The organism is Amycolatopsis sp. lyj-109 (assembly GCF_046548995.1).
GTDB lineage: Bacteria > Actinomycetota > Actinomycetes > Mycobacteriales > Pseudonocardiaceae > Amycolatopsis.
Map to the genome: position 1 here is coordinate 53910 of NZ_JAJPWR010000015.1, position 112388 is coordinate 166297.

Here is a 112388-nt window from a genome sequence, read left to right on the forward strand (position 1 = left end):
CCGACGCTGGCCGCGGCCGCCGTGCCGAACGCGGCGGCGCCCCAGCCGTGGGTGAGGTCGGCGATCCGCGGCCCGCCGGCGACCACGACGGTGAAAACGCCCTGGAGCCGGCCGCGCATCTCGTCGGTGGTCGCGACCTGCAGGATCGCCATCCGGTAGACGGCGCTGACCATGTCGGCGGCGCCGGCCAGCGCCATGAAGACGACGGCGAGCCAGAGCGAGTGCGCGAGCCCGAACCCGGCCACCGCGGCACCCCACGCGCAGATCGACACGACCACCGCGACGCCTTGGCGGTGGATGCGCGTCAGCCAGCCGGAGAACAGCCCGATCAGCATCGCGCCCAACGGCAGGGCGGCGTAGAGCCAGCCGAGCGCGGGGCCGCCGCCGGGCGGGTCGCCGAAGGTGCGCTCGGCCATCTCCGGGATCAGTGCCCGCGGCATCCCGAAGACCATCGCGATGATGTCGGCGACGAAGGAGGCCAGCAGGATCTTCTGCCCGGCGAGGTACCGGAAGCCGTCGACGACGTCCTGGACCCCGGCGCGGCGCGAGGGGCCGTTGAGCGGCGGGATCGACGGCAGCCGCCAGACGGCGAAGAGCGTGATCGTCAGTGCGACGACATCGACCAGGTAGAGGGTGGAGAGTCCCAGGACGGGGATCAGCGCACCGGCGAGCAGCGGCCCGAAGACGGCGCCGAAGGTGGCCATGGTCGTGTTGAGGGCGTTGGCCGACGGCAGCAGTTCGCCGGGCACGAGCCGCGCGACGACGGCGCCGCGGGTGGGCATGTTGATCGCGAAGAAGGCCTGGTTGACGGCCAGCAGGCCGAGCACGAGCCACACGGAGCCGAAGTTCGCGAAGGCCTGCAGCCAGAGCAGTGCGGAGGTGATGGCGACGCCGACGTTGGTGACGAAGAGCAGCTTCCGCCGATCGACGGCATCGGCGACGGCGCCGCCCCAGAGCCCGAAGACCAGCAGGGGCACGAGGGCGACGAGCCCGGTGAGGCCGACGTAGGCGGAGGAGCCGGTGAGGTCGAAGACCTGCTTGGGCACGGCGACGGCGGTGAGCTGGGTCCCGACGGCGGTGACCACAGTGGACAGCCAGAGCCGCCGGAAGGCCGGGATCTTGAGCGGCCGCGTGTCGACGATGATGCGGCCGAGAGCCTTGCGGATGCCCGAGCGGGGCGGCAAGGTCCCCGGTTCACCAGTCACGACAGATCAGCTTAGCGGGGCTAAGTATCTCGCGCAGGTGATTTACCTCGCCCGCAAGCGCCCCAATGTGGCCTTGGTTGCGTCTGACGCACCCAAGGCGGCCTTCGGTGCGTCTGACGCACCGAAGGCCGCCTTGGGGCGCTTGGAACTCAGGGAGCGACGCGCTCGATGTTCCAGCCGTCGTCGTTGCGCGTGTACCGCAGCCGGTCGTGCATGCGGTCCTCCCGGCCCTGCCAGAACTCCACCAGGTCCGGGCGGATCCGCCAGCCGCCCCAGTGCGGCGGTGCCGGGATCTGCTCGACGTCCGCGAAGCGGCGCTCGATGCCGTGCAGCGCGTTCTCCAAAGCCCGCCGACCGTCCACCACGCGGGACTGCGGTGACGCCCACGCCCCGAGCTGGGAGCCGCGGGGCCGCTGGGCCCAGTACTCCGCCGTCTCCTTGACGCCGACCTTCTCGACCTCGCCGCGGACGTGGACCTGGCGGTGGAGCGCGTACCAGGGGAACGTCACCGACGCGTACCGCGTCGCCGTCAGGTCGTGGCTCTTCGACGACGTGTAGTTCGTGTAGAACACCACGCCCCGGTCGTCGAGGCCCTTGCACAGCACCGTCCGGGACGACGGGCGGCCTTCGGCGTCCGCCGTCGCCAGGACCATCGCGTTCGGTTCGGGTATGCCGGCGGACACCGCCTGGTTCAGCCAGCCTTGCAACTGGTCGGTCCAGGTGGCCGCCAGCGCGGATTCGTCGAACGCCGCGCCGTCGTAGGCGACGCGCATTCCGGGCAGGCGCACTACGGCGTCTTCCACCTGGTCCTCGATCTCCGGCATCATCGCCAAACCTCCGTACCCGGTCGGGGCAGCTGTCACTTCGGCTCCTGCGCACGTTAAGGCCTCACGAGCGACAGCGGAACCCACTGAACGGTGACACCCGCCACCCCGTCCACGCCACCTGCCCGTAACCGCAGGACAACAAGCTGTAACCCCCGCGTTACCCCCCGGACCAGGATCGATACAGGACGCACCTACCTTCGGCCCGTTCCCCACCACCCCCGGAGGCAGGCATGACCGAGACCCTGTCCAACGCCGAAGAAAGCGCCCCACCGAAACGCCGGTACGCACCACTCGCGGCGAACGAAAACCGCGAGGACTACTCACTGCGCTTCGCCGCTCATTCGTTCCGGAAATGGTCCCCCTTCGTGGTCGCGACGACGGCGCTGGGCGGCATCGCCTACCTCGCCGACTTCGCGATCGGTGCCAGCATCGTCCTCTCCTACGGCTTCACCTCCGGCGTCCTGGCGATCCTCGCCGCGGCCGTCGTCATCTTCGTGACCGGCGTGCCCATCGCGGCCGCCTGCGCGAAGTCCGGAGTGGACATGGACCTGCTGACCCGCGGAGCCGGCTTCGGCTACTTCGGGTCGACGCTGACGTCGCTCGTGTACGCGAGCTTCACCGTCATCTTCTTCTCGCTCGAAGGCTCGATCATGGGCCAGGCCTTCGAGCTCGCCCTCGGCATCCCGCTGCCCATCGGCTACCTCCTGGCCACGCTCATCGTGCTGCCCTTCGCGCTCTACGGCATGGGCGCGGTCGCGAAGATGCAGACCTGGACGCAGCCGCTGTGGATCGCCGGCCTGGTGCTGCCGTTCGTCGTCGTCCTGGTCCGCGAGCCCGGCAAGTTCGCCGAGTTCGCGCACTTCGGCGGCACCGAAGGCGCCGGCTCCGGGTTCTCCGCGATCGGGTTCGGCCTCGGCATGGGCGTCGCGCTGTCGCTGATCGGGCAGATCGGTGAGCAGGCCGACTACCTGCGGTTCATGCCGGAGAAGACGGCGGAAAACAAGCGGTCGTGGTGGGCCGCCGTGCTCGCCGCCGGGCCCGGCTGGGTGATCCTCGGCGCCGCGAAGCAGATCGGCGGCGCACTGCTGGCGTTCCTCGCGCTCGGCGTGGTCGGGAAGACGCACGCGCTCGAGCCGATCGCGCCGTACCTGGAAGCGGTGAAACCCGCACTCGGGCCGGTGGCGCTGACGTTCGCCGCGCTGTTCGTCGTCGTCTCGCAGATCAAGATCAACACCACCAACGCCTACTCCGGCTCGCTGTCGTTCGCGAACTTCTTCTCCCGCGTCCTGCACAAGCACCCCGGCCGGGTCTGGTACGTGCTGGTCAACTGCGGGATCGCGCTCGCGCTGATGGAGTTCGGCGCGTTCGGCTTCCTGAACAAGATCCTCGGCTTCTACTCGAACGTCGCCATCGCGTGGATCGGCGCCGTCTGCGCCGACCTGGTGATCGCCAAGCCGCTGGGCCTGTCACCGCGCTACATCGAGTTCAAGCGGGCCTACCTGCACAAGATCAACCCGGTCGGGTTCGGCTCGATGATGGTCGCGTCGGCGGTGTCGATCGCGGCGTACTTCGGCGCGTTCGGGCAGTTCCTGGCCGCGTTCAGCCCGCTGCTCGCGCTGGTCATCGCCGTAGTGCTGGTGCCGGTGCTGGCCGTCGCGACGAAGGGCAAGTACTACCTGGCGCGGGAGAACACCGTCGCCGGGCCGGACTCCGACGTCGACCTGCTGGCGACGTACACCTGCTCGGTCTGCGGCGACCCGTACGAACTGCCCGACGTCGCCGACTGCGCGAAGCAGGACGGCCCGATCTGCTCGCTGTGCTGCACGCTCGACAACACCTGTCACGACGTGTGCCAGACGACCGGCCCGGTCGCACTCGGCCTGCCGACCGTCCGCGCCACGTGATGTCCGTGAGGGCCCTTTCCCGGAATCCGCTGCCAGGAAAGGGCCCTCACGTGAGCCGGCTTCCCCCCTGCTCCCCCACCCGGCTCGACTGTTCCACGCCGGAGGGCGCGCCGGGGTTGCCCGGGATTTCCAAGATTTTTTCCGGCCGCATGATGGCCGCCAGCATCAGCGCGCGCAGCTCCGCGCCGACGTCTTCCACCGGCAGCGGCGGCTCGTGCGCCTGCCACTCGCGCAGCAGCCCGGTGGCCGCGCCGACCAGGGCGATCGCCGTCAGCCGGTAGTCGCGGTCGGGCGCCGCGCCGTGCTCGGCCGCGCGCCGCGCCTCCGTCTCGATGAAGGTCGCCCAGCGGTCGACCCACACCTGGTGCTGCTCTTCCAGCTCCGCACTGACGCCGACGGCTTCGACGTAGTTGAGCCGCGGGAGCCGGGGGTCCACGGTGACCGTGTCGATGAAGACGTCGAGCAGCGTGGCGATGCGGGTCATGGCATCGGCTTCGGCGACGTTGTCGAGCGCGGCGGTGACGTGCTCCAGCGCGAGGCTGTTGATCCGGTCGTGGAGGGTGCGCAGCACGTCCTCCTTGCCGGTGAACTCCTCGTAGAAGTTCCGCGTCGAGACGCCGGCGCGCGCACACATCTCGGTGATCTTCGTCTGCCGGAAGCCGGCGGTGGTGAACAGCTCGAGACCGGCCGCGAGCAGCCGCTCGCGGCGGTCGGCGCGACGTTGTTCGGGAGCGACGCCGCCGTACGTGCGAGCCAACGGTTGTCTCCTCCTTCTGAGGGATTGCCGGATCCTACCGGGCTGGCTAAATTGTGAAAACCTCGATTACCAACAACCGGAGGCAACGATGCTTCGTCGGTTACTGGTCGCCGTCGCGCTGCTTTTCGTGACAGCCGCCCCCACGGCAGACGCCGAACCGGGCGTCCTCCTGGAGCAGCGGCCGACGACGGTGTTCCTCGGCCCGTTCCCGGCGCCGGTCAAAGCCTGGCACCTGCGCTACCGCTCGACGTCGGCGACCGGCGAGCCGAACGCCGTCTCCGGCACGCTGCTGGTGCCGCCGGCACCGTGGCTGCGCGGCGGCCCGCGGCCACTGATCACCTACGCCGTCGGGACGCACGGCCTGGGCGACCAGTGCGCCCCCTCGAACCTCCTGGCCCACGGCATCGAGAACGAAAGCGCGTTGCTGGCGCAGGCGTTGACGCAGGGCTGGGCCGTCGTCGTCACCGACTACGAAGGGCTCGGCACCCCGGGCACGCACACGTATGCGGTCGGGCAGTCCGAAGGCCGGGCGGTGCTCGACGCGGCGCGGGCCGCGTCCCGGGTGACCGGCGCGGGGCTGTCCCCGTCCGGGCCGGTGGGCGTGTTCGGCTACTCGCAGGGCGGCCAGGCCGCGGCGTGGGCGGCCGAGCTGCAAGCGACGTACGCGCCTTCGCTGAACGTGGTCGGCGTGGCGGCCGGCGGGGTCCCGGCGGACCTGAACGCGGTCTTCGCCTCCAACGACGGCGGCGCGGCGTTCGGCCTGGTTCTCGGCGCGGCCACCGGCTTCGCGGCGGCCTACCCGGACGTGCCGTTCGCGTCGATCCTGAACGACCGCGGCCGCGAGGCGGTGGCCCGGGTGTCGAAGGCGTGCACGGTGGAACTGGGCGCGGCGGCGCCGTTCGCGCACCTGCAGGACTTCGTGACCGTGCCGGACCCGATCCACGAGCCGCACTGGCAGGCCCGGCTGGCGGAGAACTACCTGGGCACGACCGCACCGAAGCCGCCGGTGTACCTGTACCACGGCACGCTGGACGAGCTGATCCCGTTCAGCGTCGGAACGGCGTTGCGGGACAGGTGGAAGTCCCTCGGCGCGGCGGTCACCTGGCAGGAGTTCCCGCTGCTGGAACACATCGGCGGGGTGTCGATCGGCGGCCCGGTGGCGATGACCTGGCTGGGCACGAAGTTCTGACACCGGCGGGCGGCGCAGGGGGCCGCCCACGGTCGCGGAAGATTCGTGAAGGCCACCTTGAGGAACTTGTAGTTCCTCAAGGTGGCCTTCACGAACTTGGGTGAGCATGAAGCGGCGCGAGGGCGGTGACGGCGTCGGGCGCCAAGGAAGTCGTGAGGGTGCCGCCCGCGGCGAGGGGGCTGCGGGACCACCACTCACCCGAGGCCGCCGGGTGTTCCGGGCCGCCGACCTCCAGGTCCGTCGCCAGCACCCGGCGGCTCGCCAGCACCGCCAAGCTCCCGTCCAAAGTGGAGTCACCGATGGCGAGCGTCTGACGGAGAACAGGTATCGAGCCCCGCATGACCGACAACGAAGTCGTGAGCGACCCCGGACTCTCCCCGGCCCGCCCCAGCACCAGCACCTCCCGCGTGTGCAGGTACGCATCCGACGCGAGCGAAGCCCGGAAGACCGCGTTGTGCCGGGCCCGCGCGGTGATCACCATCGGCTCCGGCAAGTACTCCAGCGACCCGCCCGGCTCGACGACGACCTCCACAGTGGACAGAGAAGACTCGCCGTGCAGGCCGGGCAACGCCAGCGTCGCCGCGACGCCGGACACCCGGAGCGCCGCTCCCGGGCCGACGTGGATCGAGAGCGTCAGGTCGTCCCCACCCAACGGAGACGTCGCCGAATTGACCAGGTGCACCACCGCCGTCGAGCCGGATCGCCGGCGCGGGAACAGCGTCAACGGCGCCATCGAACGCAGCTCCCGCAACACCGTGCGCGAACCGTCGAAGCACGCCGTCAGCCGCGCGTGGGCCTTCATAGCAGTGAACGGACCCAGTCGGCGACCGCGGGTGCGTCCGGGGTGTCCACCAGGGACTGCGTGATCACCGGTAGCGACCCGCGCATCCGGTGCGCGTCCGAGGTCATCACGGCCATGTCCGCGTTGACCAGATGGGCGATGTCGATCTTGTTGATCACCAGCAGGTCCGCCGTCGTGACGCCGGGGCCGCCCTTGCGCGGCACCTTGTCGCCGCCCGCGACGTCGACCACGAAGATCTGGCTGTCCGCCAGGCCGCGACTGAACACCGCCGTCAGGTTGTCGCCGCCGCTCTCGATGATCACCAGGTCGAGGCCGGGGAACTTCTCCTCCAGCCGCTCGACCGCGTCGAGGTTCGCCGTGATGTCGTCGCGGATCGCCGTGTGCGGGCAGGCGCCGGTCTGCACCGCCTCGATCCGTTCCGGGTCCAGCACGCCCGCGCGGCGCAGGAAGTCCGCGTCTTCGGTCGTGTAGATGTCGTTCGTGACCACGGCGAGCCGGATCTCGTCGCCGAGTGCGCGGCACAGCGCCGCGGTCAGCGCCGTCTTGCCCGAGCCGACCGGGCCGCCGATGCCGATCCGGTACGCGCGGCCCGCGGTGGGCGCCGCGTCGTAGTGGTCGGGTTCCGCGGCCGTCGGGTCGAAATTGACCTCGTGGAAGTGTCCGTGACCGTGACCTTCAGCTGGCAAAGAGACGCACCTCTTCCTGGTGGTGCCGGGCATGGGCCTCGGCGAACAAATCCAACGCGGGCGAGTTCGGCGACGGCAGCGACGCCGGGTCGTTCCCGGCCACGGCCGCCGCTTCCGAACAGACCGCAGCGAGGTCCAGCCGCGCCACGACGGCGTTGACCGCGAACGGATCCAGACCCAGCAGCCGCACGACAGCGCTCGCCGGCCCGCTGATCGACAGGTACGCGGCCGCCATCGCGGCGTCGTACGGCGAGCCGCCCGCGACGCCGACCAGCGCGCCCAGCACGATCGGGTGGTGCGGCCGCGGGGTCTCGGCCAGCAACGCATCCAGGACGGGAGACGGCCAGGCGATCCGCCCGGCCCGCGCGGTCCCGCGGCCTTGCGCCCGGGACGCCTCGCGCTGCGCGAGTGACGGAGTGCGCGCATCCAGCTCGCTGTCCAGGAGTGACCAGTTTCCCCGGGTGACGGCCGCATGCGCCGAAGCAGCGGCAAAAACGGCCGCCAGGAATCCCGCCGTCCGCAACCGTCCGGAAAGGAATCCCGGCAGATCCCGCACGGACGTCACCAGTTTCCGCGCGACGACCTCTTCCAGCCCGCCACTGTGGACGTGCCCGCCGCCGGGAAAGCGGGAGTCCGCGAGAATCAGCGCCGAGAGGTCCATCAGAAGAGGAAGTACCTCTGCGTCATCGGCAGTTCCGTCACCGGCTGCGGTTCGATCAGCTCGCCGTCGACGTGCACCGCGAAGCTGTCCGGCTCGACGCGGACGTCCGGCGTGGCGTCGTTGAGCACCATGTCGGCCTTGGTCCGCGCGCGCATGTTCGACACCGCGACGAGTGGCCTCGTGATGCCGAACTTCTCGCGCAACCCGCTGTCCAAAGCTTCCGGGGCGACGAAGTGCAGGCTCAGCGCGGCACCGATGTTCGCGCCGAACATCGGCCGGGCCATGACCGGCTGCGGCGTCGGGATGGACGCGTTCGCGTCGCCCATCGCCGCCCAGACCGGCATGCCGGCCTTGAGAACGACGTGTGGGCGGACGCCGAAGAACTTCGGCTCCCACAGCACCAGGTCGGCGAGCTTGCCGACCTCGACCGACCCGATCTCGGACTCCATCCCGTGCGCGATGGCCGGGTTGATCGTGTATTTGGCGACATAGCGACGCGCGCGCAGGTTGTCGGCGTCGCCGTCGCCGGGCAGCGCGCCGCGACGGCGCTTCATCACGTGCGCCGTCTGCCACGTCCGGATGATCACCTCGCCGATCCGGCCCATCGCCTGCGAGTCCGAGCTCATCATCGAGATCGCGCCCAGGTCGTGCAGGACGTCTTCGGCAGCGATCGTGGTCGGCCGGATCCGGCTCTCGGCGAAGGCGAGGTCCTCGGGCACCGACGGGTTGAGGTGGTGGCAGACCATCAGCATGTCAAGGTGCTCGTCGAGCGTGTTCACGGTGTGCGGGCGGGTCGGGTTGGTCGACGACGGCAGCACGTTGGCCAGCGAGACGACCCGGATGATGTCCGGCGCGTGGCCGCCGCCGGCCCCTTCGGTGTGGTACGCGTTGATCGAGCGGCCGCCGATGGCATCCACAGTGGACTCCAGGAAGCCGGCCTCGTTGAGCGTGTCGGTGTGGATTCCCACCTGGACACCGGATTCGTCGGCCACCGTGAGGCAGGCATCGATCGCCGCCGGGGTGGTGCCCCAGTCCTCGTGCAGCTTGAAACCGCCGGCGCCCGCGGCGAGCTGCTCCCGCAACGCCTCGAGCCGGACGGTGTTGCCCTTGCCCAGCAACAGGATGTTCACCGGATAGCCGTCCATGGCGGCCAGCATCCGGCCCAGGTGCCACGCGCCGGGGGTGACCGTGGTGGCCTTGGTGCCGTCGTTCGGTCCGGTGCCGCCGCCGACCATCGTGGTCACGCCGGCGGCCAGCGCGGTGTCGACGAGCTGCGGGCAGATGAAGTGGACGTGGCAGTCGATGCCGCCGGCGGTGAGGATCTTGCCGTTGCCGGACAGCACCTCGGTGGACGGCCCGATGACCAGCGCGGGGTCGACGCCGTCCATCGTGTCCGGGTTGCCCGCCTTGCCGATCCCGACGATCCGGCCGTCGCGCACGCCGACGTCGGCCTTCACGATTCCCCAGTGGTCGAGGATCACCGCGCCGGTGATGATCAGGTCCGGCGTGCCCTCGGCCCGGGTCGCCGTGGCCTGGCCCATGGACTCGCGGATGACCTTGCCGCCGCCGAAGAGCACCTCGTCGCCGGAGCCGCCGGGGCCCATCGAGCGGTCCTCGGTGACCTCGATCAGCAGGTCGGTGTCGGCGAGCCGGATCCGGTCGCCGGTGGTCGGGCCGAACAGCTCGGCGTAGCGCTCGCGGTCGATCTGCGGCATTTCAGACAGCTCCTATGCCTTCTCGGCGGGAGGAAGTACCTCGAAGGACCCCGCGAACTCGGAACGCAGGCCCGGAACCCGGCGGGCTCCGGCGAGCGGCACCAGATCGACCTCGCGCTCGACGCCCGGCTCGAACCGCACGGACGTCCCGGCCGGGACGTCGAGCCGGTGGCCGCGAGCGGCGTCCCGGTCGAACTCGAGGCCCGGGTTCACGGCCGCGAAGTGGTAGTGCGAGCCGACCTGCACCGGCCGGTCGCCGAGGTTCCGCACGAGCAGCCGGACGCGCGCGCGGCCGGGGTTCAGCTCGACCGGCTCCTCGCCGGGAATGATCTCGCCAGGGTGCATGCGGCTCCCGTTCTCGAGTGGGCCTCGTGAGTGGTAATTAGGGTTCTAACCCTAATTACCACTCACGAGGGGTGTGGCTAGACGATCGGGTCGTGCACGGTGACGAGCTTCGTGCCGTCCGGGAAGGTGGCCTCGACCTGCACGGAGTCGACCATCTCGGGCACGCCGTCGAGCACCTGCGCCCGGGAGAGCACGGTCCGGCCGCTGGAGACGAGCTCGCTGACCGTGCGCCCGTCGCGAGCGCCCTCGAGGACGTGGTCGGTGATCAGGGCGACCGCCTCCGGGTAGTTGAGCCGGACGCCGCGGTCCAGCCGCTTCCGCGCGACGTCGGCCGCCACGTGGATGAGCAGCTTGTCGCGCTCCTGCGGGCTGAGGTGCATGCGCTAGGTCTATCACCCGAAACGCGAGCGCGCCGGGTTCGGAAACACAGGATTTACCTGGTCTTCGTCACACTGAGTGGCGAAAATTCTCCTGAACGGAGGCTTCGGTGACTGAATCGTTCTCGTAATCGTGACCGAAACCACCACATCTTTCGATTGCCAGTGGCCGGTCAAGAGAGCAAGGTCTATCCATCCGTGCGATGTGGCGCGCTTTCAGTGCGCTTCCTCCAACCGCGCGACCAGCAGCAACCAGCCGGGGAAAAGCGCACCGAAAGGTTCCGCGAAACAGTGACTACCTCCACGATCAGCAAGCCTCAGCCGTCCGGCCAACCCGACGACGGCTTCCGACCGGGCCTGGAGGGCGTAGTCGCCTTCCACACCGAAATCGCCGAACCCGACCGGGACGGCGGTGCCCTGCGCTACCGCGGCGTCGACATCGAGGACCTCGCCGGCAAGGTGACCTTCGGCGACGTGTGGGGCCTTCTGGTGGACGGCCGGTTCGGCCACGGCCTGCCGCCCGCCGAGCCGTTCCCGCTGCCGGTGCACACCGGTGACGTGCGGGTGGACGTCCAGGCCGCGCTGGCCATGCTCGCCCCGATCTGGGGCTACCGCCCACTGCTCGACATCACCGACGAAGAGGCCCGCGAGCAGCTGGCCCGCGCCTCGGTGATGGCCCTGTCCTACGTGGCGCAGTCGGCGCGCGGCATCGGCCAGCCCGCCGTGCCGCAGACCCGCGTCGACGAGGCCCACTCGATCACCGAGCGGTTCCTGATCCGCTGGCGCGGCGAGCCGGACCCGGCGCACGTCAAGGCGCTGGACGCCTACTGGGTGTCGGCCGCGGAACACGGTCTCAACGCCTCGACCTTCACCGCCCGCGTCATCGCCTCCACCGGGGCGGACGTGGCGGCGGCCATGTCCGGCGCCATCGGCGCGATGTCGGGCCCGCTGCACGGCGGCGCGCCGGCGCGGGTGCTGCCGATGATCGAAGAGGTCGAGCGCACCGGCGACCCGGCGGGCCTGGTCAAGGGCATCCTCGACCGCAAGGAACGCCTGATGGGCTTCGGCCACCGCGTCTACCGCGCCGAGGACCCGCGGGCCCGCGTGCTGCGCCGGACCTGCCAGGAGCTGGGCGCGACCCGCTTCGAGGCGGCCGCCGCGCTGGAGCAGGCGGCGCTGAAGGAGCTGCGCGAGCGGCGTCCGGATCACCCGATCGAGACCAACGTCGAGTTCTGGGCCGCGGTCATCCTGGACTTCGCCCAGGTCCCGCCGCACATGATGCCCGCGATGTTCAGCTCGGCGCGCACCGCCGGCTGGGCGGCGCACATCCTGGAGCAGAAGCGCACCGGACGCCTGGTGCGGCCGTCGGCCAAGTACATCGGCCCGGCGCCGCGCACCCCCGAGGACGTCGAGGGCTGGGAACTGGTCACCAAGCACTGACGCTCGTTGTTCGTGAAGGCCACCTTGAGGAAGTTTAAGTTCCTCAAGGTGGCCTTCACGAACTTGGGACGGTGTCGTGGGTGGCGGTGGTGGTGAGCATCGCCGTGAGCTGGTCGACGAGCCAGCTGTCGAGGGACTCGCGTGGGACCGTGCGCTCCTGGAGCCAGCTCAGCAGGGCGCCCTCGACGACGGCCGTCCAGCAGCGGAGGGTCAACGAGAGCAAGGGCGAGGGATCCGTGACGCCGAGAGCGTCCAGGATCAGGGCCACCGCGCGGTTGCGAACCTCGTCGATCGCCGCGTCCGTCTCGGACGTCGCGATCACCGAACCGCTGCGCAGCAACGCGATGTACCCCGCGCGGTAGTGGTCGGCGACGTCGATCAGGCCGCGCACGGCGGCGCGCAGCCGGGTTTCGGGCGGCCCCTCCTCGAGCCCGGCCAGGCCGTCGATCAGCCCGTCGGTGACCGTGCGCAGCGCCTCCACCTGCAGGTCTCGCAGGTTGGCGAAGTACCGGTAGAAGAGCGGCCGCGACACCTCGGCGCGCGCGACGATGTCGTCCACGGTGACCAGCTCCGGCGCACGCGAGCCGAACAGGTCGAGCGCGGCGCGGATCAGGTCGTCGCGGCGGGCCTGCGGCGACATCCGCCGCGGCCGGCTCACGGCGTCAGGTCCAGCTTCGCGGCCTTGCGCAGCAGGCCGGGTGTCAGTCGCGAAAGGACCAGCGCGACCTTCGCCTCCGGAGTGGACGGAGCGATCGCGATGTCCTTTTCCACCGCACGCAGGATGTCCCGCGCGACACCCTCGGGACCGAACCCGCGCCGCGCGTAGAGCTTCGAACTCGAGACCTGACGCCGGCGTTGTTCCTCTTCGGACACTCCGACGAACGTCGTCGTGCCGGTGATGTTGGTCTTGACGATGCCCGGACACACCGCGGTGACGCCGACGTGGTGCGCGGCCAGCTCGGCCCGCAGGCAGACGCTCAGCGTCAGCACGGCGGACTTCGTCGTCGCGTAGGCGGAGAGGATCTTCGACGGCAAGTACGCGGCCGCCGAGGCGAGGTTGACGATCTGGCCCCCTTCGGCGCGCTCGGCGAGCATCGGCGCGAACGCCCGGCAGCCGTGGATCACGCCCCAGAGGTTGACGTCGATGACGCGTTCCCAGTCCTGGACCGACGTGTCGAGGAACGGTCCCGACATCCCGATTCCGGCGTTGTTGACCACGATGTCCGGGACGCCGTGCTCGGCGCGCACCCGCTCGGCGAAGCGGTGCACGGCCTCGCCGTCCGAAGAGTCCACTGTGTACTCGGCCACGCCGTGGTCTGCCAGCAGCTTCAGCGTTTCCGCGGCACTGGACGCGTCGATGTCGGTGACGATGACGTCGGCGCCCCGCTCGGCGAAAGCGAGCGCGGTGGCCCGGCCGATGCCGCTGCCCGCCCCGGTGACCACGACGAGCTTGTGCGCGAACGGCCCGGCGTCGACGCGGGCCCGGCGCAGCGCGCGGCTCTCGGTGCCGGTTTCGGCGTAGTCGATCAGCTCGGCGGCCGCGGCGGCGACCACCTCCGGCCGCGCCCTGGTCACCCAGTGCGTCCCGACGATCCGGCGGATCCGCAGGTCGGCCACCCAGCGGGTGACCTCGGTCTGCAGCGGCGTCGTGACGTAGGCGTCGCCGGTCGGGGCCAGCACCTGCACCGGGACGTCGGCCGGGCGGGGCGCGGGCCGCGAGAGCCGGGTGAACATGTTCGCCCGGTAGAGCTGGAGACCGTGCAGGCCGTCGGACTTCTCCGGCGGCGCCGCGTCCGGTTCCATCCGCTGGATCTGCTTGCCCAGCAGGCCGGTGCGCCACAACAGGTCCGGGATGATCGGCACCTGGAACGCGAGGATGTACCACGAGTGCAGGAACTGGCTCAGCGCGTTCTTGAGCCGCTTCGGCGTCGGGCGGCGCAGCTGCGCGCGGAACCACGCGCCGGCGTGGTCGAGGCTCGGGCCGGAGAGGGACGTGTAGGAGGCGACCCGCCCGCGCAGGCCGTCCCCGGTGAGGGCGTGCCAGGTCTGGATCGAGCCCCAGTCGTGCGCGACCAGGTGCACCTTGCCGGTCGGCTGCACCTCGTCGACGACGGCGCGCAGGTCGTCGGCCAGCTGGTCCAGCCGGTAGGACGCGCGTCCCGACGGCTTGTCCGACCGTCCCGCCCCGCGGACGTCGTAGGTGACGACGCGGTGTTTCGCTGTCAGCCGGGCGGCTACCCCGCCCCACATCGAGCTGTTGTCCGGGTAGCCGTGCACGAGCACGACCGTGGGTCCGTCGCTCCGGCCGTCGATGGTCACGGAGAGGCGGACACCGTCGCTGGCGGTCACCCACTTGTGAGACATCCTGTCATGTTAGACAACTTGTCAACAGCGTGTTCACCCACGCGGCGGTTCCACAGGCTCGGATGTTCGGATTTTTGCTTGTATGACAGCGTTTTCGTGGTTCCACGGGAAACCAAGCACCCCGTGTCCACCGATCGGTGGACAGCCGGATTCCACTGGCCGTGGGTCGGATCCGGCGGCGCGAGCGGCCAGGCTCGAGCCATGACCACAGCAGTCAGCGTGCGCGGCCTGCGCAAGCAGTACCCGGGTCACCTCGCGGTGGCCGGACTCGACCTGGAGATCGCCCAAGGCGAGGTGTTCTCCCTGCTCGGCCCGAACGGCGCCGGGAAGACCACGACCGTCGAGATCCTCGAAGGGCACCGGCGGCGGACGGCCGGCGAGGTCACCGTGCTCGGCGAGGACCCCGGCAAGGCCGGCCGCGCCTGGCGGGCCCGGCTCGGCATCGTCCTGCAGACGGCGACCGACGCCGCCGAACTGAGTGTCGCCGAGACCGTGCGGCACTTCGCGAAGTACTACCCCGACCCGCGGGATCCCGACGAGGTGATCGAAAAGGTCGGGCTCACCGAGAAGGCCGGGACCCGGATCAAGGCGCTCTCCGGCGGGCAGCGCCGCCGCGTCGACGTCGCACTCGGCGTCATCGGCCGCCCCGAACTGCTCTTCCTCGACGAGCCGACCACCGGTTTCGACCCCGAGGCGCGGCGGCAGTTCTGGTCGCTGATCAGCGACCTCGCCGCCGAAGGCACCACCATCCTGCTGACCACCCACTACCTCGACGAGGCCGAAGCGCTCGCCGACCGGGTCGCGGTCATCGCGCGCGGCGAGATCGTCGCCCAGGACACCCCGCAGAACCTGGGCGGGCGGGCGGCGGCCGAGGCCACCGTGCGCTGGGTCGACGAACGCGGCGAGCACGTCGAGCGCACCGCGTACCCGACCAAGCTCGTCACCGAGCTCTCGGCTGGGGGTCGAGAGCTCGCCGGGCTGACGGTGACCCGGCCGAGCCTGGAGGACATCTACTTGGACCTGATCGGAGACAAGGCGTGACAACCCTGACCCTTCCCGGCCCCCTAACGCTCGGGCTGGCCCGCGGCGGCACCGAGTTGCGGCAGTTCTTCCGGCAGAGGGAACAGGTGGTCTTCACCTTCTCCCTGCCCGCGGTGCTGATGATCCTGCTCGGGTCCATCCTGGACGGCCCGACGGCGCTCGACGGCGTCACCTCCGGCCAGCTGCTGGCGGCCGGGATGATCGGCTCCGGCATCGTGTCGACGTCGTTCAACAGCATCGCGACCGGCGTCTCGGCCGACCGCGAAACCGGGGCCCTGAAACGCCTGCGCGGCACGCCGATGCCGCCGGCGTCGTACTTCATCGGCAAGATGGTGCTGGTCGCGGTGTCGAGCCTGGCCCAGACGGTGCTGATGGCCGGGGTCGCCATGCTGCTGTTCGGGCTGCAGCTGCCGTCCGACCCGGCGAAGTGGCTGACGCTGCTGTGGGTGTTCGCGCTCGGCATCGTCTCGTGCACCCTGCTCGGGATCGCGATCAGCTCGCTCGCGAAGTCCACCAGCGGCGCGGTCGCCATCGTGCAGGTGCTCTACCTGGTGCTGCAGTTCATCTCCGGCGTCTTCGTCTCGCCGATCACGAACCTGCCGAAAGTTATGGTGGACATCGCGTCGTTCTTCCCGCTGAAGTGGATCTGCCAGGGTTTCCGATCGGTCTTCCTGCCGGACGGCGCCGTGAGGATGGAGATGGCCGGGACATGGGAACTGCCGCGGGTGGCACTGGTGCTGGGGATCTGGTGCGTGGCGGGAGCGGTGCTGGCGCGGCTGACGTTCCGGTGGTCCGACGCGAAGTGAAGGACGCCTGGGACCGGTTCAACTGGCTCTGGGAGATCCTCTTCGCGGTGGCATACCTGGCCACGACGCTGCTGGTGATCCTCGACGACGCCGACCCGGTCCGCACGGCGGTCGCGGCGGGGGCGCTCACCGCGCTCGCGCTGGCCTACCTGCTGTGGGGCCGCCGGCTCGTCCGGGACGACGACTCGCCCGGCTTCCAGCGGTGGGTCTTCGCCTGCACGGTGCTGGCGCTGGCCGGAATCGCCATGCTCGCCGAGGGCACGTCCGGCTTCATCCTCTTCATGGCTTGCCCGCTGCTGTTCTCGACGCTCGAGTTCCGGCCGGCGGCGGTCTTCACCACCGTGGCGATCCTGCTCAACCCCGCGGCGGCCATCGTGAACGACGGGTTCCGGGGGCCGACGCTGCACATCATGCTGCCGATGACGGCGATCCTGGTCGTCTTCGGCGTGCTGTGCGGCAAGTTCATCGGGCACGTCATCGACGAGAGCAAGGGCCGGGCGGAGCTGATCGCGAAGCTCGAGGAGAGCCGGGCGGAAGTCGTCCGGCTCTCCCGAGAGGCAGGCACCGCGGCCGAGCGCGAACGGCTCGCGCGGGAAATCCACGACACCCTCGCGCAGGGCTTCACCAGCATCGTCACACTGGCCCAGGCCATCGAGTCCGAATTGGACACCGACCCGGCCGCGGCCCGGCGGCACGCGGAGCTGGCCACCCGCACCGCGCGTGACAACCTCACCGAGGCCCGCGCGATGGTCGCCGCGCTCGCCCCGGCGGACCTCGCGGCCGGCTCGCTCGTGGAGGCCGTCCGGCGGCAGGCCGACCGGCTGGCCGACGAGACGGGCGTGCCGGTCGAGTACGAAGTGGACGGTTCGCTGCCCTCGATCGGCATGGCGGGCGAAGTGGTCCTGCTGCGAGGTGCGCAGGAAGCACTGAACAACGTCCGGCGGCACGCGGGCGCGTCGGCGGTGGCGGTCCGGTTGTCCGCTGTGGACGGTTCGGTGCGGCTGTCGGTGCGCGACGACGGCGCCGGCTTCGACCCCGGCCACGTCACGGGTTTCGGGTTGCGCGGGATGCGGTCCCGGGCCGAGCAGGTCGGTGGCAGACTGAGTGTCCGGAGTGGCCCCAGCGGCACCGAACTCACCCTGGAGGTGCCGGCTTGATCCGCGTCATGCTCGTCGACGACCACCCCGTCGTCCGCGAAGGCCTCCGCGGCATGCTCGAAGCGGAACCGGACCTCACGGTCGTCGGCGAAGCGGGCTCAGGGGACGAAGCCGTCGCGCTCGACCGGGTCGCCGCGCCCGACGTCGTGCTGATGGACCTGCGGATGCCCGGCCTCGACGGTGTCGGCGCCACCCGGCGGATCCTGCGCGAGCAGCCCGGACGCCGGATCGTCGTGCTCACGACGTACGAGACGGACGCCGACATCCTGCGCGCGGTGGAGGCCGGCGCGTCGGGCTACCTGTTGAAGGACGCCTCCCGGGCGGAGCTGGCGAACGCGATCCGCGCGGCGGCCCGCGGGGACACGGTGCTGGCGCCGTCGGTGGCGGGCAAGCTGGTCAACCGCGTCCGCAACCCGGAGCCGCAGCCGCTGTCGGCCCGCGAGGTCGAGGTCCTCCGCTTGGTCGCGAAGGGCGGCACGAACGCCGACATCGGCCGCGCCCTGCACATCAGCGAGGCAACGGTGAAGACCCACCTGATCCGGGTGTTCGGCAAGCTCGGCGTCTCCGACCGCACGGCCGCGGTCACCACGGCAATGGCCCGCAACCTCCTCGGCTGACCCGGCCGTGCTGGAACGGTCGACACGCGTGATTGGAACGCCGACACGCGTGATTGGCCTGGGCACCCGCCGTGTCGACCCTCTGATCACGCGTGTCGTCCCTTCAATCACGCGTGTCGACCTCTCCTGCACGGGCCGGGACCTGCTTCGGGAGGCGGGGCGCGGCAGAATGCCTCCATGCTTGCCTCGACCGAACTCGCCCTGCTCCGCCGGATCGCCCACGAGCAGGCGGCCTGCCGGGCTCCGTCGCTGGTCGCCGCCGTGGTGCGGGACGGCGAGATCGTCTGGTCCGGTGGCCGGGGACGGGTCGGCGGGGAGACCCCGACCACCGACACCCAGTACCGGCTGGGCTCGATCACCAAGACCCTCGTCGCCACCGCCGTCATGCGGCTGCGCGACGAAGGCCTGCTCGACCTCAACGACCCGCTCGAGAAGCACGTCCCGGGCACGCCGTTCGGCGCCGCCACCGTCGCCCAGCTGCTGTCCCACACCTCCGGCCTGACCTCCGAATCACCCGGCCTGTGGTGGGAGCGGACCCCGGGCGCGGACTGGGACGCGCTGGTCGGCAGCCTCGCCGACGGCGCGACCAAGCACCGGCCGGGTGCCCGGTTCCACTACTCGAACGTCGGCTACGGCGTCCTCGGCGAGCTCCTCTCCCGCCACCGCGGCAAGGGCTGGCTCTCCGTGCTCGACGAGGAGGTCCTCGGCCCGCTCGGGATGACCCGCACGACCCCGCACCCGGTCGGCGCGCACGCCGACGGCTTCGCCGTGCACCCCTTCGCCGACGTCCTGCTGCCGGAGCCGAGCCCGGACGCCGGCGCGATGGCCCCCGCCGGGCAGCTGTGGTCGACCGCGCAGGACCTGGGCCGCTGGACGGCGTTCCTCGGCGGCGAGACCGGCGGTGTGCTGGCGCCGGAAACCGTCGCCGAGATGCGGACCATGATCACCGTCGACGACACCGACGTCTGGACGACCGGCTTCGGGCTCGGCCTGATGCTCGTGCGCCACCAGGGCCGCCGGTTCGCCGGCCACACCGGCTCGATGCCCGGTTTCCTCGCCGTGACGCTGATCGACCCGGCCGCGCAGACCGGCGCGCTGGTGCTCACCAACTCGACGTCCGGCGTCGGCATCACCCAGCTCTGCCTCGACCTGATCACCATGACCGACGAGCTGGAGCCGAGGCTGCCCGCCGAATGGCTGCCGTCGCCCGCCGACCCCGGACTGCTCGCGCTGACCGGGCTCTGGCACTGGGGCCCGACGCCGTACCACCTGCGCATCCAGGGCGACGGGCTGCTGCTGCTCGCGCCGGTGGAGGGCGCCGGCCGCGGCTCGCGCTTCCGCGCCACCGGCAAGGACACCTACGTCGGCCTCGACGCCTACTACGCCGGTGAGACGCTCGAAGTGGGCCGGAACGCCGACGGCGTCGCCACCCACCTAGACCTGGCGACGTTCGTCTTCACCCGCACGCCGTACGACCCGGCGGCGCCGGTGCCGGGCGGCGTCGAAGGCTGGCGCTGACGGAGAACGGGCCCCGCTCGCACCCCCAGGGCGGCGAGCGGGACCCTCGGTTCGGAGCCGCGGTGCGCGGCGGCGGCACCCGGGAACAGTCGGCGACGGACACTACCGGCGTCCCGACGAGCCGGTAACCGTGTTTTTACCCCCACCACGGTGGTGCCCGATGAGCCCGACGGCGTAGCTGTCGCCGTCCGGAAGGCCGGTGACCAGTTCCTCCAAGGGCAGGCCCGCCAGCCACAACCGCCGCCGGTCGCGCAGCTCGGCGGCGATGTCGGCGGGCACCGCGGGCAGGTGGAAGCGGATCCGCCAGCCCCCCGGCAGCACCGCCCAGCCGTCGACCGGCTCGCCCGCCCGCACGTCGAACGCCGCCGCCGCGACCGGGGTCCAGCTACCACTCGCGAGGTGCCCGGCCGCGAGGGCCAGATCCGCGCGCCACGCGGCCGTCGCCAGCACGGCGACCACGGCCGGCACCGGCAGGAACCACGGCAGCCAGCCACCGGTCACGACGATGACCGCGACCTCGCCCGCGAGCGCGAAGACGCCGAGTGCCCACACCGCCGCGGTGGCGAACGCCAGCTTTCGCCGCAGGGCCGCCCGCCGCATCGCCCGCCGCTTCGGCAGCAGCCTGGTCAGCCCGTACACCGAGGCGCCGGCGAAGATCGAGACGAACGCCCCGGCGTACCCGACGTCGGCGCCGTGCGGCGGGTGCGCCACGAGCGCGGCGGCGATCACCGCGGCCGTCAGGAACCACGCCACGACCAGCAGGGCCCGCAGCAGGCCGCGGCGGCCGCGACGGCCGTCCGGGCGGGCGTCGCCGGTGAGCCACCACGGCAGCCGCCGGACGAACACGAGCACCAGGGTGACCGCCAGCGCGATCGGCGCCATGACGGTCGTCGCCGTGGTCCAGCCGCCGCTCGCGACCAGGTGCACCGCGACGACGGCGCCCAGGCTCGCGAACAGCCACCAACGCGGCCGCCACGGTTCGTCGGTCATCTCCCTCTCCCCCCTGCTCCCGGGGGAAGCTACCGACCGGCCGCGCGCCCGGCCAGCGGGTTTCCGGCGGGCGTCCCACTGCCCGGAACGGCGAATCCCACCTTCACCAGCGCCATCCCGACCTGAGAGACTGGCCGCATGACCGACGCTGAGTTGACCATTCCCGCCGACCTCAAGCCGGCCGACGGCCGCTTCGGCTGCGGCCCGTCGAAGGTCCGCGCCGAGCAGCTGAGTGCGCTGGCGGAGTCCGGCTCCACCTACCTCGGCACGTCGCACCGGCAGAAGCCGGTCAAGTCCCTCGTCGGACGCGTGCGGGCGGGTCTGTCCGAGCTGTTCTCCCTGCCCGAGGGCTACGAGGTGATCCTCGGCAACGGCGGCACCACGGCGTTCTGGGACGCGGCCGCCTTCGGCCTGGTCCGCGAGCGTTCGCAGCACTTCACCTACGGCGAGTTCTCCTCGAAGTTCGCCAGTGTCACCAAGGGCGCGCCGTTCCTGGCCGACCCGATCGTCGTCAAGGCCGACGCGGGCAGCGCGCCCGAGATCGCCTACGAAGCCGGGGCGGACCTGGTCGGCTGGGCGCACAACGAGACGTCCACCGGTGTGGCCGTGCCGGTCCGCCGCCCCGAGGGCTCCGACGGCGCGCTGGTCGCGATCGACGCCACCTCCGGCGCCGGCGGCCTCCCGGTCAAGGCCGAGGACTTCGACGTCTACTACTTCGCGCCGCAGAAGTCGTTCGCCGCCGACGGCGGGCTCTGGATCGCGCTGGCCTCCCCGGCCGCGGTCGAACGGATCGGCGAGATCGGCGGCGGCGACCGCTGGATCCCCGAATTCCTGTCGCTGACCACCGCGCTGGACAACTCCCGCAAGGACCAGACGTACAACACCCCGGCCGTGGCCACGCTGTTCCTGCTCGCCGAGCAGATCGAGTGGATGAACGGCCAGGGCGGCCTCGCCTGGACGACCTCGCGCACGAAGGACTCGTCGTCGCGGCTGTACGAGTGGGCCGAGAAGACGAGCTACACGACGCCGTTCGTGAAGGACCCGGAGCTGCGCTCGCAGGTCGTCGGCACGGTGGACTTCAGCGACGACGTCGACGCCGCCGCGGTCGCGAAGGTGCTGCGCGCCAACGGGATCGTCGACACCGAGCCGTACCGCAAGCTGGGCCGCAACCAGCTGCGCGTCGGCCTGTTCCCGGCGATCGACCCGGACGACGTCACCAAGCTGACGCAGGCCATCGAGTACGTGGTCGAGCGGCTCAGCTGACCTGAGGCTCCTTGGCGGGGACCTCCGCCGCTTCCGCGGTGGGGGTCCCCTTCTTCGTGGTCAGCCGGCGGGCGCCGAACGCGGCGAGGGCCAGCAGCGCGAAGCCGTACAGCTCGTAGGACTCCGTCGCCAGCCACCAGCCGGCCGAGGGCGCCGGGCGCGGGGCGAACCACATCGGGCCGGCGATGAACAGCGCCAGGCCCACCACCACGACGGCACCGGACCACCAGGCCACGACCCGGTCGGTGCGCCAGGCCCGGACGCCGTGGTACCCGGCGAGCACGAGGATCGGCACGCACCACGTCCAGTGGTGGGTCCACGAAATCGGCGACACGAGCAGCCCGCCGAGCGCGCACGCGGTGAGCGCGAGCACCGGTTCGGCGGCGCGCACGATGATCACCGCGACCACGGCCATCACGGCGACGGCGGCCAGCAGCCAGACGACGTTGCCCGCGGTCTCCGAGAGCCCGGTCCGCGTCACCAGCCCCTTCAGCGACTGGTTGCCGACGTAGTCGACGCCGCCGATGCGGCCCGCGTCGAAGACGAGCTTCGTCCAATAGGTGAAGGACGCCGACGGCCGGATCAGCCACAGCAACGCGCCGGCCACCACGAACCCGCCGACCACCCGCGCGGCCGAACGGAAGTCGCGGCGGAACAGGAAGTAGACGACGAAGACGGCCGGCGTCAGCTTGATCGCCGCGGCCACGCCGATCAGCAGGCCCTTCGTCCGCTTCCGCTCACCGGGCAGCAGGACGTCGAGCACCACCAGCACCATCAGCAGGGCGTTGATCTGCCCGAAGCCCAGCGTCGAGCGCACCGGCTCGAGCAGGGCGCCCGCGAGCTGCGCGCCGATGGCCACCAGCGCGGCCACCGCCCGGCCGTTGACCTTCGTGGCGTCGGTCAGCGAGCCGTTGAGCGTCGCGACGTAGAGGTACGCGACCACGCCGGTCGCGAGGATCGACGCGATGCTGACCAGCTTCATCGTCACCGCGAACGGCAGCAGCGTGCCGGGCAGGAAGACGGCCGCGGCGAACGGCGTGTAGGTGAACGGCAGCAGGATCTGGTGACTGGTCGGCACCCAGGCGTCGTAGGGCGAGCCCGGCCCGGCCAGCGCCTTCGCGCCACCCAGGTAGACCTCGAGGTCGAGGCCGTCGAACCGCTTGAGCACGAGCACCAGGACGACGGCGGCGATCTCGAGCACCGCGAGCGCCCACACCAGTCTCCACCCAGTGAGCTGCACGCGTCCCCCTCGAACCAGGTCTTCGACCGGCCGAGATTACCGGGCGCTCAACAGCAGCCGTGCACCGGCAAGCGCACTGACCTGGCGTTCGCCCCCGCGGCCGGCCGGCTCGCGGCGGCTTCGGCGTCGGCCAGCATCTTGTCGAGCGTGGCCCGGTCGAGGACGCGGCCCGCCGTGACGACGGTGTCGATCCGCCGGACCGCACGGATGTCGGCGAGCGGGTCGGCGTCGAGCAGCACCAGGTCGGCGACCTTGCCGGGGGTGATCGTCCCGGACGAGTCCGCCCGCCCGAGGAACGCCGCCGCGTCGCGGGTCACCGCCTGCAGCGCCCGCCGCGGGCCGAACCCGGCCGCAACGAGGAAGTCGAGCTCGTCGTGCAGGCTGAACCCCGGGTAGACGTACGGGTTCAGGCAGTCGGTGCCGCCGAGGACCCCGACTCCGGCGCGGTGCGCCTCCCCGACGAGCCGCAGCTGCGCCTCGAAGTAGGCGTCCTGCTGGGCGATCTGCTCGGGCGTGACCGGCGTGAACAGCGGCAGCTGGGCGGCCCAGAGGTCGAGGACCTCCTGCCGGACGTACTTGTTCCGCGGATCGTGCGCGAACGTGCCGGCGGGCCGGGAGATGACGCGGTTGACCGTGAAGGTCGGGCTGAGCCAGCTGCCGAAGGCGTCGAGGCCGGCGAAGTGGCGGGCCGCCGTGGCCGGGTCGTAGGCCTGCGCGGCCTGCCGATCGAGTTCGCGGGCCAGGTTGAAGAAGTCGCGCGGGGCCTGCGGGTCGAACGGCGTCGCGTCGAGCCGGGCGAGGAACTCGTCCCGGCGGCTCGACGTGGCGATCGGCAGCCCGAAGTTGTGCTCGAAACTGCGCTGCCCCGCCCGGGCGGCGTCGAGCAGGCGGAGCCGGTAGGGCCAGTGCCCGGCGAACGGCAGGCCGTGGCGGTGGCACTCGTCGACGATCGCGCCGAACAGGTCCTTCGGCAGGTAGAAGTACACCTTGACGAAGTCCGACCGCTGGGCGACGGCGGCCCGGACCGCGGCCCGCGCCTCCTCGACGGTCCCGACCTTGGTGACCCCTCCCCTGAGCAGGGACACCGGGCCGTCGAGGATCGAGCTCCCCAGCACGACCCGCGGGCCGAGCAGCTCGCCGCGGACGATCTTGTCGCGGGTGACGCGGTTTTCGTCGTAACCCTGCATTTCGCGGATGCCGGTGACGCCGTTGGCCAGGAACAGCGGCGGCCAGAGGTCTTCGTAGTCGATGCCGTGGGCGTGCATGTCCCAGAGGCCGGGCACGAGGTAGCGGCCGCGGCCGTCGACGACCCGGGCACTCCGGCAGCGCGGCACCTCGGCGGCCGGCCCCACCCAGGCGATCCGGTCCCCGACGAGCACGACGGCGGAGTGCGGCCGGGCCGGGCCATCGGTGCCGTCGACCACGGTCACACCGCTGACGACGACGACATCGCTCCCGGCCGCGGCGGCCTCCTGCGCGAAGACGGCGGGAGCCACCCCGGCGGCGGCGAGCCCCGCGCCCGCTGTCGCCAGCCACCGCAGGAAATCACGCCGGTTCGCCTCGACTCGCAGCACAGCCGCCCCACCCTTCGATTGGCTCTCCCTTCCGGTCATCCAACACCCGGGCGGAGGCGGTGGGGAATCTTCCAACGTGCCGGAGGCCGGGTGAGGAGTAACTCGCCACCCGGCATCCGTGCATGCTCAGGCCCGCGCGCGCGTCACTTTCACGTGAAAGTGTTCCGGACTCTTCACTCCGGGTCGCTTTCACGTGAAAGCGACGCCCTCAGGCCAGTGCGCGCGTGGGCGCGAGGCGGGCCGCCCGCACCGCGGGATACGCCCCGGCCACGGCGCCCACCAGAGCCGCGACTCCCACGCCGCCGGCCAGCGCCCCGGCCGGCAGTACCGCGGGCCACCCCTGGCTCAGCGCGTACCCCGCCGTCACGAGCACCCCGGTCAGCACCCCCGCGAGCCCGCCCAGCCCGGACAACAGCACCGACTCCGCCAGGAACTGCCCGCGGATCTGCCGTTTGGTCGCCCCCAGTGCCCGCCGCAACCCGATCTCGCGCCGCCGCTCCAGCACCGAAATCACCATCGTGTTGGCCACCCCGACCCCGCCGACCAGCAGCGCCACCCCGCCGAGCCCGAGGAACAGCGCGTTGTACGTCGTGTCCGTCAGCTTCTGCGCCGCCAGCGCGTCCGACGGTCGCCGGACCTGGACCTCGTTCGGCGCCTGCGGGTTCAGCGTCGCCGCCAGCACCGATCGCACTCCGTCCACTTGGGACTCATCGGCGCGGACGTACACAGTGGACGGATGGCCGTCGAACCCGAGCAGCCGCTTGGCGACGTCCCAGCCGACCAGTGCCGACCGCTCGATCTCCGGTGCCAGCGGCATCGGCGACAGAATGCCCACCACGGTGAACCACTGCGTCCCGATCAGCACCTGCGGCGGCCGGGCCGGGTCGATGTGGTCGATGCCCAGCCGGGCCGCGGCCTGGGAGCCGAGCACCGTCACCGGGTAGTTCTGGTTCCCCGTCGCCAAGAACGCCCCGGTCCGGACCTTTCCGTTCAGCACGCCCAGCAGGTCCGGGCGCGCCGCGTACACCGCCAGCCCGGACGTGTCGTCCGGGGCGATCTTGTCGCTGCGGCGCACACTCGCCGACGTCGTTCCCGTGCCCGCGGCCGCCCGCACCGGCGCGATCCGCTTGGCCATCGCGACCGCGTCGTCCGGCAGGGTCGCGTTGTCGCCGAACAGGGTCTGGCCCGGCCCGGCGGTGAGGAGATTCGGCCCCAGCGCGGCCAGCCGGTCGTGCAGGGCCTGTGCACCGGACGCCGGGATCGCCAGCACCGCCACCATCGCGGCGACGCCGATCGCGATGCCCAACGCGGAAAGCACCGCCCGCACCGGCCGCGTGCGCATGCCGTGGGCGCCGAGCGCGACGACGTCCGGCGGCTTCAGCCGGGCCGGCTCCGGCAGCGTCACCAGGGTCATCGCGCACCCACCAGGCCGGTGTCCAGCCGCAGGCGGCCGTCGAGCAGCTCGATCCGGCGCGGCATGCCCGCGGCGATCTCGCGGTCGTGGGTGATCACGATGATCGTGGTGCCCTCCGCCGACAGCTCGCCGAGCAACGAGAGCACCGACGCGCCGGTGCCGGTGTCGAGGTTGCCGGTCGGCTCGTCGGCCAGCAGGATCGCCGGGTCGTTGACCACGGCCCTGGCGATCGCGACGCGCTGGCGTTCGCCACCGGAGAGCTCGCCGGGGCGGTGCCACGCCCGGTGCCCGAGCTTGACGCGGTCGAGCGCCGCCAGGGCCCGCGCCCGCCGCCGTCGTCGCGGCACCCCGGCGTAGAGCAGGCCGGTGCACACGTTGTCCACCGCACTCATCCCTTCGTCGAGGAAGAACTGCTGGAACACGAACCCGATCCAGCGCGACCGCAGTGCCGAGACCTTGCGGTCGGGCAGCGCGGCGACGTCGTGGCCGCGCAGCTCCACCCGCCCGGACGACGGCCGGTCGAGTGTGCCCATCAGGTGCAGCAGGGTGGACTTGCCGGACCCGGACGGCCCGACGATCGCCACCATCTCGCCGTCCGCCAGCGAGAGCGAGACGCCGTCGAGCGCGGCGACCCCGCCGGGGTAGGTGCGCGTGACCTCGTGCACGCGCAGCACGGGCGTCACGACGTCGTCACCACCCGCATGCCCGCGGTCAGGCCGGAGCCGGAGACCTCGACCTTCCCGCCGCTGAAGAGTCCGGTTTGGACGGCGATCAGCCGGCGTTGGCCGTTCTCGTCGACCTCCACCGCGTACCCGCCTTCGGCGAGCGCGAGCAGCGCGCCGACCGGGACCGCGAGCACGCCCTGGCGGACGTCCTTGGTGAACCGGACGGCGGCCGGCGCCGAGTCGAGGCTGCCGCCGGCGGCCGGGTCGTCGAGCCGGACGGTCACGGTGATCTTGGGCTTGCCGTCGTCCTGGCCCGCCGCGTCCTTGCCCTCGACCGCGGTCCGGCCGACGTCGGTGATCGTGCCCTGCGTCGTCTTCCCGTTGATCGTCACCGACGCCTTGGCACCTTGCTGGGCGAGGCCCTGCTTGGCCGCGTCGAGCTTCACCTGCACCGAACGGACGGTGCCGGTCGTCTTGAGGATCTCGCCCTGTGCGGGCGCGCCCGGCTTGGCCGCCAGCGCCGACACGCGCAGCTCGCCCGCCGCCAGCACGACGTCGCCCTGGCCGAACGCGCCGGTCTGCTCCAGGCCGAGGGACTTCTGCCACTTCTTCAGCGCGGCCGCCGTCGCCGCGGTGAACTTCTTGTCCGGCGTGCCGAACCCGCCGAAGCCGCACGCCTTGAGGTTCTCCTCCAGCTGCTTGACGTCGGCACCGTCGTCCGCCCCCGTGGCGAGGTCGCGGTAGAACGGCAACGTGCCGTAGAACAGCGGCACCGGTTTCGCGTCCACTCCGTACACCGGCTTGCAGCGGGTCAGGGTGGCGCCGGCGTCCGGCAGCGACGTGATGGTGCCCGGCTTGCGGCCCTGGACGACGGACTCGTCGCCGTACCCGAGGGTGCCGTCGGCTTCTTCTTCGTCGCTCAGGTCCGTCTTCACCACCTCCGCCGTCTCGACCGCGGGCGGCGCCGCCTCCTTGACGGGCGTCGCGCTCGACACCCGTGTCAGGAGCACGACGGAGCCGGTGCCCAGCACCACGACGAGGACCACGGCGGCGACGAGCCAGCGGGTGCGGCCGCGACGGCGGGGCCTGAGGTGGGTCACGTCGTTCACTTGGCTGCCTCGGTGCGGCCCGACATGCCCATGCCGCACGCCTTGGCGGCTTCTTCGAACTTCTTCGGGTCGTCGCCCGGCCCGCCGATCCGCATGGCGCCCTTGCCGCTGGGATCGGGGTCCGGCATGTCGATGCCGTGGTCGCGCATGCACTTGGCGTTCTTGCGCATCCTGTCGAGGTCCTCGGCGCTCGGCGGCTTCATCTCGCCGCCGTTGGGCATCAGGTGCTTGCACGCCTGCTGCGCGCCTTCGAGCTTCGAGGTGTCGCCGTCCTTGTCGCCCAGCGCGATCGCCATGCCCCCGCCGTCGCCGGCGGGCTTCGGGTCGGGCATGTCGACGCCGTGCTCGCGCATGCACTTGGCGAAGTCCCGCATCTTGTCCTCGTCGCTCTTGCCGCTGTTGTCGGCGGCGGTGGGGCCACCGCTCTTCGGCGGTGTCGAGATCGAGGCAACCTTCGACCCGTCGTCGGGCTTCGCTCCGCAGCCGCCGAGGAGCAGGGCCGTCCCGAGCGCCGCGACGGCTATCCGTGTCCGCATGGCTCGAATTCCTTTCGTCCGGATGGTGACCAGGTCTACGGATCGGGGGATTCGGGCGCGCTAAGCGACGCCGCTTATGCGGTCCTTATGGCCTGCCTGCGCAGACTGGTCGGGTGCGGGTGCTGGTGGTGGAGGACGAGCGGTTGCTGGCCGACTCGGTGGCGGAGGGGCTGCGGCGCTTCTCGATGGCCGTCGACGTCTGCTACGACGGCGAGCAGGCCATGGAACGCGTCGGCGTGCACGGCTACGACGTCGTGGTCCTCGACCGCGACCTGCCGAAGGTGCACGGCGACGACGTCTGCGCGGCCGTGGTGCGGGCCGGCGGCGAGGCACGGGTGCTGATGCTGACCGCGGCCGCCGACGTCACCGACCGGGTCACCGGCCTCGGCCTCGGCGCCGACGACTACCTGACGAAACCGTTCGCGTTCGCCGAGCTGGTCGCCCGGGTGCAGGCGCTGTCGCGGCGCGCGCGGCCCGCGTTGCCGCCGGTGCTGGAACGCGACGGCGTCGTCCTCGACCTGCCGCGCCACCAAGCCGCCCGCGACGGGCGGTTCCTGCTGCTCTCCCCGAAGGAGTTCGCCGTGCTGGAGGTGCTGATGCGGGCCGAGGGCACGGTGGTGAGCGCCGAGGACCTGCTGGAGAAGGCGTGGGACGAGCACGCGGACCCGTTCACCAACGCGGTGCGCGTCGCGGTGATGACGCTGCGGCGCAAGCTGGGCGATCCGCCGGTGATCGAGACCGTGCCGGGCGCCGGCTACCGGTTCGGCACACCGTGAACGGCCTGTCCGTCCGGACGAAGCTCACGGCCTGGTACGGCGGGCTGTTCCTGCTCGCCGGGCTGATCCTGGTCGTCATCAACTACCTGCTGGTGCAGAGCACCCTGCCGGACCCCACCCGGGCCGCCTTGACGACGATCGGCTCCGCCGACGCGATCTACGGCACCCAGGGCACCCAGGGCACCACGGGCATCGGGTCTCCGGGCGTCGCGGTGCGGCTGCTCAGCGGCACGCTCGACGAGTACCGCTCCTCGACCCTCTCGACGCTGGTGGTCGGCTCGGCGATCGCGCTGGTGTCCACCGCGGCACTGGCGGTGCTGTTCGGCTGGCTGATGGCGGGCCGCGCGCTGCGGCCGTTGCACGACATCACCTCGGCCGCGCGCCGGCTGGAGGCGGGCAAGCTCGACCGGCGGATCAACCTCGACGGGCCGCCGGACGAGCTGAAGGAGCTGGCGGACACCTTCGACGGCATGCTCGACCGGCTCGCGGAGTCGTTCGACAGCCAGAAGCGGTTCGTCGCGAACGCGTCCCACGAGCTCCGGACGCCGCTGGCGGTGCAGCGGACGCTGATCGAGGTGGCGATGGCCGACCCCGACGTCCCCGCGGAGCTCGAGAAGCTCGGCACGCACCTGCTCCACACCAACGAGCGCAGCGAGCGGATGATCGAGGGCCTGCTGGTGCTGGCCCGCAGCGACCGCGGGTTGCACGCGCGCACGCCGGTGCGTCTCGACGAGGTCGCCGCGTCGGTCGTCCGGGCCACCGCGGCCCAGGCCAAGGCGGCCGGCGTGACGGTCGAGACGCGGTTGCGGCCGCGGACGGTGGCGGGCGACCCGGTGCTGCTCGAGCGGCTGGCGACGAACCTGGTGGTCAACGCGATCACGTACAACGCCTCGGGCGGCTGGGTGTACGTCGAGGTCCACGGCGACCCCGCACTGGAGGTGCGGAACTCGGGGCCGGCGGTGCCGCCCGAGGCGGTGCCGACGCTGTTCGAGCCGTTCCGGCGGCTCGGTGGCGCGGAGCGGACCGGGGACAAGCGCAACGCGGGCCTCGGGCTGTCGATCGTCCGCTCGGTGGCCCAGGCCCACGGCGGCCGCGCCGAAGCCCAGCCCGGCCGGCGCGGCGGCCTCGCCGTGACCGTCCGGCTGCCGCCTTCTTGACCAGGGCCGCCGCGACCGAGCCCGCGCCCCACCGCCGTGAATGAGTCATTCCCGGCGTCGGAGGTCCTGAATGAGTCATTCAAGACGCCGCGGGGGCCGCCCGGCCGAAGCCGACCTTGATCCACTCGATCGTGACTTTGCGTGCCCGGCGTGTCACCCCTTTGCCGCTGACCTGGGTGCGGGAGGATGCAAAGGACGCAAAATGAACAGTGGGCAGTTCGGTGCGGACTCGGCGCGCCTCGCACGTCAAGCCGACGCGCCGTTCTAACGTGGGCACCCACAACGGTGAAGAAGATCGGGGAGGCGAGAACAATGCGGGCGCTGCGAGTGGTCGGACTGCACGAGGACGGGAAGTCCATCGTGCTCGAAGACCCGGCGAGCCGTACTCGTTTCCTGCTCCCGGCTGATGAGCGACTGCGCGCGGCGGCGCGGGGTGACATCACCCGCCTCGGCCAGATCGAAATCGAGTTGGAGAGCCAGATGCGGCCACGCGAGATCCAGCAGCGCATCCGGGCGGGCGAGTCCGTCGAGCAGGTCGCCGCGAGCGCCGGTGTCTCGACGCAGCGCGTCGAGCGCTACGCCTACCCCGTCCTGCTCGAGCGGTCCCGGACCGCCGAGCTGGCGCAGAGCGCCCACCCGGTCCGCGAGGACGGCCCCGACGTGCAGACGCTCGGCGAGGTCGTCGCGCACAGCTTCGGCGTCCGCGGCCACGACTACTCGCAGGCCACCTGGGACTCCTGGAAGGGCGACGACGGCCGCTGGGTCGTCGTGCTCCGCTGGAAGGCCGGGCGGTCGGACAACCGCGCGCACTGGGCGTTTTCGCCGGGTGCGCACGGCGGCACGGTGACGGCGCTGGACGAGAACGCCGAGGTCCTGCTGGACCCGAACGCCTACCGCGCACCCCGCACGGTCCGCGCTCTCGCCCCGGCCCGCGAAACGGAGTTCCAGCCGACGCTGGATTCGGTGGCACCTGAGCGCGCGGAACTGCCGTCGGCCGAGCCGGACCCGGACGACGACACCCGCGAGATCCCGCGCGTCCCCGCCGACCCGGACGAGGACACCGCGGTGCCGGAGCCCCGGCCCAAGACGAAGAAGAATCACCCGATCGTGCCGTCCTGGGAGGACGTGCTGCTCGGGGTCCGCTCGCAGCGCGGCTAATCCTCTAACGCCCTGCCGCGGCGGTCGTGAGTGAGAAACAGGGTTAGCACACTGTTTCTCACTCACGACCGCAGTCGACCCGCAAGCCGGGCCGCCGTCAACGAACCTCCGACGCGCGACACTGGTTCACACTCGCGGCGAGCGTCTTCGGCGCGACCAGCCGGTACGGCCTCGCCCGATCCGGTCCGCCTCCGCCCAGCCGCTCGGTCGTCTCCGGCAGGGCGAAGCACAACTTCCGCAAAGCGTCCAGCTGCTCCATCCCGCCAGGCTACGATGTCACGCTGTGGGAGGGAACGATCATGCAGAGTGACCAGCAGGCTTGGCTCGTCCGCTTCGGCGAACTGAGATACCGCGCGTTCGGCGGTGCCCCGGTGGTCGAGGTCGCACCCGCGCGGTGGGGCCTCGACCCGACGACCATCCGGCAGGCCGCGCACTCGCGCCGGTACCGCGAAACCACGCCGAGCCAAGCGGAATCCCTGCGGTTCGAGTTCGCTCCCCGGCTCTTCCCGTCGCCGTTCGACCGCGGGCCGGGCACGGACGCCGACCGACGACGGCTCGCGAAGCTGCTCGGCGAACAGGAGCAGTTCTGGGCCAGCTCGCGAAGGCTGCGGCTCAGCCGCGACGACATCGGCAAGGCCGCGGCGGCGGCCGGGATGACGGTGGTCGCCGAAGCCGCCGACGCGACCGACCGGCTCCTGCTGCTCCGACGCACCGGGCTCCCCGACGAGGAGCTGCGGCCCCGCACGGCCGGACGCCGGCTCGACCTGAGCGCGGTCCAAGGCCTGGCCGCGGTCCTCGGCATCGCCGTGGTGGTCGCGGGCACCTGGTTCGCCGCCACGGCCGAGCAGAAGTGGCCGATCCTGCTGATCCCGGTCTTCCTGATCGCCGCGGTGGCGGCGCCGTTCCTGGTCCGCGGGATCGCCGGCCGGTCACCGCGCATGCCGTGGCTGGACGAGCCGTTCGACGGCAGTCCCCAGGTGATCGTGCTGCCGCCGCCGTCGGTGTCCGCCGAACTGCTCGGCGAAGTCGCTTCGCTCTACGGCTACTTCTCCGCCGGTCCATGCGACTCGACTCCCAACCACCTCGACCTGCTGTTCCGGAAAACCCGCTCCGGCCTGGTTTTCGGCGCCCCGGCGCCCCGGATCCCGCCGTCCTTCGACATCCCGGCCGGGTCACCGGAGCGGGAGCAGTGGCTGCGCAACCACCTCGACGGCCGCGACGAGCTGTGGGTGAGCGTCCGGCACGCGAAGCTGCCGCCGGCCCGCATCGCCGAGATCGCGGGCAGCGAGGGGCTGCACCCCGCCGCGGAGTTCGCCGACAGCACCGACCGGATCCTGCTGCTGCGCCGCGGATCACCGGCCACTTCGCGGAAGTTCCGGATGTCGTTCGCCGGCTTCCTCGTCCCGGCGTTGTGGGCCGTGCTGTGCTTTGGCGGCAGCGCCGTCACGGCAGCGGTCACCGGCGAGGAGCGCATCTTCGCGATCGGTTTCAGCCTCACGTTGCTGGGTGTGCCGCCGCTGCTGTGGGTGCTCCGGATCTTCCCCCGCTCGGCGCGCGTCGGCTGGCTGGCGGGTGAGTTCGACGGCAGCGCCAGCGTGACGTTCTTCTCCGGCCAGTTCGGCGTCTCCCCCGAACTGATCCGCCAGATCGCCGCGTTCCACGGCTACTTCTTCCGCAGCCAGACGGCAACCCGGGCCCAGGGCACGCTCGTCACCTACGCCCGGCTGCGCTAGAAGGCGATCACCAGCACGCCGATCCACGCGATCACGACCCCGCCCGCCGCGCCGTAGGCGACCCAGCGCAGGATCGGGGTGCGGCGGATCAGCCACACCGACGGCGAGATCCCGGCCGTCACGATCACCGAGGCCGCCAGCGCGCCCCAGCCACTGGTCTCGCGGGCCAGCGTCGAGGCCAGCGCCAGCATGGCGACGACGACCACGGCCGCGATGAACGCCGAGACGGTCAGCCCGGTCAGCCACGGCGTCGGCTCCCCGGGCGGGCCGGGTGGGCCGAGTACCGCGCGGACGAACCGGTGGCCGGGTTCGGTGGACGGCGGGGGCGGCTCGACGACCGTGTCGTCGCCGGTGACCGGATCCACGAACCGCACGGTCGTGCCCATCACCGAGGCCAGCCGGCCGGCCAGCTGGCGGCCGCGCTGCGAGACCACCGCGCCCGCCTCCGCACCGGGGTCGGCGGTGACCGCGGAGGCCACGCGCGCCCACTCGTGCAGGGCCTGGGCCAGGTCGGCACCGATCGCGAGCTTGTGCGGGTCCACCTCGCGGGCGTGCTCCCCGCCCGGGCCGGCCAGCACGGCGCGCTCGCCGCGGATCCGCAGCTCCATGGTGCCCCTTTCCGCCTCGGAGACCAAAACCTTAGCCGCCCCTGGCCAGTTCGTAGAAGGCGACAGCGGCGGCGGTGGCGATGTTCAGTGAATCGACTCCGGCCGGCATGGGTATCCGGACAGCGTGATCAGCCGCCGCCAGCGCCGTCTCGGTCAGCCCGGGACCTTCGGCGCCGAAGAGCAACGCCACCCGCCCGGGCGCGCGCTCACGCAGCGTGGACAGCGGAATCGAACCCGGCCGCGGGGTGAACGCCGCGACGGCGAACCCGCGCGCCCGGAGGTCGTCGAGCCCGCCCGGCCAGTCCGTCAGGTGCCCGAACGGGACGCGCAGGACGTGGCCCATCGACACGCGCACGCTGCGCCGGTACAGCGGGTCGGAACAGCCGGGGCCGAGCAGCACGCCGCCGACGCCGAGCGCGGCCGCGTTGCGGAAGAGCGCGCCGAGGTTTTCGTGGTCCCCCACGCCTTCCAGGACGGCGATCGAGCCGGTGCCGCCAGTGCCGCCGGCGACGTCGGAAACCGTCAGCGGCGCGGGCCGGTCGGCGACGGCGAGGATCCCGCGGTTGAGGTGGAACCCGACCACCTCGGCCATGGTTTCCGCCGAGGCGACGTACTGGGGCACGTCGAGACCGGCCAGGTCCTCGGCCAGTTCGGCGAACCGCCGCGGCACGCCCAGCAGTGCCCGGACGGGGTAGCGGGAGGCCAGCAGCCGGGACACCACGACGGCGCCTTCGGCGATGACGAGCCCCCGCCCGCCGGGCCGGTCGGGGCGACGGTCCGCAGTGGACAGGTCGCGGAAATCGTCGACGCGGGGATCGTCGGAGTGGTCGATGTGGATCACGCCCATCCGCCCAGTCTGTCACCCGCTTGCCAGGCGGCTCACTGGTCCGAACGTCCCCCTTGCGGTAGTACGAACGGGGCCATTTTGCTTTCGGTTAACTGCCCGTGACGGAGAGCACCAGTTTGGCCGCTAGCCCGGGTGCATCGCCTGTGTAACGGTTGTCCGCCGGGCCGGCAACACGTCCTAGTCCACCGACACGAAGCAGGGATGGTCATGGGGATGGACCTCGAGGCTCAGCCGTTCAACACGCTGGACCGAGGACGGTACCGCCGCAAGGTGCAGCGGTGCCTCGACACGCTGGCCCGGATGCTCACCGACGGCAGCTTTTCGTTCCCCCGCAAGAACATCGGCCTCGAGGTCGAGCTGAACCTGGTCGACCGCGAGCTGCGCCCGTCGATGACGAACACCGCGGTGCTGGAGGCTCTCGACGATCCGTCGTTCACCACCGAACTGGGCCAGCACAACATCGAGCTGAACGTCCCGCCGCGGCCGCTGGCGGGCGATTCCGCGCTCCAGCTCGAAGACGACCTCCGGGCGTACCTCGACACCGCGGCGACAAAGGCGCGTGACACCGGCTCGTCGCTGGCGATGATCGGCATCCTGCCGACGCTGAAGCACGAGCACTTCGATCAGAAGTGGCTCACCAACAAGACCCGCTATTCCACGCTGAACGACCAGATCTTCGCCGCGCGCGGCGAACGCACGGTGCTCGCCATGGAGGGCGCGCCGCTGCCGGGCCAGCAGCCCGAACGCCTGCGCAGCTACGCGGAGTCGATCCTGCCGGAGGCCGCGTGCACCAGCGTGCAGCTGCACCTGCAGGTCGCGCCCGAGGAGTTCGCCGCGCACTGGAACGCGGCGCAGTGCCTGGCCGGGCTGCAGATCGCCCTCGCGTCGAATTCGCCGTTCCTGCTCGGCAAGGCGCTCTGGCACGAGACGCGGATCCCGCTGTTCCTCCAGGCGACCGACACCCGGCCGGAGGAGCTGAAGAACCAGGGCGTGCGGCCGCGGGTGTGGTTCGGCGAGCGCTGGATCACGTCGATCTTCGACCTGTTCGAGGAGAACGTCCGCTATTTCCCGGGTCTGCTCCCGGAAACCGACGCCGAGGACCCGATCGAGGCGCTCGACGCGGGCCAGGCGCCGAAGCTCACCGAGCTGCGCATGCACAACGGGACGATCTGGCGCTGGAACCGCCCGGTGTACGACGTCGTCGACGGCCTGCCGCACCTGCGGATCGAGAACCGGGTGCTGCCGGCCGGGCCGACCGTCGTCGACACCGTGGCGAACGCGGCCTTCTTCTACGGCGCCCAGCGCGCGCTGGCCGAGGCGGAGCGCCCGGTGTGGAGCCAGATGTCCTTTCAGGCCGCCGAGGAAAACCTTTACGCGGGCGCGCGCCGCGGCTTCGACGGTCAGTTGTACTGGCCGGGCATCGGCTGGATCCCGCCGGACGAGCTGGCGCTGCGCGTGCTGCTGCCGCTCGCGCACGAGGGCCTGCGCCGCTCCGACGTCTCCGACGAGGCCCGCGAGCGCTACCTCGGGATCATCGAGCGCCGGTGCCTGGCGCGGCGGACCGGGGCGACCTGGCAGCGGGACTACGTCCTGCGCGCCCAGGAGCGCGGCCTGGACCGCGAGGCGGCGCTCAGCCTGATGCTGGGCCGCTACCTGGAGCTGTCCGAGGCGGGCGAACCGGTTCACACGTGGCCCGTCGCCGGCTGACCAAAGCGGCACTTTCACGTGAAAGTGCCCCTTCACGCTAGCCTGGGTGGATGCCGAAGATTCTCGGTGAGTCGCTGGAGGCGCACCGGCGTGAGGTGCGGGCCCGGGTCTTCGACGTCCTGCGCGCGCAGCTCTACGAACGCGGCTTCGACGCGATCACCCTCGCCGGCGTCGCGTCGGCGGCCGGAGTGGGCCGCACCGCGCTGTACAACCACTTCCCCGACAAGGAGAGCCTGCTCGTCGCCTTCGTCGAGGACGAAGCGGCCCAGTACGTCACGCGGCTGACCGAAGCCGTCGAGGCCCAGGCCGATCCGGTCGACCAGCTGGCGACGTTCGTCCGGCTGCAGCTGCGCGTGCTGGCCGAGTACCACATGCCGCCGGGCACGGCGCTCGCGTCGGCACTGGCACCGGCGGCGTACCGGCGGATCAGCGCGCACGCCGACCCGATCACCGACCGCCTCCGCGCCATCCTGGCCGGCGGCGTCGACCTGGGCCGCTGGCCGGCCGAGGACCCGGACGTCCTGATCCCGATGATCACCGCGGCCCTGGGCAACCGGACCCTGGTCGACGGGCCTGCCGACCGGCTGGAGGACGTCGTCGAGGCGGCGGTGCGGTTCGTCCTGCGCGCGGTCGGCACGGTTTAGGGTGGCCTAAGTCCGGTTCATGCCCTACGCTCTTTCTGACAGCGTGTCAGATCGATCGCCGGGAGGCCTGCCCATGTCGGTGACCACGGACGCCCGCCCGTTCTCGGCGACCTTGCGCGCGTCGACCCTCGAAGTGCACGACCGGGCGAACTACTCGACGTACATGCGCGCCCTGCTCGGCGGGGAGCTGACCCGGGACGGCTACACCCAGCTGGCGATCCAGTACTACTTCATCTACGGCGCGATCGAGGCGGCGAGCGACGCGATGGCCGGCGACGGTGTCGGCGGCGAGTTCGTCTTCGACGAGCTGCGACGGCTCCCGCTCCTCGAGCGCGACCTCGCCCACCTCGTCGGCCCGGACTGGCGCTCGACGATCTCGCCACTCGGCTCCACCCGCGAGTACGTCGCCCGGATCCGCGAAGCGTCGACGTGGGCCGGCGGGTACGTCGCCCACCACTACACGCGCTACCTCGGCGACATCGCCGGCGGCCAGGTCATCCGGCGGACGCTCGAGAAGAACTACGACGTCGCCGAGGCGGGAGCGCTCTTCTACCACTTCGACGCAATCGGCAGCGCGCCCCGGTTCCGTGACCAGTACCGCGCGAAGCTGGACAACGCGCCCTGGGACGAGGCCGCGCGCGCCCGCGTGATCGACGAGACGCTGGTGGCGTTCGAGTGCAACGTCGCCGTGTTCGACGAGCTGGCCCAGCGCCTCGACGAGTTCCGCGCCTGAATGATCGATCTCACAGCTCGTTGACCTCCAGTTAAGTCCAGGTAGCAGGCTCGGTTTCGGGCGGCGCACCCTCGGGTACGCCATCTACGAACCCGCCGTCACTGCGACAACCGGGGCTCCGCCCCGGGCCGGGGGCTTCGCCACCCGGACCCCCTGAATCAGTGTGTGACGGCCACCCGCCCCCGCTCGCCGCGAGGGGCGGTGTGCTACTAGGTTCGATACCGGAATCTTGTGTCGAAGACAGAAGGAGGGCCAATGGCCCGCTACGAGCTCCCCGATCTCGACTACGACTACAGCGCCCTCGCGCCGCACATCTCCGCCGAGATCAACGAGCTGCACCACAGCAAGCACCACGCGACCTACGTCAAGGGCGCGAACGACACGCTCGACAAGATCGCCGAGGCCCGTGACGCCGGCAACTTCGGTGACATCGTCGGCCTGCAGACGACGCTCGCCTTCCACCTGGCCGGGCACGCCAACCACGTCGTGTGGTGGAAGATCCTGTCGCCGGAAGGTGGCGACAAGCCGACCGGCGAGCTGGCCGCGGCGATCGACGAGGCGTTCGGCTCCTTCGACAAGTTCAAGGCGCAGTTCACCGCCGTCGCGACGACCATCCAGGGCAACGGCTGGGGCGCGCTCTCCTGGGACCCGATCGGCAAGACGCTGATCACCCAGCAGCTGCGCGACCACCACAACAACCTGGTGCTGCCGACCACGCCGATCCTCCTGGTCGACGTCTGGGAGCACGCGTTCTACCTCGACTACAAGAACGTGAAGCCGAAGTACGTCGAGGCCCTGTGGAACATCTTCAACTGGGCCGAGATCAGCAAGCGCTTCGACAACGCCGTCGCCGGCGGCAACGGCCTGCTGCTCAGCTGAACCGTCTCTCGTCGAACGGGGTCCCCCTGCCAGGGAGGGCCCCGTTTTCGTCGGCGGCCGAAAACGCCTTGACCTCGAGCGTGGTCGAGGTGTTTGAGTGGACGGCATGGACATCGACGCGTACCTGGACCGCCTCGGCGTCGCCCGCCCGGCGGCGCCCGATCTCGCGACGCTGCGCCACCTGCAGGAACGCCACCTGGCCGCGGTGCCGTTCGAGAACCTGAGCAGTCACCTCGGGGAGCCGGTCGTCCTGGCCGAGGACGCGCTGTTCACCAAGATCGTGCATCGCAGGCGCGGCGGATTCTGCTACGAGCTGAACGGCCTGTTCGCGGCGTTGCTGCGCGCGCTGGGCTACGACGCCTCGCTGCACGCGGCCCAGGTCTTCCGCCGCGACGGCACGCTCGGCCCGCCACTGGACCACGCGGCGATCGTCGTTTCCCTGGCCGAGGACTGGCTGGTGGACGTCGGTTTCGGCCGGTTTTCCCGGCACCCGCTGAGCTTGTCCGCCGTGGACCCCCAGCCCGACTCCGAAGGCGAGTTCCTGGTGCTGGACGCCCCTCACGGCGACTTCGACGTCCTGCTGGACGGCGAGCCCCAGTACCGCCTGGAGCGCCGCCCGCGCCCGCTGGCCGACTTCATCCCGATGGCGTGGTGGCAGACGACGTCCCCGGAGTCGCACTTCACCCGCTCGCTGACGTGCTCCCGGCCGACCTCCCAAGGCCGGGTGACACTGTCGGGCGACAGGCTGATCGAGACCGTCGACGGCGTTCGCAACGAGGTTCACCTCCCGGCTCCGGAGGCGATCCGGGCGGCGTACCGCGTGTACTTCGGGATGACGTTGCCGCGCCTGCCGGTACCACCGGGCGGGAGTCCCTTGACTCACGGCGTGCCCCAACCGGACACTGCGCTGGCATGAACGAAGCCCCGGCCTGGGGTTTTCCCAGGGCCGGGGCTCCGTCCGTTCCCGAACTGACTGCCGCTCCCACCACGAAGCGGACGTGTATGAGGTTAGCCTAACCTCATATCTGCGGGCAAGGGGTCGGCCTCGGAGACTCCGATCTCACTCTTCCGGGTGACGCCGAAGCGACGGGCCGCGGTTTTTGTCGGTGGCCGCGGATACGGTCACGCCGTGAACACGAACCGATACTTCCGGTCAGAACTTCGCCCGCTTGAGCACCCGCAACCCCAGCCCTCGCTTCACCGGCCACGAAATCCCACCGCGCCGGATCAGCACCACGGCACACACCACCGCGGCGAGCGCCGAAACCGCCCCGCCGATGTAGAACGGAGACCGCCCGCCGAACTCCTGAGCCATCCAACCGACCATCGGCCCGCCGATCGGGTTGCCGCCGATCAGCACCAGCACGTACAGCCCCATCACGCGACCCCGCATCTCCGGGCTGACCGAGGTCTGCACCAGCGCGTTCGCCGTGTTGAGGAACGTCATCGTGGCGAAGCCGAGCGGGATCAGGCCGAGGCCGAACGTCAGGTACGTCGGCATGAACGCCGTGATCAGCTCGAACACGCCCAGGAAGAACGCGGACACCAGCATCAGCCGCACGCGCGGCCGCCCCTTGGTGCCGCGGCGGGCGGACATCAGCGCGCCGGTGAAGGTGCCGACCGCGACCAGCGTCGAGAGCAGCCCGTAGCCGTCGGCCGCGGTGTGGAAGACGTTCGCCGCGACGATCGGGAGCGAGCTGAAGTACGTGATGCCGAACGTGCTGACGAACAGCACCAGCACCATCACCGTCATCAGGTCCGACCGCCGCCGCACATACCGCAGGCCCTCGGCGAGCTGTCCCTTCTCGCGCGGCATCGCCGCGACGCGGAACAGCTTGTCCGGGTTCATCAGGACCAGCCCGACGACCACCGCGACCGTGCTCAGCGCGTTCGCGATGAACAGCCAGCCGGTGCCGATCCAGGTGATCGCGAACCCGGCGATCGCCGGCCCGACGATCCGCGCCATGTTGAAGATCGACGAGTTCAGCGCGACCGCGTTCGCGATCTGGTCCCGGCCGACCATTTCGGCGACGAACGACTGCCGCGTCGGCACTTCGAGCGACGCCGTGATGCCGAGCGTGAAGCACAGGACGTAGACCTGCCACAGCGCCACGAGCCCGGTGATGTCGAGGACGCCGAGGATCGCGGCCTGCGAACACGCCGCCACCTGGATCCAGGTGAGCAGCCGCCGCTTGTCGACGCGGTCGGCGAGGACGCCGGCCCACAGTGAGAGGAACAGCGTCGGCGTGAACTGCAGCGCCACCGCGATGCCGAGGGCGATCGGGTTGTTGCCGCTGAGGGTGAACACCAGCCAGTCCTGGGCGATGCGCTGCATCCAGGTGCCGATGTTCGAGATGACCTGGCCGGTGAAGAACAGCCGGTAGTTGCGGACGCGCAGCGACGCGAACATGCTGCCGCGCGTCGACGAGGATGGCGGCGATGCGGACGGCGGTGAGGCCGTTTCCCGGGTAGCAGTGGTCTGGATCGAACGCTTGGTTTCGCTACCCGTGACCGTCACCGTGGTTAGTTCCCCGCCATCCTGTCTATGATTTCGGCGGCTTTGGAGAGCACTTCACGCTCTTCGTCGCCGAGTTCCGCCAATTGCCGGTCCAGCCACGCCTCCCGCACGGAGATGGCCCTCTGCACGTAGGCCAGCCCGCTCTCGGACAACTCGACGATGGCCTGCCGGCCATCGGTCGGGTGCGGGCGCCGCTCGACGAACCGCAGCTCCTCGAGCGCGGCGATCACCCTCGTCATCGAAGGTGGCTGGACGCCTTCCTTCGCGGCGAGCTGACCCGGGGTCAGCGCACCGCACTTGTGCAGGGTGGACAGCGCGGCGACCTGTGTCAGCGTGAGGTCGTCCCCGACGCGCTGTGCCCGCAGCCGGCGGTTGAGCCGGACCACCGCGAGACGCAGACGGCTCGCCAAGGAGCGTTCGTGCGTGTCGCCGGACATATAGTTAGCATACCTTACGAAACATCGGCCACCCGGGTGATCTCGGTCAACCCGCAACCTGGAACAGGTCCGTGCGTCTTCACCAGGAGCAGAACCTGGGGAGTCGGATGAACAAGAAGCTGGTGGGCTCGGCCGTGGTCGGTGCGGCGGTCCTGGCGATCGTGGTGGCCCAGTTCGCAGGCGGCGGCGAGGAAGCGCCCGCCGCCGCACCACCGCCGTCGTCGTCGATGCCGACGACCACCACGCCGCCGTATCAGGGAACCCTGGAGGCCTACAACTTCCCCGATGTGGCCGGCGGGCGCGGCTGGTCGATCCAGATCCCGGTCCCGACCGGCTGGATCGTCACGCACGAGAACGACCGCGCGAGCTACCGCAACGGTCAGGTCCTCCTGGAGACCGACAAGGTGCCGATCACCCAGGAGGACGCACTGAGCGGCCTCAAAGCCGTGGCCGCGAAGGCGCACCAGACCGACTCGGTCGTCAAGCCCGTGGCCGCCGGTGACTTCGGGAACGAGGATGCGGCGGAATGGGACTACACCTACCTCCGCGACGGCTACCCCCTACGGGCCACCGTCATCGGGCTCGGCGCGGGCGACAGCCTCGTCACGATCCGCTACGAGGCGCCGCCCGCCGAATTCGACCGCAATCACGGCGTGCTGGACGCCGCGATGAAGGTCAGTGCCCCAGGTTGATCAGCGGAACGCCGCCTGGATCGGGCCGACCGCGAAGTACGCCACGAAGGCCAGCGCGATCACCCACATCAGCGGGTGCACCTGACGGGCCTTGCCGGTCGCCGCGCGGATCACGACGTAGCTGACGAACCCGGCGCCGATGCCGTTCGCGATCGAGTACGTGAACGGCATGACGACGATGGTCAGGAACGCCGGCAGCGCGATCGAGTAGTCGGTGAAGTCGATGTCGCGGACCTGCGCCATCAGCATCGCGCCGACCACGACCAGCGCCGGCGCGGCCGCCTCGACCGGCACCACCTGGTAGAGCGGCGTCAGGAACATGGCGGCGATGAAGAGCACGCCGGTGACGACGTTCGCCAGGCCGGTCCGCGCGCCCTCGGCGATGCCGGCCGCCGACTCGACGAACACCGTGTTCGAACTGGCCGAGCCGAAGCCGCCGGCCGCGCCCGCGAGGCCCTCGACGAACAGCGCCTTGCCGACGTTGGGCAGCTGACCGTCCTTGGGCAGTAGGTCGGCCTCCTTCGCGAGGCCGGTCATGGTGCCCATGGCGTCGAAGAAGTCGGCGAGCACCAGGGTGAACACCAGCAGGCAGACGGTGATGATCGGCAGCCGCGTCCAGGCGCCGAACGAGACGTCGCCGACGAGCGAGAGGTTCGGCAGGCCGAGCACCTGGTCCGGCAGTGCCGGGTAACCGAGGTTCCAGCCGAGCGGGTTGGTGCCCTTCGACGGGCCGGCCTTGACGATCGCCTCGACGACGATGGCCAGCACGGTCGAGGTCAGCACCCCGATCAGGATCGCGCCCTTGACTTTGCGGACGACCAGGATGCCGGTGACCAGCAGGCCGACGACGAACACCGCGGTCGGCCAGGAGGCGATCGAGCCGTTGATGCCCAGGCCGACCGGGACGGTGGTGTGCGCGGCGTCCGGCAGCCGGCGCACGAACCCGGCGTCGACCAGGCCGATCAGGCAGATGAACACACCGATGCCGACGGCGATCGCGGACTTCAGCGCGGCCGGCACGGCCCGGAACACCGCGGTGCGGAACCCGGTGAGCACCAGCGCCACGATGATCACGCCCTCGATGACCACCAGGCCCATCGCCTCGGGCCAGGTCATCTGCGGGGCGATGGTGACCGCGACCAGGCTGTTGATGCCCAGGCCGGTCGCGATGGCGAACGGGTAGTTCGCGATCAGGCCCATCAGGATGGTCATGACGCCGGCGACCAGCGCGGTCACCGCGGCGACCTGCGGCACCGGGAGGATGCCGCCGAGGACGTCCTTGTGCGCGCCCGCGTCGTCGGCCGAGAAGCTGCCGATGATCAGCGGGTTCAGCACCACGATGTAGGCCATCGTCACGAAGGTGACCAGGCCGCCGCGCAACTCGCGCGGCACGGTCGAACCCCGCTCGCTGATCTTGAAGAACCGGTCCAGTGTGGACGTCCCGGTGCGGGTCGTCTCCTGCTCCGCCATTCGCCTGCCCATTCTCTCGCTGCTGCGGAGTACCCTGCACCTCGTGAGTGAACCGATCAATCCACCGGAGGTTACGGGCTCGTTGCGGCCTACGCCGGAGCTGCCCAAGAGGCTGACCGACCTGACGCCGGTGGTGATCGTAGGCACCTCGATCTGGACTGTCGCGCTGGTGGTGCTCTTCTTCACGACTTCGGGTCTGTGGGTGCAGACGGCGCTGTCCGGTTTCGCGCTCGGCTTCATCGGGATGGCGATCATCACCTGGCAGCGCGCCGCCGCCCGCCGCGGCTCGAAGTCGGCCCAGCGGCTCTAGGGTTACGCGAGGAGAGTCCGCGGTGACGGGTCGTCGAGCAGCGCCGTGATCAGGTGCCGGTCGGGCCAGCGCCCGGCCGCCCAAGCGAACGCACGCGCCAGGCCTTCCGACGTGTCGGCCGCGTGCAGCCGGTCGTCGGACCACCACTGGACGTCGTGTTCGGCGCCCTGAATGCGCACGGTGAGCGGGTCGTGCACCAGGACCCCGCCGTCCGGGAGCCGGATGCCGAGCTGGTCCGCGACGAGCTTCAGCGCGGGGAGCTCGGCCCAGGGCGCGTACTCGCCTTCACTGGTCACCTCGGCGGGCGCGCCGCTCGCGAGCGCCAGGTCGAGCAGGTCCGCGAGCCGCTCCGGATCCTCGGGGGCGACCACGTACCGGTCGGGCTCGAGCGCCCCGGCGACCCACGGCACGTCCAGGACCAGCGCGTCGTCCACAACGGACCCGTCCGCGGCCCGGACGGCCCGCGGAACGCCCGGCTCCACTCCGGACTCGACGACGGCGGCGTAGGCGCGCGTGGCCAGCCCGGGCGAGACCGCGCGGCCCGGGTCGGCGAGCCGGTCGAGAAGGTCCGCCGCTTCGTCCACCGTGGACAGAGTGAGGTCCGTGCGCACGCCGGCGATCCGCAGCAGGTCTTCGCTCAGGCCGACCTCGGGGACCTCGTCGAAGAGCCCGGCCAGATCGGCGTCCGGCAGCCGCCACTCGTTCGGCGCGGCCCCCTCGAGCACGGCGTACTGCGCGATCCACCAGGCGGCGTGCCCGTGCGGCACGCGCAGGGCGTGCCACGTCTCGGGCCGCGCGGCGAGCAGGCGCAGGGCCGCGGGCCAGGCGTCATCGGCCACGAGATCGAGGTCCCGGAGCGCGACGAGCGTCGACGGCGGCTCCGGCAGCGAGTCCCACCAGGCTTCCTCATCGGGCAGGTCGTGGTCGGGTTCGTGCGGTTCGTCGTCGACGACCACGGCGAAGGAGTCGAGCACCCCCGCGGCCTCGAGCGTGCTTTGCGGCCAGTCCCCGGCGAAGTCCTCGTCGAGGACGTCCATCGCGCCGTCTTCCTCGAAGACCTCTTCGTCGAAGATGTCGAGCAGCGGCGAAGCGGGGAGGACGAGTTCGTCGGCCCGGCGCCAGGTGTCGGTGCCGGGCAGGGCGAGCGCACCGACCCAGCGCGGGGCGTCGTCCCCGCAGTCGGCGATCAGCCGCAGCACGGCCCCGGCGAGCGTCGTACCGTCCAAACCGGACCGGACGTCCTCGACACTGCGCTCGACGGCGTCCTGCAGCTGGTCGGCGTTGAGCAGCTCGCGCGCGTCAGCATGCTTGGCACCCAAGCGTTCCAGGAGCGGGTGCGACGCGGCGGGGTGCACCAGCCGCAGTCCCGGGATGTCCACATCGGACAGCAGATCGAGCAGTTCGGCCGAGCCTTCGACGAGCAGGCAGCCACGAGCACCCGGCAGCGTCCGGCCGTCCGACAGAGGAACGGGCAGACCGTCCAGCCGTTCAGCGGCGAGCACATGCGACTCGACGGCGATCGCCAAAGCCGCGTAAAGCTCCCGCCACCAACCCGGATCGCGGGTGACGCCGGTCAGCGTATCCAGCACCTCTTCGATGCCGATCACTTGCACGGCAACGGCTTTCAGAACCTGCGCGGGCCCGTCGAGCAAACCGGGCACCAGATCGACGAGGAGCGCGGACAAACCGGGCACGTCGACGTCGAGCACCCGCGCCTGACGACCGGATACTTCCTTGCCGTCCTCAGTGGACAGCCAGGGTGCCACACTGAGCGCCGCCAGAACCTCCTCGCGGAGCATGTTGTCCACAGTGGACTTCGGAAACCCCGGCGCCGGAACGAGCGCGAACCGCTGCTCGGACGGCAGCAACCGGACGAGCCCCACGTACTCCTTCGCGGCAGCCTTGAGCGCTTGCGCCAACTCGGGCCCGGGCAGCGCGCGCCGCCGCGACGGTTCGACCGGAACGGAGGCAAGCAGCCGTGCGGGCAGCGACAGCCCGTCGTCGGTGGGCGTCGGGGCGTGCAGAACGTCCTCGGCGAGCGGCCGGGGCGCACCATCGGCCCCGACCGGGACGGCCCACACGACGTCACCGCGATGCGTCAGCCAGCGCGTTTCCCGTTCCGGGCCCCGGATTCCGACGAAGTCACCGTCGGCTTCGCGTGTCCAAACGCGACCATCGACGTCGAATTCCTCGAGCCAGGGCAAGGCCAGCAGCAGATCGGCGACGTCCCGGGCAAGGTCGTCGAGAAGAGCGCGCCCGTCGACCCCGTCCCGGAGCGGCAGCCGGACCTCGGTGTCGAAGCCGGGCGGCACGTCGGCGGGGACGGGCCAGGGCAGCCGCAGGACGGGAACGTCCCCCTCGATCCCGGCGGCCTGCCGCGTCCGCTCGGCGGAGAAGACGACTCCACCCGTGACGGAGACGACGCGAGGTTCATCGGAGACGGTCCGCACGGCGGCGAACCCGACCCCGAAGCGCCCGACGGTTTCGCCGGTCTTGCCGGAGGCCCGCAGCGACGCGAGCGAGGCGACACCCCGCGCGTCGAGCGGAGCACCGGTGTTGGCGAACCGAAGCTCGGAGTCCACAAGGGACACCCGAACCCGCCCGGGCTTCCCCCCGGCCATGGCGGCATCGGCGGCATTCTGCGCGAGCTCGACGAAGAGCCGATCCCGATAGGCGCCGACCCGCAGGTCACGTTCGACGTTGGTGTCCTCGGTGAGCCGGGTGGGCGAGTCCCGCCAGGAGCGCAGGGTGGCCTCGCGGAGCCGAGCGGTCCCGAAGGGATCGCCCGGCTCAGAGATGTCGTCGATCACCGTTCGGGAGCGTTGTCGACCTGGGCTTGCGCTTCATCGGCGACAGGGGCCTCGGTGGGGACGGCCGGGGGAAGGTTGCCGTCAGTCGGTTCGCTGCCCGCTGGCTCAGCTTCGGGAGCCGATGCGGCAACCGCATCGGTCGGCTCGGCTTGGGTCAGCTCAGGTTGGGTCGACTCGGCCTCGGCCGGATCGGACCGGGTCGGCTCGGCTTGGTTCGGCTCGGCCGCGGTCAGCTCAGCCTGGATCGGTCCGGCCTCGGTCGCCTCGGCCTGAGCCGGTTCGGCCTCGGTCGCCTCGGCCGAGGCCGGCTCCGGCTCTTCGGCCGGGGACGATCCCTCGCTACCGGCCGAGAGCGGCTCGGCGACAAGGTCGGCGACCTCCGCGGGAACGGGATCCACCTCCGCCGCATCCGACTCGGCGGCCGCCGGGATCTCGCCGGACTCGGGCTCAGTCGTGGCTTCGCGCGGCTCAGGAGCAGCGCGAAGCTCGGTCGCATCGGTCACCTCGGCCTGCGTCAGCTCGGCTTCCGCGGGCTCCGGCACCTCGGCCACAACCGGCTCGCCGACCTCATCGGTCACCGCCGGCGCTTCCGAGGCCACCGGCTCAGCCTCCGCAGCCACCTCGGCCTTGGCTGGTTCGGCAGCCGAATCAGCCTCCGCCGGCTCGGCCGCACCATCCGCCGGCGCCTCGACCGGCTCGACCACCGCCGAATCAGCCGCCGCCGAATCAGCCGCCGCCGAAGCCACCGGCTCGGGCTCCGCCGCGGCCGGCTCAACCACCGCCGGAACCGAGTCGGCCTCCGCCGAGGCCGCCGCCTCAGGCACCTCCGCCGCCTCGACCGGCTCGGTCACGGCCGAAGCCGCTACCTCACCCAGCTCAGCGACCTCACCAGCCGCCGCCGGCTCCGCCACACCATCCGCCGCCGGCTCGATCGGCTCGGCCGCCGGCTCCGCCACACCATCCGCCGCCGGCTCGATCGGCTCGGCCACCGGCTCCGCCACACCATCCGCCGGCGCCTCGACCGGCTCGGCCACCGCCGATTCAGCCGCCGCCGAAACCACCGGCTCGACCGTCTCGACCCGCGCCGACTCCGGCTCCGTGGCCTCCGCCGATGCGGCTTCCGGCTCCACCTCCGCCGGCGACACGTCCGACTCCGCTATCCCGGTCTCCGACTCGGCCGCCGCCGTCTCCAAGACCTCCGCCGCCTCAGGCGCCGCCGCGACCCCCGAAACCGCCGCCACCTCGGGCGCCGGCGCAAAGTCCAGCAGAGAATCGTCGTACACCAGCTCCGCCACCGGAACCGAGGACGTCACCTCGACCTCTACCTCCGAGTGCGCTCCGCACCCGTACTCCACGTCCACCACGTGGCCGTCCGCCGGGGCAATGTCGTTGCTGCACACCCCGAACACCCCGCGCAACGATCCCGCCAGCGGCACGAAGAACCCGCACGTCCCGCACACGTCGGGGGCACTGCGGGCCATGTCCGACCGCGGGCCGAACTCGCCCTCGTGCCAGCGCGCCGCCGCCTCCGTGCGGCCGAAGCGGGACAGGGCGTGGACCCGGCCCAGGCCGGCGTCGCGGGAGACCTCCTCCACCGCCGGGTCGTCCGACTGGAGGTAGGCCGGGGCCAGGCGGGGATCGTCGTCCGCGGTCGGGAAGATGTCGCCCACTCCGAGGTCGCCCGCTCGCACGCGGCGCTCCCAGGGCACCCAGGCCGGGGCGACCAGCGCCGAGGGGCCCGGCACCAGCACTACCTCACTGACCGTCACCGGCTCGTCGTCGCCCGCCAAGGCCACCGTCACCGACCAGCGCCAGCCTCCGTAGCCCGGGACCTGGGCCTCGAACAGGTGACTCGCCGTGACCGCGTCCTCGCGGGTGACCCCCACGTGCGAGCCGAGCTGCTCCTCGGGTGCGTCCTCCAGCACCGCAGCTCGCGCGAACTCCACCGCATCGGCGAGTTTGCGCTGCACGGAACCGTCGTCCAGGGTCAGCAGCAGAGTCATGCGGCCAATTGTGCCGCACGCATCCGCGGCGCCCGTGCCAGGCTGTTCATCGTGCGCACGCCGATCGTCACCACCCTGCTGCTGGCCGCCGCCCTCGGCGGCTGTGCCGGGGCCCCCGCCGCCGAATCCGGGCCGGAACGGCTCACCGTCCAGGTGGTCTCGACCCTGCCGCACGATCCCACCGCCTTCACCGAAGGGCTCGAGTTCGCCGGCGACACGCTGTACGAGAGCACCGGGCTCGCCGGGAAATCCATGCTCACCGCGGGCTCCGCGGGCGGGCCGCCCCGGACCACGGCCACGCTGCCGGCGCCGCTGTTCGGCGAGGGCGTCACCGTCCTCGGGCCGACGCTGTGGCAGCTCACCTGGCAGGACGGCTTCGCCATCGAACGCGACGCCACCAGCCTCGCCGAGCTGCGGCGCGTCCCGTTCCAGGGGGAAGGCTGGGGCCTGTGCCACCAGGCCGACGGCCGGCTGGTGATGAGCAACGGCTCCTCGCGGCTGACCTTCCGCGACCCGAAGACCTTCGCCGTCACCGGGAGCGTCGACGTCGGCCGCGACCAGCTCAACGAACTCGAATGCGTCGGCGGGGACGTCTACGCAAACGTTTGGCACACCGACACCGTCCTGCGGATCGAGGCTGCCACCGGGCGCGTGACCGGGACGATCGACGCAGGTCAGCTGCGTACGAAAGTGAACGCGACGGGCGCCGAAGACGTGCTCAACGGTATCGCCGCCGTCCCGGGAACCGGCGATTTCCTCCTCACCGGGAAGCAGTGGCCGGTCACGTTCCGGGTGAGGTTCGTCGGAGCTACGGCGTGAAAGCACGGATGAGCAGGCGGAACCGGCCCCCGGTAAGGCAGGATTGACACGTGGCACTCTTCGGCTCCCGCTCCGACGGCACCCCGCCGGGTCAGCCGCGCGGCCGGAAGTCCAAGCGTCGCTGGACGCCGGAACCGGGCGCCGCGCAGGCCAGGTCCTGGCGGGACGCCGCCGCGCCGCGCGCCGAGCACGGCAGCCCGCCGCCGCCCACCCGCGTCCAGCGACCCGTCCCGCCGCGCGCCGGGTTCCACGACGGCCGCGTGCCGAACGCCGACGAAGCGCCCACCGCGGCCACTCCGGCGAACCACCGGACACCGCCCCCGCGCGGGGCGCGGCCGTACGACCCCCACCGCACCGAGCCGGTCCGCCGGGAGCCCCCCGGTGGCGGCTTCTACCAAGGCGCACGCCATCCCGGCAGCGGCGAGTACGAGCACTACGACACCGGCGGCTACGCGGGCGAACCGCGACCGCCGGAGCCGGGGCCGGGGCAGGCGCCCCAGCCGCCGCGGGAGGAGCCGCGCACGCCGGGCGGCACGCCGAAGCTGCCGAAGAAGATCACCGTCACGCGGGTGGCGGCGATGCGCAGCCGCCAGTTGACCGGTCAGGCCGTCGACGCCTTCCAGCGTGCGACGAAGGCCGACGGCGCCGAGAAGTCCGGCCTCACCTCCCTGACCTACGCCGTGATGCTCAACTACGCCAGCGACGCGGCGATGGCGATCGCGCTGGCCAACACCCTCTTCTTCGCCGCGACCAGCGGCGAGAGCAAGGGCAAGGTGGCGCTCTACCTGCTCATCACGATCGCGCCGTTCGCGCTGGTCGCGCCGGTGATCGGGCCCGCGCTCGACAAGGTGCAGCGCGGCAGGCGGCTGGCGATGTGCGCGTCGTCGATCGGCCAGGGGCTGATGGCCGTCGTGATGGCGCTGCACTTCGACGACTGGCTGCTCTACCCGGCCGCGCTCGGGATGATGGTGCTGTCGAAGTCGTTCACCGTTCTCAAGGCGGCGGTGACACCGCGGGTCCTGCCGTCGGAGATCACGCTCTCGAAGACGAACGCCCGGCTGACCACGTTCGGCCTGGTCGCCGCGGGTGTGTTCGGCGCGCTGGCCAGCGGCGTCAACGCCATCACCGGCTCGGCGGGCGCGCTGTGGTTCACGGCGCTCATCTGCATCGCCGCGGCCGTGCAGTCGATGCGGATCCCGGCCTGGGTGGAGGCGACCGAGGGCGAGGTGCCGACGTCCCTTTCGGCCCACCCGACGGAGAAGAAACGCCGTCAGCCGATGGGCCGGCACATCGTCGTCGCGCTCTGGGGCAACGGCTCGGTGCGCGTGCTCACCGGCTTCCTCATGATGTTCGCCGCCTTCGCGGTCAAGGCGCAGACCGAAGGCAGCGGGCAGACACCGTTCATGCAGCTGCTGCTGCTCGGCGTGATCGGCGCCGCGGCCGGGGCCGGCGGGTTCCTCGGCAACGCGCTGGGCTCGCGTCTGCACTTCGGCAGTCCCGACCAGGTGATCGTCTGGTGCGTGGCGAGCTGCGTGCTGGCCGCGCTGGTCGCGACGCTCCTGCCCGGCCTGGCCACGGCCGCGATCGTCGGCCTGATCGGCGCCACGGCCAGCGCGCTCGCCAAGATCAGTCTCGACGCCGTGATCCAGGAGGACCTGCCCGAGGAGTCGCGCGCGTCGGCGTTCGGCCGCTCGGAAACCGTGCTGCAGCTGGCCTGGTGCATGGGCGGCGCGGTCGGCCTGCTGCTGCCGCCGACGTACTGGATCGGCTTCCTGGTGATCTCGATCCTGCTGGCGGTCGGTCTGACCCAGACGTACCTGGTGCAGCGTGGCGGCTCGCTCGTGCCGGGTCTCGGCGGCGACCGGCCGCTGCGGCCCGAGCCGACCGGCAGCTTCCCGGCCCAGGGCCTGCCCAGGGACCCGACAGCCCGCCGGTAGGGTCTGAGCCCATGCGACGTTCCCGGGTGGTGGCCCTGCTTGCGGCCGGTGGGTTCGCGGTGGCCGGTTGCTCGGCGCCCGGCCCGGCCGAGGTCACCTTCTACGCCGACGGTCACACGATCAACACCACGCCGGTGCTGTCGTGTGACTACTCCCAGCAGCTCGCGCAGCCGTGCAGCGCCAAGGGCGACACGCAGACGCTGAAGGTCCGCCCGGGCAAGCCGGTGCAGATCTCGGTACCCGGCGAGGTCGCGGACGCGCCGTGGCAGATCGTCTACGAATACGTCACCCCGCAGGGCGAGTACAAGCAGAGCGACCCGATCCCGTTCACGTCGCTGGATCGCTACGCCTACACGGTCACGCCGCCGACGCCCGCCGACCGCATCTCGGCGGTCGACGTCCAGAAGTACACCGCCGTGCTGAACTCCAGCACCGGCGAGTCGGGCCTGCTGCCCAGCGACGTGTGGGGCCTCCGGCTGGAGGCCTAGTGGTCACCACTCAGGGATCGATGTCCCGGGCGACCGCGCGCATGATCTCGGCGATCTGCTTGGTGTGCTTGCGGTCCGGGTAGCGGTTGCGCCGCAGGTCCGGCTGCACCTTCAGCTCGATGAGCTTGATCATGTCCTCGATCAGCCCGTGCAGCTCCTCGGCCGGGCGGCGGCGCGCTTCGACGACGGACGGCGGCGGGTCGAGCAGCCGGACGGAGAGCGCCTGCGGTCCGCGGCGGCCGTCGGCGACGCCGAACTCCAGCCGCTGTCCGGCCTTGAGCCCCTCGACGCCCTGCGGCAGCGCGGCCTTGCGAATGTAGACGTCGGCGCCACCGTCCTGCGTGACGAACCCGAACCCCTTCTCCGCGTCGTACCACTTGACCTTGCCGGTCGGCACTTCCCTCACCAGTCTTTCTGCTGTCCGCTCACGACGAACGCGCCCGGGGGCGTACCCAGGGCGCGCTGGGTAAAGGGTATCTCGCCACAGGCCCTGGGGAGAAGTCGATACCGGCGGATACCCTCATGCGTCATGAAGAGCACGACGAAGGAGGCCGGCGTGGCCGCTCCCGGCAAACCGTTCCTGATGCGCGTCGGCATCGGGTTGTTCGGCATCGGCATGCTCGCCGTGCTGGCGGTGTTCATCATGTTCGCCGCCGGTCTGGAGAACCTGCCGATCTGGCTGTCGGTCGCCGCCGGGGTCATCACGCCCCTGGGCCTGCTGCTGGGCTTGATCGCGCTGGTGATCGAGGCCCGCGCCAAGAACTAGAGCTACGGCACCACGCTCCCCGCGAACGTCCGCTCGAACCACGCCGGGAACTCCGTCAGCGACTCGAAGACGACCTCCGCTCCTTCGCTCAGGAGGAGCGTGCGGTCGCACGGCCCGGTGGTGACGCCGACTGCGATCGCCCCGGCCGCGAGCGCACCCCGGATGTCACCGGCGTGATCTCCGACATACACCCGTGCGTCGTGCGCCAGAAGTGCTTCGGCCTTCTGCGTCGACCACAGCTCGCCGATGACTTCGTCGACGTCGAGCCCGAGCGCGTCCACGTGCAGCTGGGCGTTGGGCCCGTACTTCCCGGTGACGACCAGCGTGCGCCCGCCCGCGGCCCGCACCGCGCGGAGCGACTCGACCGCGCCCGGCAACGCGACCGCGCTGGGCACGACCACCTCGGGGTACATCGCCCGGAACCGGTCGACGAGCCCGGGGATGCGCTCCTCCGGCGCTTCGAAGCCGCGCAGGATGTCGTCGAGCGGTGGCCCCAGGTTGGCCGCGAACGCGGCGCCGTCCAGCGGCAGGCCGGATTCGACGCCCAGCGCGTTCATCGCCGCGGCCATGCCCGGCCGGGCGTCGATCAGTGTCATGTCGAGGTCGAACCCCACGGTGATGCCCACACCTGCACCGTAGCCGCCACCACCGACAGTTTTACGCGCGAACCGAACGTGTACAGCGCCTTGACAGCAGAGCGATCTGTGTCAAGGTGAAAGTGTGACCAGCTTCACCGAGCGGACGAAGGCGTCCCTGCGCGAAGCGCTGCTCGACGCCGCCGCCGACCTGCTGCCGGACCGCGGCCACGCGGGCCTGCGGATGGCCGACGTCGCCGCGAAGGCCGGCGTGAGCAGGCAGACGGTCTACAACGAGTTCGGGAACAAGGCGGCGCTGACCCAGGCGGTGGCGCTGCGCACCGCGTCGGAGTTCCTCGACGGGATCCGGCAGCGGTTCGAAACGGCGGACGGGCTCCTGGCGGGCATCCACCACGCCGTCGTCTACACGATCGAGCACGCGCGGGAGAACCGCCTGGTCGCGGCGGCGCTCGGCACCGAAGCCGGCGAGGACCTGCTGCCGCTGCTCACGTCCAGGGGCGAGCCGATCCTCACCGCGGCCGCGGCCCTCGCCGCCGAGCAGTACCGCGAGTTCGAACCCGGGCTGTCCGCCGAAGCCGCGGCCCTGCTCGCGGAGACCGTCGTCCGGCTTTCCCTGTCGCACCTGGTGCTGTCCACGCACTCGTCGACGGAAGCGGCCGACGCCGTCACCGCGGTACTGGAACCCGCCATTCGCCAATTCGTCCACTGAATCGTCTATCGGAGTGAAACGATGACCGACACGCTCCCGGAACTCCGGACCGGCTTTTCCACGCTGCGCAAGGGCGGGCTGAACTGGGACTCGTTCCCGCTGCGGCTGTTCGTCAAGGGCAACAAGAAGTTCTGGAACCCGGCGGACATCGACTTCAGCCGCGAACGCGAAGGCTGGGACACGCTCAACCCCGAGCAACAGCGCAGTACGACGTACCTGGTCGCGCAGTTCATCGCCGGCGAAGAGGCCGTCACCGAGGACATCCAGCCGTTCATGCGGGCGATGTCGGCGACCGGCCGGTTCGGCGACGAGATGTACCTGACGCAGTTCTGCTTCGAGGAAGCCAAGCACACCGAGGTGTTCCGGCGCTGGATGGACGCCGTCGGGCTGACTCAGGACCTCCACCCGTTCGTCGCCGAGAACCCGCACTACCGCAAGCTGTTCTACGAAGAGCTGCCGCAGTCGCTGCGGGCGCTGGAGGACGATCCCAGCCCGCTCAACCAGATCCGCGCGAGCGTCACGTACAACCACGTCATCGAGGGCAGCCTCGCGCTGACGGGCTACTACTCGTGGCAGCTGATCTGCACCCAGCACGACATCCTGCCGGGCATGCAGGAACTGGTCCGCCGCATCGGCGACGACGAGCGCCGCCACATGGCCTGGGGCACGTTCACCTGCCGGCGCCACGTCGCCGCGGACGACTCCCTGTGGGACGCGGTGCAGCAGCGGATGGGCGAGCTGCTTCCGCACGCGCTCAACATGATCCAGTGGGTGCAGGACCAGTTCGAGGAGCTGCCGTTCGACAACGACCCGCAGGAGATCATCCAGTACGCGGCGGATCGCGCCCAGCGCCGGCTGGGCGCGATCGAGTCGGCGCGCGGGATGCCGGTGGAGCAGATCGATGTGGACTACTCGCCGGAGCAGCTGGAGGAGACGTTCGGCGAGGAGGACGCGAAGGCGATCGCGGAAGCTGCCGCGGCGGTGGGCTGACGCGCGTGTGGGGCACCTTCGCGAAGGTGCCCCACACGGGCGTTCACCACTCCCAGCCGAGGATGATCATCAGTCGCCTCCCTTCACGTAATCGCGAAGGACCAACGCCCGAACGCCTCGCGCGGTTTAGGCGTGCTTCGTGGCCGCCGCCTGCTCCAGACCCAGCAGGCTGATCGACTGCTCGCGCATCTCGATCTTGCGGACCTTCCCGGTCACCGTCATCGGGAACTCCTCGACGACGTGGACGTACCGCGGGATCTTGTAGTGCGCCAGCTTTCCGCCGCAGAACTCGCGCACCTTCTCCGCCGTCAGCGGTTCCGCGCCCTCGCGCATCCGGACCCAGGCCATCAGCTCTTCGCCGTACTTCGCGTCCGGGACGCCGATCACCTGCGCGTCGAGGATGTCCGGATGCGTGTAGAGGAACTCCTCGATCTCGCGCGGGTACAGGTTTTCGCCGCCGCGGATGACCATGTCCTTGATGCGGCCGGTGATGTTGAGGTAGCCGTCGGCGTCCATCACCGCGAGGTCGCCGGTGTGCATCCAGCGGGCCGCGTCGATCGCCTCGGCCGTCTTGTCGGGCTGTTCCCAGTACCCGAGCATCACCGAATAGCCGCGCGTGCACAGCTCGCCCGGCTCGCCGCGCGGGACCGTCAGGCCGGTTTCGGCGTCGACGACCTTGACCTCCAGGTGCGGCCCGACGCGCCCGACCGTCGACACGCGGCGCTCGACCGAGTCGTCGGACCGGGTCTGCGTCGACACCGGGGACGTCTCGGTCATGCCGTAGCAGATCGACACCTCGGCCATCCCCATCCGGTCGATGACCTGCTTCATCACCTCGACCGGGCACGGCGACCCCGCCATGATGCCGGTGCGCAGCGACGACAGGTCGAACTCGCCGAAGTCCGGGTGGTTGAGCTCGGCGATGAACATCGTCGGCACGCCGTAGAGCGACGTGCACCGCTCGGCCGCGACCGCTTCGAGGGTGGCACGGGGGTCGAACGCCGGCGCCGGGATCACCATGCAGGCGCCGTGGCTGGTGCAGGCCAGGTTGCCCATCACCATGCCGAAGCAGTGGTAGAACGGCACCGGGATGCACACCTTGTCCTGCTCGGTGTAGTGGCACAGCTCGCCGACGAAGTAGCCGTTGTTGAGGATGTTGTGGTGCGACAGCGTGGCGCCCTTGGGGAAGCCCGTGGTCCCGGACGTGTACTGGATGTTGATCGGGTCGTCGGCCGACAGCCCGGCCTGCAGGTGCGCCAGCTGCGCCGGGTCACCCCCACGGCCCGCGTCCAGCAGCGCCTGCCAGCCCTCACCGCCCAGGATCACGACCTGCTCCAGCGCCGCGCACTTCTCGCGCACCTCCTCGGCCATCGCGGGGTAGTCGGACGTCTTGAACTTGTCCGAGGCGGCCAGCAACCGGATCCCGGCCTGGTTGAGGACGTACTCCAGCTCGTGCGCGCGGTAGGCCGGGTTGATGTTGACCAGGATGGCGCCGATCTTGGCCGTCGCGTACTGGAAAAAGGTCCATTCCGCCCGGTTCGGCGACCAGATGCCGACCCGGTCGCCCTTGCCGATGCCCTGCGCGACCAGCCCCAGCGCCAGCGCGCTCACCTCGGCGGCCAGCTCCCGGTAGGTCCACCGCTTGCCGGCGGTCCGGTCGACGAGGGCGTCGCGGTCCCCGAACGCGGCCACCGTCCGGTCGAAGTTGTCGCCGATGGTGTCCCCCAGCAGCGGGACCTCCGAGGTCCCCGAGGCGTAGCTCGGCAGGACGGGCGCGTCAGGCATGGTGCCTCCTCAGACGTCTTCGTCGGACGTCCCGAGTCTAGGAAGCGAACGTCCGGTCAGCCACCGCGGACCGGCTACTCGCTCAACGCTTGTTGCGGTAGCTCGGCGCGGAGACCGAAACGTCGGAATTCACCGAGGACTACCGGCGCACGACGGCTTCCGTGGAAGACACCGCGTCGCAGCAGCAGTCGCAATGGAACTCCTGAACCTGCACCGGATCGTCGACACCACCGTCGCCGAGGGCCCCGGCGTCCGGTGTGCCGTGTGGACGCAGGGGTGTTCGGTGCGCTGCCCGGGGTGCTTCAACCCGCAGACGTGGACGACCCGCGGCGGGTTTTCCCTGTCGTGGCCGGACTTGTTGTCGCGGGTGCTGGCGATCGAGGGCATCGGAGGCGTCACGCTGCTCGGCGGCGAGCCGTTCGACCAGGCCGGGCCGCTGGGTCGCTTCGCCGCCGCGGTCCGGTCCGCGGGCCTCTCGGTGATGACGTTCACCAGGCACGTCCTGGAGGACCTGCCGCCGTCGGAGCTGCTGGATTCGACGGATCTGCTGGTGGACGGGCCGTTCCTGGTGGAGCGGCCCGAGCAGTCCCGGCCGTGGGTGGGGTCGGCGAACCAGCGGTTCCACTTCCTGACCGACCGCTACGACGAGTCGATCTTCACCGCCCCGAACCGCCTGGAACTGACGATCGCCCCCGACGGCGCGATCGAGCTGAACGGGTTCGCCATCGCCGCGCACGCGCAGGCCCAGCCGGGGGTCGTCACCGTGCGGACCCGGATGCGCCACCGCGACCTGCCGGCCCGCGCGCTCACCGGGCTGCGGGCCCAGGTCACCGACGACGGCACCACCGTCTTCGCTGCCTGGGAAGGGCGGCGGATCGCGTTCGGCTACGGCCCCGAGGGTGTCCAGGTGGCGCACGTCGACGGCCCGGGTCTCACCGAGGCCGAAGCTTCGCGGCTGGTGCTGTCGGTCGACGAGGCGTACGCGGCCGAAGTGCAGCGGGCGGTGCTGGCTCGGCTCAAGGATCGAGCGGCCCAAGCCGGAATGCGCGTCGAATCGGAGCGCGTCAACGCCGACCAGTCGATCAGCGTCACGCTGGCCGCCACGTCGTGACCGAGACCAGGGTCGGGCTGATCGAGTTCGGCCGGGCGCTCAACGAGTCGGTCACCGTCCCCGGCCTCGGGGAGCTCCGCGGCGGGCAGGTGAGTTCGGGGCGCGCGGTCCGCGGGGCCCGAGCGCGCCTTCTCCGGGGCGATCGCATCCTGGAGGACAACCTGCGCCTGGGGATCATGGTGCGGAAGAAGTTCTTCTCCCGCGACGTCGAGCCGGTGACCGACGCCGGGTTCCTGAAGGACGTGTTCGTCGCCGTCGGCCGCCGGGACCTCCGCAAGGGCGACTTCCTGGAGCTGTACACCGATGACGCCGTCGGGCCGGACATGAGCCGTCCGGAGGCGGTCGCCTCGGTGGAGGCGCCGGCGTTCGACGGGTTGACGGGGTTCCACGTGCAGGTGCTCGTCCGGGACGGCGTCCTGCGGTTCGGCGCGCTGTGTTCTTTGATGCGCAACGGCCAGCCGATGCGGGTGCTCGAACTGTTCGGACCGGCGGCCCGATCGAGGAGCTGCCGCAGGGTCAGGCGGGGACGGTGCTGCTGGGTTTCCAGTGCGACACACCGCCGTTGGCCGGGGACGCGCTGAGAACGTTCCCCACTCCGGATTTCGTGGAGCAGCGCGACGGAACGGCGGTGGTCCACGGCGTCACCGACCTCGGCAACGGCGCGGTGGTGGCGGCGGTCGAGGTGCTGGAGGGGCGGACCGCGGCGTTCACGGTGGGGGTCCGGACCAGGGTGCTGCGCCCGATCGGGACGCCGTTCAACGAGCGGAGCACGGTCATCGCGCCCTTCGCTGCCGGTGCTTTCCCTGGCGCGGGACGGGATCGCGGTGCGGTCGTCCGCGGGGTCGCGGGTGTTCACGGTGAGGCTGGGAACGCGGGATCTGCAGCAGAACGACGTGATCGAGGCATACGTCCCGGCCACGCCCGATCCGGCGGGCCTTTCGGCACCTGCCCCGGGTGTTCTGGCACCTCCGCCTGCTCCCCCGGCGGCACGGGTGGACGTCAACGCGGCTTCGGGGGACGAGCTGGCGACGCTGCCGGGCCTTTCGCCGGCACGGGTGACGACGGCGCTGGAGCTGCGTCGGCAACAGGGCGGGTTCCCCGACGTGGAGGCCTTCGGAGTGGCGATCGGCTTGCAGCCGCACGAAATCGTCCGGTTGCGCGGACGGGCGACGGCCGGCCGGGTGGCGTTGCCCGAGACGGGCGTGCGGCAGATCGACATCTGAGGGCGCCGGGTGCCGGTTCCGCTACGCTCGGGAACGTGCCGGAGGAATTTTCGCTGGGCTTGACGGAGGTCGCCGCCGCGATCCGGCGCACGGGCCTCCCGGCGCACTGGCACCCGTTCGAGATCCGCAGCCCGGGCCACACGCTGGAGGAGAACGAGCGCATCCTGGCGGCGGCTTGGGACTCGATGCGGGCGCGCGGGCTGGCGGGCCCGGAGAAGCTGGACATCGAGGTGGAGCAGACGCTGAGGGCGTGGACCCAGCCGGAGGTGCTGATCATCGTCCGGGCGGTGGAGGTGGCGGACACCCGCCAGGTGTTCTACCGGGCGGCGATCGGCCACGGGCTGGGCGTCTACTCGGAGCTGGTACCGGACGGGATCAACTTCGTCCAGATCCGCCCCGACCACCTGGTCGACGCCCTGGTCGGCATCCTCCCCCGCTACGGACCGCTGCCGGTGGCCCCGGTGACGTCGACGGTGGGCCCGAGCAGGCCGCCGGACGCCGAAGCGTTGCGGGAGTACGCCCAGTGGCCCCCGCACCGCCACGGCACGTTCGAGCTGTCAACCCGCATGGGCCAGGGCAACCTCCGCCCGGTGGGCACGGTGACCTTCGTGGACACCGACGCCGGCCGCTACCTGACGTTCACCGAGCCACTACCGGGCGGCGAATCCCGGCTGAGGTTCATTCCCTCGGACGGGGGACACCTGAGAGGGTGGCTGCACGAGCGCATCACGGAGACCACCCACCGGTGACGTGCGTCCTCGCATCGGCGCGTGATCTACCCGTAGTGTTCAGGTTGTGACCCGAGCAGTTCGCCTTCGCGCCACCGTCCTCACCTTGGCCACCCTGGCGCTTGCGCTGAGCGCCTGCGACAGCAAGGTGGGGGGCACGCCGCAAGCCGCGGACACGCCGTCGAGCAGCGCCTCCACGACCAAGCCGAGTGGCGCCACGAGCGACAACCCGTTCGCCGGGATGGATCCGTGCAAGCTCCTCGACCAGGTATTGGCGGGCCAGGGTTACGCAGCCGCGAAGCGGAGCGATGCGGACGCGGCCCACAACTGCGACACGAAGAAGACCGACTACGGCGTGGTCGGTCTCGCCCTCCAGCCCGGACAGTCGATCAACGATATCGTCACAGCTCCTGGTAAGGCCGTGACAGGGGACGTCAACGGGCGCCCCGCAGTGCAGGAGCGCGACGCTCTCGGCGGCACGGGTTCCTGTGACGTTTCCATGGAGGTGAAGCCGAAGTCGCGAGCCACGGTCTTGGTCACCCTCCAGACAGCGGGCACCGACGAGGCTTGCCAGGTGGCCAACGACGTTTCGACCAAGGTCGAACCCCTTCTTCCCGCGAACGGCTGAGACCGTCCATCGACGGGTTGCCGGCATCACGGATCTGCTGACATCGCGGATCGTCACTACTACAGTTGACTCGGGTACGCACGGTGTCGAGAGGGGTGGACGATGACGACGGGTGCACACTTCGGCAGTGAGCCGCCTGCGGCGGGTGACGCCGGCGCCAACTTCCTGTCAGGCCTGCTCGACGTCCCGCTCGACGAGGAGGGTGCCAAGCGGCTCAACGCCGGTGCCCAGCAATTCAAGTCGCTTGCCGAGGACGGCGGATTCGGGATCAACCAGGCCGGGTTCGACGCGTACACCAAGGTGTGCGATCGATTCATCCACGAATTCGACGAGATCTTCCACGACGTGAAGCTCCTTGCGCGAGCTCCAGGAATGGGTTCTAGTAGCTACGCGAAAGACATAGCCGACTTCAACGCGAAGGTGGCTGCCGACGGGGACCAGTCCCTGATCCCGAACCTCGAGTTGCTGAAGCAAGGCTTCGTCCAGGTCCGCGAAGCGCTCGAGATCGCCCGCAAGAACTACCGCGAAACCGAAGATGCACACAGCCAGACCTTCGCCAAGCTTCGCGGGAGCGAGTGACCATGGCGCACGAGCACGCGGAACACCGCCAGTACGAGAGCGACTTCTACGCGCAGACACAGCAGAAGCTGCAGCAGAACGTGCACCACTTCGGCGCCGAAGACCAGGCGGACGCCAGCGCCGGCGTGACGCCGCAGACGCAGAACCAGGCCGCACAGTACTCGGTCGAGCAGGGCAAACGGCTGCTGCACAACCAGGCCACTCGCGGTGACGCGCCCGCGCCCGGTCAGAATTACGCGGCCAGCTCTCACGAAGACCTCTACGGCATGGTTCACGAGAACATGAACCCTGGCGATCTCGACGATCGCGGCCGGGTCGCCAACAAGCTCGGCAACTGGCTGGCCGACGTCTCCAACGCGGCGAACGACGCCGTCAACTCGAGCGAAATCCAGTGGCAGGGAGCGGGCGCCGCCCAGGCACACAACTTCTTCCAAAGCACCGCCACCTACACGGGTGACACCGCGAACGCCGCGCAGCTGAGCTCCAACCGGTACTCGCAGCAAGCGGCCGCCGCTGACTATGCGCAGAAGAACATGCCCGAACCCACCGGGTTCAACCAGCAGACCGAAATCACCAAGGCCACCAAGCAGTACCTGGCTGGTGACGTCGTCGGCGCAACGCAGACCATGAACGACGTCGCCGCCAAGCAGCAGCAGGCCGACGCCGCTCATCAGCAGGCCGTTCAGGTTCTTCAGAGCCTCGACTCCACCTACCACGAGACCGCCAGCACCCAGCCCACCTACACCCCGCCGCCCCAGCTCGGGCAGGGCGACTCCACCTCCGTGAGCGGCTTCCACGGCACCAGTAGCACCGGCACCCCCGCCATCGGCGGGACCGGCCCCGGCGGTACCAGCGGCACCTTCGTCCCCGGCGGACCCGGTGGACTCGGTGGCCCCGGACCGGGAGTGCCCGGCGGACCGGGAACCGGCCCAGGCAGCCTCAACCAGCCCGGCTTCGTCCCCCCGGGCACCAGCAGCGGCACCGGCACCTTCAGCGGCAACACCAATTTCCGCGCCGCCCCGGCCGCGAGCAGCTTCGGACGGATGACGCCCGATGGGCTCGCCATTCCCGGCGCAACCGCCGGCGGCACCTCCGGTGGCGGGGACACCACCCGCGGCAAAGGCATCGGCTCCGGACGGGCCGGCACCGGGTTCGCCGGGTCGCGAGTTTCCGGCAGTGCGGGCAGCGCCGGGACCGCCCCCAAGGAAACCGCCGGCGAAGGCGGCAAGACCGGCAGCAAAGCCGGCGAACGGCTCGAGCGCGGGGCGACCGCGGCCGCCGCGGCCAAGGGTGGCAAAGGCGGCACCGGCGCGGCCGCCCCGGGCGCGGGCGGCAAGAAGAAGGAAGACGACAAAGAGCACAAGAACAAGTACGCCGTCGACGAAGAGGTCTTCGATCTCAGGCCGGAACGTGGTCCGGACGGGGAAAAGATCGTGAAGCCGACCATCGGGGAGACCTCCTAAGGGTCATCCCCGGGATCTGCGCCGGACCAAGATCCACCGCCGTCACCCCGGCTACATTGGTGGCATGCGCTTCTTCATCGTCGACGCCTTCACCGATCGCGCCTTCGCCGGGAACTCCGCCGGGGTCGTCCTGCTGGACGAACCCGCCGACCCGGCCTGGATGCAGGCCGTCGCCGCCGAGATGAAGCACGCCGAGACCGCCTTTGTCGTTACCTCCGCAACCGGCCCGAAGTCGCTCCGGTGGTTCACCCCCGCCGTCGAGGTCGCGCTCTGCGGGCACGCCACCGTCGCCGTCACGCACGTTCTCGGCGGGGAACAGACCTACACCACCAAGAGCGGGGAACTGCGCGCCAACGCCGGAAACGGCTGGGTCGAGCTGGACTTCCCCTCCGACCCGCCGCGGCCCACCGACGACGACCTGTCCGAAATCCTTCCCGGTGTCGACATCGAGTACACCGGGCGCGGCGTCGAGAACCTCTTCGCCGTCGTCAAGGACGCCGAGACCGTCCGCGCCCTCGAACCGGACCTCGCGAAGCTCAAGCACACCTGGACCGGACGGCTCCTCGTCACCGCACGGGACGACGACTACGTGAGCCGCTTCTTCGCCCCCGGCGTCGGCATCGACGAAGACCCCGTCACCGGCTCCGCGCACTGCACCCTGTCGCCCTACTGGTCCGCGGAACTCAAGAAGAACGACCTGACCGGCGAACAGGCCTCAGCGCGCGGCGGCATCGTCCGCACCCGCCAGGACGGCGACCGCGTCCACCTCGCAGGCCAGGCCGTCACCGTCCTCAGCGGGGAGCTGCACGTCTGATGCGCACCCTGCTGAACATCATCTGGCTCGTCCTGTGCGGCTTCTGGATGGCCCTCGGCTACCTGCTGGCCGGCGTCATCTGCTGCATCCTGATCGTCACCATCCCGTTCGGGCTGGCGTCGTTCCGGATCGCGCGCTACGCCTTCTGGCCGTTCGGCCGCACGGTTGTCGACCGGCGGGACGCCGGCGCCGCGTCGTGCGTCGGGAACGTCGTCTGGTTCGTCTTCGCCGGGTGGTGGCTGGCGCTCGGGCACGTCTTCACCGGCATCGCGCTCTGCATCACGATCGTCGGCATCCCGCTCGGCATCGCGAACTTCAAGCTGATCCCGGTGTCCCTCGTGCCGCTCGGCAAGGAGATCGTCGAGATCGCCTAGGACTCCGGCTCGTACGGCAGCTCGACCACCAGGCACGGCCCGCCGACGAACAGGCCGCCGTCGACGCCGAGTGCCTTGCCGCCCGCGTACAGGAACGGGCCCTCGATCTGCGTCGGGTGGATGCCCAGCTGGTCGGCGATGACGCTGTGGCCGTGCACGATCCGCGAGCCGCCGAGGGCGTCCATCAGCTTCTGGGCGTTCTCCTCGCCGTCCGGGCCGCGGAACGCGTAGCGCGTCGTCATCCGGCGCCAGACGTCCCACCACGCCTCGATGTCGCTGCCTTCGAGGATCTCGCGAGCCGCCTCGTTGATCTCGTCGATCGACGAGCCCCAGTCGAGGTACTCCAGCGTGTCCGAGTGCAGCAGCAGGTGGTCGGCGGCGACGGCGGCCAGCGGGCGCGCGGCCAGCCACTCGATGTGCTCGGGGGTCAGCCGGTCCTGGTCCGACAGCAGGCCGCCGTTGATCTCCCAGCTGCGGGCGAAGCTGCGCGGGCCGAAGTCGGACGGCACCGGCTCGTCGCCGAAGTGGTACATCCCCAGCGCCAGGATCTCGTGGTTGCCCAGCAGCGTCTGCACCTGGCCGCCGGCCTCGGCCGCCTGCTCTTCGAGCCGCATGACCAGGTCGATCGCCCCGACGCCGTCCGGGCCGCGGTCGACGAAGTCGCCGAGGAACCACAGCTGGTCCTCGCCGCCGGACCAGTTGTCCTCCTCGTCGACGAGGCCTTCGGATCTCAGCGCGTCGGCGAGTTCGTCACGGTGGCCGTGGACGTCGCCGACCACGTACGTCGACTTGCTCATCCGCTGACGATATGCCCTGCGGCCACCCGGCTCGCGGTCAGCCTTCGCCGAACGGGTCCCCGGTTCGCCCGATCAGGTCGGCGACGGAGTCGATCACCATGGTGGGCCGGTACGGATAGCGTTCGGCCGACTCCGGGGTGGAGATGCCGGTGAGCACCAGGATGGTCTGCAGCCCGGCCTCGATGCCCGAATGCACGTCGGTGTCCATCCGATCGCCGATCATCAGCGTCGACTCCGAATGCGCGCCGAGCCGCCGCAACGCCGAGCGCATCATCAGCGGGTTCGGCTTGCCGACGTAGTACGGCGAGCGCCCGGTGGCCTTCTCGATCAGCGCCGCGACGGACCCGGTGGCCGGCATCGAGCCCTCCACGCTCGGGCCGGTCGCGTCGGGGTTCGTCGCGATGAACTTCGCGCCGCCCTCGATCAGCCGGATCGCGCGCGTGATGGCGCTGAAGCTGTACGTGCGGGTCTCGCCCAGCACGACGTAGTCGGGGTCACGCTCGGTCAGCACGTAGCCGACTTCGTGCAGCGCCGTCGTCAGGCCCGCTTCGCCGATGACGTAAGCCGAGCCGTTCGGCCGCTGCGACGAGAGGAACTTCGCGGTCGCCAGCGCCGAGGTCCAGATCGACTCCTCGGGGATGTCGAGCCCGGTGCGCTCCAGCCGCGCCCGCAGGTCGCGCGGGGTGTAGATCGAGTTGTTCGTCAGCACCAGGAAGTCGATGCCGTTCGCCTTCAGTTCGGCGAGGAACTCGTCGGCCCCCGGGACCAGGTGCTCCTCCTTCACCAGGACGCCGTCCATGTCGGAAAGGTACGTCCACCGGCGTTCGTTCATGGCCCGGAACCTATCACCAGCGGGGACGGGTTCCGGCTCGTCGGCGTCAGGGCGCCGCGGCCGGGTGGATCGCCACGGTCGCGGCCTTCACCGACAGCCTCACCGCCGAGCCGGGCTCCAGGGCCAGCTCGGCGACGGCGGCCGGGGTGAGGTCGGCGGTGAGGCCGTGCGCCCAGCCGTCGCCCTCGGCCCGGACCCGGATCACCGGCCCGTGCGGCTCCAGGGCCGCGACGACGGCTTCGGTCGTGTTGCGAGGGCTGCCGCGATGCTCGCCGTCACGGGTGTAGACGGCCACGGCGTTGGGCGGGAACACCGCCACCGCGGGCTCTCCCGGCACCACGTCGGCCGCCGGGAGGCCGCTGACGATCTCGCCGGACGCCGTCCGGAGTCCTTCGGCGACCGCGGTGCCGGCGACCAGGTTGAGACCGGCGATCCGTGCGGTGAACGCCGTCCGCGGGGCCGAAAGCACCGCACGGGTCGGGCCGCGTTCGACGATCCGGCCGTCGTTCAGCACCGCGACGTGGTCGGCGAGCGCGAGCGCGTCCAGCGGGTCGTGCGTGACGAGCACGGTCGTCGGCCCGGTCTTGAGCACCCGCCGCAGCAGGCCGCGGATGGCCGGTGCGGCGTCGACGTCGAGGGCGGCGAACGGCTCGTCGAGCAGCAGCAGGTCCGGGTCGGCGGCCAGCGCCCTGGCGATCGCGACGCGCTGGGCCTGGCCGCCGGACAGCTGCCCCGGCCGCCGGTCGGCCAGCGCGACGGCGTCGACCTCGGCCAGCCAATAGCAGGCACGCTCCCGGGCGGCACGGCGGCCGGCACCGGTCGAGCGCGGCGAGAAGGCGACGTTGTCCGCCGCCGAAAGGTGCGGGAAGAGCAGGGCGTCCTGGGAGAGCAGCCCGATGCCGCGGCGGTGCGGCGGCACGCCGGCCAGCGCGCGGCCGGACACCGTGATCTCCGCCGACGCCGGCGTGATCAGCCCGGCGAGGCAGCCCAGGACCGTCGACTTCCCGGAGCCGTTCGGGCCGAGCAGCGCCAGCACGTGCCCGGCGGGCACGTCGAGATCGACGTCCAGCGAAAACGAGCCGCGCGCGGCGGTGATCCGGGCGGCGAGGCTCACCGGAGGCCGCCTTCCCACGAGCGCGGCCGCGCGACGGCGATCACCAGGACCGCCACCACGATGAGCAGCAGCGAGAGCGCGACGGCGCTGTCGATGTCCACTTCGGCCTGCGTGTAGACCTCCAGCGGCAGCGTGCGGGTGACGTCTTCGAGGCTGCCGGCGAAGGTGATCGTGGCGCCGAATTCGCCGAGCGCGCGGGCGAAGCTGAGGACGACGCCGGACCCGAGCGCGGGCAGCAGCAGCGGCAGCGTGACGCGACGGAAGACCGTCCACGGGCGCGCGCCGAGCGTCGCGGCGACCTGCTCGTAGCGGTCGCCGGAGCCGCGCAGCGCGCCTTCGAGGCTGACCACCAGGAACGGCATCGCGACGAACGTCTGCGCGATGACCACAGCGGCTGTGGTGAACGGGACGGACTCCCCGGTCAGCGCGGTGATCAGGGCGCCGAGGAAGCCCTTGCGGCCGAGCAGGTAGAGCAGCGCGAGGCCGCCGACGACCGGCGGCAGGACCAGCGGCAGCAGCACGATCGAGCGCAGCAGCCGGACCCCGCGGAAGCGGGCCCGCGCGAGCACGACGGCCAGCGGTGCCCCGAGCAGTACGCAGGCCAGCGTCGACAGCGCCGCCGTGAGCAGCGACAGCCGCAGCGCGTGCCACGACGACGGCGTGGCGATCAGCGACGGCAGCCGCGTCAGGTCCGAGCGCACCAGCAACCCGACGACCGGGAGGACGACGAGGGCCAGCGCGAGCGTGGCCGGGATGCCCAGGACCCACGGAACGCGCGAACGGCCGGCCGGGACGGATCCCGGCCGGCCGCTGGAGAGCCGCCTACTGCGCAGGGCCGAACCCGACCTTCGTCAGCTCGGTCTTGCCCTCGGCGCCGAGGACGAAGTCGTCGAACTCCTTGGCCAGCGCGCTCTGGCCGCCCTTGACCACGGCGATCGGGTAGCTGTTGATCGCCTGGGCCGCCTCGGGGAAGTCGACCTTGTCGACCTTGCCCGCGGCCGAGGCGGCGTCGGTGACGTAGACGAGGCCCGCGTCGGCGTCCCCGGAGGCGACCTTGTTCAGCACCTGCTTGACGTCCTGCTCTTCGCTCTTCGGCTTGAGCGTGACGCCGGTGGCCGTCTCGACCTTCTTGGCCGCCGCGCCGCACGGCACCTGCGGGGCGCAGGTGATCACGGTCAGGCCGGCTTTGTTCAGGTCGGCGAAGGACCGGATGTTCTTCGGGTTGCCCGGCGCCACGGCGATGGCGAGCTTGTTCGTGGCGAACACGGCCGCCTGGCCGTCGATCACGCCGCCCTGGACGGCCTTGTCCATGGTGGCCTGGTCGGCCGAGGCGAAGACGTCGGCCTTGGCGCCGTTGGTCAGCTGCTGGACCAGGCCGGAGGAGCCCGCGAAGCTGAACTTCACGGTGGTGCCGGGGTGCTTGGCCTCGAACGCCTTGCCGAGCGCGGTGAACGACTCGGTGAGCGACGCGGCGGCGAACACGGTCAGCGTGCCGCCACCGGCGTTCGCGGCCCCCTTGGGCGCGGGCGCGGTGACCGACCCGCCGGGCTGCGTGCTGGGCTCGTCCGAGCTGCTGCACGCGCCCGCGAACAGGGCGACGGCCGCCACGGCGAGAGCAAGCTGTGACAAGCGGGGCTTCGCCCCGGGCCGGAGGCTACGCCACCCGAACCCCCCAAAAGCGGGCTTCTTCATCTACTTCCTTCCGGTGTTTCCACCACAACAGTGGTCGCCTTGACCACCGCAACCGCGAGCACCCCCGGGCGCAGGCCCAGCTCGCGGACGGCTTCCGTACTCATCAGGGACACCACCCGGTGCGCCCCGCACTGCAGTTCCACCTGGGCCATCACCTTGTCGGCGATGACCTCGGTGACCAGCCCCACGAACCTATTGCGGGCGGACCGGCCGACCGCCGACGGGTCGTCGGGTGCGGTGGCCTGCGCCCGGGCGAACCCGGCGAGCTGGGCGCCGTCGACTACCTTGCGGCCGGCGGCGTCGTCGGTGGCGGTCAGCTGCCCGGCGCGCACCCACCTCCGGACGGTGTCGTCACTGACGCCGAGCAGGCGCGCGGCCTCGGACAACCGAAATTGCGGCATGCCGCAGACATTATCTCCGCAGTTGAGGAACCGCTACGCCGGGCGCGAATTGCCCATGACTTCGGCGCGCAGCTCTCCGAGCATTGCATTCTGATAACGCTCGATCACTTTTCGCTCCGCCGGGGAGAACTGCGCGAGCAGGTCGCGGAGGGTGTCGAAGGCCGACTCGAAGAGCGGCGCGAAGCGGTCGGCCACCCCCGGCACCACCTCGACGAGGACCTTGCGCCGGTCTTCGGGGTCGCGGACGCGGCGGACCAGCCCGACCTTCTCCAGCCGGTCGATGACGCCGGTGACGGCGCCCGTGGACAGGCCGGTCAGCCCGGCGATCCGGCCGGCGGTGAGCGGCCCGTCGGCCTGGATGACCAGGTCGAACGTCTTGTGGTCGGTGCCGGACAGGCCCATCCGCTCGGCGATCCTGGCGTGCCGCAGGACGGTGAAGGTGCTGCTTTGGCGGCCCAATTCCGCGAAGCGGAAGAGTTCGTCTTCGGTGACCGGGTAAGTCTTTTCCGTCACGGGCCCTCATTAGTTCGCTCACTGAACAACTCACTGCGCAAAGTATCCTAGTGGGCGGTTGCGGAGGCTACTCTGTGCTTAATGACAGCAGTGGATCTCGGGTTTCCTCGCGTCCCCGGTACACGAGGGTCTTCTCGCGTGCCCCGGCCCGAGAACCCGCACCTCATCGACACCTTCGGCCGGGTGGCCACCGATCTGCGGGTTTCCCTGACAGACCGGTGCAACCTGCGCTGCACCTACTGCATGCCCGCGGAGGGCCTCGACTGGATGCCGGGCGAGCAGGTGCTCACTGACGACGAACTGGTCCGGCTGATGGGGATCGCCGTCGAAATGCTGGGCGTCACGGACATCCGGCTCACCGGCGGGGAACCGCTGCTGCGGCCGGGTCTCGAGGACCTCGTCGCGCGGGTCACGGCGTTGTCGCCCCGGCCCCGGTTGTCCATGACCACCAATGGGATCGGGCTCGCCAAGCGCGCGGCCGGGCTGGCCGAGGCCGGGTTGAACCGGATCAACGTCTCGCTCGACACCGTCGACCCCGAGCTGTTCAAGACGATCACCCGGCGCGACCGGCTCTCGCACGTGATCGCGGGCCTCGCGGCGGCGCGGGACGCCGGCATGTCGCCGGTGAAGGTCAACGCGGTGCTGATCCGCGGGCTCAACGAGACCGAAGCCGTGCCCCTGCTGAGGTTCTGCCTCGACGAGGGCTACCACCTGCGGTTCATCGAGCAGATGCCGCTGGACGCCCAGCACGGCTGGAACCGCGGCGAGATGATCACCGCGGCCGAGATCCTCGAGATGCTGGGCGCGTCGTTCACCTTGACGCCGTTCCCGGCCGAACGCGGTGGCGCACCGGCCGAGCGCTGGCTGGTCGACGGCGGCCCGGGCGACGTCGGCGTGATCGCGTCGGTGACCCGGCCGTTCTGCTCGGCCTGCGAGCGGACGCGGCTGACCGCCGACGGCGCGGTGCGCTCCTGCCTGTTCAGCAACGACGAGACGGATCTGCGCTCCCTCGTGCGCGCGGGCGCGCGCGATGAAGAAGTGGCAGCCGCTTGGCGGGCGACGATGTGGGGCAAGCTCGCCGGGCACGAGATCAACGACGCCGGGTTCGCGCAGCCGATCCGGCCGATGAGCGCGATCGGCGGTTGAGGTGGCGACGATGACCATCGCGGTGCGGTACTTCGCGGCGGCGCGGGCCGCGGCGGGCGTGGAAGAGGAGAAGGTGCAGCTGCCGGCCGGGGCGTCGGTCGCCGACGCGGTGGCCGAGCTGCGCCGCCTGCACCCGACAGGCCTGCCGCGGCTGCTGGCGGCGGTCAGCTACCTGCTGGACGGCATCGCGGTCCGCGACCTGACCCGCCCGCTGCGCGACGGCGCCGAGCTGGACGTCCTCCCGCCCTTCGCCGGCGGCTGACCCGGCCGTTCCTCGCCACTGTTAAGGCCAGTGAAGCGCAAGGGTGTGGTCCATCCGGCGGAACCATGCCGACTTCACCGTCCCTGTAGAACGAGGACCGCTCGGGTACGGCGGCCGACCGCTCGGCGACGGGCAGTTCGGGCCCCGGCGTGGCGCGTCACCGATTTCGGGTGTTCGCGAGAAGCTGATCGCGACCGGCCACCACGCCTTCCGGTGACCTGTTTCACCTGGTCCGTCGCGCTGCGTCGGTGTCAGCGGGCCGGGCCTCCGGTCACCATCGATCCGACCGTGGCGGAAACCGCACGAACAGGTGGGACTGCTGTGACTCCTGGGGCAACTGGTGCAGGATTGTCAAGTCTGGCGCGATACCCGGGGCGCCCATAAGATGCCCGGTTCAATCGCGATCCGGGCGGCGCGAATGGGCCATTCGCCACGCAGAACACGTGATGCAAGCCTCACGATCTGTGTTTTATCTCGACTAGGAAACGGCCAGATAACGGCGCGCTGACCTGCACAAACAGGCATATCGACACGGGTTGCGTGTCGTTACTGTGACGTAGGTCACGCCCCGAATAATTTCCGATCACGGCGATCGTTACGTACCGTCGCTTTTCGGTTGGCCCCGACCAACCAGCACGACCGGGAATCCGTAGCGCCTAGCCCTGTCCGACGGATACCCGGACCCATACCCCGAGCGAAAGCATTTCCGGACAGGGACGAGGGGACGACGAAGACGCGCCGTGCGTCGGACTCGCCTGCCGGCCTGGGATGGCCGGCGCCAGGACCCCGATCCTGACCCTCACATCGGTTCGTAGGCGCTGGGAAACCGAGAAGCATCCAAATGTCTTACCGAGGCAAGCACCGCAAGATGTCCGCTGCCACCCGCACCGTCGCTCGCGTCGCCATCGCGGGCATTGCGGTCGGCGCTCCCCTCGCCATCGCCGCGACCCCCGCGTCGGCGACCAACTGGGACGCCATCGCGCAGTGCGAGAGCAGCGGCAACTGGAACACCAACACCGGCAACGGCTACTACGGCGGCCTGCAGTTCTCGCAGAGCACCTGGAAGGCCTACGGCGGCACCGGCAGTGCGGCGAACGCTTCCCGCGACCAGCAGATCGCCGTGGCCGAGCGCGTCCTGCAGGGCCAGGGCATCGGCGCGTGGCCGCTCTGTGGCAAGAAGGGCGGCGGCTCGTCGGCCCCCAAGGCCACCGGCAACACCACCAAGAAGGTGACCCCGAAGAAGAGCACGACCGCGACCGCCCCGAAGAAGGCGGCCCCGGCGGCTCCGGCGGCCCCCGTGGCGACCGGCGTGAGCAGCTCCAACCCGGCCGGTGACTACACCGTCGTGGCGGGCGACACCCTGTCCAAGATCGCCAAGCAGTTCAACGTCCAGGGTGGCTACCAGAAGCTGCAGGACCTGAACGCGAAGTACATCCCGAACGCGGACCTGATCCTCGTCGGGCAGAAGATCGCCACCAAGTGACGATCACGCAGTGATGCGCGAGTCCGGCCTCGAGCCGTGACCTGAAAGGGCTCCCACCGCCGATCCCCCGGGCGGTGGGAGCCCTTCACGCGTTTCGCGCCCAGTCGCGGCTCAGCTCGGCGACGGCGCCTCCGCGCGGGCATCCCATTGCGGCCCCCTCAGCGCGCCGATCCGCCGCCGTCATCTCGGCGGGGCGTCCGGGGCCGGGCAGCCGTCCCAGGCGCGCACAGCGCCCTCAGCGCGTGCGGATCCGCTCCGCCAGCTGCATCCGCTCACCCTTCCGCAGCACCTCGATCACCAGGCTCCAGCTGCTCCGGCGCGTACCCCGCCAACAAGGCCCGCCCGGCCCGCCGGCTGCGCCCCGCCAACCGCCTCGTGCGCCTCCTGACGTGCCTGGGACTGCGGCTCGGCATCCGTGCACGTCCTGACCGTCCCCGGCCGCGTGCCCATGTTCGTCCGGCTGGGCCTGGTCACCGGCGCCGATCCGGCCGAGTCCGCCGCGGCCGCCCACCGGGTCGCGGCGTTCGAGATCACGGCGAGTTGACCCACTCGTCCGTGCCGTCGGCGAAGTGCTGGTGCTTCCAGACCGGCAGCCGGGCCTTGACCTCGTCCACGAGCTCCGAGCACGCCGAGAACGCCTGCCCGCGGTGCTCCGCCGCCACGGCGCAGGCCAGGGCGACGTCGCCGATCGCCAGTGCCCCCAGCCGGTGGCTCACGGCCACCGCGCGGACGCCCGGCCAGCGCGCCGACAGGTCCGCGACGACGTCGGCGATCACCTGGCCCGCACTCGGGTGGCCCTCGTACGTCAGGTCGCGGACGCCCTTGCCGCCGTCGTGGTCGCGGACCACGCCCGCGAACGTCACCACCGCGCCCGCCGCGTCGTCCTCGACCAGGCGGGCGTGCTCCTCGACCGACAGCGGCTCCTCGGTCACCGAGGCCCGCGCGACACGCACCACAAACTTTTCGGGGGTCTGGGTGGCAACGCCCCCGGCCCGGAGCGAAGCTCCGGTTGTCACCGAGGGCGCGGCCGCGGCGGGCCGTGGGTGGTCGCCGCCGGCCAGCTGGTCGACGGCGTGCTCGAGGATGCCGTCCAGCACGCCCAAGCCGTCCTTTACGCCGCCGCTGGAGCCGGGGAGGTTCACGACCAGGGTCCGCCCGGCCACGCCCGCCACACCGCGCGAGAGCACCGCCGTCGGCACCTTCGGCAGGCCGGCCGCGCGGATCGCGTCCGCGACGCCCGGCAGCTCGTGGTCCAGGACCGCGCGGGTGACGTCCGGGGTGCGGTCGGTCGGCGAGATCCCGGTGCCGCCGGTGGTGAGCACCACGGCGACGCCGTCGGCCAGCGCCGCCCGCAGCGCGCCGCCCACCGGGTCGCCGTCCTCGACGACGACCGGCGACGGCACCTCGTAGCCGCGGTCCGCCAGCCAGGCGGCGATCACCGGGCCGGTCTTGTCCTCGTAGACGCCCTTCGCGGCGCGGTTGGACGCCACGATCACACGCGCGCTGTGCTTCACGGCCGCTCCCAGGTTCCGGTCTTGCCGCCGTCCTTGCGGAGCAGGCGGACCTCGTCCAGCGTCGCCGCCGGGTCGACGGCCTTGATCATGTCGTGCAGCGTCAGCCCGGCGACGGCCACCGCGGTCAGCGCCTCCATCTCGACGCCGGTGACGTCGGTGGTCTTCGCCGTCGCGCGGATGCCGACCTCGGCCTCGCCGAGGGTGAACTCGACCTTGACCCCGGACAGCGCGATCTGGTGGCACAGCGGGATCAGCTCGGGCACCCGCTTGGCGCCCATGATCCCGGCGATGCGCGCGGTGGCGAGGGCGTCGCCCTTGGGGAGGCCGTCGGTGGCCAGCAGCCGGAGCACCTCGGCGGTGGTCCGCACGGTCCCGGCGGCGAGCGCGGTGCGCGCGGTGGCGGTCTTGCCGGAGACGTCGACCATCCGGGCGGCGCCGGTGTCGTCGACGTGGCTGAGTTCACTCACCAGCCGAGGCTACTTCCACCATCGGGGGACAACGCCGCGGGCGCATGGCTCAGAACCACGAAATCTGATAATCTGATCCCGTGATGGAACTGACCGCATCGGAAGCTTCCCGGTCGTTCTCCGCCGTGCTCGACGAGGCGGAGAAGGGCGAAACGATCGTCGTCACCCGCAACGGGAGGCGCGTGGCGCTCATCGTGCCCGCGCCACTCGCGAACGGGGCCGCCGTCTGCGCGGTGTTCCACCGCTGGGCCGGAAAGCTCGACGTCGACGACCGGTTCGAGGAGAACGTGGCGAAGGTCCGCGAGACGGCGTCCGCCGAGCTGGACGGTGACCCGTGGCGCGACTGATCCTCGACACCGGCATCCTCATCGACGTCGCGCGGCAACGGCTGCCCGCGGGAGCGATCGGCGAGGAGGACGACGTCGCCGTGCCGGCCCTGGCGATCACCGAGTACGAGGTGGGCCTGCGCCTCGACCCGAACCCGGCCCGCCAGGCGGCGCACAGCGCATTCCTGGCGGAATTCCTGGCCGTCACGCCGGTGGTCGATTACACGACGAGTGTCGTCGAGCACCACGCCGAGCTCCTGACCCACCTGCAGCGGACCGGTCAGGCTCGCGGCGCGCACGACCTGATCATCGCGGCCACCGCCCGGGCCACCGGCCGCACGCTGGTGACCACGGACGGCCGGGCCCGGTTCGAGGACCTTCCTGACGTCGAGGTGAGGCTGCTGGCGCGAATCAGCTGAGGCTCAGCGCTCCGCGAGCACAGCCTTCCGAACAGCCTCGGCCACGGCGGGGGCGACAGCGCTGTCGAACACGCTCGGCACGATGAACGACGCGTTCAGCTTGCCGTTGTCCACGACGTCCGCGATCGCGTCGGCCGCGGCCAGGAGCATCGAGTCGTCGATGTTGTGCGCGTTCGCGTCCAGCAGGCCGCGGAACACGCCCGGGAACGCCAGGACGTTGTTGATCTGGTTCGGGTAGTCGCTGCGGCCCGTCGCCACGACCGCGGCGTGCTTCTGGGCCTCCATCGGGTCGACCTCCGGGTCCGGGTTGGCCAGGGCGAAGACCACCGCGTCGGACTTCATCGTCGCCACCTGCTCGGCACCGAACAGGTTGGGCGCCGAGACGCCGATGAACACGTCGGCGCCCACGAGCGCCTCGTGCAGGGTGCCGCTGACCTGCTCCTTGTTCGTGTGCGACGCGATCCAGGTCAGGTTGTCGTCAAGGTTGCCGCGCGCCGAATGCACGATGCCGTCGATGTCCGCCGCGACGATGTCGCCCGGGTTCTTCTGCAGCAGCAGACGGATGATCGCCGAGCCGGCCGCGCCGACGCCGCTGATCACGATCTTGCAGTCCTCGATGCTCTTGCCCACCACGCGCAGGGCGTTGCGCAGCGCCGCGACGACCACGATCGCGGTGCCGTGCTGGTCGTCGTGGAACACCGGGATGTCCAGGTGCTCGCGCAGGCGCTTCTCGATCTCGAAGCAGCGCGGCGCGGCGATGTCCTCGAGGTTGATGCCCGCGTACACCGGGGCCAGCGCCTTGGCGATCATGATGATCTCTTCGGTGTCCTGGGTGTCCAGGCAGACCGGCCACGCGTCGACGTCGGCGAACTTCTTGAACAGGGCCGCCTTGCCCTCCATCACCGGCAGCGCGGCGGCCGGGCCGATGTTGCCGAGGCCGAGCACCGCGGAGCCGTCGGTGAGCACCGCGACCGTGTTGCGCTTGATGGTCAGCCGGCGCGCGTCCTCGGGGTTCGCGGCGATCGCCTGGCAGACACGGGCGACACCCGGGGTGTAGGCGCGGGAGAGGTCGTCACGGTTGCGGAGCGCGACCTTCGGCGTGACCTCGATCTTGCCGCCGAGGTGGATCAGGAACGTCCGGTCGGAGACCTTGCGGACCTTGACGCCGGGCAGCGAGTCGAGCGTCTGGGTGATGTCGTTCGCGTGGTTCTCCGACAGCGCGTTGGCGCTGATGTCGACCACGATCGAGTCGGAGTGGGACTCGACGACGTCGAACGCGGTCAGCACGCCCCCGACCCGCCCGACGGCGGCGGTCAGGTCGCCGGCCGCCGTGACCGAGGACGGGGCCTCCACCCGGACGGTGATCGAATATCCGGGACCGGGAACCGGCATGGCACTACCCCCGTGGTGGGAAACGTGGCTGGGACGGGAGGAAACCTACTCCCGTGACCGCCCTCACGAGGGGTCGATACCGGTACTGACCAGTAACTTTACGGCCGGCGGTTGATCTCGGTCTCGGGGTGCACGTAGGGCACGGTGTCGAGGGGGAAGGTGAGGTCGCCGAACGGCGACAGGGCGCCCTGTCGGTCGGCCGCGAGCTCGGTCACGGGGTGCTCGCCGGCCTCGCCCGGCCAGGTCGGGTCGATGCCCTTGTGCTTCTTCTCACCCTTGGCCACAGCGTCCTCCACAAGCCTCTTCCGGTCTTGGGGGACAGTCTGCCTCAGCCCGCGCGACCCGGCGCAACCGCCCGGTACCCTGGTCTTCTATGCCCGCGACCTCTTTGGCGGACTGGTTGCGCGCGGAGCCCGACGACGCACTCGCAGAGCTGCTCCGCACGCGGCGCGACCTGTCCACGCCGCCGCCCTCCGACAGCACGGTGCTGGCCACCCGGGCCGGCACACCGGGCTCGGTCGCGCGCGCCTGCGAGGACCTCGACACCTTCACCCTGGCCGTGCTCGAAGCGTGCCTGCTCGCCGGCGCGGACCGCGATCCGGTGCCGGTCGAAGACATCGCGAAGCTCGTCGGCGCCGACGTTGCCGCGCCGCTGGCCCGCCTGCGCGCGCGGGCGCTGATCTGGGGCTCGGACGACGCCCTCCGCGTGCCGCCCTCGGCCCGGGAGGCGCTCGGACCGTTCCCGGCCGGGCTGGGTACCCCTTCGCCGACGCTGGCCGATGCGGACCTCGAGGCGCGCGTCGCCGAGCTGTCCGATGACGAACGCGCCGTGCTGACCGCCCTCGCCGCCGGCCCGCCGATCGGCCGGACCCGCGACGCCGGGCTGGACCTCTCGCTCGGGAAGGCCGAGACGCCGGTGCAGAAGCTGCTCGCCCGCGGCCTGCTGCTGCGGCGCGACGACCAGACCGTCGAGCTGCCGCGCGAGCTCGGCATCGCGGTGCGCGGCGGGGCGTTCGCGCCGGGCACGCTCACCGAGCCCGAGCTGCCGCTCCACCCGCACCAGCCGGCCATTTTGGACGAGGCGGCGGCCGGCGAGGCGATGGAGTTCCTGCGCCACACCGAAGCCCTGCTGCGCGCGTGGTCGGCGGCGCCGCCGCCGGTGCTCAAGTCCGGCGGCCTCGGCGTGCGGGAGCTGAAGAAGCTCGCCAAGGACCTGGAGATCGACGACACCCAGGCGATCCTGCTGGCCGAGCTGGCCGTGGGCGCCGGGCTCGTCGCGGACAGCGAAGCGACCGTGCCCGAGTGGGTCCCGACGACGCTGACCGACTCGTGGCTCGCGTCGCCGACCGCACAACGGTGGATGACGCTCGCCCAGGCGTGGCTGGAGCTGCCGCGCCTGCCGGGGATGGCCGGTGGCCGCGACGCCAAGGACAAGCCGATCGCGCCCCTGTCGGAGGACCTGCGCCGCCCGCTGGCACCGGTCGCGCGGCGGCGGATCCTCGCCGCGCTGGCCGACCTGCCCCGCGGCTCCGGCGTGAAGAGCGTCGACGAGCTCGTCGCGGTGCTGGCCTGGCGGGCCCCGCGCCGGGGCGGGCGGCTGCGGGACGAGACGGTCCGCTGGACGATGGCCGAAGCGAGCGCGCTGGGGATCGTCGGGCTCGGCGGCGTCACGACGGCGACGCGGGCCCTGCTCGCCGACGACCGGCCGGGCGCGGTCGAGGCGATCATGGACGCGCTGCCCGCGCCGGTGGACCGCGTGCTGCTGCAGGCCGACCTGACGGTCGTCGCGCCCGGGCCGCTGGAGCCGGAGCTGGCGGCCGAGATGGCCGCGGTCGCCGACGTCGAATCGGCGGGGCACGCGACGGTCTACCGGATCACCGAGACGTCGGTGCGGCGTGCGCTGGACACCGGCCGCACGGCCGGCGAGCTGCACGCGCTGTTCAAGACGAAGTCGGCGACCCCGGTCCCGCAGGGGCTGAGCTACCTGATCGACGACGTCGCCCGGCGGCACGGACGGCTGCGCGGCGGTGTCGCGGCGGCGTTCCTGCGGTGCGACGACGAGGCGCTGCTGGCGGAGGTGCTGGCCCACCCGGTCGCGGCGGAACACGCGCTGCGGCTGATCGCGCCGACGGTCGTGATCAGCCCGGACCCGCTGCACGAGGTCCTGGCCGGCCTGCGCGGCGCCGGCTTCGCCCCGGCGGCGGAGGGCCCGGACGGCCGGGTGGTCGACATCCGGCCCAGTGGCCGCCGCCTGCCGGCGAAGGCGCGGGCGGCCCGCCGCAGCCCGGGCGAGCAGGCGGTGCTGACGGACGACCAGGCCGCCCGCATCGTCTCCAACCTCCGGGCCGGCGACGCGGCTTCGGCCCGCCGCCGGGGTTCCTCGGTGCGGGCACCGGTCGGCGGCGGCGCGGACACGTCGGCGACGCTGGAACTTCTGTCCCGGGCGACGCTGGAGCGCCGCGAGGTGTGGATCGGGTTCGTCGACTCCCGGGGGACGGCCAGCCAGCGCGTGGTCCGGCCCGTGCGCGTCGGCGGCGGGGTCCTCGAAGGCGAGAACAACGAGCGCTACTCGCTGCACCGGATCACGTCCGCGGCGCTGGTCGAGGACTGACGCCGTCGCGGGCCTCGGCTACAGCGCCCGCAGACCGGCCAGGACGCGTTCCATGAACTCGCGGGACGACCGGTCGCCGAGGATCAGCTCGGTCTGGTGGATCAGCACCAGGCCGATGTCGGCCATGTCGCCGACCAGCACCTTCACCACGCCCAGGGGCAGCCGCAGGTGCGCGGCGATCTCGGCGACGGACCGGGTGTCCAGGCACAGGTCGCAGATCCGGCGGTGCTCGACCGAACGGACCCCGCGGTAGCGGCGCCCGTCGTCGGACGTCGAGACCAGCGCCTCCAGCGCCAGGTTGTGGTCGGACCGGGTGCGCCCGCCCGTGCGGGTGTACGGGCGGACCCGCGACCCCGGCGAAGCGACGGGCACCGGGCTCGTCACGCGGGCCGGCTCGTTCCAGGCCGGGTCCTCCCACGGTTCCGGGTTCGGGATCCAGCGGGTCTCCGGGTCCGGCGGAGGCGTCCAGTCGGGGGGCGGCGGGGCCCACGCGGGCGGGGGTGCCGCCTGCCGCGAAACCGGGGCCGGCGGGGACATCGGGTGCGGCCGCGACACCGGGGCGGGCGGCCGCGGCGCCGGGGGCCGGGGAGCGAGCGGCCGCTGGGCGGGCGGGTGGTGTGCGGGCGGGTGGGGCGCGGGCGGCCGAGCCGGAGCGGGCAAGCGCGCTCCCCGTGGCGGGGTCCACGCGGGCTCCAGCGGCGGAGGTTCCGGCTCGAACCGGTCGCCGTCCTGCCACTCCGGATCGACGGGGTCGTACCCGTCCTCGTCCACCACCGGCGAGTGGGTGCTCTGGTAGCCGAAGGGGTCCGGGCGGGCGTTGTCGTCGCCGAACTCCGGCGCACGACGGGCCGGGGACTCCGTACGCACGTAGTCATCACTGCCGAACTCCGGCCCACGACGACCCGGGGACTCCGGACGGACGTAACCATCGTCCCCGAACTCCGGCCCACGACGACCCGGCGACTCCGGACGCGCATAACCATCGTCGCCGAACTCCGGCGAGCGCCTGCCGCGGCGGCCTGTCGGCTCACGGCGATCGTCGTCGCCGGCGGCGTACTCCGGTGAGCGCCGGCCGGGGAGGACTCCGGGTTCCGGGCGGGCGTACTCGTCGGCCGCGTGCTCCCGCGAAGGCGAGCGCCTGCTCCGACGTCCCGTGGGCGCACGGTCGTCGTCGCCTGGTTCCGGGGTGGCCTCCGGAGCGGCGTAGTCGTCGTCATCGTCGGCCGAGGAGCCCCACTCGCGGGTGTCCTCGTCGGTGTAGCCCTGCGGGTCCGGCTGCGGCCTCGCCGGCTTGCGCTTGGGCATGATCGTCGACAGCGTCGACATGTCGAACTTGCTGGGCGAATCGAAACCCTCGCGCTCGGTGCCGCGGTGCAGTGCGTCCCAGCCGCTGGAGTCCGGATCGTCGAATCCCGAAATCCTCATCTCGCCCTACCCACGCACGCCGCCCTGGAGCTGGGCGCGCAGCTCGGGGGTGATCTGCTGGCCGACCCGTTCCACGAGCAGGGTCATCTCGTAGGCGACCGTGCCGATGTCGCACGTCGGTGCGGCCAGCACGGCCAGCGACGAACCGTCCGAAACGGACATCAGAAACAAGTAGCCGCGCTCCATCTCCACCACGGTCTGGTTGACACCGCCCGCTTCGAAGCAGCGCGCGGCTCCCGCCGTCAAGCTGATCAGCCCGGACGCGACCGCCGACAGCTGCTCGGCACGTTCCTGGGGCAGCCCCTCCGACGGCGCCAGCAGCAGCCCGTCCGCGGACACCAGAACGGCGTGCGCGGCGCCGGGCACCCGGCGGACGAAGTCCGTGATGAGCCAGCCGAACGTGCCCTGGCCGGAAGCCGTCACTACTGCTCCTCCTTGCTCGTGCGGCGTCGCCCGCCGCACCCCGGAGCGCCCGGCACGGCCGGTCGGCGACGCCACGGTAAAGCGTATTCGCACCGCCGGTGGTGTCGAGCCCGCCACCGGCAGGCCGCTGCGCACCCTACGTGTGCTCCCGGCCGAGTTCCGCGGCAGCCCGGTCCGCCTCCCCCGACCGGGGGACGCCCCACGCCACCGCCCACGGCTCGCACCCGTGAGATGTCGGCGCAGGTCAGCCCGGGTGCCGGGGGCATGCGCACCCGGCACCGGGTCCGGTGCCACCGGCCCGCTCCGGCCGGCAACTCCTCCGGACGGTGACAGCACTCCCCGAAGTGGGTGAAGCACGCGGAGTTCACTCCAACGGCCGCATCCGGATCGGGGCGTCATGGGCTATCCGGCGCGCAACGCCGAATCGTGTGCGATCGCGTGCTGGACGACCGAGATCAGCACCTGCTTCGCGGACTCGCGTTCCCGCGCGTCGCACGCCATGATCGGAACCGACGGCGCGATGGTGAGCGCGTGCCGGACGTCCTCGATCTGGTGGTGCAGCAGCCGGTCGAAGCAGTTGATCGCCACGACGTAGGGCAGCTTCCGGTTCTCGAAGAAGTCGATCGACGGGAACGCGTCGGCCAGCCGCCGCGTGTCGACCAGTACGACCGCGCCGATGGCGCCGACCGCGAGGTCGTCCCACATGAACCAGAACCGGTGCTGACCCGGGGTCCCGAACACGTACAGCACCAGGTCCGAGTCCAGGGAGATACGCCCGAAGTCCATCGCCACGGTAGTGGTGGTCTTGTTGGGCGTGGCCGAGGTGTCGTCGTGCCCGACGCTCGCCTCGGTCATCATGGCCTCGGTGGTCAGCGGGTCGATCTCGGAGATCGCTCCGACCATGGTTGTCTTCCCCGACCCGAACCCGCCGGCGACCACGATCTTGGCCGACGAGGTCGGACCCGTCACCTGCGGCGCGTTCGCGTCGGAGTCAAATTCTCCGAAGCCCACTGAGCACCCTTTCCATGAACTCGATACTCGGACGGTCGCCCACGGTCGGGCTGCTGGAGTGCACCAGCACCAGCCCGAGGCCCGCCACGTCACCAATCAACACCCGCACCACGCCGAGCGGCAGACGCAACAGCGCCGCCACTTCGGCCACCGACCTGGTGTCGAGACACAGGTCGCAGATCGACCGGTGCTCGGGCACCCGGACCCGGTCGAGCATCCGGCCCTGTTCGCTGGTCGAGATCAACGCCTCGATGGCCAGGTCGAGCGTCGCCTTCGTCCGGCCCCGGGTCCGGAAGTACGGCCGGACCAGGCCGGAAGTCTCCATCTCCGTCGCCGGTGGCTCGTCGACGTACTCCTGGTGGGCCTGCCGCGGCAGCGCCGCGGCCAGCTCCCCGGAGTCCGGCCCCGAGCCGAAGTCGCGCTCGGTGCTGTACGCGGCGAACTCGTGCGCGTCGTACAGCGGCCCGCTCGAGCCGCCGAACAGCTCCGCGCCCGGACCGCCGAGGAGGCGGTCGCGGTACTCGGTGCCGCCGGCGATCGGCCGGAGCGGTTCCTGTCCGGCATTGCTGTCGGTCAGCCAGTTCGGCGGCTCCCGCACGGGGTCGCTGTCGGAGGCTTGCACCCGCCGCGCGCGCCACTCGCGGTCGACGCGTTCCCGGAACGACTGCCAGTCCTCCCGGCCGTCGTCCGGTTGGTCGGACCACCCGCCGGAGAAGTCGTCACCGAGCCGGCCATCACCCCTCAAGCGCCCGTCGTCCACGGCTCTCTCCTCGGTTCCCAGGTCCTCAGCGGCGGACGGCCGAACCCTGCAGTTGGGCTCGCATCTCCGGAGTCAGCTGCTGGCCGACCCGCTCCACCAGCAGGGTCATCTCGTAGACGACCAAGCCGATGTCACTCTCCGGCGACCCCAGAACCGCCAGGCACGAACCGTCGGAAACCGACATGAGGAAGAGGAACCCGTTGGCCATTTCGACCACGGTCTGCGCCACCGTGCCGCCCTCGAACACCTTGGCCGCGCCGCGTGCGAGGCTGGTCAGCCCCGACGCCACCGCGGCCAGCTGGTCCGCCCGGTCCTTCGGCAGGCCCCGTGAGGCCGCCAGGAGCAGGCCGTCGGCCGACACCACGACCGCGTGGGCCGCGCCGGGCACCCGGTGCACGAAATCCGTGATCAGCCAAGCGAAGCTGCCGGAATTGTTCGCCTTGGCATGCGCTTGGCCGTTCGGCTGCGCGGAGCCACCCGGCTGCATTGCACCCGCCCGTGTCACTTTCACTCCTCACTGCTGTCTGTGGTGTTGCCACGCCCCGGAACCCTGCTGCCTTCCAGCTGTTCTTCGGCCGGGAGTTCCTTCAAGGCGTGCCGTCCCGAGGTGTAGCCACGTTGGAAGCTTGCCATCCGGCTCCGCGCCGCGGACGCCGAGCGGGTGATCGCACCCGTTCCGGGCATACCGGCTCCTGCGTCCGCGAAGCTGTTCTGTGCCGGTGCCTCGGACGTCGAGCTCGGGCTGTTGATCGATCCCGGCACCAGGTAGGCGTTCGGGATGCGCTTGGGCAGCCCGGCCGTGGTGATCTCCTCGTTCTTGGACTCCAGCAGCGACTGCGCCGCCTGCCAGCCGTCGTCGGAGGCACTGTGCCAGCCGTCGTCGGCGGGGAGGAGCGGGTGCCGCGTAGCCGCGGTCGGCTGGAGCTCGTCCCGGGACGGCTCGGCCGGCGCGGGGGGCATGGGCGCAGCCGGCGGCCGCTCGTCGATCGGGGTGAGCGGCGGCAGGTTGGGGTCTTCACCCGCGCTCTGCGCCGGCACCGGGTCGGCGGTCGATTCGTCACCCTCACTGAACCAGCGTGACAGCACCGACTGGTAGATCGGCAACCGCCGGGTGGGTACATCGTCCTCGAGCGCCGACGAGCCCATCTCGTTGACGGGCGGTGGCGGCGGGGGCGGCTCCTCCGGCGGCACGAACTTCGGCTCGCGCTTGGGCAGCACCAGCGGCGCGAACTGCGTGTCGGCGGCCCGCGAGCTGGCCCCGTCGCCGTTCGACGACGGCGCGAGCGGCGCCAGGTCCTCGGCGGTCGGCCAGGCCGGCGTCTCGGGCTTCGGCAGCTCCGGCGACAGGAACGGGCCCGCCGCACGGCCGCCGCTGACCAGGTCGTCCAAGCTGATCGGCTGGTCGAGCGGCACCAGGCCGCCCTGGTTCGCCACGGGTTCGTGCACCGGCGGCGGGGGTGGCGGCGGTGGCGTCTGCGCGAACGACTGCGTCTGGTCGAAGTCCGAACGCGCGGCCGGGATCGGGATGCTGGGCATCGACATCGACGTCTCGGAGCGGTTCGCCGGCGGCGGCGACTGCCGCTGCATCCCCGGGCGGAGCTGGGTCAGCAGCTCGGCCGGGACGACGACCCGGGCGATCACGCCACCCTCGATGTCCTCGTTCTCGCGCAGCCGGACCTCGATGCCGTGGCGCTTGGCCAGCCGCGAGACCACGTACAGACCCATTCGCCGGGTCACCGAAACGTCCAGGTCGGGCGGGTCGGCCAGGCGCGCGTTGACCTCGGCCAGCCGCTCCTCGCTCATCCCGACACCGTGGTCGGTGACCTGGATGGCCAGCGCCTTGCGGCGGGTCACCACGGCCCGCACGATGACCTTCGTCTCCGGCTCGGAGAAGTAGGTCGCGTTGTCGAGCAGCTCCGCGAGGACGTGCACGAGGTCGTGGATCGCCAGGCCCTGGACCGCGACGTCGGGCACGATGCCGACCTCGATCCGGGCGTACTGCTCGATCTCGGACACCGCGGCGCCGATGACGTCGGCGGCGGGCACCGGCTTGGGCACCGACTTGGCCAGGCCGGCGCCGGAGAGCACCAGCAGGGACTCACCGTTGCGCCGCAGCCGCGTCGCGAGGTGGTCGAGCTCGAACAGGCTGGCCAAGTGGTCCGGGTCCTGCTCGTCGGCCTCGAGCCGGTCGATGACGCCGAGCTGGCGTTCCACCAGCCGCTGCGACCGGCGGGACAGGTTCACGAAGATGCCGTTGACGTTCTCGCGCAGGAGGGCCTGCTCGGCGGCCATCTTGACGGCCTGTTCGTGGACGATGTCGAACGACCGCGCGACCTCGCCGATCTCGTCGCGGGAAGTGACGGGCACCGGCTGGACGGCCTTCTTGGAGGCGCCGACCGGGTCCGGGTCGTCGAGGATCGCCTGCACGGTTTCCGGCAGCCGGGTGTAGGCGATGTCCAGCGCGCTCTTCCGCAGCACCCGCAGCGGGCGCAGCATCAGGCGGGCGACGACGAGCATCAGGGCGACCGCGAGCGCCAGCGCGGCGAGCACCACGGCACCGCCGACCCACGCGGAGTTGACCGCCGCGGTGGCGAGGTCGTCGGCGCGGGTCTTGAGCTGGGCCAGCAGGTTCGACTCGACCGCGTGCAGCTTGTCGGCCGACACGGTGCTGTCCTTGCCGAGCGCGGTGGTGTCGATGTTCGGCGGGTCGCCCAGCTGGGCGAAGGAGAACGCCGAGGTCTGGATCCGGCGGCGGTCGTCGACCTCCGGGCCGGAGTAGGTGTCGTTGTAGAGCTGGCGCTGGTCGTCGTCGGCGTTCGCGAGGAAGGACGCGATCGAGGCGTCCGCGCTGGAGGCCGACGCACGCGTCTGGTCCAGCAGGTCGCCGGGGAAGTTGCCGCGGAACGCGGCGATCTGCAGCTCGGCGTCGGAGCGGGTGGTGAACTCCTTGGCCTCGCTGATCGCCTGCGTGCTCGTGCCGAGGCGCAGCACGTCCCGGTCGGTGACCGCGGTGGTCACCTCGCGGCCGAGCTCGATGAGCGAGTCGACGATGCCCGAGTAGGCGGTCAGCACCGTGATGTCCGGCAGGCCGCTCGCGGTGTTGAACGCCGCCCGCAGCGGGCGCAGGGCGTCGAGGCGCTGGAGACCGCGGGTGTAGCGGTCCTTGGTCGCCTGGTCGTCGTAGTCGAGGGTGTTCGCCGCGCCGCGCAGGTCCTGGACCTCGCGGTCGACCTTGGCGATCTGCGCGTCGAGCCCGGTCTGCAGCAGCTGGTTCTGCGAGGAGATCCGGGCGACGGCCAGCGAGCGCTCGTTCTGCAGCTCGTGCACCACTGTGGTGACCTTGACGGCGAACGCGACCTGGTCGGCGGTGCGCTGGAACTCGGCCGCCTCGCGGGCGTCGTCGATCACGCGTACCGCGCCCAGTGCGAGCGCCGTCAGGGTCGGGATGATCAGGACCGCGGCCAGCTTGGACCGCAGCCGCCAGTCACGCATGCCGGAGAACAGCCCGGCCTTCCGGCCCGGATCTGCTCCGGGCGACTGCGCGGGGGCCCCTCCCACCCCCGCGGCGTCTTCGTTCGGCACCGCCGCTCCACCATGATCGTTCGTGCTCGGGAAACCCTGGTCGGTCCAGCGCCCGCCAGGGCGCATCGCGTTCTCCTCAGCCACTCGTCTGCACGCTCCCGGCGTTCCAGCGCTCCGGCCCATCGGAAGGAGCCCAGCGCAAGACGCTACCCGTACGGGTGAAAAGATCGTCTCCAGTGTCGGTACTGGGGGTTCCTGAACCCCGTCCAGCCGGACGGAATCGGTTCAGCTCGAGCATCACGGTCGGGTCCCTGCGCTGGTCCTGCATCGGTCTGTTGATCGGCCTAACCCACCGGCGCGGCGGTTGTGCCCGGCCAGGCAGTGGTCGTTGCGGGGAAGATTCTCTCAGGAAAAGCACAGTGTGTGCTGGTACACCGAAGTCGAACTTCTTGATCGGCCATCCAGGCACTCTCTCTCACTACATCGGAGGTTGATACCTCCCCGCAGGTGCAGAGGGTAGCGAACGGCAGGGGAAGATGTAACCCTCCCGACAGGACCCGCTCAATCTTGCACAGCGTTCGCTCAGTCGACGCACAGCAGCCATCGTCGATTCGAGAACCTCACCCTACGCTGGGTGAACAGCTACGGCGAGTGGAGCAGTGGGTCTAGACCAGAGGCCGAAAGAGTGACATGCGCCACTCGGTCAGGTAGTGATTCCACCCATTGTGAGCAAGCTGTCACGTTCTCTACAGTGGCCCGCGTGACTTCCGAGAATGAGTCACGCACTTCTATTCGAATCGGTTCCCCAACCGTCACTTTCTTCAAGGAGCAGGCCTTGCTTGGAAACGCCATGAGCAGTGGCCGGGTTCGCACTCGCCGCGCCGCGCTCGGGCTCGCCCTCACGGTCGCAGCCGCCACGGCCCTCACCGGCTGCAGTGCGCTCGGCTCGGACAGCTCGAACGCCTCGTCGAACGGGGGCAACCTGGAGAAGTCGAAGATCAAGGTCTCGATCATGCCGACCACGGACCTCGCCCCGTTCTGGCTGGCCCAGGACAGCGGTCTCTTCAAGGCCGAGGGCCTCGAGGTCGAGCAGGTCGTCGCCAAGAGCGGCCAGGAGTCGATGACGAAGGCGATCTCCGGTGAGGTCGACATCGCCCTCTCGACCTACACGCCGTTCTTCGTCGCCAAGAGCACCGGCACCGCGGACATCCAGCTGGTCGCCGACGGCACGTCGGTGAACGCGAAGAGCAACGCGATCGTCACGGTGCCGAACTCGCCGGTGAAGACGGTCAACGACCTCTACGGCAAGCGGATCGCGATCACCGCCAAGAACACCGCGTCCGACATCCTCACCAAGTCCGTCATGAAGGACCACGGCGTCGACTACTCCAAGGTCAACTGGGTGCCGATGCCGCTCCCGAACATGGCGGCGGCGTTGAAGGACAACCAGGTGGACGCGGCCTACATGCCGGAGCCGCAGCTGTCCCAGGCGGCGAAGCTCGTCGGGGCCACCCCGGTCATCGACGTCAACACCGGCGCCACCCAGGACTTCCCGCTGACCGGCTACGGCTCGACGACGAAGTGGGTGCAGGCGAACCCGAAGACCCTCGCGGCCTTCCAGCGCGCCATGAAGAAGGCCACCAGCGACGTGATCAACGACCGCTCGAAGGCCGAGCCGCTGCTGGTCAAGTACGCGCACATCGACGAGGACACGGCCAAGCTGCTGACCCTGCCCGGTTACGGCTCGACCCTGGACGCCCGGCGCCTCCAGCGCGTCCCGGACCTGCTGCTGCAGATGGGCGTCATCACCAGCAAGGTCGACGCCGCGCCGATGATCGCGCCGCAGGTGACCAGCTGACGTGGCAAAACTGCTCCGTGGCCTGGCCGGCCTGGTGGGCTTCCTCCTGTTCTGGGAGGTAGTCACCCAGGTCGGCCTGGTCAGCAAGACGTTCATCCCGCCGCCGAGCGTCGTCCTGGTCACCATGGGCGAACTGCTCGGCGACGCCGAGTTCCTCCGGGGCATCGTCGCGACCATGCTGGCCTGGCTGATCGCCATTGCCATCGCCATCGCCATCGCGGTGCCGGCGGGGCTGCTGCTGGGCAGCGTCCCGGCGCTGCGCACCGCGACCGCCGCGGTCGTCGAGTTCCTCCGCCCGATCCCGGTCGCCGCCCTCATCCCGCTGGTGCTGCTGGTGATCGGCTCCGGTCCCGAGGCGAAGATCACCCTCGGGGTGTACGCCTCGCTGTGGCCGATCATGTTCAACACGATCTACGGGATGAGCGAGATCGACCCGGTGCTCATGGAAACCGCGCGGGCCTGCGGGACCAGCCGGTTCCGCATCCTGTCGTCGGTCGCGCTGCCGCAGACCGCGCCGTTCGTCTTCACCGGCATCCGGCTGTCCGCGACGATCGCGCTGATCGCCGTCGTCAGCACCGAGTTCCTGGCCGGCTCGGAAGTCGGTCTCGGCAGCTACATCATGCTCGTCAGCACCGGCTCGACCCGGTTCGACCTGGTCTTTGCCAGTACCGTGGTCGCGGGCGCACTGGGGTACCTGATCAACGAAGGGCTCGAACAGCTCGGCAAGCGGCTGTTCCGCTGGAGCACGGTGGACCGGGAGGCGATCGCGTGACGGCAGCGACCCTTTCGGGCCGGGTGGGCAGGCGCGCGGCGCGCGGTGCCGTCTCGGTCCTGCGCAACTGGCTGCTGTTCGCGATCCTCGTGGTCGTCTGGGAGTTCGCCGCCCGGGCCGGCGGCAGCAAGTTCTTCCCGCCGCCGACGGAGATCGCGGTTTCCGCCGCGAAGCTGTGGTTCACCGGGCCCGCGTCGCACCTGTTCCTCACCGACGCGGTGTTCGACAACGTGTTCCCGAGCCTCGGCCGGGTGCTCGGCGGCTGGTCGCTCGCCGCGGTCGCCGGCATCCTGCTCGGCGTGCTGATCGGCCGGTCCGCCCGGGCGATGGACTACGTCGGCCCGCTGTTCGCGTTCTTCCGCTCGATCCCGCCGCCCACGCTGATCCCGGTGTTCGCGGTGCTCTTCGGGCTGAGCTCGGGCATGCAGATCGGGTCGATCATCTTCGGCGCGGTGTGGCCGGTGCTGCTCAACGCGGTCGACGGGGTCCGCTCGGTCGACCAGGTGAAGGTCGAGACGGCGCGGTCGTTCCGCACGCCGAGGCGGTACTGGCTCGCCATGGTCGTGCTGCCGGCGGCGGCGCCGAAGATCTTCGCGGGGCTGCGGGTGAGCCTGTCCATCTCGCTGCTGCTGATGGTGATCTCGGAGCTGGTCGGCGCCTACAACGGCATCGGCCGGTCGCTGATGAACGCCCAGCAGGACTTCGACTTCCCGACCATGTGGGCGTGGCTGGTGCTGCTGGGCATCCTCGGCTACGTCTTCAACACGATCTTCCTGGCCGCGGAGCGGCGGGTGCTGGCCTGGCAGCCGGCCCGTCTCGGCCGCGACTGACGCTCGAAAGGCCTCTCCCCATGTCCACCATGCTCGAAGTGTCCGGCCTCAGCCACACCTACGGTGCCGGCGCCAAGGCGCACACCGCGGTGAACAACCTTTCGTTCACCGTCGAAGCCGGACAGCTGGCCAGCATCGTCGGCCCGTCGGGCTGCGGGAAGTCGACGCTGCTGCGGTGCATCGCCGGGCTGACCCCGCCGACCAGCGGGACGGTCAGCCTGCACGGCGACCGCGTCTCCGGGGTGCCGGACGACCTGGCCGTGGTGTTCCAGGACTACAGCCGTTCGCTGTTCCCCTGGCTTTCGGTGCAGAAGAACGTCGAGTTCCCGTTGCGGTGGCGGCCGATCTCCCGCGCGGAGCGACGGGAGCGGGCGGCCGAGGCGCTGGCCCACGTCGGCCTGTCGGAGGTCGGTGGCAAGTACCCGTGGCAGCTGTCCGGCGGCATGCAGCAGCGGGTGTCGATCGCCCGCGCGCTGGCCAGCCGGCCGGCGCTGCTGCTGATGGACGAGCCGTTCGCCTCGGTCGACGCCCAGACGCGCTTCGAGCTCGAGGACCTGACCCGGCGCGTGCAGCGCGAGCAGGGCAGCACGATCCTGGTCGTCACCCACGACATCGACGAAAGCGTGTACCTGTCCGACCGCGTCCTGGTGCTGTCGAAGTCACCGGCGTCGATCGTGGCGGACCTGCCGGTGGCCCTGCCCGCCGAACGCAACCAGATCACCACGCGCGAGTCGGCGGAGTTCGTGACCCTGCGCGGCGAAGTGGCGCGGCTGCTGCACGGCGGTACGCCGGCGGAGGCCGCCGAGGCTGCCACCGCGGCTTCGGATGCGGCAGAGTGGGAACTGGCCGAGCGGGCCAAGAACGTGACGGAGTCCAAGACCGGGAGCTGACACCGACCGCGGGGGGATCATGGGGACGGCCAGGGCGGTACTGACCGGACTGCTGGCGTTGCTCCTGACCGGGTGCGGTGCCCTCGGCGGCTCGTCGTCGCCTTCGGCGGCGAAACTGCGGGTGTCGATGATGTCGACCATCGACACCGCGCCGTTCTGGCTGGCCAAGGACGGTGGTTACTTCCAGCGGGAAGGCCTCGACGTCTCGACGACGGACGCGGCGACCGGGCAGGCGTCGCTGACGAAGCTGCTCAGCGGCGAAGCCGACATCGCGTACTCCAGCTACACGCCGTTCTTCGTGGCGCGGAGCAAGGGCACCGCCGACATCCGGCTGGTCGCCGACGCGTCTTCGGCCGGGCCCCGCTCCACCGGCCTGGTGGCGCTGCCCGCCTCCGGGATCCGTTCGGCGGCCGACCTCGCGGGCAAGCGGATCGGCATCTCGGCGCCCAACACGATCGCCGACACGCTGACGAAGTCGGTGCTCGCGGACAACCACGTCGACTCCTCGGGCATCAAGTGGGTCCCGCTGCCGCTGCCGAACACCGCGACGGCGCTGAAGAACGGCGACATCGACGCGGGTTTCCTGACCGAGCCGTTCATCACGCAGGCACAGCGCACGACCGGGGCCACCCTGGTCGCCGACACCGGCACGGGGTCCACTGTGGACTTCCCGACGGCGGGCTACGGCGCGCTGGGCTCGTTCACCTCCGCCGCGCCGGGCACCGTGGCGGCGTTCCGGCGCGCGATGGCGGCGGCGACCCGGGACGCCGTGGCGGACCGCAAGAAGATCGAGCCGCTGATGGTGAAGTACGCGAAGATCGACCCCGGAACCGCGGCGGCCACCGGGCTGCTGACCTTGAAGTCCACTGTGGACGACCGACAGCTGCAGCGGGTGCCGGACCTGCTGCTGAAGACGGGCGTCCTGACGAACCCGGTGGACGTCGCCGCGATGGTGGTGCGCTAGTCAGTACAGCGACTTGGACGACGCCGCCACCCGGACGTGGACCAGCGTCGGGCGCGGGTCGGCCAGCGCGGCCGTGAGACCGGGGACCAGCTCCGCCGGCTCGGTGATCGTCACGCCGTGGCAGCCCATGCTCTCCGCCAGCGCCGCGAAGCCGATGCCGCCCAGTTCGGTGCCCGGCAGCTTCGCGCCGCCGATCGCGTCGCCGAGGATGCGGACCGCCGCGTACTCGGAGTTGTCCAGGATCACGAACGTCACCGGCAGCTCTTCGCGGGCCGCCGTCCAGAGGGCCTGGATGCCGTACATGCTCGAACCGTCACCGATCACGCCGACGACCGTGCGGTCCGGGCGGGCGAGTGCCGCGCCGACCACACCGGGGACGCCGTAGCCGAGCGTGCCACTGGCCATCGTCAGGAAGCCCGTGTCGGTGGCCGTGATCGGCAGGTGGTCGTGCAGGATCCCGCGGTGGCTGGGCGCCTCCTCGACGACCAAGGCGTTGTCCGGCAACAACTCCGCGAGCGTCGAGTAGACGAGTTCGCCGGTCAGCGCGTCACCGCTCGGCTTCGCGGGACGCTGCCGTGGGGCCGGTGCGGGCCGCGTGCTGCGCTCGACGACGTTGAGCAGCGCACGGATGCCCAGCTTCGGCGTGGCGCGGATGCCGACGCCTTCGAAGGCGCGCGCCAGGACCCGCTCGTCGTCGCTGACGATGAACAGCGGCGGCAGCGGAGCTTCCCCGCGCCCGCGGTCGACGTGGTAGGTGAAGGCGGGCGCCCCCAGCACGACGACGAGGTCGTACGGCGCGAGCGTGTCGGCGACGGCACCGCGTTCGGGGTCGAGGAACCCCTGGAACAGCGGGTGGTCTTCGGGAAACGAGCAGCGGTAGGACATCGGCGCGACCCACACGGCGGCGTTGAGCCGCTCGGCGAGCGCGACGGTCTCGACGACGGCCCCGTCCTGGTCGACCGCTCCCCCGACGACGATCGCCGGCCGTTCGGCGGCTTCCAGGGCCGTGTTGAGCTCGTCGACGGCCTCGGGATCCGGTGCGAAACCGCGGATCCGGGGGCGCGAGACGATCGGCCGTTCGGTGGTGACGGTCCAGTCGTCGGCGGGGACGGACACGAAGACGGGACCGGACGGCGCCTGCGTGGCGACGTGGTAGGCCCGCGCGAGCGCGGCCGGGACGTCCTCGGCGGAGGCGGGCTCGATCGACCACTTCACGTACGGCTTCGGGAACTCGGGCGCTTCCAAGGCCCCGAGGAAGGGCTCGTGCGGGAGGAGCGACCGGATCTGCTGCCCGGCGACGACGATCATCGGCGTCCGGTTGCGGTAGGCGTTGAAGAGGCTGCCGAGCCCGTGCCCGACCCCGCCGGCGGAGTGCAGGTTGACCAGGACGGCCTGGCGGGTGGCCTGGGCGTAGGCGTCGGCCATCGCCACGACGGCGGATTCCTGCAGGCCCAGGACGTAGTCGAAGTCGTCGGGCCAGTCGGTGAGGAACGGCACCTCGGTGGTGCCGGGGTTGCCGAACACCGTGGTGAGGCCGAGTTCGCGGAGGAGTTCGCGGGTGGCGTCCAGCACCGTACGCTTGATCATGCCGCCCAGGTTAACGCTTAGTCTTGCGAAGCAAAGTCCCCCAAGCGGCCCAGTCCCCCGGCGGCCCAGTCCCCCAGCGGCGCAGTCACAGCCGGGGCTGTCACTGCGCCGCCGTCACACACTCAGCCGATCAGGCCGGACAGCCCGCCGGCCTTGAACGAACCCCAGCCCGTCACCTGGTCGTAGCCCGTCCCGGCGCTGAACCCGGTCGTCCCGTGCAGGGTGTTGTTGCCCGAGGTCACGTCGTGGAAGCCCGTGCCGTACGAGGACCCGTTGCCGATCGAGTAGAACTTCGGGTTCAGGTTCCCCAGCTCGCCGCCGTGCACCTGGTTCTGCAGCGCCGCGAAGGCCGCCCACAGCGGCGTGGCGCCCGACGTACCGCCGACCGTTTCCCACGTGCCCGCGCTGTAGATGTAGTAACCCGACGTCGGCGAGGCGTCCGCCGCCACGTCCGGCACCTTGCGGTAGGTCGTGCTCTGCGAGGACTGCCACGACGGCGCCGTGAACACCGTCGAGATGCCGCCGCCGGTCGAGCCGCCGCTGCTGCCGTCGTTCCAGACCGCTTCGCTGCTGTAGCCGTTGGACGACGTCACGGTCAGCTTCGTGCCGCCGACACCCGACACGTTCGGGCTCGACGCCGGGAAGTCCACGCCCCGGGCCGACGAACCGGTCTGGCGGTAGCAGTCGGTCGTGCCGTCGTCGCCCGCCGCCGCGAAGTACGAAATGCCTTCCGCCGTGCCGGTCGCGATCGCGCTGCTGACGCTCTTCGCCGCGCTCGAACCCTCGGCGGATTCGCAAGCGCCCCAGGAGATCGAGACGACGTTGACCTTCGCGTCCGATGCGATCTTCTGGTACATCGCCAGTTCGCCCGCGCTCGTGTTCGGTGCCTCGTAGACGTAGTCGTTGGCCGCCGCGGCCAGCGCGTGCACGACCTCGATGTCGAGCTCCACCTCGATCTGGCCGTCGCCCGGCGACGAGTCGTAGTTCGCGCCGCTGACCCCGACCGTCGTCACCGAACCCGCGGAGAGGCCGTACGTGCTGTCGTACTTCGTGATGTTGGACTTCTGGTAGCCGTCGAACTCGACGAACCCGACGTTCACGCCGCTACCCGTCGCCGACAGGCCGCTGGTGCCGTAAGCGGTCTTGAGCACCGGCGGGGTGACGGACTTGACGACGTTCGGCTGCGCGAGCGGCTTCGACGAGTGCGTCCGCACCGCGTGGTCGTCGAGGCCGACGACGCCGCCCACGACGTCCGAGACGCTCGCCGGCACGGCCGGGACGGCGTCGTTGGCGAAGAAGTCCCGCCCGGAAGCCTGGTCGTGGTAGTTCCCGATCCGGGTCCGGAAGGCCGACTCGAGCTGCGCCGCCGAGCCGGTGAAGGTGACGGCCTGCCGGTTGCCGGAGACCTCGATCCCGCTCAGCCCGGCTTTCCCGAGAAATGAGACGGCCTTGTCGACGTCCGCCTGGGTCGGGCCGAACCTGGCATTGAACTGCGCCGGGGACAGGAACCGGTGGTATTGCGGTGAAGCGGGATTTTGGACGTCGGCGAGGAACTTTTCGAGCGCCTGCTGGTTGTGCAGTTTCAGCGAGAGCGCGGCAGTGATCGGCCGGTCGGCCGCGACGTCGCCGGTGCGTGCGCTGTTGATCAGCGGCGCGGCGTTGTCGGCCAGCGTGACCAGGGGTTCCGGGGCCGCGGCGGCCGGGACGGCCACGGCGAGGCCGAGCAACGCAGGCAGCGGCACAGCGGCCGCGACGAGCTTGCGCAAGCGCATGGGGAATTTCCTCTCGGCGGTGGGGACCGGGCCTGCGCGGAATGCTCGCCGCAGGTTGCCGAGAAGCATAAGAACACGCGATCACGCCGAGGAACCTACTTTTGTCTGGGCTTCAACGGATCCCATTTTCATTTTCCGGCAGGTTTACCTTTCCATGACAAACCGATTATTGTCCGGAATGCCCGACCATTTCGATGCGTTCGATGATCTCCCCGGCGTCCGCGTTGCCGGAGAACCGGCGCGCGGCCGCCGACAGGGAGTGCAGCCGCTGCCGCACCCGCGGCGACCGCAGCGCGCCGGCGAGCTCGACGGCCTCTTCGCCGACAGTGGCGGCGACGTCGAGATCGCCGTCCAGCGCGTGCACGGTGGCCAGCCAGATCAACGTCAGCGAGCGGCTGCGCCGCATGCCCCGCGGGTAGCCCCCGATCGCCTCGACGAGGGCGGGGATGCCGTCGCGGCCGTGGCGGATGTCGACCATCTGCGCCAGTTCGCCGTGCACCGTCCCGACCATCGCCGCCATGTCGGTGGCCCCGAAGAACGCCGCCCACGGCGACGGTTCGCGCCCCTCGGCCTCCGCGAACTCCTGCCGGGCGCGGCGCAGGTAGGTCAACGCACCGGTGACGTCGGCCTTCATGGCGTGCGCCCACGCCTGGTTGGCCGACAGGATCGCCTGCGCGAGCTTGGAGCGGGCCGACAACGCCGCCTCCCGGCCCCGCGTGAACTCCACCAGCGCCGCGTCGACCGCGCCGTAGTGCAGGTGCAGCCGCCCGACGCGGTACCGGATGTTGGCCTGGAGGTCGTCGTTCCCGGCTTCGACGGCCAGCTCCAGCGCCCGCGCGAACGCCTCCAGCGCGGCGGCCGGACGGTCCTGGTCGAAGTTCGTCCAGCCCGCCAGGTTGTACAAGTCGGCCACCGCGGTGTAGAGCCGCGCCTGGACCACGGTCTTCGTCACGCCGTCCAGCAATGCCACCGCGGCGGGCAACCGCGACTCCACCGCCTTTCGGCACGAACCGCCGCCGTAGCGGTAGTCCAGCGCCCTGAACGCCGCAACGCTGTCTTCGAGCTGCCGCACGTCGGCGAGGCCCACGCGCGTGCCGCTCCGTTCGTCCCGCCCGCAACTGCCGGTCATGGCAGCCCTCCGTCCGTAGAGAGCTGCCGATCGGGCAGCCCTGCTCATTCCCCGCCGGGCCAGGCCGGAGCCCGCTCCTTCGAGGGACTGGCACCGGGTAACACCCCGGTGGCGGTCAGCACCACACCCGTGGCTGTTTCCGCGATCTTGACGGCGGCCAGCAGGCCGGTGAGGACGAGGGAGCCGCCGAGCCCCAGTTTCGCGAAATCGTCTTCGGAGGTTTCGGTTCCGCGTTGGCGCGGTATCGCGCCGGTCACGATTCAGCCTTCCGGCTTGCCGCGGCCGCGCTCGGGCGATATCCGCGGGGAATCAGCCGGCCCCAGGTGACAGAAATCCACCTGATCGTCGGCATTCTGGTTTCCTGCTGTCCACGCAACGAGTTCTCGAACTGAATACGCGCGCACACGGCGCCGCCTCCCGCACTGCAGATCGATTTCTGAAGATCGGCCGGATCGCGAAATGCGGGATCACCGTAGCCAGTCGATCACCGTAAAATCAGCCGCCAACCAGGTCGAACCTGGAAATGCGCGTGCAGCTGCACGCGCAAATCAGCGCGCGACACTGCACGGGGCAGATGCAATTTCACGTGCCGGTTCACGATTGCGGACGACACGCGAAAACAACGGCAGAAATCGTTCTACTCCGCCGATTCTGCGCGAGAATGGCGTAGTCGATCAGGATTTGACGAGATCGACCCAGCTGCGCACGGTTCCGGCATCCACCGGCGCCTGCCAGCCGCCGGGCCGCACGGCGCTCCCGACGTGGAACCCCCGCACCCCGCCCGCGCGCAGGAGATGGACCTGCTGGGCGCGCAGGCCGCCACCCACGAGCAGCTCCGGCCCGCCGTCGCGCTGCGCGAGCCGCTGCAGCACCGAAAGGCCGCTGGCCACGCCGTTCGGGTGACCGGCCGCGAGCACCGTGTCACAACCGAGCGAGGCCAGCTGGTCGTAGGCGCGCAACGGATCGCGCGTGCGGTCGATGGCGCGGTGGAACGTCCAGGGCAGGCCGTCGACCTCCTTGATCAGCGCCTCGCAGGAGTCGAGGTCGATCTCGCTGTCGACGGTGAGGAAGCCGAAGACGAACTCCCGCGCGCCCGCGTCGATCAGCCGGGCGGTGTCCGCGCGCAGCCCTTCCAGATCACCGATGGCGAAGGAACCGTTGTCCCGCAACATGACCCGCACCGGGAGGTCGGTCGCCGAGAGCACGTCGCGCAGGGTTTCGATCGACGGCGTCAGGCCGTCCTGCGCCATGTCCGCAACCAGTTCGAGGCGGTCGGCCCCGCCCGCCTGCGCGCCTTCGGCGTCCACCGCGTCCAGCGCGATCACTTCCAGCAGGGGCGTCTTCGAGCTCATGCCTCAATCCGTTTCACTGGTTACGGGTGTCGTCCCCCCTCGCATGACGCCCTCGCCGGAAGCCGCCTTGAAGGCTCGTCATCCGCTCGCGCACCGCTTCCGGGGAAAGAGAGAGTATCGGCCGCTGTTCCGGCACCGCTCCCGGGCTGGCCGCGGAATCCAGCGGCTGCAGGAACGGCCAGGTGTCCTCCGCGCCGTCCTCCTGCTCCAGTTCGGCCGAGGTCGGCCATTCGTACACGGGCTCGATCGCCGGGGCCGGCACCGGCGGCGCGACCGGCACGGGCGGCGGTGCCGGCGGCGCGGGAGGCGCGACCGGGGTCAACCGCGGTTCGGTGTCCTCGTCGTCCGGGCCAGGCCGGACCAGGACGCCGCTTTCACGTGAAAGCGACGCTTCGGCGGGGACGGGAGCGGCGCTTTCACGTGAAAGCGGCGGGGGTGGCGGGGGCGCGGCGAGCGCGTGCCGTGGCTGGGGACCGGCCGGTCGCGCCGCCTCGGCGACCGGGCGCGGCTCCGCCGGCTTCCGCGGCTGTTCGGGCGCGGCGGAGGCGTCGAACCAGCGGGACAGGACGTCGCGGTAGGCGGGCATCCGCTCGGTCGGGGCGTCGAAGTCCAGGTGCGCCTCGGCGTCGACGGTCGGCCACTCCGGCGCGTGGTCGCGGGCCACCACCGGGGCCCGGCGCGGCGGCCCGGCCTCGATCGACGGCGGCGACAGCTCTTCCGGCTCCGGCTCCGGTTCGGGTTCCGGCTCCGGCGGCGTCAGCGGGGCGAGCGGTGCCAGCAGCTCCGGTTCCGGGGCGGCGGCCGGCTCGGCGGGCGGGGGCGGCGCCGGCATCGGTGGCAGCTCGACGATCAGGGCCGCGGGCACCAGCACGGTCGCGACCAGCCCGGATTGCGCGCCCGCACTCAGGCTGACGTCGATGTGGTGGCGCGTGGCCAGCGTCGCGACGACGAACAGGCCCATCCGGCGCGACACCTCGACGTCGACGTCCGGCGGGTGCGCGAGTCGCACGTTCGTGCGGTCGATCTCCGCCTGCGGCATGCCGGCACCGTGGTCGATGATCTCGATCTGCCAGTCGCCGTCGTGGGTTTCGGCGCTCGCCACGGTGACCATCTCGTCGCCGGAGTAGCGCGTCGCGTTCTCCAGCAGCTCGGAAACGACGTGCACGAGGTCGTTGACGGCCTCGCCGCGCACCGCGACCTGCGGCGCCGGGCCGAGTTCGATCCGCTGGTAGTGCTCGACCTCCGAGAGCGCGGCGCCGATGATCTCGTCGGCCGGCACCGAGCCGGCGTCCTCCCGCGCGGAGTCCTGGCCGGAGAGCACCAGCAGGTTTTCGCTGTTGCGCCGCATCCGCGTGGCGAGGTGGTCGAGTTCGAACAGCCCGGCGAGGGTGTCCGGGTCCTGCTCGCCGGCCTCCATCCGGTCGAGCACCGACAGCTGCCGTTCGACGAGGTCCTGGCTGCGCTGCGAGAGGTTGACGAACATCGCGTTGATGTTCTCGCGCAGCATCGCCTGTTCGCCGGCGAGCCGGACGGCCTCGCCGTGCACCGCGTCGAACGCGCGTGCCACCTGGCCGAGCTCTTCGCGGGTGAACACCGGCACGGGTGCGACGGCAAGCCGTTTCCGCAGGTTCTCGGGGGCGGGTTCGGGATCGGTGAGCAGGTTCTGCACGGCCGCGGGCAGCCGGTGCTCGGCCACCTCGAGGGCCGTCCGGCGCAGGATCCGCAACGGGCGCAACAGGGACCGCGCGATGACCACCGAAAGCACACCGGCGACGAGCAGGACGCCGAGCACCGCGCCGCCGTCCCACAGCGCGGCTGTCCGGGCTTGCGCCGCAAGGGCGTCCGTGCGTTCCTGCAACTGGACCAGCAGCGCCTGCTGCACCTGGTGGGCGAGGTTCACCGTGTGCGTCGCCGAAGTGTCCCACTGGTTCGGGTCGAGGCCCGAGAGGTTCTGGCCGTTTTCGGTGCGGGTGAGCGCGGATTCGACCATGTCGTTGCCGATGTCGACGACCAGGCCGATCACCGTGTCGTCGAACATCCGCTGCTGGTCAGGGGTGGCGAAGGTGCGGTAGTCGCTGCGCCCGGCGGCCAGTTCGGCTTCCGCGCCGAGCAGGGCGCGCGTGCGGTCGCGGTTGAGGGTGCCCGCCGCGAGCGCCTCGGCCATCACCGCCCGCTTGACCGACATCTGGTCTTTGATCCGGGCCAGTGCGTTGCCCGCCAGCCGCATCCGCGCGAGCTCCGGGTCGGCGACGTCGGCGGCGGCGGAGTCGCTGATGTCGAGCAGGCCGGAGATCAGCTCGCTGTAGGAGCGCAGCACGGCGTCGGCGGGGAAAGCCGAATGTTCCGCGGAGAACCGCAGGCCACCGAGCACGCGCAGCCGGTCGTCGGTCTGCTGCAGGCTTTCCGCGGCCTTCGCGTCGAGCCGTGGCTTGCTGTCGGCGAGCGTCCGCTCGAATCCGCCGATGGCCCGGTCGACGCGGTTGCGCTGGGCGGTCAGCTCCGCGGTGTCGCCCTGGCGGTTCTGCGCCACGAACCGGACCGTGAGGTCGCGCTCGCGTTGCAGCTCGTGCAAGGCTTCGGCGACGGTGTTGTCGACGCGGCCGCGCGTGGCAAACTCGGCCAGTTGCCGGGCTTCGCGCAGGTCCGAGCTGATCCGCAGGCCGACGAGCGCGATGACGGCCAGTGCCGGGATGAGGAGGACGGCGAAGAGCTTCGTGCCGAGACGCCAGTTCCGCAACCGCCAGCGGCCGCCCGCCGGACGTGGATCCGCCGCGTCGCCGCCCTTGCGGGGACGCTTGTCGCGACGGGTCACCTGGTTTCCTTTTCCGCCGCGGGCGGGAACCCGCGGATCGAACGACACCTCGAACCTACTGAACGGTAGCCCGCCCCATGAAGATCCGAAAGCCGCGCTGGCACGATACGGCCCTGCCCGCGATCGTATGGGGCGCGGACCATACGATCCAGCACGAGAACCAGATTCTCGCGGTAGGTGAAGGTTCATGAACAGACGCACGCGGATGATTCCGCTGGTAGCGGCGCTGCTGGCGACCGCGGGATGCTCCGTGTTCTCTTCCGGCACCCCCGCGTCCCCGCCACCGCTGGAGCGGACCACCCTGCGCGTCGGTGTGGGAAATGCCATCGACACGGCCCCGCTGCGGATCGCCGTAGCGGCCGGGAAGTTCGGTTCCGCCGGACTGACCGTGACGCTCGTCGAACTCGGCGCGGACGACGGGCTCGCGAAGCTGGCCGCCGGCGATCTCGACGTCACCTTCGCCTCCGACATCGCGATGTTCCGCGCCGCGGCCGGCGGGACGGCGTTGCAGCTGCAGGGCGAGGCCTACACGGCCGGCCCCAACACGATGGCCCTGGTGACGCTGCCGGACTCGGACTACACCGTGCCGACGGCCAAGAAGTCGCCCGAGATCGCGGTGAACATGCTCGACGACATCGGCGCGCTCGTCGCGCGCTCGGTGCTCGGCACCGCGGGCGTCGACGAAGCGAAGATCAAGTTCCGGGCGGTGCCGTTCGACCGGATGCCACCGGCCCTGCAGGCGGGCGACGCCGACGCCGCGCTGATGATCGAGCCGTACATCACCCGCGCCGAGAAGGACCTCGGCGCGCACATCCTCGCCGACGGCGCGCGCGGTTCGACGCTCGGCTTCCCGCTCTCCGGCTACACCGCCGCGAAACCGTTCGCGCAGGCCAACCCGCGAACCCTCCGGGCGTTCCGCACCGGTCTGGGCGCGGCCCAGCAGAGCGCGACGGACCCGGCGGTCGTGCGCGACGCGCTGCCGAAGTTCTCCGACATCGACGCGACCACGGCCGCGCTGATCTCACTCGGCTCGTACCCGGCGTCGCTCAACGGCATCCGGCTGCAGCGCGTCGCCGACCTGATGCACAACTCGGGCCTGCTGGCGAACCGCCTCGACGTCCAGTCCCTGCTCCCCGACCAGACCGGATATTAGCTACCGCCAAACCTGCACCTGGTCTACTTTTGCACTCAGTCTACTTGAGGAGTGCACGATGACCGACGTCCTGATCGCCGGCGTCGGCCCGACCGGCCTGCTGCTGGCCGGAGAACTCGCCCTGGCCGGGGTCGGCGTGACCGTGCTCGAACGCCGGTCCGGGCCAGGGCTGCCGCGGCCGGTCGGGCTCCAGCCGCGGACCGCGGAGCTCCTGGAGCTGCGCGGCCTGGATCCCGCGGACCAGCAGGCCGACGGCCCGAGCGGGCACTTCGCCGGGCTGCCGGTCGCGCTCGACCACAGCGTCTGGCGGACGCGGCACCCGCGGGTGCTGAACCGGACCCAGGACGACGTCGAGGCGATGCTGGCCGCGCACGCGGTGCGGCACGGGGCTGTCTTGCGGCGGGGGCACGAGGTGACCGCGGTCGACGCCGACGCGGACGGCGTCACGGTCGACGGCCTCCGGGCCCGCTGGCTGGTGGCCTGCGACGGGGCGCACGGCACCGTCCGGCGGTGCTGTGCGCCCCGTCGGAGTGCCGTTCCCGGGCCGTACCGAGACCTACGTCGCCACGCTGGCGCACATCCGGCTCGCCGCCGCGTCCGGCCTGGTACCGGCCCGCGCCGGGCACTTCAGCCAGGTCACCCGGCAGGTCGACGGCTACTGGTCGATGCTCACGCCGCTTGGCGACGGCGCCCACCGGTTCGTCTTCGGCTCCACGACGCGCCAGCCGGGCCGTGACGCGCCGGTGCCGGACACCGAGGTCACCGAAGCGCTGACAGCCCTGTACGGCGCCGAGACGCGCCTGGGCGAGGTGTACGGCGCTTCGCGGTTCAACGACGCGACGCGGCAGCTGGAGCGGTACCGGCACGGCCGGGTCCTGTTCGCCGGTGACGCCGCGCACATCCACCCGCCGCTCGGCGGCCAGGGGCTCAACCTGGGTGTCCAGGACGCGATGAACCTCGGCTGGAAGCTGGCCGCGACCGTCCGCGGGACGGCGCCGTCCGGGCTGCTGGACACCTACCAGGCCGAACGTCACCCGGCGGCCGCGCGCGTGCTGCGGCACACGGCGGCCCAGCGCGTGTTCACCGCCCCTGAGCGCGGCGAGAACGTCGAGGCGCTGCGTGAGATCGTCGTCGACCTCATGCGGCTGCCGGACGCCAACCGCTACTTCAGCGGGCTGCTGTCCGGCCTCGGCCTGGACTACCCCGGCGCGCACCGCGTCCCGGACCTCGACCTCACGACGGCGGCCGGGCCGACGCGGCTCTCGACCTTGCTGCACGACGGCCGCGGGCTGCTCCTCGACCTCGGCGACCACGCCACGCCACCCGGCTGCACCGGCCAGGTCGACGTCGTCCGCGCGGCCACCGGCGACGCCGAGCACCGCGGCGAGTGCAAAGGTCTTGAATGAGTCATTCAGGACCTCGGAGGTCCTGAATGACTCATTCAAGACGTTTGGGTTCGGGCTTCGGAGCCTGGGCAGCGCTCTGCTGCTGCAGCAGCTAGATGTTCTCGCCGGTCTTGATCAGGCACACCGTGCGAGCCGGCGGGCCGGCGTAGCTGAGCACCTTGTCGGCGCCTTCGCAGTTGTCGTCGCGGCCGAAGCCGGAGAGGATCTCGACGCGCTCTTGCGCCGTCGCGTCGGTGCAGAGGACCTTGCCGATCGTGCTCTCGTCGTCGACGTCACGCAGGCAGTCGCCGGCCTTGACGTTCAAGGCCAGGCAGAGTGTCTGGCCGGAGCCGGAGCCGAGCCGGAACCGCACGTAGTCGCCGGAGCCGCACGCGATGGCCCCGCGATAGGTGTTCTCGACCTTGAACGTCGCGTTGTTCGCGGAACAGCCGACGCGGTGGTAGGCGAGCTTGCCGGCCCCCTCGCGCGTCAGGTACAGGCAGTCACCGTCCGACGGCGGTCCGCTGCGGTCGGCCCAGTAGATGCCCATCGCGCCGAGGGCGCCCAGGCCCAGCGCGGCGACGACGCACGCGACCAGCGTGATCTTCACCTTCGTGGTGAACCAGTGCGGAATCTGGTGCTGCCCGGGAACGGGCGGCATCGGCCCAGGCTGCGCGTAGCGCGGCGACCGGAACGGATTGTCGTCGAACGGCGGTGTGGTCAACGTGCCCTCCAGTGATCCCCTCGGCACCTCGTCCCACCGGCGGACCCGCGAGAGAAGCGGACCGGAGCGAGGCACGTATAACAGTAGTTGTGACTGATGGCCCGCTGATCGTCCAGTCCGACAAGACCGTGCTCCTGGAGGTCGACAACCCCCAGGCCGATGACGCGCGCATCGCGATAGCGCCGTTCGCGGAGCTGGAACGGGCGCCGGAGCACGTGCACACCTACCGGATCACGCCGCTGGCGTTGTGGAACGCGCGTGCCGCGGGCCACGACGCCGAGCAGGTCGTCGACGCCCTGACGACGTACTCGCGCTTCCCGGTGCCACAGCCGCTGCTGATCGACGTCGTCGACGTCATGGGCCGGTTCGGGCGGCTGCAGATCGCCAACCACCCGGCGCACGGGCTGGTCATGTCGACCACCGACCGCGCGGTGCTGACCGAGGTCGTCCGGAACAAGAAGATCAGCCCGATGATCGGCGCGCGGATCGACGAGGACACCGTCATCGTCCACCCGTCCGAGCGCGGGCGGCTGAAGCAGGCGCTGCTGAAGGTCGGCTGGCCGGCCGAGGACCTGGCCGGGTACGTCGATGGCGAAGCACACCCGATCGCGCTGGACGAGACGGACTGGCAGCTGCGCGACTACCAGCGCCAGGCGGCGGAGGCGTTCTGGGCGGGCGGCTCGGGCGTCGTCGTGCTCCCCTGCGGGGCGGGCAAGACGATGGTCGGCGCCGCGGCCATGGCGAAGGCGGCGGCGACGACGCTGATCCTGGTGACGAACACGGTCGCCGGGCGCCAGTGGAAGCGCGAGCTGATCGCGCGGACGTCCCTGACCGAGGAGGAGATCGGCGAGTACTCCGGGGAGAAGAAGGAGATCCGGCCGGTCACGATCGCCACCTACCAGGTGGTCACCCGCAAGACCAAGGGCGAGTACCGGCACCTGGAGCTGTTCGACTCCCGGGACTGGGGCCTGGTCGTCTACGACGAGGTCCACCTGCTCCCGGCCCCGGTGTTCCGGATGACGGCGGACCTGCAGTCCCGGCGGCGCCTCGGCCTGACGGCCACGCTGGTCCGCGAGGACGGCCGCGAGGGCGACGTCTTCTCGCTGATCGGCCCGAAGCGCTACGACGTGCCGTGGCGCGACATCGAGGCACAGGGCTGGATCGCCCCGGCGGAGTGCACGGAGGTCCGCGTGACGCTGACCGACGCGGAGCGCCTCGAGTACGCCACGGCCGAGGCCGACGAGCGCTACAAGCTGGCGGCGACGGCGTTGACGAAGACCCCGGTGATCAAGTCGATCGTCGCCAAGCACGCCGGCGAGCCGACCCTGGTGATCGGCGCCTACCTCGACCAGCTGGAGATGCTCGGCGACGAACTCGACGCCCCGGTGATCCAGGGCTCGACCCGCAACAAGGAGCGCGAGGAGCTGTTCGACAAGTTCCGCCGTGGCGAGATCCGGACGCTGGTGGTGTCGAAGGTGGCGAACTTCTCGATCGACCTGCCGGAAGCCTCGGTGGCGATCCAGATCTCGGGCACGTTCGGCTCGCGGCAGGAGGAGGCCCAGCGGCTCGGGCGGTTGCTGCGTCCGAAGGGCGACGGGCGGCAGGCGCACTTCTACTCGATCGTCTCGCGCGACACGGTGGACACGGAGTACGCGGCGCACCGGCAGCGGTTCCTCGCGGAGCAGGGGTACGCCTACCACATCGTGGACGCGGACGACCTGCTCCGGCCGCTCTGAGCCGTTCAGCCGACGTCGGTGCCAACCGGAGCGGCCAACTCGGCCGCCGCAACGGCCAACACGCCGGAGAACCCGGGCGAGTTGGCCGCTGCGGGCGGTGAGTTGGCCACCGGAGCGGCCTCAGCGCACCGCTCGCATCACAAGGGTGAGGGCCACGCCCCCTCGACGTGGCCCTCACCCCTACCCCCAGCGATCAGTAGTTCGTCACCTGGAAGTCGCCGACCCCGCTGGTCTGCTCGACCCAGGCGCCGTACGGGCCGCCGTCCTTGACGGCCAACGAACCGTCCGTGCGCAGGACACCGACCCGGCCGGTCGGGGCGTCGACCTCGATCTTGGCCGCGTTGGCGAGCTGGTTGATCCAGCCCGCGTACAGGTTGCCCTGCTTGACCGACGCCAAGCCGTTGGTGAACACGACACCGAGGTAGTCGCCGGACAGGTCGACCTGCTTCACGCCCGACGTCTGCTCGACCCAGGCACCGTAGAGGCCGCCTTCCTTGACCGTCAGCGAACCGTCGGTGCGGACGACCGCGATGCGGCCGGTGCTCGCGTCCAGCTCGACGTCGGCCGCGGCACCCAGCTCGGTGACCCAGCTCGCGTACAGGTTGCCCTGCTTGGCGTACACCGCACCGCTTTGGTCGACGACGGCGATGTAGTCACCCGAGAGCTCGACCTCCTTGGCATTGCCGGTCTCCTCGACCCAGCCGCCCTGCAGGCCACCCTCCTTCACCGCGACCGTGCCGTCGGTGCGCAGGATGCCGACGCGGCCCGTCGACGACTCGAGCGCGAAGTCCTTGACGTTGTTCGCCTGCAGGACCCACCCCTGGTACAGGTTGCCCTGCTTGACGTAGAAGTCTCCGCTGCCGGTGAGCACGCCGACCATGTCACCGTGCACTTCGGACTTGGCGATACCGCCGCCGTGCACGAGGGTCCAGCCCGCGTAGAGGTTGCCTTCCTTCACCTGCACCGAGCCGTCCTGGAGCAGCACACCCAGGCGGGGCGTGGCGGGCTTCGCCGGGTCGGTCAGACCGGCCGGGCTGACGAACGCCGAGATCTGCTGGCCGGCGAGGTACTGGCCGACCCGGCCGGGCCCGGACCCGTACTCGACGCTGGTGCTGCCGGGGCCGCCGTTGCCCCAGTTGCCGTTGATCGTGCGGATGGTGCCGTCGGCGTTGACCGTGTCGACCATGCCGACGTGGTCGGCGTAGCCGTTGCCCTGGTAGTTGAAGACGACCGCGTCGCCCACCTGCGGGACGTACCCGGGATCGGTGTGCAGCGTGCCCTTCTGCTGGCCGTACAGGTAGAAGCTGCCCGCGGCGGCGGTCAGCCGGTCGGTGTTGAGGTTCCGGTTGCCCCACACCCATCTGACGAAGTCGGCGCACCAGGCCCACTGCATCCGGCAGCTGTCCATGAACCCGACGCCGCCGAGGCTGTTCGTGCTGCAGGTCTGCTTGTGCGCGTTCGCGGCGGCGAGGTCGCGGACGTCGGTCCGCGAGTCCGCGCTGGCGGGAACGGCGCCCAGCAGGGCGAGGACGGCGGCGGCGAGGACGGTCGTGGTGACGCGTTTGAGCGACATGACGTTCTCCTTGGGAAGCAACGAGGATCAGCGGGTGCAGGTGATGGCGCCGTCGGCGACGGGCAGCGAGCCGCCGTTGAAGTAGGCGAGCGCCTTCTTGTAGTCCGCGCAGCGGTTGAGCGACTCGGTCGGGTCGAGGCCGTAGGAGTAGCCGATCGCGCGGCCGACTGCGCCCATGTCGTAGTTGTCCGCGGCGCCGTTGATGTTATGGGAGGTCCAGTACCAGCGGGCGATCTTGGCGCTCCAGTCGACCGTGGCGGCGTCGTCGGGGTAGCTCAGGAAGTCGTGGCCGAGCGCGTTGCCGGCGGACCGGTAGTTGAAGTCGTTGGTCAGCTGGATGAACCCGCGGCCGCGGTACACGTCGCCGTTGCCCGCTTCACCTGCGTTGTAGCGGAAGCCGCTCTCGTGCTTGAGCGTGGCGAGCAGCGCGGCCTTGCGGCTCGGCGTGGTGATGCTCCCGGCGGCCATCTCGGCGTTGAGGCTCGGCAGCCCGGCCGCGACGGTGTCGGTGGCGTAGGTCGAGCCGTAGACGGCGGTGATGTCGGCCAGCGAGACCTGGCCACCGGTCGAGGTGGCGCCGGCCGCGGCGAGCGCCAGCTGCTGGACGCCGCCGGTCTGCTCGACCCAGGTCCCGTAGAGACCGCCGTCCTTGACGGTGACGCTCCCGTCGGTGCGCAGCACGCCGATGCGGTCACCGGCGATCTGCAGGTTGGCGGCATTGGCGAGCTGGTTCACCCACGACGCGTAGAGGTTGCCCTCCTTGACGGTCGCCAACCCGTTGTCGAGCACGACACCGATGCGGCTGCCGGAGAGTTCGAGCTGCTTGACGCCGGAGGTTTCCTCGACCCAGTTGGACCAGAGGTTCGACTCCTTGACGGCCACCGTTCCGTCGGTGCGCAGGACACCGATCCGGTCGGCGGAGAGCTCGAGGTCGGCAACGGCCCCCATCTGGTCCACCCACGGCGCGTAGAGGTCGCCCTCCTTGACGGTCGCGAGCCCGTTGTCGAACACCACGCCGACCCGGTTCGGGGTCAGCTCCAGGTCCTTGACGCCGCTGGTCTCCTCGACCCAGGCGGCGTTCAGCGCGCCGTCCTTGACCGCGGCCGTGGTGTCGTTGCGCACCACGCCGATCCGGTTGCCCACGAGCCGGAAGTCGCGGACGTTACCCGCTTCTTCGACCCAGCTCGTCCACAGGTTGCCTTCTTTGACCAAGAGCCGCGAGTCCGCGGTCAGCACGCCGATCCGGTCGCCCGCGATCTCGAACTTCTGCACCCCGCTCAGTTCTTCGACCCAGGGGGCGTAGAGGTCGCCCTCCTTCACGTGCAGCTTGCCGCCGGCCAGCACGCCGATGCGGTTCGCACCCGGCGGGAGGTCCCCGGCGGACGCGGTCGTCTGCAGGCCGCCGAACGCGATCCCCGCGACGAGCGCCACGGTGGCGGCCCGGCCCAGTGTCTTCTTGAGCGTGGACATGATTGTTCCCTTCTTCACCTTGGGAAAGATCCGCAGGTCCCGAGGGGCGCTGTGCTTGCGGCCCCCTGCGTCCTCCTCGGGACGGAAAGAAGCTTCTCCCGCCGGGTTCAAAGAAACCTGAAAGCCTTTTTTGATGCGTTGACCAGGGGAAACGTCCCGATCAGCGCCGAACGGAAGGAGAACTTTCAGCCGGCTTCGAGAGCCGGAGCACCGGCCGGGGCTCCCGCGCCTCCCGGCTGCCGTGCAGCCGGAAGATGCCCGCGGCCTCCGTCCACGCCGCTTCGGCGCCGGCGGTCTCGCCGAGGGCGTCCAGCGTCGTGGCGAGATCGCGCAGGGCACGCGCCCGCCACACCGGCAGCATCAGCGCGTCCCACCACTGGACCGACCGCTCGAGGTGGGCCCGCGCGTCGAGGAGCCGCCCGGCGGCGAGCTCCAGCTCACCCAGGGTGCGCAGCATCAGTCCCTGGCCGAAGCCGTCCTGCATCTCGTGGCACGTGGCGAGGCAGGCGAGCATCGCCTCGCGCACCTCCTCGCCCCGGCCCTGGCGGATGCGGACCTTGGCGAGCGCCTGCGCGGCGTAGGCGGACATCAGCGGGTCGTCGTCGGCGCGCAGCAGGTCCACCGCCTCCTGGCTGCACCGGTCCGCCTCGGCGAGCCGTCCGGCAGCGCGGTGGACGAGGCCCACCGAGCGCAGCGCGAGCGCGCGGCTGCTCCCGTCGCCCGTCGACACGTACCCCGCCACGGCAAGTTCGGCGGCGACCAGTGCCTCGTCCAGTTCGCCCTGTTCGGTGAGGACGCGGCCGAGCCCGTGCAGCGCCTGGATCTCCGCCTGCGTCTCGCCCAGCTCCCGCAGCGCCGGCAGGGCGAGGTCGAGCGAGTGCCGGGCCTGGGCGAACTGGCCGTACTCGCATTGCACGACGCTGAGGTCGAGCCGGCTCATGGCCTGCCCGCGGCGGTCGCCGTCCAGCTCGTAGGCGGCGAGGGCCTGCTCGTGGTAGGCGATCGACTCGTCGAAGCGGTCCTGCTCGTAGCGCAGCCAGCCCAGCCCCGAGAGCAGCCGCGCCTCACCGATGCGGTCGCCGGTCCGGCGCGCGGCCGCGAGCGCGGCGTTGTGCGTGCGCCACCACTGGCCGAACAGGTTGCGCACGGCGAACACCGACGAGCACAACGCCGCCGCCAGCCGGGTGGCGACGTCGGTGAGGTCCAGCCCGCTGACGCGCTCGACCACCCCGACCAGGCCGGTCTGCTCCGCGTCGAACCACGCCTCCGGGTCGGTCAGGAGCTCGTCGATCTGCGCCGGCGCCAGGTACCGGGCCAGCGCGCTGCCCTCGGCGGGCGCGTGCGGCGCCCGGCGGCCCGCGAGCTCGACGAGCCCGAGCCAGCACTCGGCCGCCCGCTCGGCCGACGCCTTGATCTCGTCCGCGGGCTCCTCCGCCTCACCGCGTTCGCGGGCGAAGGCGCGCGTGAGGTCGTGGATCTGGTACCGCAGGGCACCGCCGTCATCATCCACAATGGACACATCGAGGAGCTGGGCGTCGACGAGCCGCTCGACGACCTCCTCCGCTTCGTGGCCGTCGCAGTCGAGCAAGGGCGCCACCACCCACGCGCCGAACGAGGAGACGTCGAGGAGGCCGAGCCGGCGCAACGCGGCCCGTTCGCGATCGTCCAGGCCGTCGTAGCTGAGCGCGAAACTGCTGCGCACCTCGAGGTCGCCGAGGGTGAGCTCCTGCAGGATCCGGTGCTGCACGCGAAGCCGCTCGGTGAGCCTGCCGACCTTCCACTGCGGCCGGGCCGCGAGGCGGGCGCCGGCGATCCGCACGGCCAGCGGCAGGTTGCCGCACAGGCGCACCAGCTCGCGGGCGGCTTCGGGGTGTTCCGCCACGCGGGCGTCGCCGATGACCCGGCCCAGGAGGTCCAAGGCTTCCGCTTCGTCCAGCACGGGCAGGTGCAGGTGGGCCGCGCCGCCGAGGGCGCCGAGGCGTTCCCGGCTGGTCACCAGCGCCGCGCAGGCGTGGCCGCCGGGCAGCAGCGGACGAACCTGGCGTTCGTCGGACGCGTCGTCGAGCACCACGAGGATGCGCCGGTCGGCGAGCAGCGTGCGGTAGAGCTGGGCGCGTTCCTCCAGGCGCGCAGGGATGTCCGCCTCCGCCACGCCCAGCGCACGCAGGAAACCCGCCAGCACTTCGACCGGATCGGCGCGGACGGCCTGCACCCCGCGCAACGAGGCGTAGAGCTGGCCGTCCGGGAACTGCTCGCGGACGCGGTGCGCGACGTGCGCGGCGACCGTGCTCTTGCCCGCACCGGGCTTGCCGTAGACCGCGCACAGCCGCGAGCCGACGGTCTCGCCGGCGGACAGCCACCGCGTCAGCTCCGCCACTTCGTGCCCGCGGCCGGTGAAGTCGGCGATGTCGAACGGGAGCTGGCTCGGCCGGGGGACGCGCAGGTCGGTTCCCGGCCGGGACGCCGGCGTCTCGTGCTCGTCGCGCAGGACGCGCTCGTGGGCCGCGAGCAGCACCGGGCCGGGCTCCAGGCCGAGTTCGGCGAGCAGCGTCTTCCGGCCGTCCTGGTAGCAGGCGAGCGCGTCGCCCCGGCGGCCACTCTGGTGCAGGGCGAGCATGAGCTGGGCGCGCAGCCGTTCGCGCAGCGGGTGCTCGGCGACGGCCGAGGTCAGCTCCGGGACCAGCGACTCGCCGGCGCCGGTCTCCAGCTCGACGTCGACGCGGTCCTCCAGCGCCGCGACCCGCAGTTCCGCCAGCCGGGCGCGTTCGTTCTCGGCCCACCTGCCCTGCGTGCCGCCGAGTGCACTTCCCCGCCACACCGCGAGCGCCTGCCGGAGGTGGGCGACCGCCCGGCCGGGTTCGCCGGCCGCCTTGGCGCGACGGCCCGCGGACGCCTCCCGGATGAAGGTGTGCAGGTCGACCTGGTCGACGTCGACGGCCAGCCGGTAGCCGCCGCCGCTGCGCGCGATGACTTCGGGGTCACCGCCGTCGGCCAGCGCCCGGCGCAGGGCGGAGACGTAGGTGTAGACGGCGGCGCGCGCCTGGTCCGGTGGTTCTTCGCCCCAGATCGCGTCGATCAGCTGCTCCAGCTGGACCACGTGGCCCGCGTTCACGGCCAGCAGCGCGAGCAGCGTGCGCGGTTTCGGGCCGCCGAGGCCGGCCGGGTGCCCCGCGACCACGACCTCGACCGGGCCGAGCACGTGGAATTCCATCCGCCCCTCCGCCCTCGCCTTGATCGTGTTGCTCCTTGACGGAGAGCCTGGCAACCGATCTCCGGCTAAGCAAGATCCGCACAGGTGACCGGTCTGTCGGGATCGTCTCGTGTCGGTTGCGCCACCCCTTCGGCGCAGTGGCGTGCCTCAGCAACATCTTGTGTCACATGAGTCCCAGCGTCGTCCTGACCTGCACATTTGCAGATTCACTCGAACGGATGAGCGGCCGAAACGCTGGAAATTGTCAGACCCTCGAACTACTGTTCGAGGTGCAGTAACCGAACACAAGTTCGAGGGGACGTCCATGACGATCGCACCGCTCCGCCCCGGTACGCCCGCGCCGCCGGTCCAGACCCTGCCACCGGGGTCGTGGCACGGCCGGCTGTGGGTGTCCGACCTGCCGCTGACCCGGCCCGAGCGCTACCTCGGCTGCGTGGCCGAGTTCGAGCGGTCCGGGCTGTGGCCGGTGCTGATCCCCCACGACCAGCGCTTCGCGGCGAACGGCGAGGACTGGATCGACGACCGGGGCAGGCTGGCCCCGACCGGCCACCGGGTGGCCGCGGCCGACCCGGCGGGAGCCCTGTCCCGCTGGTGGGACACCTCCTGCTGCGACGGCGCGTGCCTGAGGCCGTTCGGCGCCCGCTTCCCGGGGCTGGCCAAGCGCAGCCCACGCAGGTCCGACCCACTGGCCGAGGCGGGCAACACGGGTTCGATCCTGGCCACGCGCGCGCCGCACCGGCTGGGCCTGGTCCAGACGGAGCGCCCGGCCGACATCCCGGCGCTGCTGGGGTGGACGGGGATGATCAAGTGCACGGACCAGGTGGCGGAGCTGTCGGCGGTCCTGCGGAGCTGGGAAGACAGGTTCGGGGCGACGCTGGTGGTACTGGGGTTCGACACGATCGAGCTTTCGGTGGCGGCGCCGCCGAGGAACCAGGCTCGGGCGCTGACGGTCGCGGCGGAGCATCGGGCGTTCAGCCTGCCGACGTTTGCGGGGCAGCCGGGGAATCTGCGGGAGTACGCGTCGGGGTTGGTGCAGTCACGGCATTGGCGGTTTTCCTGGGCGTGAGAGTCGGTCGCGAGCGCGGCCCGGCCACTTGCGACCCGATGCATCCGCACCACCCCTCCGAGAGGTCAACGCTTGAGCCATTACTTCAAAGGTCCGGTGAGACGGGCGTCCGCCGGATTGGGCCGCCCGTCCCAACCTCCGGTCCGGCCGTCCGGGCGGGCGTGCGTTTGGCCGTCCAGGCGAACGGGCATCACCGTTCGCGGAAAGGCGGTGAGAGCAATCGCCGAGATCCGGATCGGGACCTCTGGGTGGCGTTATCCCCCGTGGCGCGGGGTGTTCTACCCACCCGGGCTCGCGCAG

108 protein-coding genes and 1 pseudogene (2 of these 109 cut by a window edge) are annotated in these 112388 nt (G+C 71.1%); 53 read left to right on the top strand and 56 right to left on the bottom strand.

From position 1 onward, the window contains the following. Positions 1-1184: the 5' portion of an MFS transporter gene (locus tag ACLJQF_RS30250; RefSeq protein WP_410613916.1), read on the bottom strand. It extends 82 nt beyond the left edge of the window; the window shows 1184 of its 1266 coding nt (coding positions 1-1184); its start codon is at positions 1182-1184; its stop codon lies beyond the left edge, outside the window. 170 nt (positions 1185-1354) lie between these two features. Next, positions 1355-2032, bottom strand: coding sequence for a pyridoxamine 5'-phosphate oxidase (gene pdxH / locus ACLJQF_RS30255; RefSeq protein ID WP_410613917.1), 678 nt, complete (start codon positions 2030-2032; stop codon positions 1355-1357). A gap of 230 nt (positions 2033-2262) precedes the next feature. Between pdxH and ACLJQF_RS30260 the strand changes: the two genes are divergently transcribed. After that, positions 2263-3936, top strand: coding sequence for a purine-cytosine permease family protein (locus ACLJQF_RS30260; RefSeq protein WP_410613740.1), 1674 nt, complete (start codon positions 2263-2265; stop codon positions 3934-3936). A gap of 46 nt (positions 3937-3982) precedes the next feature. Here ACLJQF_RS30260 and ACLJQF_RS30265 read toward each other — a convergent pair whose 3' ends face one another. Next, positions 3983-4693: a TetR/AcrR family transcriptional regulator gene (locus ACLJQF_RS30265; protein ID WP_410613741.1), complete on the bottom strand. Its 711-nt coding sequence runs from the start codon at positions 4691-4693 to the stop codon at positions 3983-3985. Positions 4694-4781: 88 nt separating this feature from the next. Between ACLJQF_RS30265 and ACLJQF_RS30270 the strand changes: the two genes are divergently transcribed. Beyond that, complete coding sequence (locus tag ACLJQF_RS30270; RefSeq protein WP_410613742.1) at positions 4782-5882, top strand: lipase family protein; 1101 nt, start codon at positions 4782-4784, stop codon at positions 5880-5882. Between the two features lie 88 nt (positions 5883-5970). Here ACLJQF_RS30270 and ACLJQF_RS30275 read toward each other — a convergent pair whose 3' ends face one another. The 6 genes from ACLJQF_RS30275 to ACLJQF_RS30300 all read right to left on the bottom strand — a co-directional run bounded on the left by ACLJQF_RS30275 (position 5971) and on the right by ACLJQF_RS30300 (position 10471). After that, positions 5971-6684, bottom strand: a complete 714-nt coding sequence (locus ACLJQF_RS30275) for an urease accessory protein UreD (protein WP_410613743.1) — start codon at positions 6682-6684, stop codon at positions 5971-5973. Beyond that, positions 6681-7403 (bottom strand): urease accessory protein UreG, encoded by a 723-nt coding sequence (gene ureG / locus ACLJQF_RS30280; RefSeq protein ID WP_410613744.1) that lies wholly within the window; start codon positions 7401-7403, stop codon positions 6681-6683. The genes ACLJQF_RS30275 and ureG overlap by 4 nt, the downstream gene beginning before the upstream one ends. Next, positions 7360-8031, bottom strand: coding sequence for an urease accessory protein UreF (locus ACLJQF_RS30285; RefSeq protein ID WP_410613745.1), 672 nt, complete (start codon positions 8029-8031; stop codon positions 7360-7362). Before ACLJQF_RS30285 ends, ureG begins: the two co-directional genes overlap by 44 nt. Beyond that, positions 8031-9746 carry an urease subunit alpha gene (locus ACLJQF_RS30290; RefSeq protein WP_410613746.1) on the bottom strand — a complete coding sequence of 572 codons (1716 nt, stop codon included), beginning with the start codon at positions 9744-9746 and terminating at the stop codon, positions 8031-8033. Before ACLJQF_RS30290 ends, ACLJQF_RS30285 begins: the two co-directional genes overlap by 1 nt. A 12-nt stretch (positions 9747-9758) precedes the next feature. Next, on the bottom strand, positions 9759-10091 hold the full coding sequence (locus ACLJQF_RS30295) for an urease subunit beta (protein ID WP_410613747.1): 333 nt from the start codon (positions 10089-10091) through the stop codon (positions 9759-9761). A gap of 77 nt (positions 10092-10168) precedes the next feature. Continuing rightward, positions 10169-10471: an urease subunit gamma gene (locus ACLJQF_RS30300; protein WP_410613748.1), complete on the bottom strand. Its 303-nt coding sequence runs from the start codon at positions 10469-10471 to the stop codon at positions 10169-10171. A gap of 288 nt (positions 10472-10759) precedes the next feature. Here ACLJQF_RS30300 and ACLJQF_RS30305 point away from each other — a divergent pair, with 288 nt between their 5' ends. Then, complete coding sequence (locus tag ACLJQF_RS30305; protein ID WP_410613749.1) at positions 10760-11908, top strand: citrate synthase 2; 1149 nt, start codon at positions 10760-10762, stop codon at positions 11906-11908. Between the two features lie 55 nt (positions 11909-11963). Here ACLJQF_RS30305 and ACLJQF_RS30310 read toward each other — a convergent pair whose 3' ends face one another. Then, complete coding sequence (locus ACLJQF_RS30310) at positions 11964-12548, bottom strand: TetR/AcrR family transcriptional regulator (RefSeq protein WP_410613918.1); 585 nt, start codon at positions 12546-12548, stop codon at positions 11964-11966. A 14-nt stretch (positions 12549-12562) separates the two neighbouring features. After that, positions 12563-14257, bottom strand: a complete 1695-nt coding sequence (locus ACLJQF_RS30315; protein WP_410613919.1) for an SDR family oxidoreductase — start codon at positions 14255-14257, stop codon at positions 12563-12565. Between the two features lie 216 nt (positions 14258-14473). Here ACLJQF_RS30315 and ACLJQF_RS30320 point away from each other — a divergent pair, with 216 nt between their 5' ends. The 5 genes from ACLJQF_RS30320 (at position 14474) to ACLJQF_RS30340 (ending at position 19411) form a co-directional block, all read left to right on the top strand. Then, positions 14474-15313 (top strand): ABC transporter ATP-binding protein, encoded by an 840-nt coding sequence (locus ACLJQF_RS30320; protein WP_410613750.1) that lies wholly within the window; start codon positions 14474-14476, stop codon positions 15311-15313. Next, the gene (locus ACLJQF_RS30325; RefSeq protein ID WP_410613751.1) at positions 15310-16119 is read left to right on the top strand and encodes an ABC transporter permease; all 810 of its coding nucleotides are present in this window, start codon (positions 15310-15312) and stop codon (positions 16117-16119) included. The genes ACLJQF_RS30320 and ACLJQF_RS30325 overlap by 4 nt, the downstream gene beginning before the upstream one ends. Next, positions 16116-17276, top strand: a complete 1161-nt coding sequence (locus ACLJQF_RS30330; RefSeq protein WP_410613920.1) for a sensor histidine kinase — start codon at positions 16116-16118, stop codon at positions 17274-17276. Before ACLJQF_RS30325 ends, ACLJQF_RS30330 begins: the two co-directional genes overlap by 4 nt. Next, positions 17273-17893, top strand: coding sequence for a response regulator transcription factor (locus tag ACLJQF_RS30335; RefSeq protein ID WP_410613752.1), 621 nt, complete (start codon positions 17273-17275; stop codon positions 17891-17893). Before ACLJQF_RS30330 ends, ACLJQF_RS30335 begins: the two co-directional genes overlap by 4 nt. A gap of 177 nt (positions 17894-18070) precedes the next feature. Beyond that, positions 18071-19411 carry a serine hydrolase domain-containing protein gene (locus ACLJQF_RS30340; RefSeq protein ID WP_410613753.1) on the top strand — a complete coding sequence of 447 codons (1341 nt, stop codon included), beginning with the start codon at positions 18071-18073 and terminating at the stop codon, positions 19409-19411. A 102-nt stretch (positions 19412-19513) separates the two neighbouring features. Here the strand turns inward: ACLJQF_RS30340 and ACLJQF_RS30345 are convergent, their stop codons facing one another. Continuing rightward, positions 19514-20401: a hypothetical protein gene (locus tag ACLJQF_RS30345; protein ID WP_410613754.1), complete on the bottom strand. Its 888-nt coding sequence runs from the start codon at positions 20399-20401 to the stop codon at positions 19514-19516. A 138-nt stretch (positions 20402-20539) separates the two neighbouring features. Here ACLJQF_RS30345 and serC point away from each other — a divergent pair, with 138 nt between their 5' ends. After that, positions 20540-21664, top strand: coding sequence for a phosphoserine transaminase (gene serC, locus ACLJQF_RS30350; RefSeq protein WP_410613755.1), 1125 nt, complete (start codon positions 20540-20542; stop codon positions 21662-21664). On the opposite strand, the gene ACLJQF_RS30355 is transcribed toward serC, so the two are convergent. The 6 genes from ACLJQF_RS30355 to ACLJQF_RS30380 form a co-directional block, all read right to left on the bottom strand. Next, positions 21657-22904: a glycosyltransferase 87 family protein gene (locus ACLJQF_RS30355; RefSeq protein ID WP_410613756.1), complete on the bottom strand. Its 1248-nt coding sequence runs from the start codon at positions 22902-22904 to the stop codon at positions 21657-21659. The genes serC and ACLJQF_RS30355 overlap by 8 nt on opposite strands. A 47-nt stretch (positions 22905-22951) precedes the next feature. After that, positions 22952-24478, bottom strand: coding sequence for an amidohydrolase family protein (locus ACLJQF_RS30360; RefSeq protein ID WP_410613757.1), 1527 nt, complete (start codon positions 24476-24478; stop codon positions 22952-22954). Between the two features lie 208 nt (positions 24479-24686). Then, positions 24687-25892 carry an ABC transporter permease gene (locus ACLJQF_RS30365; RefSeq protein ID WP_410613758.1) on the bottom strand — a complete coding sequence of 402 codons (1206 nt, stop codon included), beginning with the start codon at positions 25890-25892 and terminating at the stop codon, positions 24687-24689. Then, positions 25889-26575, bottom strand: a complete 687-nt coding sequence (locus tag ACLJQF_RS30370; protein WP_410613759.1) for an ABC transporter ATP-binding protein — start codon at positions 26573-26575, stop codon at positions 25889-25891. Before ACLJQF_RS30370 ends, ACLJQF_RS30365 begins: the two co-directional genes overlap by 4 nt. Then, positions 26572-27657 (bottom strand): peptidoglycan-binding protein, encoded by a 1086-nt coding sequence (locus tag ACLJQF_RS30375; protein WP_410613760.1) that lies wholly within the window; start codon positions 27655-27657, stop codon positions 26572-26574. Before ACLJQF_RS30375 ends, ACLJQF_RS30370 begins: the two co-directional genes overlap by 4 nt. Positions 27658-27662: 5 nt before the next feature. Beyond that, the gene (locus ACLJQF_RS30380; RefSeq protein ID WP_410613761.1) at positions 27663-28202 is read right to left on the bottom strand and encodes a hypothetical protein; all 540 of its coding nucleotides are present in this window, start codon (positions 28200-28202) and stop codon (positions 27663-27665) included. A gap of 113 nt (positions 28203-28315) precedes the next feature. Between ACLJQF_RS30380 and ACLJQF_RS30385 the strand changes: the two genes are divergently transcribed. The 3 genes from ACLJQF_RS30385 to sepH all read left to right on the top strand — a co-directional run bounded on the left by ACLJQF_RS30385 (position 28316) and on the right by sepH (position 31293). Then, on the top strand, positions 28316-28978 hold the full coding sequence (locus ACLJQF_RS30385; protein ID WP_410613762.1) for a response regulator transcription factor: 663 nt from the start codon (positions 28316-28318) through the stop codon (positions 28976-28978). Beyond that, positions 28975-30135, top strand: a complete 1161-nt coding sequence (locus ACLJQF_RS30390) for a sensor histidine kinase (protein WP_410613763.1) — start codon at positions 28975-28977, stop codon at positions 30133-30135. The genes ACLJQF_RS30385 and ACLJQF_RS30390 overlap by 4 nt, the downstream gene beginning before the upstream one ends. Before the next feature lie 312 nt (positions 30136-30447). Next, positions 30448-31293, top strand: a complete 846-nt coding sequence (gene sepH, locus ACLJQF_RS30395; RefSeq protein WP_410613764.1) for a septation protein SepH — start codon at positions 30448-30450, stop codon at positions 31291-31293. Between the two features lie 97 nt (positions 31294-31390). Here sepH and ACLJQF_RS30400 read toward each other — a convergent pair whose 3' ends face one another. Then, a complete protein-coding gene (locus ACLJQF_RS30400) occupies positions 31391-31552 on the bottom strand; it encodes a hypothetical protein (protein WP_410613765.1) in 162 nt (53 codons plus the stop codon). 40 nt (positions 31553-31592) lie between these two features. Here ACLJQF_RS30400 and ACLJQF_RS30405 point away from each other — a divergent pair, with 40 nt between their 5' ends. Continuing rightward, the gene (locus tag ACLJQF_RS30405; protein WP_410613766.1) at positions 31593-33026 is read left to right on the top strand and encodes a hypothetical protein; all 1434 of its coding nucleotides are present in this window, start codon (positions 31593-31595) and stop codon (positions 33024-33026) included. Here the strand turns inward: ACLJQF_RS30405 and ACLJQF_RS30410 are convergent. Further along, complete coding sequence (locus tag ACLJQF_RS30410) at positions 33023-33634, bottom strand: DUF2537 domain-containing protein (protein WP_410613767.1); 612 nt, start codon at positions 33632-33634, stop codon at positions 33023-33025. The two genes, ACLJQF_RS30405 and ACLJQF_RS30410, sit on opposite strands and share 4 nt — an antisense overlap. Positions 33635-33665: 31 nt before the next feature. Next, positions 33666-34481: a TrmH family RNA methyltransferase gene (locus ACLJQF_RS30415; protein ID WP_410613768.1), complete on the bottom strand. Its 816-nt coding sequence runs from the start codon at positions 34479-34481 to the stop codon at positions 33666-33668. Positions 34482-34688: 207 nt separating this feature from the next. On the opposite strand from ACLJQF_RS30415, the gene ACLJQF_RS30420 reads away from it, so the two are divergent. The 5 genes from ACLJQF_RS30420 to ACLJQF_RS30440 all read left to right on the top strand — a co-directional run bounded on the left by ACLJQF_RS30420 (position 34689) and on the right by ACLJQF_RS30440 (position 39360). Further along, the gene (locus ACLJQF_RS30420) at positions 34689-36188 is read left to right on the top strand and encodes a glutamate-cysteine ligase family protein (RefSeq protein ID WP_410613769.1); all 1500 of its coding nucleotides are present in this window, start codon (positions 34689-34691) and stop codon (positions 36186-36188) included. A gap of 50 nt (positions 36189-36238) precedes the next feature. Continuing rightward, the gene (locus ACLJQF_RS30425; RefSeq protein WP_410613770.1) at positions 36239-36832 is read left to right on the top strand and encodes a TetR/AcrR family transcriptional regulator; all 594 of its coding nucleotides are present in this window, start codon (positions 36239-36241) and stop codon (positions 36830-36832) included. Positions 36833-36905: 73 nt separating this feature from the next. Beyond that, positions 36906-37565 carry a heme oxygenase (biliverdin-producing) gene (locus ACLJQF_RS30430; RefSeq protein ID WP_410613771.1) on the top strand — a complete coding sequence of 220 codons (660 nt, stop codon included), beginning with the start codon at positions 36906-36908 and terminating at the stop codon, positions 37563-37565. Positions 37566-37820: 255 nt separating this feature from the next. Next, a complete protein-coding gene (locus tag ACLJQF_RS30435; protein WP_410613772.1) occupies positions 37821-38444 on the top strand; it encodes a superoxide dismutase in 624 nt (207 codons plus the stop codon). Between the two features lie 106 nt (positions 38445-38550). Further along, positions 38551-39360: an arylamine N-acetyltransferase family protein gene (locus tag ACLJQF_RS30440; protein ID WP_410613921.1), complete on the top strand. Its 810-nt coding sequence runs from the start codon at positions 38551-38553 to the stop codon at positions 39358-39360. A 237-nt stretch (positions 39361-39597) separates the two neighbouring features. Here the strand turns inward: ACLJQF_RS30440 and ACLJQF_RS30445 are convergent, their stop codons facing one another. Both ACLJQF_RS30445 and ACLJQF_RS30450 read right to left on the bottom strand, forming a co-directional pair. Beyond that, positions 39598-40854: an MFS transporter gene (locus ACLJQF_RS30445; RefSeq protein WP_410613773.1), complete on the bottom strand. Its 1257-nt coding sequence runs from the start codon at positions 40852-40854 to the stop codon at positions 39598-39600. A 113-nt stretch (positions 40855-40967) separates the two neighbouring features. After that, on the bottom strand, positions 40968-41399 hold the full coding sequence (locus tag ACLJQF_RS30450; protein WP_410613774.1) for a MarR family winged helix-turn-helix transcriptional regulator: 432 nt from the start codon (positions 41397-41399) through the stop codon (positions 40968-40970). Positions 41400-41506: 107 nt separating this feature from the next. On the opposite strand from ACLJQF_RS30450, the gene ACLJQF_RS30455 reads away from it, so the two are divergent. Next, the gene (locus ACLJQF_RS30455; RefSeq protein ID WP_410613775.1) at positions 41507-42091 is read left to right on the top strand and encodes a hypothetical protein; all 585 of its coding nucleotides are present in this window, start codon (positions 41507-41509) and stop codon (positions 42089-42091) included. Here the strand turns inward: ACLJQF_RS30455 and ACLJQF_RS30460 are convergent, their stop codons facing one another. Further along, the gene (locus ACLJQF_RS30460) at positions 42092-43561 is read right to left on the bottom strand and encodes an NCS2 family permease (protein ID WP_410613922.1); all 1470 of its coding nucleotides are present in this window, start codon (positions 43559-43561) and stop codon (positions 42092-42094) included. Positions 43562-43643: 82 nt separating this feature from the next. On the opposite strand from ACLJQF_RS30460, the gene ACLJQF_RS30465 reads away from it, so the two are divergent. After that, positions 43644-43871, top strand: coding sequence for a DUF2530 domain-containing protein (locus tag ACLJQF_RS30465; RefSeq protein WP_410613923.1), 228 nt, complete (start codon positions 43644-43646; stop codon positions 43869-43871). Positions 43872-43873: 2 nt separating this feature from the next. Here ACLJQF_RS30465 and ACLJQF_RS30470 read toward each other — a convergent pair whose 3' ends face one another. Then, positions 43874-46678 (bottom strand): sacsin N-terminal ATP-binding-like domain-containing protein, encoded by a 2805-nt coding sequence (locus ACLJQF_RS30470; protein ID WP_410613924.1) that lies wholly within the window; start codon positions 46676-46678, stop codon positions 43874-43876. Continuing rightward, positions 46678-48684, bottom strand: coding sequence for a DUF3027 domain-containing protein (locus ACLJQF_RS30475; protein ID WP_410613776.1), 2007 nt, complete (start codon positions 48682-48684; stop codon positions 46678-46680). Before ACLJQF_RS30475 ends, ACLJQF_RS30470 begins: the two co-directional genes overlap by 1 nt. A 51-nt stretch (positions 48685-48735) precedes the next feature. On the opposite strand from ACLJQF_RS30475, the gene ACLJQF_RS30480 reads away from it, so the two are divergent. Genes ACLJQF_RS30480 through ACLJQF_RS30490 form a run of 3 tightly spaced genes read left to right on the top strand, consistent with a single transcriptional unit; the run spans position 48736 to position 51928 of the window. Then, complete coding sequence (locus tag ACLJQF_RS30480; protein WP_410613777.1) at positions 48736-49503, top strand: glutaminyl-peptide cyclotransferase; 768 nt, start codon at positions 48736-48738, stop codon at positions 49501-49503. A 50-nt stretch (positions 49504-49553) separates the two neighbouring features. Then, the gene (locus ACLJQF_RS30485) at positions 49554-51440 is read left to right on the top strand and encodes an MFS transporter (RefSeq protein WP_410613778.1); all 1887 of its coding nucleotides are present in this window, start codon (positions 49554-49556) and stop codon (positions 51438-51440) included. A gap of 11 nt (positions 51441-51451) precedes the next feature. Beyond that, complete coding sequence (locus tag ACLJQF_RS30490) at positions 51452-51928, top strand: DUF2771 family protein (protein ID WP_286001611.1); 477 nt, start codon at positions 51452-51454, stop codon at positions 51926-51928. Between the two features lie 10 nt (positions 51929-51938). On the opposite strand, the gene ACLJQF_RS30495 is transcribed toward ACLJQF_RS30490, so the two are convergent. Further along, positions 51939-52325: a cold-shock protein gene (locus tag ACLJQF_RS30495; protein ID WP_410613925.1), complete on the bottom strand. Its 387-nt coding sequence runs from the start codon at positions 52323-52325 to the stop codon at positions 51939-51941. 132 nt (positions 52326-52457) lie between these two features. On the opposite strand from ACLJQF_RS30495, the gene ACLJQF_RS30500 reads away from it, so the two are divergent. After that, on the top strand, positions 52458-52694 hold the full coding sequence (locus ACLJQF_RS30500) for a hypothetical protein (RefSeq protein WP_410613779.1): 237 nt from the start codon (positions 52458-52460) through the stop codon (positions 52692-52694). 2 nt (positions 52695-52696) lie between these two features. Here the strand turns inward: ACLJQF_RS30500 and ACLJQF_RS30505 are convergent, their stop codons facing one another. Beyond that, positions 52697-53320, bottom strand: coding sequence for an HAD family hydrolase (locus ACLJQF_RS30505; protein ID WP_410613780.1), 624 nt, complete (start codon positions 53318-53320; stop codon positions 52697-52699). A 94-nt stretch (positions 53321-53414) separates the two neighbouring features. Here ACLJQF_RS30505 and ACLJQF_RS30510 point away from each other — a divergent pair, with 94 nt between their 5' ends. Both ACLJQF_RS30510 and ACLJQF_RS30515 read left to right on the top strand, forming a co-directional pair. After that, complete coding sequence (locus ACLJQF_RS30510; RefSeq protein WP_410613781.1) at positions 53415-53999, top strand: TetR/AcrR family transcriptional regulator; 585 nt, start codon at positions 53415-53417, stop codon at positions 53997-53999. A 21-nt stretch (positions 54000-54020) separates the two neighbouring features. Beyond that, positions 54021-54989, top strand: a complete 969-nt coding sequence (locus ACLJQF_RS30515) for a R2-like ligand-binding oxidase (protein ID WP_410613782.1) — start codon at positions 54021-54023, stop codon at positions 54987-54989. 126 nt (positions 54990-55115) lie between these two features. Here the strand turns inward: ACLJQF_RS30515 and ACLJQF_RS30520 are convergent, their stop codons facing one another. Continuing rightward, the gene (locus ACLJQF_RS30520; protein WP_410613783.1) at positions 55116-56774 is read right to left on the bottom strand and encodes an AMP-binding protein; all 1659 of its coding nucleotides are present in this window, start codon (positions 56772-56774) and stop codon (positions 55116-55118) included. A 193-nt stretch (positions 56775-56967) separates the two neighbouring features. Here ACLJQF_RS30520 and ACLJQF_RS30525 point away from each other — a divergent pair, with 193 nt between their 5' ends. The 9 genes from ACLJQF_RS30525 to ACLJQF_RS30565 all read left to right on the top strand — a co-directional run bounded on the left by ACLJQF_RS30525 (position 56968) and on the right by ACLJQF_RS30565 (position 63694). Then, a complete protein-coding gene (locus ACLJQF_RS30525; RefSeq protein ID WP_410613784.1) occupies positions 56968-57885 on the top strand; it encodes a 4Fe-4S single cluster domain-containing protein in 918 nt (305 codons plus the stop codon). After that, positions 57882-58466: a hypothetical protein gene (locus ACLJQF_RS30530; RefSeq protein ID WP_410613785.1), complete on the top strand. Its 585-nt coding sequence runs from the start codon at positions 57882-57884 to the stop codon at positions 58464-58466. The genes ACLJQF_RS30525 and ACLJQF_RS30530 overlap by 4 nt, the downstream gene beginning before the upstream one ends. Before the next feature lie 276 nt (positions 58467-58742). After that, positions 58743-59108 carry a helix-hairpin-helix domain-containing protein gene (locus ACLJQF_RS30535; protein WP_410613786.1) on the top strand — a complete coding sequence of 122 codons (366 nt, stop codon included), beginning with the start codon at positions 58743-58745 and terminating at the stop codon, positions 59106-59108. A 35-nt stretch (positions 59109-59143) separates the two neighbouring features. After that, positions 59144-59857 carry an ESX secretion-associated protein EspG gene (locus tag ACLJQF_RS30540; RefSeq protein WP_410613787.1) on the top strand — a complete coding sequence of 238 codons (714 nt, stop codon included), beginning with the start codon at positions 59144-59146 and terminating at the stop codon, positions 59855-59857. 85 nt (positions 59858-59942) lie between these two features. Further along, complete coding sequence (locus ACLJQF_RS30545; protein WP_410613788.1) at positions 59943-60464, top strand: DUF3558 family protein; 522 nt, start codon at positions 59943-59945, stop codon at positions 60462-60464. 102 nt (positions 60465-60566) lie between these two features. Continuing rightward, positions 60567-61043 carry a hypothetical protein gene (locus ACLJQF_RS30550; protein ID WP_410613789.1) on the top strand — a complete coding sequence of 159 codons (477 nt, stop codon included), beginning with the start codon at positions 60567-60569 and terminating at the stop codon, positions 61041-61043. Positions 61044-61123: 80 nt separating this feature from the next. Then, a complete protein-coding gene (locus tag ACLJQF_RS30555; RefSeq protein WP_410613790.1) occupies positions 61124-62506 on the top strand; it encodes a hypothetical protein in 1383 nt (460 codons plus the stop codon). A gap of 64 nt (positions 62507-62570) precedes the next feature. Further along, positions 62571-63320 carry a PhzF family phenazine biosynthesis protein gene (locus ACLJQF_RS30560; protein WP_410613791.1) on the top strand — a complete coding sequence of 250 codons (750 nt, stop codon included), beginning with the start codon at positions 62571-62573 and terminating at the stop codon, positions 63318-63320. Next, positions 63320-63694 carry a YccF domain-containing protein gene (locus ACLJQF_RS30565; RefSeq protein WP_410613792.1) on the top strand — a complete coding sequence of 125 codons (375 nt, stop codon included), beginning with the start codon at positions 63320-63322 and terminating at the stop codon, positions 63692-63694. The genes ACLJQF_RS30560 and ACLJQF_RS30565 overlap by 1 nt, the downstream gene beginning before the upstream one ends. On the opposite strand, the gene ACLJQF_RS30570 is transcribed toward ACLJQF_RS30565, so the two are convergent. The 7 genes from ACLJQF_RS30570 to ACLJQF_RS30600 all read right to left on the bottom strand — a co-directional run bounded on the left by ACLJQF_RS30570 (position 63691) and on the right by ACLJQF_RS30600 (position 69043). After that, the gene (locus tag ACLJQF_RS30570; RefSeq protein ID WP_410613793.1) at positions 63691-64491 is read right to left on the bottom strand and encodes a metallophosphoesterase; all 801 of its coding nucleotides are present in this window, start codon (positions 64489-64491) and stop codon (positions 63691-63693) included. The genes ACLJQF_RS30565 and ACLJQF_RS30570 overlap by 4 nt on opposite strands. A 37-nt stretch (positions 64492-64528) precedes the next feature. Next, positions 64529-65323 (bottom strand): HAD-IIA family hydrolase, encoded by a 795-nt coding sequence (locus ACLJQF_RS30575; RefSeq protein ID WP_086844921.1) that lies wholly within the window; start codon positions 65321-65323, stop codon positions 64529-64531. 46 nt (positions 65324-65369) lie between these two features. After that, entirely contained in the window at positions 65370-66437 is a 1068-nt protein-coding gene (locus tag ACLJQF_RS30580) for a sulfate/molybdate ABC transporter ATP-binding protein (protein ID WP_410613794.1), read from the bottom strand. Further along, positions 66434-67198: an ABC transporter permease gene (locus tag ACLJQF_RS30585; protein WP_410613926.1), complete on the bottom strand. Its 765-nt coding sequence runs from the start codon at positions 67196-67198 to the stop codon at positions 66434-66436. The genes ACLJQF_RS30580 and ACLJQF_RS30585 overlap by 4 nt, the downstream gene beginning before the upstream one ends. 61 nt (positions 67199-67259) lie before the next feature. Next, on the bottom strand, positions 67260-68066 hold the full coding sequence (gene modA, locus ACLJQF_RS30590) for a molybdate ABC transporter substrate-binding protein (RefSeq protein WP_410613795.1): 807 nt from the start codon (positions 68064-68066) through the stop codon (positions 67260-67262). 59 nt (positions 68067-68125) lie between these two features. Beyond that, positions 68126-68530, bottom strand: a complete 405-nt coding sequence (locus tag ACLJQF_RS30595) for a TOBE domain-containing protein (RefSeq protein WP_410613796.1) — start codon at positions 68528-68530, stop codon at positions 68126-68128. A gap of 33 nt (positions 68531-68563) precedes the next feature. Continuing rightward, positions 68564-69043, bottom strand: coding sequence for a MarR family winged helix-turn-helix transcriptional regulator (locus tag ACLJQF_RS30600; protein WP_410613797.1), 480 nt, complete (start codon positions 69041-69043; stop codon positions 68564-68566). A gap of 138 nt (positions 69044-69181) precedes the next feature. Here ACLJQF_RS30600 and moaA point away from each other — a divergent pair, with 138 nt between their 5' ends. From moaA to ACLJQF_RS30620, 4 genes are all read left to right on the top strand, one after another. Continuing rightward, positions 69182-70189 carry a GTP 3',8-cyclase MoaA gene (gene moaA, locus ACLJQF_RS30605; RefSeq protein ID WP_410613798.1) on the top strand — a complete coding sequence of 336 codons (1008 nt, stop codon included), beginning with the start codon at positions 69182-69184 and terminating at the stop codon, positions 70187-70189. Between the two features lie 10 nt (positions 70190-70199). Continuing rightward, on the top strand, positions 70200-70451 hold the full coding sequence (locus ACLJQF_RS30610) for a MoaD/ThiS family protein (protein WP_410613799.1): 252 nt from the start codon (positions 70200-70202) through the stop codon (positions 70449-70451). 841 nt (positions 70452-71292) lie between these two features. Next, positions 71293-71934 carry a transglycosylase family protein gene (locus tag ACLJQF_RS30615; protein WP_410613800.1) on the top strand — a complete coding sequence of 214 codons (642 nt, stop codon included), beginning with the start codon at positions 71293-71295 and terminating at the stop codon, positions 71932-71934. A gap of 415 nt (positions 71935-72349) precedes the next feature. After that, the gene (locus ACLJQF_RS30620; RefSeq protein WP_410613801.1) at positions 72350-72478 is read left to right on the top strand and encodes a hypothetical protein; all 129 of its coding nucleotides are present in this window, start codon (positions 72350-72352) and stop codon (positions 72476-72478) included. Here ACLJQF_RS30620 and ACLJQF_RS30625 read toward each other — a convergent pair. Beyond that, positions 72465-73448, bottom strand: a complete 984-nt coding sequence (locus ACLJQF_RS30625; RefSeq protein WP_410613802.1) for a molybdenum cofactor biosynthesis protein MoaE — start codon at positions 73446-73448, stop codon at positions 72465-72467. The genes ACLJQF_RS30620 and ACLJQF_RS30625 overlap by 14 nt on opposite strands. After that, the gene (gene moaC / locus ACLJQF_RS30630; protein ID WP_410613803.1) at positions 73445-73915 is read right to left on the bottom strand and encodes a cyclic pyranopterin monophosphate synthase MoaC; all 471 of its coding nucleotides are present in this window, start codon (positions 73913-73915) and stop codon (positions 73445-73447) included. Before moaC ends, ACLJQF_RS30625 begins: the two co-directional genes overlap by 4 nt. An 83-nt stretch (positions 73916-73998) precedes the next feature. Here moaC and ACLJQF_RS30635 point away from each other — a divergent pair, with 83 nt between their 5' ends. Continuing rightward, positions 73999-74262, top strand: a complete 264-nt coding sequence (locus ACLJQF_RS30635) for a type II toxin-antitoxin system Phd/YefM family antitoxin (protein ID WP_410613927.1) — start codon at positions 73999-74001, stop codon at positions 74260-74262. Further along, complete coding sequence (locus ACLJQF_RS30640; RefSeq protein WP_410613804.1) at positions 74250-74660, top strand: type II toxin-antitoxin system VapC family toxin; 411 nt, start codon at positions 74250-74252, stop codon at positions 74658-74660. Before ACLJQF_RS30635 ends, ACLJQF_RS30640 begins: the two co-directional genes overlap by 13 nt. Before the next feature lie 3 nt (positions 74661-74663). Here the strand turns inward: ACLJQF_RS30640 and ACLJQF_RS30645 are convergent, their stop codons facing one another. Together ACLJQF_RS30645 and ACLJQF_RS30650 are read right to left on the bottom strand one after the other, a co-directional pair. Next, positions 74664-76052 (bottom strand): NAD-dependent malic enzyme, encoded by a 1389-nt coding sequence (locus ACLJQF_RS30645; RefSeq protein ID WP_410613805.1) that lies wholly within the window; start codon positions 76050-76052, stop codon positions 74664-74666. 98 nt (positions 76053-76150) lie between these two features. Next, positions 76151-76336 (bottom strand): hypothetical protein, encoded by a 186-nt coding sequence (locus ACLJQF_RS30650; RefSeq protein ID WP_410613806.1) that lies wholly within the window; start codon positions 76334-76336, stop codon positions 76151-76153. A gap of 89 nt (positions 76337-76425) precedes the next feature. Here ACLJQF_RS30650 and ACLJQF_RS30655 point away from each other — a divergent pair, with 89 nt between their 5' ends. Continuing rightward, complete coding sequence (locus ACLJQF_RS30655) at positions 76426-78663, top strand: helicase-associated domain-containing protein (RefSeq protein WP_410613807.1); 2238 nt, start codon at positions 76426-76428, stop codon at positions 78661-78663. Positions 78664-78681: 18 nt separating this feature from the next. Here the strand turns inward: ACLJQF_RS30655 and ACLJQF_RS30660 are convergent, their stop codons facing one another. The 6 genes from ACLJQF_RS30660 to ACLJQF_RS30685 form a co-directional block, all read right to left on the bottom strand. After that, complete coding sequence (locus tag ACLJQF_RS30660) at positions 78682-79359, bottom strand: DUF742 domain-containing protein (RefSeq protein ID WP_410613928.1); 678 nt, start codon at positions 79357-79359, stop codon at positions 78682-78684. Between the two features lie 735 nt (positions 79360-80094). Then, the gene (locus tag ACLJQF_RS30665; RefSeq protein ID WP_003085368.1) at positions 80095-80511 is read right to left on the bottom strand and encodes a roadblock/LC7 domain-containing protein; all 417 of its coding nucleotides are present in this window, start codon (positions 80509-80511) and stop codon (positions 80095-80097) included. Positions 80512-80913: 402 nt separating this feature from the next. Further along, positions 80914-81522 (bottom strand): GTP-binding protein, encoded by a 609-nt coding sequence (locus tag ACLJQF_RS30670; protein ID WP_285986767.1) that lies wholly within the window; start codon positions 81520-81522, stop codon positions 80914-80916. Then, a complete protein-coding gene (locus ACLJQF_RS30675; RefSeq protein ID WP_410613808.1) occupies positions 81503-82282 on the bottom strand; it encodes a DUF742 domain-containing protein in 780 nt (259 codons plus the stop codon). Before ACLJQF_RS30675 ends, ACLJQF_RS30670 begins: the two co-directional genes overlap by 20 nt. 25 nt (positions 82283-82307) lie before the next feature. After that, on the bottom strand, positions 82308-82769 hold the full coding sequence (locus ACLJQF_RS30680) for a roadblock/LC7 domain-containing protein (protein ID WP_020641706.1): 462 nt from the start codon (positions 82767-82769) through the stop codon (positions 82308-82310). Between the two features lie 20 nt (positions 82770-82789). Next, complete coding sequence (locus tag ACLJQF_RS30685; protein ID WP_410613809.1) at positions 82790-85930, bottom strand: nitrate- and nitrite sensing domain-containing protein; 3141 nt, start codon at positions 85928-85930, stop codon at positions 82790-82792. 724 nt (positions 85931-86654) lie between these two features. Between ACLJQF_RS30685 and ACLJQF_RS30690 the strand changes: the two genes are divergently transcribed. Genes ACLJQF_RS30690 through ACLJQF_RS30710 form a run of 5 tightly spaced genes read left to right on the top strand, consistent with a single transcriptional unit; the run spans position 86655 to position 91118 of the window. After that, positions 86655-87662: an ABC transporter substrate-binding protein gene (locus ACLJQF_RS30690; RefSeq protein ID WP_410613810.1), complete on the top strand. Its 1008-nt coding sequence runs from the start codon at positions 86655-86657 to the stop codon at positions 87660-87662. A gap of 1 nt (position 87663) precedes the next feature. Further along, positions 87664-88434 carry an ABC transporter permease gene (locus ACLJQF_RS30695; RefSeq protein WP_410613811.1) on the top strand — a complete coding sequence of 257 codons (771 nt, stop codon included), beginning with the start codon at positions 87664-87666 and terminating at the stop codon, positions 88432-88434. Beyond that, positions 88431-89264, top strand: a complete 834-nt coding sequence (locus ACLJQF_RS30700; RefSeq protein WP_410613812.1) for an ABC transporter permease — start codon at positions 88431-88433, stop codon at positions 89262-89264. The genes ACLJQF_RS30695 and ACLJQF_RS30700 overlap by 4 nt, the downstream gene beginning before the upstream one ends. A gap of 20 nt (positions 89265-89284) precedes the next feature. Further along, a complete protein-coding gene (locus ACLJQF_RS30705; RefSeq protein ID WP_410613813.1) occupies positions 89285-90154 on the top strand; it encodes an ABC transporter ATP-binding protein in 870 nt (289 codons plus the stop codon). Positions 90155-90173: 19 nt separating this feature from the next. Next, the gene (locus ACLJQF_RS30710; RefSeq protein ID WP_410613814.1) at positions 90174-91118 is read left to right on the top strand and encodes an ABC transporter substrate-binding protein; all 945 of its coding nucleotides are present in this window, start codon (positions 90174-90176) and stop codon (positions 91116-91118) included. On the opposite strand, the gene mdlC is transcribed toward ACLJQF_RS30710, so the two are convergent. The 6 genes from mdlC to ACLJQF_RS30740 form a co-directional block, all read right to left on the bottom strand. Continuing rightward, entirely contained in the window at positions 91119-92705 is a 1587-nt protein-coding gene (gene mdlC, locus ACLJQF_RS30715; RefSeq protein ID WP_410613815.1) for a benzoylformate decarboxylase, read from the bottom strand. A 122-nt stretch (positions 92706-92827) separates the two neighbouring features. Further along, positions 92828-94477, bottom strand: coding sequence for a protease pro-enzyme activation domain-containing protein (locus tag ACLJQF_RS30720; RefSeq protein WP_410613816.1), 1650 nt, complete (start codon positions 94475-94477; stop codon positions 92828-92830). A gap of 166 nt (positions 94478-94643) precedes the next feature. Continuing rightward, positions 94644-95606, bottom strand: a complete 963-nt coding sequence (locus tag ACLJQF_RS30725; protein WP_410613817.1) for a hypothetical protein — start codon at positions 95604-95606, stop codon at positions 94644-94646. Between the two features lie 44 nt (positions 95607-95650). Further along, complete coding sequence (locus ACLJQF_RS30730) at positions 95651-95863, bottom strand: hypothetical protein (RefSeq protein WP_410613818.1); 213 nt, start codon at positions 95861-95863, stop codon at positions 95651-95653. A gap of 417 nt (positions 95864-96280) precedes the next feature. Continuing rightward, positions 96281-96958, bottom strand: coding sequence for a copper homeostasis protein CutC (locus ACLJQF_RS30735; RefSeq protein ID WP_410613819.1), 678 nt, complete (start codon positions 96956-96958; stop codon positions 96281-96283). A gap of 13 nt (positions 96959-96971) precedes the next feature. Continuing rightward, entirely contained in the window at positions 96972-99770 is a 2799-nt protein-coding gene (locus tag ACLJQF_RS30740; RefSeq protein ID WP_410613820.1) for a nitrate- and nitrite sensing domain-containing protein, read from the bottom strand. A gap of 187 nt (positions 99771-99957) precedes the next feature. Between ACLJQF_RS30740 and ACLJQF_RS30745 the strand changes: the two genes are divergently transcribed. The 3 genes and pseudogenes from ACLJQF_RS30745 to ACLJQF_RS30755 all read left to right on the top strand — a co-directional run bounded on the left by ACLJQF_RS30745 (position 99958) and on the right by ACLJQF_RS30755 (position 102329). Continuing rightward, positions 99958-100923: an ABC transporter substrate-binding protein gene (locus ACLJQF_RS30745; protein ID WP_410613821.1), complete on the top strand. Its 966-nt coding sequence runs from the start codon at positions 99958-99960 to the stop codon at positions 100921-100923. Between the two features lie 58 nt (positions 100924-100981). Beyond that, positions 100982-101371: pseudogene (locus tag ACLJQF_RS30750) on the top strand (FAD-dependent monooxygenase); the annotation flags it as partial. 67 nt (positions 101372-101438) lie between these two features. Further along, positions 101439-102329, top strand: coding sequence for an FAD-dependent monooxygenase (locus ACLJQF_RS30755; RefSeq protein ID WP_410613822.1), 891 nt, complete (start codon positions 101439-101441; stop codon positions 102327-102329). 91 nt (positions 102330-102420) lie between these two features. Here ACLJQF_RS30755 and ACLJQF_RS30760 read toward each other — a convergent pair whose 3' ends face one another. Beyond that, positions 102421-102969, bottom strand: coding sequence for a hypothetical protein (locus tag ACLJQF_RS30760; RefSeq protein WP_410613823.1), 549 nt, complete (start codon positions 102967-102969; stop codon positions 102421-102423). Positions 102970-103121: 152 nt separating this feature from the next. Between ACLJQF_RS30760 and ACLJQF_RS30765 the strand changes: the two genes are divergently transcribed. Further along, complete coding sequence (locus tag ACLJQF_RS30765) at positions 103122-104768, top strand: DNA repair helicase XPB (protein ID WP_410613824.1); 1647 nt, start codon at positions 103122-103124, stop codon at positions 104766-104768. Positions 104769-104961: 193 nt separating this feature from the next. Here ACLJQF_RS30765 and ACLJQF_RS30770 read toward each other — a convergent pair whose 3' ends face one another. From ACLJQF_RS30770 to ACLJQF_RS30780, 3 genes are all read right to left on the bottom strand, one after another. Further along, complete coding sequence (locus ACLJQF_RS30770; RefSeq protein WP_410613825.1) at positions 104962-106341, bottom strand: CHAP domain-containing protein; 1380 nt, start codon at positions 106339-106341, stop codon at positions 104962-104964. Between the two features lie 27 nt (positions 106342-106368). Beyond that, complete coding sequence (locus ACLJQF_RS30775) at positions 106369-107811, bottom strand: glycoside hydrolase family 19 protein (RefSeq protein WP_410613826.1); 1443 nt, start codon at positions 107809-107811, stop codon at positions 106369-106371. 160 nt (positions 107812-107971) lie between these two features. Next, positions 107972-111022, bottom strand: a complete 3051-nt coding sequence (locus tag ACLJQF_RS30780) for a BTAD domain-containing putative transcriptional regulator (protein WP_410613827.1) — start codon at positions 111020-111022, stop codon at positions 107972-107974. A gap of 304 nt (positions 111023-111326) precedes the next feature. Here ACLJQF_RS30780 and ACLJQF_RS30785 point away from each other — a divergent pair, with 304 nt between their 5' ends. Further along, on the top strand, positions 111327-112088 hold the full coding sequence (locus ACLJQF_RS30785) for a DUF4253 domain-containing protein (RefSeq protein ID WP_410613828.1): 762 nt from the start codon (positions 111327-111329) through the stop codon (positions 112086-112088). Between the two features lie 210 nt (positions 112089-112298). After that, a protein-coding gene (locus ACLJQF_RS30790) for a DUF72 domain-containing protein (protein ID WP_410613829.1) crosses the window boundary here: on the top strand, positions 112299-112388 show its beginning. It continues 756 nt past the right edge of the window; 90 of the gene's 846 nt are visible here — the first part of the coding sequence; its start codon is at positions 112299-112301; the stop codon falls past the right edge of the window.

Bases quoted from the DNA above. Each gene is read 5' to 3' on its own strand.
- ACLJQF_RS30270 (WP_410613742.1), top strand. From the start codon at position 4,782: ATGCTTCGTCGGTTACTGGTCGCCGTCGCGCTGCTTTTCGTGACAGCC.
- ACLJQF_RS30710 (WP_410613814.1), top strand. From the start codon at position 90,174: ATGGGGACGGCCAGGGCGGTACTGACCGGACTGCTGGCGTTGCTCCTG.
- ACLJQF_RS30525 (WP_410613784.1), top strand. From the start codon at position 56,968: ATGGAACTCCTGAACCTGCACCGGATCGTCGACACCACCGTCGCCGAG.
- ACLJQF_RS30550 (WP_410613789.1), top strand. From the start codon at position 60,567: ATGACGACGGGTGCACACTTCGGCAGTGAGCCGCCTGCGGCGGGTGAC.
- ACLJQF_RS30720 (WP_410613816.1), bottom strand. From the start codon at position 94,477: ATGCGCTTGCGCAAGCTCGTCGCGGCCGCTGTGCCGCTGCCTGCGTTG.
- ACLJQF_RS30560 (WP_410613791.1), top strand. From the start codon at position 62,571: ATGCGCTTCTTCATCGTCGACGCCTTCACCGATCGCGCCTTCGCCGGG.
- ACLJQF_RS30680 (WP_020641706.1), bottom strand. From the start codon at position 82,769: ATGCAGCCGGGTGGCTCCGCGCAGCCGAACGGCCAAGCGCATGCCAAG.
- ACLJQF_RS30615 (WP_410613800.1), top strand. From the start codon at position 71,293: ATGTCTTACCGAGGCAAGCACCGCAAGATGTCCGCTGCCACCCGCACC.
- ACLJQF_RS30365 (WP_410613758.1), bottom strand. From the start codon at position 25,892: ATGACCCTGGTGACGCTGCCGGAGCCGGCCCGGCTGAAGCCGCCGGAC.
- ACLJQF_RS30575 (WP_086844921.1), bottom strand. From the start codon at position 65,323: ATGAACGAACGCCGGTGGACGTACCTTTCCGACATGGACGGCGTCCTG.
- ACLJQF_RS30685 (WP_410613809.1), bottom strand. From the start codon at position 85,930: ATGCGCCCTGGCGGGCGCTGGACCGACCAGGGTTTCCCGAGCACGAAC.
- ACLJQF_RS30460 (WP_410613922.1), bottom strand. From the start codon at position 43,561: ATGGCGGAGCAGGAGACGACCCGCACCGGGACGTCCACACTGGACCGG.
- ACLJQF_RS30475 (WP_410613776.1), bottom strand. From the start codon at position 48,684: ATGACTCTGCTGCTGACCCTGGACGACGGTTCCGTGCAGCGCAAACTC.
- ACLJQF_RS30635 (WP_410613927.1), top strand. From the start codon at position 73,999: ATGGAACTGACCGCATCGGAAGCTTCCCGGTCGTTCTCCGCCGTGCTC.
- ACLJQF_RS30500 (WP_410613779.1), top strand. From the start codon at position 52,458: ATGAAGAGCACGACGAAGGAGGCCGGCGTGGCCGCTCCCGGCAAACCG.
- ACLJQF_RS30760 (WP_410613823.1), bottom strand. From the start codon at position 102,969: ATGCCGCCCGTTCCCGGGCAGCACCAGATTCCGCACTGGTTCACCACG.
- ACLJQF_RS30735 (WP_410613819.1), bottom strand. From the start codon at position 96,958: ATGAGCTCGAAGACGCCCCTGCTGGAAGTGATCGCGCTGGACGCGGTG.
- ACLJQF_RS30780 (WP_410613827.1), bottom strand. From the start codon at position 111,022: ATGGAATTCCACGTGCTCGGCCCGGTCGAGGTCGTGGTCGCGGGGCAC.
- ACLJQF_RS30420 (WP_410613769.1), top strand. From the start codon at position 34,689: ATGGGGATGGACCTCGAGGCTCAGCCGTTCAACACGCTGGACCGAGGA.
- mdlC (WP_410613815.1), bottom strand. From the start codon at position 92,705: ATGATCAAGCGTACGGTGCTGGACGCCACCCGCGAACTCCTCCGCGAA.
- ACLJQF_RS30565 (WP_410613792.1), top strand. From the start codon at position 63,320: ATGCGCACCCTGCTGAACATCATCTGGCTCGTCCTGTGCGGCTTCTGG.
- ACLJQF_RS30440 (WP_410613921.1), top strand. From the start codon at position 38,551: ATGGACATCGACGCGTACCTGGACCGCCTCGGCGTCGCCCGCCCGGCG.
- ACLJQF_RS30425 (WP_410613770.1), top strand. From the start codon at position 36,239: ATGCCGAAGATTCTCGGTGAGTCGCTGGAGGCGCACCGGCGTGAGGTG.
- ACLJQF_RS30725 (WP_410613817.1), bottom strand. From the start codon at position 95,606: ATGACCGGCAGTTGCGGGCGGGACGAACGGAGCGGCACGCGCGTGGGC.
- ACLJQF_RS30295 (WP_410613747.1), bottom strand. From the start codon at position 10,091: ATGCACCCTGGCGAGATCATTCCCGGCGAGGAGCCGGTCGAGCTGAAC.
- ACLJQF_RS30310 (WP_410613918.1), bottom strand. From the start codon at position 12,548: ATGTCGCCGCAGGCCCGCCGCGACGACCTGATCCGCGCCGCGCTCGAC.
- ACLJQF_RS30405 (WP_410613766.1), top strand. From the start codon at position 31,593: ATGCAGAGTGACCAGCAGGCTTGGCTCGTCCGCTTCGGCGAACTGAGA.
- ACLJQF_RS30610 (WP_410613799.1), top strand. From the start codon at position 70,200: ATGACCATCGCGGTGCGGTACTTCGCGGCGGCGCGGGCCGCGGCGGGC.
- ACLJQF_RS30515 (WP_410613782.1), top strand. From the start codon at position 54,021: ATGACCGACACGCTCCCGGAACTCCGGACCGGCTTTTCCACGCTGCGC.
- ACLJQF_RS30430 (WP_410613771.1), top strand. From the start codon at position 36,906: ATGTCGGTGACCACGGACGCCCGCCCGTTCTCGGCGACCTTGCGCGCG.
- ACLJQF_RS30490 (WP_286001611.1), top strand. From the start codon at position 51,452: ATGCGACGTTCCCGGGTGGTGGCCCTGCTTGCGGCCGGTGGGTTCGCG.
- ACLJQF_RS30275 (WP_410613743.1), bottom strand. From the start codon at position 6,684: ATGAAGGCCCACGCGCGGCTGACGGCGTGCTTCGACGGTTCGCGCACG.
- ACLJQF_RS30345 (WP_410613754.1), bottom strand. From the start codon at position 20,401: ATGACCGACGAACCGTGGCGGCCGCGTTGGTGGCTGTTCGCGAGCCTG.
- ACLJQF_RS30415 (WP_410613768.1), bottom strand. From the start codon at position 34,481: ATGGGCGTGATCCACATCGACCACTCCGACGATCCCCGCGTCGACGAT.
- ACLJQF_RS30450 (WP_410613774.1), bottom strand. From the start codon at position 41,399: ATGTCCGGCGACACGCACGAACGCTCCTTGGCGAGCCGTCTGCGTCTC.
- ACLJQF_RS30340 (WP_410613753.1), top strand. From the start codon at position 18,071: ATGCTTGCCTCGACCGAACTCGCCCTGCTCCGCCGGATCGCCCACGAG.
- ACLJQF_RS30400 (WP_410613765.1), bottom strand. From the start codon at position 31,552: ATGGAGCAGCTGGACGCTTTGCGGAAGTTGTGCTTCGCCCTGCCGGAG.
- serC (WP_410613755.1), top strand. From the start codon at position 20,540: ATGACCGACGCTGAGTTGACCATTCCCGCCGACCTCAAGCCGGCCGAC.
- ACLJQF_RS30445 (WP_410613773.1), bottom strand. From the start codon at position 40,854: ATGTTCGCGTCGCTGCGCGTCCGCAACTACCGGCTGTTCTTCACCGGC.
- ACLJQF_RS30380 (WP_410613761.1), bottom strand. From the start codon at position 28,202: ATGCGGACACGGATAGCCGTCGCGGCGCTCGGGACGGCCCTGCTCCTC.
- ACLJQF_RS30320 (WP_410613750.1), top strand. From the start codon at position 14,474: ATGACCACAGCAGTCAGCGTGCGCGGCCTGCGCAAGCAGTACCCGGGT.
- ACLJQF_RS30645 (WP_410613805.1), bottom strand. From the start codon at position 76,052: ATGCCGGTTCCCGGTCCCGGATATTCGATCACCGTCCGGGTGGAGGCC.
- ACLJQF_RS30455 (WP_410613775.1), top strand. From the start codon at position 41,507: ATGAACAAGAAGCTGGTGGGCTCGGCCGTGGTCGGTGCGGCGGTCCTG.
- ACLJQF_RS30570 (WP_410613793.1), bottom strand. From the start codon at position 64,491: ATGAGCAAGTCGACGTACGTGGTCGGCGACGTCCACGGCCACCGTGAC.
- ACLJQF_RS30745 (WP_410613821.1), top strand. From the start codon at position 99,958: ATGAACAGACGCACGCGGATGATTCCGCTGGTAGCGGCGCTGCTGGCG.
- ACLJQF_RS30655 (WP_410613807.1), top strand. From the start codon at position 76,426: ATGCCCGCGACCTCTTTGGCGGACTGGTTGCGCGCGGAGCCCGACGAC.
- ACLJQF_RS30520 (WP_410613783.1), bottom strand. From the start codon at position 56,774: ATGCCTGACGCGCCCGTCCTGCCGAGCTACGCCTCGGGGACCTCGGAG.
- ACLJQF_RS30775 (WP_410613826.1), bottom strand. From the start codon at position 107,811: ATGTCCACGCTCAAGAAGACACTGGGCCGGGCCGCCACCGTGGCGCTC.
- ACLJQF_RS30285 (WP_410613745.1), bottom strand. From the start codon at position 8,031: ATGGACCTCTCGGCGCTGATTCTCGCGGACTCCCGCTTTCCCGGCGGC.
- ACLJQF_RS30690 (WP_410613810.1), top strand. From the start codon at position 86,655: ATGAGCAGTGGCCGGGTTCGCACTCGCCGCGCCGCGCTCGGGCTCGCC.
- ACLJQF_RS30410 (WP_410613767.1), bottom strand. From the start codon at position 33,634: ATGGAGCTGCGGATCCGCGGCGAGCGCGCCGTGCTGGCCGGCCCGGGC.
- ureG (WP_410613744.1), bottom strand. From the start codon at position 7,403: ATGCCCGGCACCACCAGGAAGAGGTGCGTCTCTTTGCCAGCTGAAGGT.
- ACLJQF_RS30595 (WP_410613796.1), bottom strand. From the start codon at position 68,530: ATGCCGCAATTTCGGTTGTCCGAGGCCGCGCGCCTGCTCGGCGTCAGT.
- ACLJQF_RS30260 (WP_410613740.1), top strand. From the start codon at position 2,263: ATGACCGAGACCCTGTCCAACGCCGAAGAAAGCGCCCCACCGAAACGC.
- ACLJQF_RS30705 (WP_410613813.1), top strand. From the start codon at position 89,285: ATGTCCACCATGCTCGAAGTGTCCGGCCTCAGCCACACCTACGGTGCC.
- pdxH (WP_410613917.1), bottom strand. From the start codon at position 2,032: ATGATGCCGGAGATCGAGGACCAGGTGGAAGACGCCGTAGTGCGCCTG.
- ACLJQF_RS30300 (WP_410613748.1), bottom strand. From the start codon at position 10,471: ATGCACCTCAGCCCGCAGGAGCGCGACAAGCTGCTCATCCACGTGGCG.
- ACLJQF_RS30785 (WP_410613828.1), top strand. From the start codon at position 111,327: ATGACGATCGCACCGCTCCGCCCCGGTACGCCCGCGCCGCCGGTCCAG.
- ACLJQF_RS30435 (WP_410613772.1), top strand. From the start codon at position 37,821: ATGGCCCGCTACGAGCTCCCCGATCTCGACTACGACTACAGCGCCCTC.
- ACLJQF_RS30770 (WP_410613825.1), bottom strand. From the start codon at position 106,341: ATGTCGCTCAAACGCGTCACCACGACCGTCCTCGCCGCCGCCGTCCTC.
- sepH (WP_410613764.1), top strand. From the start codon at position 30,448: ATGCGGGCGCTGCGAGTGGTCGGACTGCACGAGGACGGGAAGTCCATC.
- ACLJQF_RS30290 (WP_410613746.1), bottom strand. From the start codon at position 9,746: ATGCCGCAGATCGACCGCGAGCGCTACGCCGAGCTGTTCGGCCCGACC.